The sequence below is a fragment of the Ciceribacter sp. RN22 genome (assembly GCF_024054295.1).
Classification (GTDB): Bacteria; Pseudomonadota; Alphaproteobacteria; order Rhizobiales; family Rhizobiaceae; genus Allorhizobium; species Allorhizobium lividum.
In genome coordinates, this window is record NZ_JAMXLD010000001.1 from 1,822,039 (window position 1) to 1,925,045 (window position 103,007).

The following is a 103,007-nucleotide window of genomic DNA, read 5'->3' on the forward strand; positions in this document are numbered from 1 at the left end:
AAGGAGTCGAGCACGGCCTCGTCGACGCCGAGCATTTCCACCTTCGCGCGGTTCGAATAGGTAACGAAGCCGCGGTCGACGACGGCCGACGAGCCGGAAATCTCGGTAAGTGCCCCGGCGATCAGTCCGCCGGTGCAGGATTCGGCGGTGGCGACCTTCAAGTTGCGTTGCGTAAACTCACTTACGATACGTGAGGCAAGTGCTTCGATCTCCGGTGGAAAGACCGTCATGCCTTGGCACCTCCATAGACGACGGTCGCAGTGGCGATCGCGGCGATCCCTTCGCGCCGGCCGACGAAGCCGATATTCTCGTTGGTGGTCGCCTTGACGGAGCAGCGGTCGAGCGAGATGCCGAGAATCTCCGAGAGCTTCTCCCGCATCGCCTGGCGATGCGGCCCGATCTTGGGGGCCTCGGCGATCAGCGAGATGTCGGCGTTCATGATCGTGCCGCCGTTGTCGCGGACGATCTTAGCTGCGTGCTCGAGGAAAATGCGCGACGGCGCGCCCTTCCATTGCGGATCGGAGGGCGGGAAATGGTCGCCGATGTCGCCGGCGCCGCAGGTGGCGAGCAGCGCATCGGTCAGGGCGTGCAGGGCGACGTCCGCGTCGGAATGTCCCTTGAGCCTCTGGTCGTGCGGAATGAAGACGCCGCAGAGCGTGACGCCGTCGCCGGCCTCCAGCTGGTGCACGTCATAGCCGTTACCGGTGCGCACGTCGGGAAGGGCGGAGGAGGAGAGTCTGGCGTCAGCCATGGCGATATCCCGCTGGACGGTGAGTTTGACGTTTTCCGGCGACCCCTCGACCAGACGGACGGGGATGCCGGCCCATTCCGCGATGGCGGCATCGTCGGTGAAATCGTCCCGTCCCTCCGAGGCGGCGCGCGCATGCGCGGCCATGATTGCCGGAAAGCTGAAGCTTTGGGGCGTCTGCGCCGCATAAAGCCCGGCGCGGGGCACGGTCTCGATCACGAGCCCTTCGGCCGAGCCGCGCTTGAGCGTGTCGGTGACCGGAATGGCCGGCAATACGGCTTCGGCACCGTCCTCGAAGGCGGCGCGAACCCGCTCCAGCATCGCCGTATCGACGAACGGCCTGACGGCGTCCTGGATCATCACGTGGGTCACGTCGCGGCCGGCAAGCGCCTTCAGGCCGGCTTCGACCGACTGCTGGCGCGTGCGCCCGCCGAAGGTGACGACGATGTCCCGTCCGCCTTTCAGATACCGGCAAGCATCCTCGAACAGCGCCTCGTCATCGGGATGGATGACTGCGACGATCGGACCCGTTGCCGGCCAGTCGACAAAGCGCTGAAGTGTATGGGAGATCACCGGCTTTCCGTCGATGCGGCGATACTGCTTCGGCCCTTCCGCGGAAGCGCCGGCCCGCTCGCCGCGCCCTGCAGCGACCACGATGACAGCGATTGAAAGGGCCTCGAAATTTGCCATACGCGGAGATTGTTCCTGACACAAATAACACGTAAGGGAGCAGTAGAGCGTCGGCGCCAGGATTTCCAGAGTGCGCCGAATTTTTGTTCCGTTCGGCGGTTTTCGCTTGGCAAGCCGCTCAAGGCTGGCTAAAAATAGTGCAAATCCGATCCGTGCCTGAAAGATAATCATTTGCAATCCAGAGCACTTCACATGCCGTTTCAGATCGGGCCGGTGACCGTCCGCAATCGCGTCGCGCTGGCGCCGATGTCCGGGGTGAGCGACCTGCCGTTCCGCCAGCTCGCCTGGCGCTTCGGGGCGGGACTTGTCGTCACCGAGATGGTTGCGAGCCGGGAACTGGTGCTGAATGCGGCCGAATCCTGGATGCGGCTGCGCGATGGCGAGGCGCGTCCGCATGTCGTGCAGCTCGCCGGCCGCGAGGCCCACTGGATGGCGGAAGCCGCACGGATCGCCGAAGCCAACGGCGCCGACGTAATCGACATCAACATGGGTTGCCCGGCCAAGAAGGTCATCGGCGGCTATTCCGGATCAGCGCTGATGCGCGATCCCGACCATGCTCTCTCTCTGATTGAGGCGACCGTTAACGCGGTGAGTATCCCGGTGACGCTGAAAATGCGGCTCGGCTGGGACGAGAATTCGATCAACGCGCCGGAGATTGCCGCGCGCGCCGAGCGCGCGGGTATCCGGCTCGTCACGATCCACGGCCGCACCCGCATGCAATTCTACGAGGGTCGCGCCGACTGGGATGCGATTGCCGCGGTGCGCGACGCGGTCGAAATTCCGCTGATCGCCAACGGTGACGTTTCGAGCCGCGAAGACGCAGAGGAAATTCTGAGGCGTTCCGGCGCCGATGCAGTCATGCTCGGCCGTGCCTGCCAGGGGCGGCCGTGGCACGCCGGCGTTCTTGCCGGCGCCCGTGCGCCCGAGCGGGCGGAGATCGCCGCGATCGCCGTCGAGCATTACGAGATGATGCTGGCGCATTACGGGACCGATGTCGGCTTGCGCCACGCTCGCAAGCATCTGGGTTGGTATCTCGAACGCTTTGCTCCGGGACTCGCGGCCGCCCGCAAGGCCGAGATCATGACCGCCCGCGATCCCCGTTTCGTCGTCGCGTCCCTGTCTCGCGCGCTCCAAGAGGCGGCGGAAGAAGAAAACGACCGGCAGGAGGCCGCCTGATGTCGCAACCGCAGGAAACCCGGGACAACGGCCTGGCCCTGACCGTCCTGAATGCCATCCAGAACCCGGTGATCCTCGTCGATGCCGGAGGCTTCGTCACCTTTGCGAACTGGGAGGCGGAATCCTTCTTCGGCGCGAGCGCCAGCCATCTCGCCCGTCACCAGGTGGCGAGCCTGATCCCGTTTGGCAGCCCGCTGCTCGCCCTGATCGACCAGGTGCGGGAGCGGCGGGCACCCGTCAACGAGTACCGTGTCGACCTGAGCTCGCCACGCCTCGGCGAGGACAAGCTCGTCGACCTCTACGTGGCCCCCGTGGTGAGCGATCCGGGCTCCGTGGTCGTGGTGTTCCAGGAGCGCTCGATGGCCGACAAGATCGATCGTCAGCTGACCCACCGCGCGGCCGCCCGCTCGGTGACGGGGCTCGCCTCGATGCTGGCGCACGAGATCAAGAACCCGCTTTCCGGCATTCGCGGCGCGGCACAGCTTCTGGAAAGCTCCGTGACCGACGAGGATAGGGCGCTGACACGCCTCATCTGCGACGAGACCGACCGCATCGTTTCGCTTGTCGATCGCATGGAAGTCTTCTCCGACGAGCGGCCGGTGGACCGCCAGCCGATCAACATCCATTCGGTGCTCGACCACGTGAAGGCGATCGCCAAGGCGGGCTTTGCCCGCGACATCAAGATCACCGAGAGCTATGACCCGTCGCTGCCGCCGGTTTACGCCAACCGCGACCAGCTGGTGCAGGTGTTCCTCAACCTCGTCAAGAATGCGGCCGAGGCGATCGGCGACCGCGCCGACGGAGAAATCCAGCTGACCACCGCCTATCGGCCGGGCATCCGCCTTTCGGTCGCAGGCTCGCGCGAGAAGATTTCGCTGCCGCTCGAATTCTGCGTGCACGACAACGGTCCGGGGGTTCCCGCCGACCTGCTGCCGCATCTCTTCGACCCCTTCATCACCACGAAGACGAACGGATCGGGGCTCGGCCTCGCGCTGGTCGCGAAGATCATCGGTGGTCATGGCGGCATCGTCGAATGCGACAGCCAGTCCAACCGCACAACCTTTCGTGTGCTGATGCCCGTCTCCCGGGGTGTCGCGCTCGAAGACCCGACCCCGGCGAACTCCACAGGAAGCCTCTGATGACTGCCACCATCCTTGTTGCTGACGATGATGCCGCTATCCGTACCGTGCTCAACCAGGCGCTGACGCGGGCGGGATACGACGTCCGGATCACCTCCAATGCCGCGACGCTCTGGCGCTGGGTCTCTGCCGGCGAGGGCGATCTCGTCGTCACCGACGTCGTCATGCCGGACGAGAACGCCTTTGACCTGCTGCCGCGCATCAAGAAGGCAAGGCCCGATCTGCCGGTTCTGGTGATGAGTGCGCAGAACACCTTCATGACGGCGATCAAGGCGTCCGAACGGGGCGCCTATGACTACCTGCCGAAACCCTTTGATCTCACCGAACTGATCGCAATCATCGGCCGCGCCCTCGCCGAGCCGAAGAAGAAGCCGGCTCGTGTCGACGACGACATGCAGGATGGCATGCCGCTGGTCGGGCGCTCGGCCGCCATGCAGGAGATCTACCGCGTTCTCGCGCGTCTCATGCAGACCGATCTCACGCTGATGATCACAGGCGAGTCCGGCACCGGCAAGGAGCTCGTCGCCCGCGCCCTGCATGACTATGGCAAGCGCCGCAATGGTCCCTTCGTCGCGATCAACATGGCGGCGATCCCGCGCGACCTCATCGAGTCGGAGCTTTTCGGCCACGAGAAGGGGGCCTTCACCGGCGCGCAGACCCGCTCGACCGGCCGCTTCGAGCAGGCCGAGGGGGGGACGCTGTTCCTCGACGAAATCGGCGACATGCCGATGGATGCGCAGACGCGCCTGCTGCGCGTCCTGCAGCAGGGTGAATATACCACCGTCGGCGGACGCACGCCGATCCGCACCGACGTCCGGATCGTGGCGGCCACCAACAAGGACCTGAAGCAGTCGATCAATCAGGGCCTTTTCCGCGAGGACCTCTACTATCGCCTCAACGTCGTGCCGCTGCGTCTGCCGCCGCTGAGGGATCGCGCCGAAGACATCCCGGACCTCGTCCGCCATTTCATCCAGGAGGGCGAGCGACAGGGTCTTGATTCGAAGCGCTTTGACCAGGAAGCGCTCGAAGTCATGAAATCCTACGCGTGGCCCGGCAATGTCCGCGAGCTGGAAAACCTCGTCCGCCGCCTGATGGCGCTTTATCCACAGGATGTCATCACCCGGGAAATCATCGAATCCGAACTGCGCTCCGATATCGCCGATAGCCCAATCACCAAGGCGAGCGTCGCGTCGGGGCCGATGACCATCGCGCAGGCCGTGGAAGAGAACATGCGCAGCTATTTCGCCGGTTTCGGCGATGGTTTGCCGCCGCCGGGGCTCTATGATCGCGTGCTGACGGAGATGGAATACCCGCTCATCTTGGCGGCGCTGACGGCCACCCGCGGCAACCAGATCAAGGCGGCGGACCTGCTCGGTCTCAACCGTAACACGCTCAGAAAGAAGATCCGCGAACTCGGCGTATCGGTCTACAGGAGTTCCCGGTCGGCTTGACACCCGCCGGGTGCCGTTGCAATTTCGCCACATTGCGTTGCTCAAAAGTCACGAGACGGTGCCGAGTCCGCTCAGGCCGTTTCGTTCGTCCGTTCGGGCGATACTGTTTCCTATGTGGTGCGCACAGCGCTGATATTGGCCCGGCGGGCGGGAAGTGATTTGAGATGGACACCCGAAGGATCGATCCCGTGGCGGAGGGTGACGCCGCACTGGTGAACGACCGCCGCGCCTCCTTCGCTTTGCCTGGTCTCGTCCTTGCCGGCGGCGCGCTCGCCTGCGCCGTCTTTACGTTGCCGGTCCTGCTCGGGCTGACCCCGATCGCGCCGACCTCAAATGTCCTCATTGCGTCGGCCGTGCTGAACTCGCTGTTCGTGGTCGGGCTCATGTTCCTGATCGGGCGGGAGGTCAGCCGTCTCGTGAGAGCGCGCACGCGCGGCCGCGCGGCAGCCCGGCTGCATGTCCGCATCGTCGCGCTCTTTTCTGTGGTGGCGATTACGCCCGCCATCCTCGTGGCCATCTTTGCCAGTATCACGCTGAACGTCGGTCTGGACCGCTGGTTCTCGCTCCGGACGCAATCGATCGTCAGTTCGTCGATGAATGTCGCGCAGGCCTACATGCTCGAAAACGCGAGCTACCTGCAGGGCCAGACCATTTCGATGGCGAACGACCTCGATCGTAACCGCGCACTCTTCTTCCTCGATCGGACCGGTTTCGTGCAGCTCATGACCCGCCAGGCGAAGGGGCGCGGCATGCTGGGCGCCTTCCTCGTGCGTCAGGACGGTTCGGCGATCACCCAGGCCGAGATCAAGACCGACAAGCCCCTGCCGGCGATCCCGAAGGACGCACTCGAAAGCGCGGCGGCAGGCCAGCCGACGCTGATCCCGCCGGGCGTGACCAATCTGGTCGGCGCGATCATCAAGCTCGATTCCATCTCCGGCACCTTCCTCTACACGATCCGCGCGGTCGACCCGAAGGTGATGGCGGCGATGCGGCTGATGGAGGACAACACCGCCGAATACAAGGCGATGGAGGCCGGCCGCACGTCGCTGCAGATCGCATTTGCCGTACTGTACCTCGGTTTCGCCCTCATCGTCCTGCTCGCGGCAATCTGGACGGCGATCGCGATCGCCGACCGTATCGTCCGGCCGATCCGTCTCCTGATCAGCGCCGCCGACAACGTCGCCTCCGGCAATTTCAACGTCATCGTTCCCGTTCGCTCCGCCGATGGCGACGTCGGCAGCCTGTCGCTCACCTTCAACAAGATGATCTCGCAGATCCGTACCCAGCGCGACGAGATCCTGGAGGCCAAGGACGAAGTCGACGATCGCCGCCGCTTCATCGAGGCGGTGCTGTCGGGCGTCACGGCGGCCGTGATCGGTGTCGAGGACGACGGCGTCATCACCATCGTCAATCCGTCGGCGGAGTATTTCCTCGCCCAGTCCTCCGAAGAGATCGTCGGCAAGAAGCTTTCTATTGTCGCACCCGAAATCGATCGGGTGATGGCGGAGGCTGCGGTGCGCCACCGCGGAGAATACCGCCAGCAGATCAACCTGATCCGTGGCGGCAAGGAGCGGACGCTGAGCGTCCAGGTGACCCGCGAGGAGACCCGCGGCGCCGCCGACGCCTATGTCATTACGCTCGACGACATTACCGATCTCGTCATTGCGCAGCGTTCGACCGCCTGGGCTGACGTGGCGCGCCGCATCGCCCACGAGATCAAGAACCCGCTGACGCCGATCCAGCTTTCGGCAGAGCGGATCAAGCGCCGTTACGGCCGCCAGATCGACGAGAACGACCGCGCCGTCTTCGACCAGTGCACGGATACGATCGTCCGGCAGGTCGAGGATATCGGCCGCATGGTGGACGAGTTCTCGGCCTTCGCCCGCATGCCGAAGCCGGCGAAGCAACGATCCGATCTGAGGGATATTCTGCGCGATGCGGTCTTCCTGCGCGAAATGGGTAACAATGACGTAACCTTTTTGCGCGAGTTCGGTGACAAGCCGCTCGAAGGCAGCTTCGACGCGCGCATGCTCGGACAGGCGGTCGGCAATATCATCAAGAATGCAGTGGAGGCCATCGAGGCCGTGCCGGCCGAAGAGCGGCTGGGCGGCAAGGTGCTGGTACGCTCGGCCTATGACGAGGGACAGGACAGCTTCGTGGTCGACGTCATCGACAACGGACGGGGTCTGCCGGTCGAGAACCGCCATCGTATCCTGGAACCATACATGACGATGCGCGAGAAGGGCACGGGGCTCGGGCTCGCGATCGTGAAGAAGATTATCGAAGAACATGGCGGTCAGCTCGAATTGCATGACGCGCCGGCGGAGTTCGACCACGGGCGAGGGGCCATGATCAGGATCGTCCTGCCGCGCCTCGACGCCGGCGTTTCCGCCGCAGGTGAAAGTGACAGGGAAAAGGTCCATGGCCTCTGATATTCTTGTAGTCGACGACGAAGAAGACATCCGCGAAATCGTCTCGGGCATCCTGAGCGACGAAGGTCACGAGACCCGCACAGCCCACGACGCGGACAGCGCGCTTGCAGCAATTTCGGATCGTGTGCCGCGGCTGGTCTTTCTCGACATCTGGATGCAGGGAAGCCGGCTCGACGGCCTGTCGCTGCTCGACGAGATCAGGACTCGTCATCCCGAGCTGCCGGTGGTGATGATTTCCGGCCACGGCAACATCGAGACGGCGGTTTCGGCGATCAAGCGCGGCGCCTTCGACTTCATCGAGAAGCCGTTCAAGGCCGACCGGCTGATTCTGATTGCCGAACGGGCGCTCGAAAACTCCAAGCTGAAACGCGAGGTCTCCGAGCTGAAAAAGCGCGCCGGCGACACCGCGGAACTGATCGGGACCTCGGTCGCCGTCTCGCAGTTGCGCCAGACGATCGACAAGGTCGCCCCCACCAACAGCCGTATCATGATCTTCGGCCCGTCCGGTTCCGGCAAGGAACTGGTGGCGCGGATGATCCACAAGCGTTCGACCCGCTCCGGCGGTCCCTTCGTCACGCTGAACGCAGCGGCGATCACGCCGGACCGGATGGAGATTGCGCTTTTCGGCACAGAGGGCTCGCCCGGCCAGCCGCGCCGCATCGGTGTGCTCGAGGAAGCCCACCGCGGCATTCTCTACCTCGACGAGATCGGTGAGATGCCGCGCGAGACACAGAACAAGATTCTGCGCGTGCTCGTGGAGCAGCAGTTCGAAAGGGTCGGCGGCTCGAAGCGCGTGAAGGTGGACGTCCGCATCATCTCGTCGACGGCCTACAACCTCGAAAACCAGATTGCCGAGGGGCGCTTCCGCGAGGACCTCTTCCATCGTCTGGCAGTGGTGCCGATCAAGGTGCCGGCGCTCGCCGAGCGGCGTGAAGACATCCCGTTCCTCGTCGACATGTACATGCGCCAGATCTGCGAGCAGGCAGGCGTGCGCCCGCGCAAGATCGGCGAGGACGCGATGGCGGTACTGCAGGCAAACGACTGGCCGGGCAATATCCGCCAGCTCCGCAACAATATCGAGCGGCTGATGATTCTTGCCCACGGCGACGGTCCTGATTCGCCGATCACCGCGGAGATGCTGCCGCAGGACCTCTCCGACATGCTGCCGAAGGTCTCTGCGCGCAACGACACCCACATCATGACGTTGCCGCTGCGCGAAGCGCGCGAGATGTTCGAGCGCGACTACCTGATCGCCCAGATCAACCGGTTCGGCGGCAACATATCGCGCACCGCGGAATTCGTCGGCATGGAGCGCTCCGCCCTCCATCGCAAACTGAAGTCTCTTGGCGTATAAGCGAGTCCGGCGGCGCGAGCCGCCGTCATCACATCCGTCGAAAGAGGCATCATGAAAGTCATCATTTGCGGCGCCGGGCAGGTGGGCTACGGGATCGCGGAGCGTCTGTCCCAGGAAGACAATGATGTCTCGGTGATCGATACTTCGGCCTCGCTGGTCGGCCACATCACCGAAACGCTCGACGTGCGCGGCTATGTCGGCCACGGTGCCCACCCGGACGTGCTCGCAAAGGCCGGTGCCGACCAGGCGGACATGATCATCGCCGTGACCCTCTACGACGAGATCAACATGGTCGCTTGCCAGGTGGCCCATTCGCTCTTCAACGTGCCGACGAAGATCGCCCGCATCCGTTCGCAGAGCTACCTCCGTCCGGAATATTCCGACCTCTTCAGCCGCGACAACATGCCGATCGACGTCACCATCTCGCCCGAGGTCGAGGTCGGCAAGATGGTGCTGCGGCGCATCTCCTTCCCCGGCGCGAACGACATCGCGCGCTTTGCCGACGATCATATCGCGATGGTGGCGATCGAGTGCATGGAGGACTGCCCGGTCGTCAACACGCCCCTGCACCAACTGAGCCAGCTCTTCCCGGACCTGATGGCGACCGTCACCGCGATCTATCGCAACGGCCGGCTCCACGCCGTCCATTCGACCGACCAGCTTCTGGTCGGCGATCTCGCCTACGTCATCTGCCAGCGGGACCACATCCGCCGCACTCTCGGGCTCTTCGGCCACGAGGAGCAGGAGGCCGGCCGCATCGTCATCGCCGGCGGCGGCAATATCGGCTATTTCGTCGCCCGGACCATCGACGAGATGCAGCCGAGGATGAAAGTCAAGATTATCGAGGGCGACCGTGAGCGGGCCGTCTGGGTTTCCGATCAGCTTCGCCACGCGATCGTGCTGCACGGTTCGGCACTCGACCAGAACATCCTCATGCAGGCGGACATCCAGGATGCCGATCTCATGGTGGCGCTCACCAACAGCGACCAGACGAACGTGCTGAGCGCGGCGATGGCCAAGCGCCTCGGCTGCAAGTCCGGGATGATCCTGATCAACGATCCGTCCTATCAGGACCTGACGACCTCGATCGGCATCGACGCCTATATCAATCCGCGGGCCGTCACTATTTCGCGCGTGCTCCAGCACGTCCGCAAGGGGCGAATCCGCTCGGTCTACGCCGTTCAGAACGGCGCCGCCGAAGTGATCGAGGCCGAGGCGCTGGAAACCTCTCCTCTTGTTGGGCGACCGTTCCGTGATCTCGAGCTGCCCGAAGGCATGCGCATCGGCGCGATCTACCGCGATGGCGCGGTCCTGCGGCCGGACGGCAGCACCAGGATCAAGACCAAGGATCGCGTGGTGCTCTTCGTCACCGCGGCCGCGATCCGCGACGTCGAGCAGATGTTTCGCGTCTCCATCCAGTATTTCTGATCGCCGGGAGTTCCATCGATCATGCCGAGAATTGCCTATGTCAATGGCCGCTACGTCAACCACGGCGAAGCGGGTGTCCATATCGAGGATCGCGGCTACCAGTTCGCTGACGGTGTCTACGAGGTTTGCGAGGTGCGCCACGGCGTGATCGTCGACCTCACCCGCCATCTCGACCGGCTCGACCGCTCGCTCTCGGAGATCCGGATCAATCCGCCGATGGCGCGGGCGGCGCTCACCCATGTCATTCGCGAGGTGCTGCGGCGCAACCGCGTGCGCAACGGCCTCTTCTATCTGCAGGTGACCCGCGGTGCGGCGCGGCGCGACCACGTGTTTCCCGCCGCCGGTACGCCGTCGACCCTGGTGGTGACCGCAAAGAGCACCAGTCCGGAGGTGATCGCCGCCAAGAACGCCAGCGGCATCAAGGCGATCACGCTTCCCGACAACCGCTGGGAGCGCGTCGACATCAAGACGGTCGGTCTTCTGCCGAATGTCCTCGCCCGCCAGCAGGCGAAGGAAGCGGGCGCGCAGGAGGCGATCTACATCGACCGTGACGGCATGGTGACGGAAGGGGCGGCGACCAATGTCTGGATCGTCGACAAGGAGGGGAATCTCGTCACCCGTCCGGCTGACCCGGGCATCCTGCGAGGCATCACCCGCACGACTTTGATGGATGTCGCCGACAAGCTCGGGGTGCCGATCGTCGAGCGCCGATTCTCCCGCGAGGAGATGCTGGAGGCCCGTGAAGTGTTCATTACGGCGGCGACCAGCATCTGTTTTCCGGTGGTCGAGATCGACGGCCGCACCATCGCCAACGGTCATCCCGGCGAAGTATCCCGAAGCATTCGTCAGACCTTTTTCGACATTGCGGAAAAGACTGCGATTTGATACCAACTTCACCGCGAAGGGGTCGTAAGGGCACTTCCTGGTCGGCTGACACGCGCAAACAATAATTCACCGGTCAAAGCACCGGCAAAAAAGAAAGAAGCGACGCCATGGCGGAACGTTCTCAGAATTTGCAGGATCTTTTCCTCAACACTGTTCGCAAGCAGAAGATTTCGTTGACGATTTTCTTGATCAACGGCGTCAAGCTGACCGGCGTCGTCACGTCTTTCGACAATTTCTGCGTCCTTCTGCGCCGTGACGGGCATTCGCAGCTGGTTTATAAACACGCGATTTCGACCATCATGCCGGGACAGCCGATGCAGATGTTCGAAAGCGAAGAGAACGCAGCTTCATAGGGTCAAAAGCAATCAACACGCGCGATACCAAGAGCGATTCCATAGTCCCGGAGGATGAAAAACACCGGGACGACATGTGTGCTGTCGTCGTCGTTCCGCTGGTGAAACCCTCGCGCGCTGCTGCGGCGGGGCAGGCCGACGGTGCGGGGGCGCAGCCACCTGCTCCGGCCCGATCCAACGAAGCCCGCCTAGAAGAGGCAATCGGCCTTGCACGCGCCATCGACCTGACGATCGCGGCGGGTCTGCTCGTGCCCGTCAACCAGCCGCGGCCGGCGACACTGCTCGGCACCGGCAAGATCGCCGAAATCGGCGCGCTGCTCGATGAGCACAATGCCGGGCTCGTCATCGTCGACCATCCGCTGACCCCGGTGCAGCAACGCAATCTCGAGAAGGAATGGAACGCCAAGGTCATCGACCGGACGGGCCTCATCCTGGAAATCTTCGGCCGGCGCGCCTCCACCAAGGAAGGCTCGTTGCAGGTCGAGCTTGCGCATCTCAACTACCAGAAGGGCCGGCTGGTCCGGAGCTGGACCCACCTTGAGCGTCAGCGCGGCGGCGCGGGCTTCATGGGCGGTCCCGGCGAAACCCAGATCGAAGCCGACCGGCGCCTCTTGCAGGAGCGGATCGTCAGGCTGGAACGGGAACTGGAGCAGGTGGTCCGTACTCGTCAGCTCCACCGCGCCAAGCGCCGCAAGGTGCCGCACCCGATCGTCGCCCTCGTCGGCTATACCAATGCCGGCAAGTCGACGCTCTTCAATCGCATCACCGGAGCCGGCGTGCTCGCCGAGGACATGCTGTTTGCGACGCTCGATCCGACGCTCCGGCGCATGAAGCTGCCGCACGGGCGCACGGTCATCCTGTCGGATACGGTGGGCTTCATCTCGAACCTGCCGACCCATCTCGTCGCCGCGTTTCGTGCGACGCTCGAAGAGGTGCTGGAAGCCGACCTCATTCTCCATGTCCGCGACATGTCCGATCCGGACAACGGAGCGCAGGCGTCGGACGTCCTGCGCATCCTTTCCGAGCTCGGCATCGGCGAGAAGGAAGGGGCCGAGCGCATCATCGAGGTCTGGAACAAGATCGACCGGCTGGAGCCGGAAAGCCACGACGCGATCCTGCAGAAGGCCGCCTCGCGCGCTAACGTCATCCCCGTTTCGGCGATCAGCGGGGAGGGCGTCGACCGGCTGATGGCGGTGATTTCCGAGCGGCTCTCGGGCGTACTCACCGAAACGACGGTGATCATCCCGTCCGACAAGCAGGCGCTGATCTCCTGGGCTTACGAGAACGCGGTGGTCGACGGCCGCGAGGACCGCGAGGACGGCTCCGTCAGTCTCGACTTGCGGCTGACAGAGCGCCAGGCGATCGAGCTCGAACGCAAGCTCGGCAATGACCGAAAGCGTGACAAGGAAGACTGGGAACGGTAAAGCCGCTGGGTGGTGGATGCCCGACATGGCGGCTTATTTGTCCGCGACTGTCGACGCAAGGGCTGCGAGCAGTCACGGTCGATCTGATGCACGTATAGGTGACGGGTTTTCGAGGACGGTCGTGACAAATGGAGTTCCAAACCCGCAAGTGTGCGATACAGATCCCGCAGGCAATACATGCGAGGTTGTGGAGCTGCGGCGTGAGGACCGTCCCTACCTGTCGCTTTCGTTGTTTTTTGCGTTCGTGGGATTGGCATGCAGTCAGTGGGTGTCGTCCGTTCTTGGTCTTGCGCCAGCAATCGAGTTCCTGCTGGCTGCAGCGGCTGTTGTGAGCGGCATCGTTCTTGCCGTCCGCGTCGTCAATCAGTTGCCAATATACCGCCCTGAAAATGCTCTGCTTGTCTCGGTATCCACCGAAGGGCTGGTTCTCGGGGCGCCGGTCAATCTGAGGTTCGACTGGCGTGAGCTGCAATCCGTCCGTCTGGTCAGAAACGGAGGCGCCGGCAGGCCTCCGATCTATCAGTTGATTGCGGAACGGTGGGCGACGGTATCACACGCCTCTATAGTTCCGCCGATACATCCGGCGGAAGGTCGTGTCGTTACGACAAGACCGATCGTGCTTGACCTTGGATTTCTCAGTGACCGTAAGGCGCTCTCTCTACGTGACAGTCTCCGATGTCACTTCCACACGTTCGGGAATCCTGTACCGGAGGAGCCAGCGGATTATGATTCGACGTCATGGACAGGTGACACTACTTGGTAGAGCCGCCTAATGGATCGGAGCTGTCCCCAAGAGGATGTGATGAGCGACGAACGGCAGAAGCTGAACACTTTCTTCTCCGAAGCCAAGGTGTGGTCGGAGGAACTGCGGGCGTTGAGGGCGATCCTGCTCGACTGCGGACTGACGGAGGAATTCAAGTGGCGCGGACCCTGCTACACCTATGACGGCGGCAATGTCGCCGTCATCTGGGGCTTCAAGGAGAATGCTGCGCTGGGCTTCTTCAGGGGCGTGCTGCTCAAGGATCCGGAAGGCCTGCTCGTCGCGCCCGGCGACAATTCCCGCGCCGTGCGCATGTTCAAGTTCACCGGCCTCGACCAGATCACAGCAATCGAGACCACCATCCGGACCTATGTCCGCGAGGCGATCGAACTCGAAAAAGCCGGTGCGAAGGTCGACCTGCCGAAGGATGACATCGTCTACCCCGAAGAGCTTGTCGCCGCGCTGGAAGAGGACCCGAACCTGCAGGAGGCCTTCGAGGCGCTGACACCCGGCCGCAAGCGCGGCTATGCGCTGCATTTCGCCCAACCGAAGCAATCCGCCACCCGTCGATCACGGATTGAAAAGAGCCGCGACAGAATACTGGCCGGCAAGCGGTTGCAGGAACGGTAACCCACACAGGCTCTGCGGGTTTCTGGTCGGAGCACCGTTCCCCGAATGAAAAGACCACCCGCGGCAGGCGGGTGGTCTTGTAAGTCAACTCTTCCAGGCCGCCGTGTCATACAGCAGGCGCGCTGCTCAGAATTCCTCCCAGCTGTCGTCCTTGAGCGCCGCGTTGCCGTTGAAGGCTCCGGCGACCTTCGCCGCCATCTGACGGGCTGGCGAGGGGACGGGCTTCGACGTGGCTGCGGCCGAGGCCGGCGCGGAGCGGCGAACACCTGCCGAGCCGCCGATGTTGAACTGCGACAGGAGATTGAAGAGCTGCTCGGCCTCGCGGGCGAGGCTGTGGGCCGCAGCCGTCGTCTCCTCCACCATGGCGGCGTTCTGTTGCGTGCCCTGGTCCATGGTGTTGACGGCGGTGTTGATCTCCTTGAGGCCGGTCGCCTGCTCCTTGGATGCCTCGACGATCGCGCCGACATTATCGTCCACGCGGAGAACCTGGCCGACGATCTCCTGCAGCGCGCGGCCGGTATCGCCGACGAGCGTAACGCCGCTCTTCACATGCTCGTTGGAGGCGCTGATCAGTTCCTTGATTTCCTTTGCCGCCTTGGCCGAGCGCTGGGCGAGTTCGCGCACCTCCTGGGCGACGACGGCAAAACCCTTGCCGGCATCACCGGCGCGGGCTGCCTCTACACCGGCGTTCAGCGCAAGGAGGTTGGTCTGGAAGGCGATCTCGTCGATCACGCCGATGATGTTGGCGATCTCGCCTGCGGACTGCTCGATCTTGCCCATGGCGTCCACAGCCTGATTGACGACGCCGCCGGAGCGTTCGGCATTGTCCTTGGTCCGGCGCACCAGTTCACCGGCTTCCTGCGCCCTGTGGCTGGAGTCGGCGACGGTGGTGGTGATCTGTTCCAGGGCGGCAGCCGTTTCCTCGACCGACGCGGCCTGCTGCTCGGTTCTCTTGGAAAGGTCGTTCGAGGCCGACTGGATCTGCTGCGAGGCGGCCGCGATCGCTCCCGCATTTTCGGAGATCGTGTGCATGGTGCTGCGCAGTCTCGTCGATGCACCGTTGAAGTCGACGCGCAGCTTCTCGAGCGTCGGAAGGAAAGGCTCGGTGATCGACTGGGTGAGATCGCCTTCGGCAAGCGCGTTCAGCGAGCGGGCGAGCTGGTCGACATTCTCCACCCGCTGGGTGACGTCGGTCGCGAACTTGACGACCTTGAACACCTTGCCGTTCATGTCGAAGATCGGATTATAGGAGGCCTGGATGTAGGCCTTCTTGCCCCCCTTGCCGATGCGCAGGAATTCGTCTGCAACGAATTCGCCGGCCCCGAGCTTGCCCCAGAAGGTCCGATAGGCGTCACTGGCAGTGTAGCCGGAGTCACAGAACATCGAGTGATGCTTGCCCTGTATCTCTTGAAGCGAGTAGCCGAGCGTCTTGAGGAAATTCTCGTTGGCGGTCAGGATTTCACCCTTCGGCGTAAATTCGATGATGGCCTGGGCGCGCGAGATCGCGTCGAGCTTTCCGGCATCCTCGGCCGCCTTCAGTTTCTGCGCGGTGATGTCGGTCGCAAACTTCACGACCTTGTACGGCTTCCCGTTGCGGAAGACCGGATTGTAGGACGCCTCGATCCAGACTTCCCGTCCGCCCTTGCCGATGCGCTTGTACTGGCGCTGGTCGAACTCGCCGGCTCCGAGCTTTGCCCAGAATTCACGGTAGGCGGGGCTGTTTACCTCGGCCGGATCGACGAACATCCGGTGGTGCTGGCCGACGATATCCGGGAGCGTATAGCCAAGCGCCTTACAGAAATTCTCGTTGGCTGTGATGATGGTTCCATCCATCCTGAACTCGATGATCGCCTGGGAGCGGCTCATCGCTTCCAGAACGGCCTTTGCTTCCGATCCACTACCAAATCCCAACATCTGCATCTCCGAAAAAGGCGCTCCCAGTGGTTGATCTCAAAAGGCGGGTGCGCCGGTGCCCCTCTGAATTTTATGGGGCTAATTCTTGCATGGTGCAGTTTACGAACGGTGAACGTCTCGCACGCCGCGAAGAACAAATCGGGACATTTTCGGACGTTTCTTGGCGCTCTCAGTCCTGCGGTGCCGTAGTGGGTGCGCCCGAGGTCCCCCGCGCGCTGCTAGGGGAAGCAACTTACGGTGCTATTTCTCTGGTTGCGGGCGTCCCTTCGCCGCCTGCCAAAGCTCCTCCATCCGCTCCAGCGTGGCGCCTTCGAGGGTCTCGCCTGACGCTTCAAGATTTTTCTCTATATATTTGAAACGTTGTCTGAATTTTGCGTTCGTTCCACGCAAGGCCTGTTCAGGGTCGGTGCCGACATGGCGGCCGATATTGACGAGTGCGAAGATCAAGTCGCCGAGTTCGTCGGTGATCTTCTCAGGGCGACCCTCGGCAAGTGCCTCGCGCAGCTCGCCGATCTCCTCCTCGATCTTGTCAAGGATGGGGGCGGCCTCGGACCAGTCGAAGCCGACCTTGGCGGCCCGTTCCTGCAGCTTGATCGCTTCCGTCAGTGCCGGAAACGAGCGCTGCACCGTACCGAGATGTCCGTCGTGGTGCACTTCGGCGACGCCGCGGCGGCGGCGCTTGTCGCTTCGCTCCGCCTTCTCCTCGGCCTTGATCGCGTCCCACTGCACCTTGACGGCCTCGGGTGTCGCCGCGTCCGAGACGGCGAAGACGTGGGGATGGCGGCGGATCATCTTCCCGGTGATCGCCTCGACGACGTCGCCGAAGGAAAAGAGGCCGGCCTCTTCCGCCATCCGTGCATGAAACACCACCTGCAGTAGCAGGTCGCCGAGCTCCTCGCAGAGGTCGTCTGGATCGTTGCGCTCGATGGCGTCAGCAACCTCGTAGGCCTCCTCGATCGTGTAGGGCTTGATCGTCTCGAAGGTCTGGACGATGTCCCAGGGGCACCCGGTCTTCGGGTCGCGCAGCGCCGCCATGATCTCGATGAGGCGGCCGATATCCTTGGAAGCTTCCATATGCGTTTTCGCTCCGGGCGGACGGGCGCCGCCTTCCGTTCGTGTCAGTTGAGGGGAATGTCGTTCCCGCCCTTCGAGGATTGGTATGCGGCCGAGAGGCGGTCATAGGTCTCGCGAATGCGCCGCGACTGTTTCTCGAGCGCCGGGCGTTCGCGGGGCTCCGCCCCCGCGACGAGGTCGGTGAGGGCGTGGGAATGCCAGAACGCATTCGCCCTGCGATAGCCGCCGGGTTCGAGTCCGAAGACCTCCTTCAATATCTTCAGGTCGTGCGGAATGGCGAAGGCGTCGCGGCTGTCCTCGTGGCTGAAGAAATAGTAGAAATTGTCGAAGCCCGCCCAGGTGATCGCCGACATGCACATGGTGCAGGGCTCGTGGGTCGACAGGAAGATCAGGTCGCGTGTGTCCGGCCGTTCGGCGAGCTCGTAGAACCTCTTCAGCGTGTGGACCTCGCCGTGCCAGAGCGGGTTCTCCGTCTCGTTGTTGGTCTCGGCGAGAACCAGCGAGAGATCGGATTTCCTGAGTACGGCCGCGCCGAACACCTTGTTGCCGGCGGCGACCCCGCGGGCGGTGAGCGGCAGGATGTCGTGCTCTATGACGTCGAGAAGGCGTGCGGCGGGGACGGGCGTTGCGGTGGTCAAGGCGTTGTTCCTGTTGTTGTCCGGGCTATCCTTGGCTGCCCCGGCGGCAAAAGTCAAAATGACGATCGCCGAAGACAGGTCGCGGCGGGCACCGGTGAGATTTGCTCGGATTTCGCGGATGCCTAGCAAAGAAATGTGCGCCCTGCGAGGGCGACGGATTCCTGTTTCTTCAAACCATTGCCGCGAACGGCGATATTGGGCCAGTCTGCAACAGGGTCGAGTTATGGCTGCAACCGAGCACCAGCTTTCCGTCTTTCCCGCCTTCTTCAAGGTGGGGGGTGCCGTTGTCGCCGTGTTCGGCAACGGGGCCGAAGCGTTTGCCAAGGCGAGGCTCATCAAGAACACCTCGGCCCGCGTGATCGCCTATGCCGACCGGCCGCGTGCCGACTACGCGGAATTCCTGGCGACCTCGGACATCGAGGTTCGCCGCGAACCCTTCGTCGCGACACAGGTGGAGGGCGCTGTGCTCGTCTTCGCCGCGACCGGCGATGCGGCGGCAGATCGTGTCATCGTTGCCGCCGCCCGCGACCGTAACATTCCGGCGAACGCCGTCGACCAGCCCGAGCATTGCGACTTCTTCACGCCGGCGCTCGTCAACCGCGCACCGATCGCCGTTGCGATCGGCACGGAAGGGGCGGGCCCGGTGCTCTCCCAGATGATTCGCGCCGAGATCGACCGCCGGCTGCCGAAGACGCTCGGACGGCTCGCGCGCCTCGCCGAGGATTGCCGCGCCGCCGTCGACCGGACCGTGCCGCGCGGTTCTGCGCGCCGGGCCTTCTGGCGCCGGTTCTTCCGCGGGGACGTCGCGTCGGCCGTGGAAAAAGGTGATCTTGCCGGCGCCCGCCGCAACGCCGTCCGGCTGATGCGGGGCAGTTCCTCCGCCGAACCGGGCCGGATCTTCCTGGTCGGTGCCGGTCCCGGTGCCGAAGACCTGCTGACGCTGCGCGCCCATCGGCTGCTGATCGAGGCCGACACGATCGTCTACGACGCGCTGGTGCCGCAGGCGGTGGTCGACATGGGCCGGCGCGACGCCGAACGCATTTCGGTCGGCAAGCGCAAGGGCTGCCATACCAAGTCGCAGGACGAGATCAACGCGCTCTTGGTCGCTCTCGGCCGCGCCGGCAAGCGTGTCGTGCGACTGAAATCCGGCGACCCGCTCGTCTTCGGGCGTGCCGGCGAGGAAATGGCGGCGCTGCGCAATGCCGGCATCCCCTATGAAGTCGTGCCGGGCATCACCGCCGCCTTCGCCGCCGCTGCCGATTTCGAACTGCCGCTGACGCTGCGCGGCGTCGCCTCGTCGCTGGTCTTCACCACGGGCCACGACCTGAACGGCGAAGCGCTGCCCGACTGGGCGCGGCTTGCCCTTTCCGGCGCCACCGTCGCCGTCTATATGGGCCGCACCGTGGCTGCTTCGGTCGCCGCGCGCCTGATGGCGGCCGGACTTGCCGACGACACGACTGTCGCGGTCGTCGAGAATGCCGGACGGGACGAGCGCCGCCTGCTCCACGGCACGCTGCGGGAGCTTCCCGACCTCGAGGCGCGCACCGAACTCGAGGGCCCGGTGATGGTGATCATCGGCGATGCCGTCGCCGGCGCGAATTTTGACCGTTCCGAACCGCTGCGGGGCAAGGTCGCCCGCCGCGCCACACTCGTGAGGATCTGACATGGCAGAGAAAGTACTGACCGCAAATCGCCTCGGCGACGGAATCGCTGTTTGGCTCGACGCGAACGGCCAGTGGACCGAGAACCTGCAGGAGGCGTTCGTCGCCCGCCATCCGGAAGCCGTCGAGGCGCTGGAAGCTGCCGGCCGTCGAGCCTTTGCGAGTAACCTCGTTCTCGACGTCAATGTCGTCGACGTCGAGGAGCAGGGCGGCGTCCTGCGGCCGAAGCGCCTGCGCGAGCGCATCCGCGCGCTCGGTCCCACCATTGCCTATGCGGACGGCCACGGTTTTGCCGATCCCGACTTCATTGCCGCCTGAGGAGCCTCATGTACCGCTACGATGAATTCGATCACGCCTTCGTTTCTGCCCGCGTCGAGCAGTTTCGCGACCAGGTCGCGCGCCGGCTGAACGGCGAGATCGCCGAGGATGCCTTCCGGCCGCTGCGCCTGATGAACGGCGTCTATCTGCAGCTGCACGCCTACATGCTGCGGGTCGCCATCCCCTACGGGACGCTGAATTCGCGCCAGATGCGCATGCTCGCCCATATCGCGCGGCGCTATGACCGCGGCTACGGCCATTTCACGACCCGGCAGAACATCCAGTACAACTGGCCGCGGCTCGTCGATACCCCGGACATCCTGGCCGAGCTCGCCAGTGTCGAGATGCATGCGATCCAGACGTCGGGCAACTGCATCCGCAACGTGACGGCCGACCATTTCGCTGGCGCCGCTGCGGACGAAGTCGCTGATCCGCGTCCCTATGCCGAAATTCTGCGCCAGTGGTCCTCCGTCCATCCGGAATTCTCCTTCCTGCCGCGCAAGTTCAAGATCGCCGTCACCGGCGCGCCGAGCGACCGCGCGGCGATCCAGGTGCACGACATCGGCCTGCATCTGAAGAAGCGCGAGGATGGCGCGCTCGGCTTTGCCGTCTATGTCGGCGGCGGGCAGGGGCGCACACCGCTTCTCGCCAAGAAGATCCGCGATCTTCTGCCGGAGGAAGACCTGCTCTCCTACGTGACTGCGGTCGTGCGCGTCTACAATCTCCACGGCCGGCGCGACAACAAGTACAAGGCGCGCATCAAGATCCTCGTCCACGAAACCGGCATCGAGGAGCTGACGCGGCAGGTCGAGGCGGAGTTCGAGACGATCCGCGACGGAGAACTGAAGCTGCCGGACGCCGATATCCGCGCGATCGAGCGATATTTCGCCTTGCCGGCACTCGCGGAGCGTCCGGAAGGCTGGACCGATCTCGCCCGCGCCAAGAAGGCCGACCCGGCCTTTGCCGCCTGGGTCGCCCGCAATGTCGCGCCCCACAAGCATCCCGACTACGGCATGGTGACGATATCGCTGAAGCCGATCGGCGGCACGCCGGGTGATGCGAGCGCTGAGCAGATGGACGTCGTCGCCGACATCGCCGAACGCTACGCCTTCGATGAGATCCGGGTGAGTCACGAGCAGAACCTCGTCCTGCCGCATGTAGCACTCGCCGACCTGCCGGCCGTCTACGCGGCCCTGGTGGAGACCGGCCTGGCGACCGCCAATGCCGGGCTGATCACCGACATCATTGCCTGCCCCGGGCTCGACTATTGCGCGCTGGCGAATGCCCGCTCGATCCCCGTTGCCCAGGAAATCTCCAGACGCTTCGCTTCTGCCGAACGGCAGGAGGAGATCGGTGCGCTGAAGATCAAGATTTCCGGCTGCATCAATGCCTGCGGCCACCACCATGTCGGCCATATCGGCCTGCTCGGTGTGGAAAAGAAGGGCGCCGAACTCTACCAGATCACCCTCGGCGGTTCCGGCGACGAGAATGCCTCGATCGGCGAGATCATCGGCCGCGGCTTCGAGCCGGAGAAGGTGACCGACGCGGTGGAAACCATCGTCGACACCTATCTGGGTCTGCGGCTTTCGCGCGAGGAGCCCTTCCTCGATGCCTATCGCCGCGTCGGCCCGCAGCCGTTCAAGGATGCCCTCTACGGGGAAACGGCGGAAGCCGCGTGAGGAAGAACTGATGACCAGCATTTGGAAAGAAACCGGATTCGTCGAGAACGATCCCTGGGTGATCGAGACGGACGAGCGCAAGGCAGGCGAGGGGGAAGCCCCCGTTCTCGGTCTCGCGAGCTTCCTTGAACGGGTCGAGGAGAGCAATGAAGGCGGCTTTGGCGTGCTGATCGCGCCGGCCGACGACGTCACGAAGCTCGCACCCTATCTCGACAGGATCGCGCTGGTGGCGCTTGCCTTTCCCGCCTTCGGCGACGGGCGAGCCTTCAGTCACGCATCCATCCTGCGCGGCCGCCTCGGATATACCGGCGAGATACGCGCCATCGGCGATGTACTGATCGACCAGATCCCGCTGATGCTCCGCACAGGCTTCGACAGCTTCGCCGTGACCAACGAGGTCGCGAGGCGGCGGCTTGCCGAAGGGCGGTTGCCGGGGATCGCCGACCACTATCAGCCGGCCGCACGATCGGCGACCGTCCCCGGCGGCTACAGCTGGCGGCGGACCAGCCGCGCGGGTGGATAAGATATCGCGAAACTACTATATTTGCGCCGAAGATTTGACTGTGATCAAGGTCACGGTCGTCCAGGCGAGGCATACGGTCGCAAAAAAAGTTCGGGCGACCGTGACGGAATGCCCGGTTTCGCAGCCGCAGCGCATAGGGTATATGGCCCCGGTGGCCGACAGAAAGACGAAACAGGAAGCGACACAGCATGAATGCTCCAGTGATGACCAAGTCCGCGGAATTGATCGTGCCGGAAGGCGTCTATGCCGAGACCGTGCTCAGCGTGACCCACTATACCGATCGGCTGTTCCGGTTCCGGATGACGCGTCCCGCGGGCTTCCGCTTCCGCTCGGGCGAATTCGCGATGATCGGGCTCATCGTTGACGGCAAGCCGATCTACCGCGCCTATTCGATCGCGAGCCCTTCCTGGGATGAAGAGCTCGAATTTTTCTCGATCAAGGTTCCCGATGGTCCGCTTACCCAGCATCTGCAGCGCATCCAGCCGGGTGACAAGGTGCTGATGCGCAAGAAGCCGACGGGAACGCTGGTGCTCGACGCGCTCACCCCCGGCAAGCGGCTCTACATGTTCTCGACCGGCACCGGTATCGCACCCTTTGCAAGCCTCATCCGGGATCCGGAAACCTACGAGAAGTTCGAGGAAGTCGTCCTCACCCACACCTGCCGGGAAGTCGCGGAGCTGAAATACGGTTTCGACCTGATGGAAGAAATCCGCAACCACGAGTTCCTGGCCGAAATCGTCGGCGACAAGCTCAAGCATTATGCGACGGTCACCCGTGAGGACTATCCCTTCCGCGGCCGCATCACCGACCTCATCGAAAACGGCAAGCTGTTTGCCGATCTCGGCGTGCCGCCGCTGGACCCGGCGGTCGACCGCGGGATGATCTGCGGCTCGTCGGATATGCTGAAGGACACCAAGGCGCTGCTCGAAAAGGCGGGCCTCACCGAAGGTGCCAACAGCAAGCCCGCGGAGTTCGTCATCGAGCGCGCCTTCGTCGGCTGACGCGATCCTTTCGGTAAGTCACAAAAAAACGCCCGGACTTTCCGGGCGTTTTTCGTTTGAACAGTATCGATGTATGGAACTCAGGTTCCCGCGAGGTGGGAGATCAGTGCCTCCATCGCCGTTTGCGCTTCGCTGGCGTCGCCCTTGTGGATCGCCCGGATGACGCTGACATGGAAGGCGACGGAGCGATCCATCTTTTCGGGCGTCGCCCGCGCGAACCAGAGCCGGCGCGAATGCGTCTGCAACGGTGCCAAGGCGGCAATGAGGAACCGGTTCGGGCAGGCCTCCTCGACAATCTCGTCGAACTGCTTGTCGGCCGAGAGAAACCCTTCGAAGTCGCCGGCGACGGCGGCCGCGGTCATCGCCTGGGCGCAGGCCAGCAGCCCCTCGCGGTGCTCGGCATTGGCGCTTTCGGCGACGAGAGAGGCGGCGAGGGGTTCGAGCTTATGCCGCACCGCCATGATGTCCTTGTGATCCTCCGGGTGAATTTCGGTCACGAGCAGGCCGACTCGCGGCTTCACCTCGATCAGGCCCTGCCATTCGAGCTTCTGGATGGCCTCACGCACCGGCGTGCGTCCATGTCGGGCGAGATCGATCAGTTCCTTCTCGGTCACCCTGGCGCCGGGCTTGAGCTTCAGCGTCACGATCTCGCGCTCGAGGGCGAGATAGGCGAGGTGGCTCAGCGATCCGGCTTGTTTCGACATTGATGGTCCTTTCTGATATATCAGATATTGACATGTCGCATTCGAGATGACAAGCTCCACTGATATATCAGCAAAGGAGCTCCACATGTGGAAGGGTGTATTTCCCGCGGTAACGACCAAGTTCAAGGAAGACGGCGCGCTTGACCACGCCGAGATGGAGCGCTGCTTTGCGCTGCAATTCGAGGCGGACGTAGACGGTATGATCGTTTGCGGCTCGCTCGGCGAGAACATGACGCTGGATCCGGAAGAAAAGATCGAGATCCTGAAGATCGCGAAATCGGTTTCTCGTGGCAAGCCGGTTCTGATGACGATCTGCGAAAGTGCCACGCGTCGTGGCAAGGCAGCGGCCGTCGCCGCCGCCAAGGCCGGGGCCGACGGCTTCATGGTCCTGCCGGGTGTGCCCTACAAGTCGGCGCCGGCCGAAACGATCAACCACATCCGCTCTGTCGCCGTCGCCGGCGAGCGCCCGGTCATGGTCTACAACAATCCGATCGGCTACGGCGTCGACGTCACCATTCCGATGTTCGAGGAACTGGCGAAGGACGACCTGATCGTCGCGATGAAGGAATCGACCGATGACATCCGTCGTGTCACCGAGGTCTTCAACGCCTTCGGAAACCGCTTCGACGTCTTCACCGGCGTGGACAACCTGGCGCTCGAAAGCCTGATGATGGGTGCCGACGGCTGGGTTGCCGGTCTCGTCGTCGCCTTTCCGAAGGAAACGGTCGCCATCTACAAGCTCGCCAAGGCCGGCCGCTACGAGGAGGCGCGTGCGATCTACCGCTGGTTCCGTCCGCTGCTCGACCTCGACGTGTCAACCTTCCTCGTCCAGCAGATCAAGCTTGCCGAGGTCTTCGCGATCGGCTCCAACGACCGCGTCCGCGAGCCGCGCCTGCCGCTGTCCGGCGAGCATCGCGCCCGTGTCGTCAAGGTCATCGAGACGGCACTCGCCAACCGTCCGGTGCTGCCGGCGCTCTGAGCGCATAGCGCAGGGATTACGTGGAGGGGCGGCTCGACCGCCCCTTTTCCGTTGGGTCGAGCCCGATATGATTCTGCTGGGGCACCCTTGGCGGCGCATGCGTCGCTGACGCTACTCGTGTCTGAGCGCCTCGATCGGGTTCATCTGCGCGGCGCGGCGGGCGGGGAAGTAGCCGAAGATCATGCCGATCGCCGCCGAGAAGACGAAGGCGAGGGCGATTACGGCCGGGCTTGTGACGAAGGGCACGTTGAGCAGGACGACGGCGCCGTAGGCGAGAGCGAGGCCGAGCAGGATTCCGATGATGCCGCCGGAAAGCGACAGCGCGACTGCTTCGACCAGGAACTGCAGCAGCACCTGCTTTTCCAGCGCCCCGATCGCGAGCCGGATGCCGATTTCGCGCGTGCGCTCCGTAACCGACACCAGCATGATGTTCATGATGCCGATGCCGCCGACCAGCAGGCTGACGGCGGCGACGGCTCCCAGAAGCCCCGTCATCAGCGTCGTCGTGCCGGTGAGCGTCGAGGCCATCTGCGCCATGTCGTTGACGGAGAAATCGTCCTCGCGACCCGCGATGATCTTGCGCCGTTCCCGCAACAACCGTTCGACATCCGCTTGCACCTTGGCCGTCGAGACGCCGTCGCGGGCTGACAGCGTGATGCTCGAGACATCAGTATTGCCGCCGATGCGTCGCTGGAAGACCTTGATCGGCATGACGACGATGTCATCCTGGTCTGTGCCCATGCCGCTCTGGCCCTTCTTCTGGAGGACGCCGATCACCTCGCACGACACGGATCCGACCCGGATCTTCTGTTCGAGCGCCGGCGTCGAACCAAAGAGTTCCGAACGCACGGTATTGCCGATCACGCAGACCGCCTGGCCGCCGCGTTCCTCGGTCGGGAGGAATGCCCGTCCCGAGGTGAAACTCCAGTCCATCGCGGTGAAATAGTCGCTGATGGTGCCGACGACGGTGGTCGTGTGGTTCTCTCCTCCGAAGATCGCGACCTGACTCGACTGGTTGACCGGGGCGACCGCCTGCAATCCGTTGATCTGTTCGCGGATCGCCTCGACGTCCCGCGTCGTGAAGCTCTTGGCAGTCGTGCTGGCGCGACCCGGCCCGAACTGTCCCGGCCGCACGAAGAGAAGATTGGTGCCGAGCTTGGAAATCTCGGCCGTGACCTGCGCGGTCGTGCCGTTGCCGATCGTCACCATGGCGATCACCGCAGCGACGCCGATGACGACGCCGAGCACCGTCAGAAACGATCGCAGAAGGTTGCGGCTGATTGCCCGGAGCGCGAGCTTGACGGTCTCATAGAACATGGGCCGCGGCTCCACTATTGGCGGTGTCGTGGTCGAGGCGGCCGTCGACGAAGCGCAGGTGGCGACCGGCATAGGCGGCGATGTCCTCCTCGTGGGTCACCATGATCACCGTAATGCCGTGCTCACGGTTGAGCCCGGTGATCAGTTCCATGATCTCCCGGCTGGTCTTGGTGTCGAGATTGCCGGTCGGTTCGTCGGCGAGCAGCACTGCCGGGCTGGTGACGATCGCCCGCGCAATCGCGACGCGCTGCTGCTGGCCGCCGGAAAGCTCCTGGGTCGTGTGGTGCTCGCGACCGGCAAGCCCCACCTGATGCAATGCGATCTCGGCGAGCTTGCGCCGCTCGCGGGCCTCCATGCCGCGATAGACGAGCGGCAGCTCGACGTTCTCGAGTGCGGAGGTCCGGGCGAGCAGGTTGAACCCCTGAAAGACGAAACCGAGCATGTAGCGCCGCAGCAGCGTGTGCTGGCCACGGTCGAAGGCGGTCGTGTCGATCCCCTGAAACAGGTAGTGCCCCGAGCTCGGCACGTCGAGGCAGCCGAGGATGTTCATCGCTGTCGACTTGCCAGATCCGGAAGGCCCCATGATTGCGACAAATTCGTGCTTCTCGATCGCCAGGTCGACACGGTCGAGCGCACGGATCGTCGCTTCGCCGGTCCCGTAGAGCTTGGTGACCTGCCGGAATTCGATGAGGGGAGGCGTCGCCATCGCGCTCTCCGCTCAGCCGCTCTTGGCCGTGGCATCGGTGATCACCAGCTCGCCCTCGGCGATCTCTCCCTTGGTCACGACCGTATTCTGACCGTCGCTCGCGCCGATTTCGATGTTGACGGCGGTCGGGACACCATCGCGCATTACCCAGATCGCGCGCTCACTACCCTCTGGCTCGGCTGTGGTCAGCGAGCCCATCCGCGGTGGCCGGAACATGCTGAAAACGCCGCTGCCACCGCTTTTCCCTGCAGTCAACGTCTCCGGTGGCGTGTAGCGGAGTGCGGCATTCGGGATCAGGAGTGCGCCCTCGATCGACTGGACGACGATGTCGGCGGTCGCGGTCATGCCCTGCCGCAGCAGCATCTCGTCGTTATGAACCTTCAGGATGCCCATATAGGTCACGACGTCGTTGACCGTCTCCGAGGCGTAGCGGATTTCGGTGATCTCCGCCGGAAAGCGCTTGTCGGTGAAGGCGTCGACCGTGAACGTCGCCTTCTGGCCGACCGCCACCTGGCCGACATCCGCCTCGTCGATATCGACCTGCAGCTCCATCTCTTTGAGATCGCCGGCAATCGTGAAGAGCGTCGGCGCCTCCAGGGAAGCCGCAACCGTCGCGCCCGGATCGACGTTGCGCGAGAGCACGATGCCGTCGATCGGCGAGACGATGGTCGCCTTGGCGAGGTTGACCTTGGCGAGATCAAGCGAGGCTTCTGCCGAGATTACGTCGGCCTTCGCGCTTTCGACCGTCGCGATGGTTGCCTCGTAGGTATAGCGGGCCGAGTCGAGATCCTGTTGCGTCGAGACCCGGTTGCCGACGAGGCTGGTAAGGCGGTCGAGCGAGACCTTCGCCGACTTCTGGTCGGCTTCCGCCTTGGCGACGGCCGCCTTCGCCGACAGCAGCTTTGCCTCCGCGCTCTTCACGTCGGCCTCGAGCTTGGCGGTGTCGAGCCGCGCGACCACCTCGCCCTTCTTCACCGGGCTGTTGTAATCGACCAGTACGTCGCGAACGGTACCGGACAGCTCGCTGGAGACGTCGACGCTGACCGTCGGCTCGATAGAGCCGGTCGCCGTGACGATGACGGTGAGGTCGCCCTTCTTGGCCTCGGCGGTGGTATAGCTGTAGGTCGTGGACTGGCCGCCGTAGAGATAATAGCCGACGCCCAGCCCCGCGACTGCGGCGACCGCCAGTCCGCGCCAAAGCCATCGCGTGCCGCCCCGTTTGCGCGAGCTCTCCAGCAGTCTTGCCAGTTCCGCCTGCCCGGCGTCGGCAGCCGGCTTTTCTCCGGTGTCGTTCATCTTCCGCCCATCGCATACGGTCTCGAAATGTGCTCTCTTCGTATCGGACAATTCTCGCGCGCAGTGATTGACCGAAATCAAATCACAGGGCGCGACATGATTGCTCCTTCGACAACCGTGTGTGGCACAACACAGTTACGAACCATAATGAAATATCGGTAATGATGGAGCTGAGCCCGGGCCGAGGAGAATCTAGCGCTTGGCCGTCGCCAGTCCGAGCAGCGCCGCGCCGATGAGTCCGGGTTCCATTCGGCATTCCGCGGTAACGACGATCGGATGTGCGAAGCGCCGGAGGATGCGCCGGCGCACCGCCTCATCGATGGCGACAATGAGGTTGGGGGCATTCGAAAGTCCGCCGCCGACCGGCAGGATCGTTGCGCCGGTTACATTGACGACGAGCGCCAGCGGGCTCGCGATCACGTCGACATAGACGTCTATGGTCCGTCCCGCTGCCGCATCTCCCTTCGACCAAGCCTCGATGATCTCTTCGCTCGTGAGCCGAATTCCGTGGATGTGGTGATGCAGTCTCTCGAGCCCGCGGGCGCTGCAGGTCGCGTCGATGCAGCCCATCTGTCCGCAACCGCACGAAAACCGCGGCAGGTGGACCGGCGGATTGCCGGCCTCGGTCGCTGCGACCGGCCCGTGCCCCCATTCTCCGGCAAAGCCGCCGTCGCTGTTGATGAGCTTGCCGTCGATGACGAGACCTCCGCCGACGCCGGTGCCGAGGATGACGCCGAACACGACCCGGTGGCCGCGACCGGCACCCAGTCCGGCCTCCGCCAGCACGAAGCAGTCGGCGTCATTGGCGACGACGACGGGAAGCACCAGCGCCGCCTCGAGGTCGGCAACCAGCGTGCGTCCGTCGATGCAAGGGATGTTGGCGACGACCGCCCTTTTCGTGTCGGGATCGATGATGCCGGCAATCGAGAGCGCGACGCAATCCGGCTTGCCGCCCGCCGCGTCGATCACCGTGCGCAGTGCTGCGACGAAGGCGTCGAAGTCGTCGGTCGGGGTCGGGATGCGCGGAAACTCGCGGATGTCGTCGGGACCGGTCGCGACGGCGCCCTTGATTGCCGTTCCGCCGATGTCGAAACAGACGATCATCGGTCGGCTCCTGCCGGCGCGGTCGCGTCGAAGACGCATTCGCCACCGATCCAGGTGGATTGGAGGTCGAGGTCCGGCGACAGGACGACGAAATCGGCGTCGCAGTCGGGCACGAACCGGCCCTTGGACGTCGCTCCGATCGCTTCCGCCGGGTAGGCGCTCGCCATCCGGAGCGCCTCTTCGAGCGGCAGATCGAGCCTCCGGTGCGCAAAACGCACGCTGGAAAGCATGTCGATGTCGGCGCCGGCCAGCGTGCCGTCCGCGAGCGTCAGGCGCCCGTCGCGGCGGTAGACCTGCCGGCCGTTGAGCTCGAAGCCGGTCTCGTCGCTACCGATGCTGGACATCGCGTCGGTGACGAGAAAGATCCGGCCGGGACCGCTCTTTGCCCGGAGCGCCAAGCCCATCGTTATGGGATCGACGTGGAAGCCGTCGGCGATCAGGCCGCAGTGAAGCGCGCCCTCGGCGAGAGCGGCGCCGACGAGCCCAGGCTCCCGGTTGCCGAGCTGGCTCATCGCGTTGAAGAGATGCGTGACCAGGCTTGCGCCGGCGGCGACGTAGGCTCCGACATCGGCCGCCTTGCAGTCGGTATGGCCGAGGCTCACCTTGAAGCCGGCATCGACGAGCGCGGCAACCTGTGCCGGCGTCACGCTCTCCGGTGCGACGGTGATCATCGCCTGGCCGATCCGGTCGCCGCAGGCGACGAGCGCCGCAAGGTCCTCGGTGGCCATCGGACGAACGAGCGCCGGGTCATGCGTGCCCTTGCGGGCGAGCGAAAGATGGGGGCCCTCGAAATGCAGTCCGAGATAGCCGGGCACGCCTTTCGCCACCGCCTCGGTGGCCGCCTCGATCGCTTTTCCTCGCACGTCGGCAGTGTCGGTGATCAGCGTCACCATGAGTGCCGTCGTGCCGAAGCGGGCATGCGTATTGCAAATGGTGCGGATACCGTCGAGCGTCGGCGCATTGTTGAAGAGTACGCCACCGCCGCCGTTCACCTGAAGATCGACGAAACCCGGCACCACCGTCGCGTCGTCGAGGATGAGAAGCCGGCAGCCCGCCGGGCGTTCTGCCGCCGGAAGGAGGGTTGTGACCTTGCCGTCCTCGATGATGAGCCCGGTGTCGGTCAGGAATTGTTCGCCGTCGAAGATGCGGTTTGCGGTGACAAACAGTGGGCTGCTCATCTGGTCTCGGTCACTTTCTTCAGGGCGGCCGGCTTGTCGGGATCGAAGCCGCGGGCACGCGAAAGCGCCTCGACGAAACCGTAGTAGGGAACGATGAGCGCCAGGGCGTCGGTGAGCGGATGGCCCGTCGCGACGAAGGGCAGGGCGTGGGCACCCGTGGCGGCGCCGGACGTGATGAAGCACGCCGCATTCTTGGCGGCGAGCGCCGAGACCGTCCCGGCGATCGATGCCTCCGCCTTGTCGCGGGCGGCGAAGGCGACGACCGGGAAGTCCCGTTCGACCAGCGATACCGGACCATGCAGCACTTCCGCGGACGAATAGGCCTCGGCGTGGAGCTCGCAGGTCTCCTTGCATTTCAGTGCCGCCTCGGCGGCGATCGCGAGCGTCGGTCCGCGTCCGAGCATGTAGAGCGAATCCGTTACGGAAAGCGGTTCGAGCATGCTCGTCCAGTCGAGGGCGAGCGCGGTCTGGAGGTGTCCCGGAAGTTCGGCGACGGCGCGGACGAGGTCCGCATTGCCATTCCATGCCGCGATGATCGCGAGCCCGGCGACGGCGGAATTGACGAAGGATTTGGTCGCCGCGACGGCAATCTCGGGACCTGCCTGTATATCGATCGCAAGCGATGCCACCTCCGACAGCGGCGAGGGCACCGTGTTGACGAGCGCGAACGTCAGCGCGCCGCCGGTCCGGCTTCCTTCGGCCATGGCGACGATGTCGGGGCTCGCCCCCGACTGCGAAACGGCGAAGGCGGCGGCTCGGCCGAGCTTCAGCGGCGCGCCGTAGATGGAGGCGAGCGACGGGCCGAGAGAGGCGACCGGCAGCCCCAGTTCCAGTTCGACCGCATATTTCAGGAAATGGGCCGCGTGGTCGGAGGAGCCGCGGGCAATGGTCACGACGACATTCGGGTCATGCTCCCGCAGGGCGCGGCCGGCCGCTGCGATTTCGTCTGCCGAGCGTTCCAGAAGCCGCGCTGCGGCAACCGGGATCTCGTCGATTTCCTCTCTCATTTTGGTGGGCATCGAGCAGTCCGGATCAGGTGTTCTAGGGGGAGCCGATGGTCAGCTCGGCGACGAGGTCGTAGGCATCGCTGCGATAGAGGGCGCGCGACATTTCCATGACGCGACCGCTCTCCAGATAGGCGATGCGCTGCACGGCGAGCGCCGCCGAGCCGGGAGGGACGCCGAGAATCTCCGTCTCTTCGTCCTTCAGCACGACCGCGGATATCCGCTGGTTCGCCCGGATCGGGCGGAAGCCCCGCGAGAGCAGCAGCTTGTACAAGGAATCGTCGACCGCGTTCGGATCCGGCAGGATGTCGTCGGGCAGGCTCGTGCGTTCGAAGGCGATCGGCATATCGTTCGCCGTGCGCACCCGGATCAGCCGGGCGACACGCGCGCCGCCCACCAGCCCGAGCATCATCGTTTCCTCCGGTGTCGGAAAGAACAGGCCGCGTTCGATCCAGCGTGATCCCGCCACCATGCCGCGCCGCCGCATGTCTTCGGTGAACGAGGTCAGCTGGCTGAGCGGCTGCTGCATCCGCGGCACCGGCGTCACGACGAACGTGCCCGAACCTCTGCGCCTTACCAGAAGACCCTCGGCGACAAGGTCGTCGATCGCCTTGCGGACGGTGACGCGGCTGATCTGGGCGACGTCGGCGATGTCCCGCTCCGCGGGGAGGGCGTCGCCATGTTTCAACCGACCCGAGGACACCGCGTCCTGGATCATCTTCTTCAGCCGCACATAAAGAGGGCCGCCACGAACCGTCTGCAATTGCTCAAGGGGAAGAGTCTCGCTCATATCCGGTGTGTGCCCCATGGCCGGGTGGGGAACAAGTGCCAATTGCCGGCAAAACCCGAAATTGTTTCTGCGGTCACTGACATCCTTCCGGTTGCTTGTCGCAAAGATAATACCAACTTGCAACCGGTGCCGCAAATGGTTTTGCTATATGGCGCCAAATTCTCATCAATGAAAGAAATGTGCCGCAAAAATCAGTGGTTTACGGCAATATCCAACAAAAAGTGGATATGCGCTGTAGACGATTGGGCTTTCTTTGGTATTGTAAATTAACCATTTCGGGTGAGTGCCGGAGCTAGGCGCGCATGGAAGAAGATGCGCTCTCGCGGATATGGCGACTATGAAAATGGATTTCATAAACAAGCACTGAGGCGCCGTCTCGACGTTGACGCATACCGTAAACTGACGCAGTCTGTGAAAATCAATTACGCATAACAGGGGACGAAGTCATGAAAGTCGCCGTCATCGGGCTGGGATTCCGTCTCGGCTATCTGGGTCGGATATTCAATGAGATCGACCCGGATTTCGAGATCGCCGGTTATGTCGATCCGGCGCCGGCCGGTCTGCAGACGCTCGAAGAGCGCGGCATCTCGCCCGGCCGCTCCTATCCCAGCCCCGAGGCGCTGATCGCGGGCGAGAAGTTCGACCTTCTGATGATCGGCTCGCCGAATCACCTCCATCTGGAACACATCCGCATCGGTCTCGAGGCCGGGCTGACCGTCTTCACGGAGAAGCCGATCGTCGTGTCGATCGAGGAGAGCTATGCGCTCGCCTCGTTGCTGGCGAAATACGGCCATGACCGGCTTCTGGTCGGCCTCGTGCTCCGCTACTCACCACTCTATCGCGATCTGCGCAAGGCGCAGGCAGAGGGACGTTTGGGCGAGGTCGTGTCCATTGAGGCCTCCGAGCACATAGAGCCGTATCACGGTGCCTTCTTCATGCGCGACTGGCGTCGCTATGGGCGCTATGCCGGCGGTTTCATGCTGGAAAAGTGCTGTCATGACCTCGACCTCTACAACGGCGTCGTCGGTGCGCGCCCGCGTTTCGTCGCGAGCTTCGGCGGCCGCAAGAGCTTTGTGCCGTCGAACGCGCCGGAAGCGGCCGGTGCCAACGATCTCGAAGTCTATCATCGCAAGCCGAGCGGCTGGATGGGATCGGACCGGGTCTTCGACAGTGACGCCGACATCATCGACTACCAGACCGCGATCGTCGAATACGAGAACGGCGCGTCGATGACCTTCCACACCAATCTCAACGTGCCGGACCAGTTCCGCCGTTTCTGCGTGATCGGGTCGAAAGGCATGGCCGAGGGCGATTTCGTTCGCGGCTACATGAACGTCCACGACGCCCGAACCAACGAGAGGACGGTCGCCAACACCTACACGGCGCCGTCAGAAGAATCCCAGCATTACGGCGCCGACGAGCAGATGGCGGCCGACGTGCTCGCCTTCGTCAACGAGGGGCGTCCGCAGCCGGTCTCGGCGATCGATGCGCTCGAGGCCGGCATCCTGGCGCTTGCGATGGACGAGGCGCGCCTTGGCCGCAAGGTGGTCGACCTCGCACCGGTCTGGACGCAGTTCGACGCTTGTCTCCAGGGCCGCGAGCCGGCTCCGCTCACCGCCCGCTCCGCCTGAGGCCCGCCATGCAAACCAGACGAAGCGCCATCATCTTTGCCTGGTTGCTGCTCGCACCGGCGGTTCTCTACGTCGCGGCGATCGTCGCCTATCCGCTCGTCGATACGTTGATCCTGTCGCTCACCGACGCCTCGCTGAAGCGCGTGACCAACTGGGTCGGCTGGGTGAACTATGACAGGATTTTCAACGCCACTTTCGCCGAGGTCATCCTGCGGACCTTCGTCTGGACCTTCTTCTCCGTCGCAATCAAGATGGTGATCGGCACCTTCGGTGCCACGATGCTGAACGCCGCGGTGCCCGGCCGGGCGCTCTTCCGCGTGCTGACCATGCCGCCGTGGATCGTGCCGATGGCGATCGGCATCTTCATGTGGGGCTGGATGTACAACGGCCAGTTCGGCATGATTTCGGGCCTCCTGCAGCGTTTCGGCTTCGTCGACGGGCCGTTGCCTTCCTCGCCCACGGTTCGACCGCCTTCTGGGCGACGATCTTCACCGACGTGTGGATCGGTGTGCCCATGGTGACGCTCTACATGCTCGCCGCCATCCAGGCGATCCCGCAGGATCTCTACGAGGCCGCCTGGACGGACGGTGCCGGCCGGTTCTACCGCTTCCGCCGCATCACGCTGCCGCTGCTCCTGCCGGCGATGATCACCATGTCGATGATCTCGCTGATTTCGACCTTCAACTCCTTCGACATCATCTGGATCCTGACGCAGGGCGGGCCGACCGGCGAGACGACGACGATGATCATCGATACCTACCGCACGGCGATCGGGTCGAAGAAATACGGGGAGGGCGCTGCCCGCGCGGTACTGATCTGCATCTTCCTGTCGATCTTCTGCATTGCCTACTTCCGCGTCACCAGCCGCCTTGCCACGGGAGAAAAGCGATGAGACAGCCGAATTCCATGATCAACCGCTACCGGTGGTACGAGATCGTCGGCATCTATACCGGTATCGCGGTCTTCCTCACCTTCGTGCTCGCCCCCTTCGTCGAAGGCTTCCTGGTCTCGCTGAAGCCGCTCAGCCAGCTCTTCTCCTCGCCCTACCGCTTCTGGCCGGAGAACGGCTCCTTCGAGGCCTACCGCACCATGTGGGTCAGCGTTCCGGGCTTTGCCCGATACATCTTCAACTCCTTCTTCATTTCGGGCGTAGCGACGCTCGTGGTGCTGCTGCTTGTCGTGCCGGCGGCTTACGCCTTCGCGCGCTTCGACTTCAAGGGTAGGGGGCCGCTGCTCGGCGCCTTCCTCGCGGTCAACATGTTCTCAGGCGCCGTTCTGCTCATTCCGCTCTTCCGCCTGATGCGCTCCTTCGGCGTCCTCAACACCTATCTCGCGATGATCGTCCCCGGCGCCGCCTTCCTCATTCCGACGGCGATCTGGCTGCTGCGGACCTACATGATGCGCATCCCGAGGGAGCTCGAGGAGGCCGCCTATGTCGACGGCGCCGGCTATCTCTACACTTTCCGGCGGGTGGTTCTGCCGCTTGCCGCACCCGGCATCGCCGTCGTCGCCATCACCACCTTCATCGGCGCCTATGCCCAACAGTTCATCTTCGCGCTGACCTTCAATTCCAAGAGTGAGTACATGCCGCTGCCGATCGGGCTCTTTGCCTATTTCGGGCGGCAGGAGGTCGTCTGGAACGAGTTGATGGCCGCAAGCTTCGTCGGGATCGCGCCGGCGCTGATCGTGATCTTCTTCCTGCAGCGCTATCTGGTGAACGGGCTCACCGCCGGCGCCGTCAAGTAGGAGACAACCTGCCATCTGAAATACCGAAAGACCAACCTGTCAAAAAAAGGGGAACCACAGATGAAAAGGACTTTCTGCATTCTCACCGGTACGCTGGCGCTGCTCGCCGGTTCGGCACTGCCGTCGCTCGCCGCCGACCAGGAGATCAGCTGGATCTATTGCGGCGACAAGATCGACCCGATCCACGAGAAATACATCAAGGAATGGGAAGGAAAGAACGCCGGCTACAAGGTCGTTCCGGAGGTCGTCGGCTGGGCGCAGTGCCAGGACAAGGCGACGACGCTCGCCGCTTCCGGCTCTCCCGCCGCACTCGCCTATGTCGGCTCGCGCACGCTCAAGGAATTCGCCCAGAACGACATGATCGTTCCGGTTCCGATGACCGACGAGGAGAAGGCGAGCTATTATCCGAACATCGTCGACACCGTCACCTTCGACGACACCCAGTGGGGTGTGCCGATAGCCTTCTCCACCAAGGTTCTCTACTGGAACAAGGATCTCTTCAAGCAGGCCGGCCTCGACCCCGAAACCCCGCCGAAGACCTGGGCAGAGGAGATCGCCTTTGCCAAGCAGATCAAGGAGAAGACCGGTATCGCCGGCTACGGCCTGCCGGCCAAGACCTTCGACAACACGATGCATCAGTTCATGCATTGGGTTTACACCAACAACGGCAAGGTGATCGACGGCGACAAGATCGTCATCGACAGCCCGGAAGTGCTGGCGGCTCTACAGGCCTATAAGGACATCACGCCCTACTCCGAGGAGGGGCCGACCGCCTACGAGCAGAACGAAGTGCGTGCGATCTTCCTCGACGGCAAGCTCGGCATGATCCAGGCCGGCTCCGGTGCGGCCACCCTCCTCAAGGAGCGCGGCCTGAACTGGGGCATTGCGCCTCTGCCGCTCGGCCCCTCTGCCAAGGGCGAAGGCACGCTGCTCATCACCGACAGCCTCGCGGTCTTCAAGGGTTCCGGCGTCGAGGACAAGGCGATCGAATTTGCCAAGTTCATCACCTCGCCCGGTCCGCAGGGCGAGTATGAGTTGCAGGGCGGTGCCGGCCTCACACCGCTGCGTCCCGGCCCGAAGGTCGACGAATTCGTCGCAAAGGATCCCTACTGGAAGCCGCTGATCGACGGCATCACCTATGGCGGCCCGGAACCGCTCTTCACCGACTATCGCGGCTTCCAGAACGTGATGATCGAGATGGTGCAGTCGGTTGTCACCGGCAAGGCTGAACCCGCGGATGCGGTGAAGAAGGCCGCCGCCGAGCTCGACCAGTACAAATAAGCCGCAAGACGGTCGCGGGTGTAAGCCCGCGACCCCGCTTATGCAGGAACGGCCGGCACCCGCACGAAGGACGCCGGCAGCGTGGAGAAACAGGGACGTGGGTCAGCTTAATCTCAACCGGGTCGTCAAGTCCTACGGCCATTTCGAAGTCATCAAGGGCGTGTCGCTGGAGATCGGCAACGGCGAATTCGTCGTCTTCGTCGGTCCCTCCGGCTGCGGGAAGTCGACGCTTCTGCGCATGATCGCTGGGCTCGACGATACGAGCGGCGGCGACATCGTCATCGACGGGGAGCGCGTCAACGACCGGCCGCCGGTCGAGCGCGGCATCGCCATGGTCTTCCAGTCCTATGCGCTCTATCCGCACATGTCGGTCTTCGAGAACATCGCCTTTCCGCTGCGGGTCGAAAAGATGCCGGAGGCGATGATCCGCGAGAAGGTCGAGGCGGTCGCGACGATCCTGAAGCTCGAACAGCGGCTGGAGCAGCGGCCGGGCATGCTCTCGGGCGGCCAGCGCCAGCGCGTGGCGATCGGTCGGGCGATCGTCCGGGAACCGAAGATATTCCTGTTCGACGAGCCGCTTTCGAACCTCGACGCAGCCCTTCGCTCGGATATGCGCATCGAACTCACCAAGCTCCATCGCGACCTGAAGGCGACGATGATCTACGTCACCCACGACCAGGTCGAGGCGATGACCATGGCTGATCGCATCGTCGTGCTGAACGCTGGCGACGTGGCCCAGGTCGGCGCTCCGCTCGAACTCTATCACAAGCCGCAGAACCTCTTCGTCGCCGGCTTCATCGGCAATCCCAAGATGAACTTCGTTCCCGTGACCTGCACCGCGGTCGGCGAGGACGGGGTCACGATATCCTGTGAAGGGCAGACGGCGACGATCGCCGTCGAGGCCTCGGCCGGTCTCGTCGGCGAGACGCTGACGCTCGGCATCCGCCCGGAACACACGACGCTCGCCGCCGGCGATCTCGCCATCCGCGTCGTGCCTTCGGTGATCGAGCGGCTCGGCATCAACACGATCGCCTATGCGAGCCTGCCGTCCGGCGAGCCCTATTGCGCGCTCCTGCCGGGCTCGGCCCCGATCCGTGCCGAAGAGCCGATCCTGACCGGCATCATGGCGGCAGACTGCCACCTCTTCGATCCGTCGGGCAGGGCGCTCGAGCGGCGCATCGACTGGCGCAGGCTGGAACTGCCGGCTGCCGTCACCGCTGCGGAGTGAGGCGCACCGATCCGCTCAGGGCGGAAAACCCTCATACTGGGGAAGGTCGTCGGTGATCTCGTACCATGGGGCCTTCGAGCCGACGAAGATGTGCATCGCCGGCCGGATCGACGGCGCGTCGATCAGCGTGCCCATCGGCACGTGCACCTTCACGGTGCCGCGCTCGGCGATCCACGAATAGACGAGCGAACCGCAAGTGCCGCAATGCATGTCGTGGATGCCGTCCGGATCACCGTGCCGGAAGAGGTTGTCCGTACCGGCCGTAACCTCGAAGTCCTCGACGGCGACGCCGGCGATCGGCTTGAAGGCCGAACCGGTGGTCCGCCGGCACTTCGAACAGTGGCAGTTGATCGCGTAGAGGAAATTGTCCGCGACCTCGTAGGTCACTGCACAGCACATGCAACCGCCGCGCAGGCGTCGCTCCTTGGGCAGTTCATCATTGGATGACATGCCTTTTCTCCTCCCGATGCGAGGCACTCGTGATCCTGCACGCACGAGACGCTACCATACCTCGCAGCGACCGGCGACTGCCGGTTTCAACTGCAGTGCGCGTGTCACGCCACCTCGACGCAGTGCGGATCGGCCGTCATCGGCCATATGTCGCGCCTTGCACGCCGGTAGGGATTGGTCGCCGGATCGTTCGGGTAGGGGGAGCCGGCGGAGCAGTAGAGGATTTCCGACGCGATCTTCGAAAAGGCGGCGTAGAAGTGGTTCGTCGACTTTATTACCAGGATGCGCTTGCTCTGCGGATCGATCCCGAGGGCCGTGAAAAGCGACGGATCGTAACTCTGCACACGCACGCTGCTCAGCACGATGTCGATCCCTCCGAGGCGGATTTGTGCGGCGTCTCCGAAGGGGGCCACGCTCTCGCCGAAGCGCATTTCGGCATTCGGCACGACGCGCACGACTTCGACAAGCCCGTCGACCGGATTGCCGGTGCCCGGTGCAGACTTCGCCCCGAAACGCAAGGGGATTTCCGCCCCTTCGCCGGCCGCCATGCAGAGCTGGACGGCGATCGGGTCCCAGATCATGCCGACCGCCACGTCGCTCGCGCCCCGCAGGAGGAGTTCCTCCAGTACGACCGTTGCGTCACCCGCCGTGCCGCCGCCGGGATTGTCCCACATGTCGGCGATGACGACCGGCCCGCGCGTGGCCGCCAGTGCGCGGCTCACGGCCTCCTTCTCGTTGATCTGCGGCATCATGAACGTACCGCGCATCGAAAAGAGTTCGAGCCCGAGTATGCGGGCGAGGCGCTCACCCTTCTCTGGCTTCGCATTGGTGACGGCAATCATCTTGGTGCCGAGTTCCGGCACGTCGCCGGCCATGAAACCGTGGATGACGGAAAGCGACAGCACGTCCTCGTCTTCGGCTTCGATCGCCGTCAGCCTGTCGACGAAGGAGCGCATCGGCTCGCGCGAGGTCGGGAAGACGTCGATCATCCGGCAGTCGAAGACCGACATGACCGGCTTCACCCGGCCCTCCAGCGTGTCGACGGCGATCCGCCAGAGGTCTTCGGCGCGGGCGACGAAATCCGTGTGCGGGAATTCCTTGAACACGACGAAGAAGTCGGCCGCCGCCACGCGCTTGGCCGTCAGGTGGCTGTGGGGGTCGAGCTCGGCGCAGAGCAGCACGTCCGGCCCGATGATCTCGCGGATGCGCGTGAGAAGATCTCCCTCCGGATCGATGTAGCCGGCTGCCACCATGGCGCCGTGCAGGCCGAGCACGACGGCGTCGACCGGCATCGCCGCTCGCAACTGGTCGAGGATCTCGTCGCGCAGGCCCTCGTAGGTCTCGCGGTTGACGAGGCCGGCGGGATCGGCCCAGGCCGCCGTCCCTTCAATCAGCGTCCAGCCCTTCTCCGCAGCAACCCTGCGGCCGACGGTGATCGGCGCAGTGCAGAGGGTCGGCGTCTGCGGATGCGTGCCCGGAGGGGCGTAGAGGGAATCCTCGAAGGCGCGCCGATCAATGCAGATCGGCGAGAAGGTGTTGGTTTCCGTTGCGAGGGCGGCGGTGAAGATGCGCAAGACGATGGCCTTTGGTGTCGTGAGAGAAGAGCCTCACCCCATCGGATAGGGCAGGTAACCCGTAAAGCCGCTGATCTTCCAGCGGCCCTCGTGCAGACGGCAGTAATAGAGCGTCTGCCATTTCATGACGTCGAGACCGCCGTCGGTCGTTCGTATGCCACCGTCGAATTTCTTGCGCACCAGCGCGGCCTCTCCGGCGATCTCGATCTCCTCGAGCCGGGTCGTGCGGAAGATCGCCGTGCGCGGGTCCTCGCCATAGGTCTTGCCGGCGAAATCGCGCGCTTGCCGCAGCCACTCGTCGCGATAGGCGGCGAGCGTCGGAAAGGCGAGCGTCCAGCGGTCCGGGTTCGGCTCACGATTGCCGCTGACGCCGAGAAAGCCTTCCTCGATGAAGTCGCCGGCGACCATCGACCAATCAGCGGAAAGGAACGCGTCGATGTCCCGCGGGACCAGCATTTCCCAGATCGCATGGCGAGCCACGTCGGACGCGGCGAACGGATTCTTGCAGGAGTCCCGGTGGAGTGTCATTCCTAAATTCTTTTCACAAATACCAATTTCCTCTGGCCAAAATCGGTTTTCCATGATGATTTGTCAATCAACGGTGAAAACAATTTGCATAGAGCGAGACATGGCGATCAGGCGTTACGGCAGTGAGCAATCCGGTGCGGGCGGGCAGCGCCTGCCTTTTGCGCGCGCCGTTGAGGCCGATGGCTGGCTGCACGTTTCCGGCCAGGTCGCGATGGAGAACGGCGAAATCGTCCAGGGTGGCATCGTCGAGCAGACCCACAAGGCGATCGCCAACCTGATCGCCATCCTGCATGAGGCCGGTTACGGCGTCGAGCACGTCGTGCGCTGCGGCGTGTGGCTCGACGATCCCCGCGATTTCTGGAGCTTCAACAAGGTCTACCAGCAGTATTTCTGTGACCATCCGCCGGCCCGCGCCTGCGTGCAGTCGTCGATGATGGTCGATTGCAAGGTCGAGATCGACTGCATAGCCTACAAGCCTTCGAAATAGCGTTCGGAAGCGGGGAAGGGGCTGCAGTGGATATTTTCGCGACATTACAGGAAGAAGCGGGGCAGTTTTCGCCCTCCGAGCAACGCATCGCGGATATCCTGCTCGACCAGTTCGATTTCGCCGTCAATGCCTCGATCATCGAGCTTGCCGAGCGCGCTCAGGTCTCGCCGCCGACCGTCACGCGCTTCTGCCGGCGGCTCGGTTGCCAGAGCTTTGCCGATTTCAAGGTGAATCTCGCCCGCACCGCCTATGTCGGCGTGCGCTACCTCAATCCGGAGGCCGAGAGCACGAAGCCAGCGGATGTCGCGGCGGACGTGATCACCAAGGCGCAGAACGCGCTCTACCTCGTTCACCGCGCGCTCGATCCGGACATGCTGGAAAAGGCCGCGGATCGCCTGTCGCGGGCCGAGATGCTCTACGCCTTCGGCTCCGGTGGCAATTCCTCGATGATCGCGGGCGAGATCCAGAACCGGCTGTTCCGGCTGGGCGTGCGGGTGACGGTCAGCAACGACCACAGCATGCAATTGATGATGACGGCGGCGGCACGCTCGAACGACGTCATCATCGGCTCGTCGCTCTCCGGCCGCAACAGCGAACTCGTGCGCTGCTTCAATCTCGCCCGTGAGAACGGCATCGCCACCATTGCGCTGACCCAGAGCGACAGCCCCGTCGCGCGCGCCGCCGAGATCGTGATCGGCATTGACCTGCCGGAGGGCGAGAACATCTTCCGCCCGACCTCGACCCGCTTCGCCTATCTCGCGGTGGTCGATGTGCTGGCGAGTCTCGTCGCCTACCGCAATCGCAATACCTCACAGATCACCCTGCGCCACATCAAACAACAGCTGGTCGAGCATCGCGACGGCGACGACCGGCAACTTCTGGGAGATTAGCCTTGTTCGCTGCCCGTCACTCCGCTTTCCGGGAGGCTTCGCCGTGAATCGCTCCGTTGCCGTCGTGACGGGCGCGGCCGGCGACATCGGGCGGGCGATTGCCGCGCGGCTCGCCGAAAGCCACGACACCGTCGTGCTTCTCGATATCGACGCCGAGGCCTTGCGCACTGCCGCCGAGAGCTCGGAAGCGCCGGACCGCATGGTTCCCGCCGTCTGCGACGTTACGAGCGAGGAGAGCCTCGCCGATGCCGCCAGCCGGGCAGCACGACTGGGGCGGGTGAAGACGCTCGTCAACAATGCCGGCGCGGCACGCGCCGTCAGCCTGCACGACACCGACGGCGAGATATGGCGGAAGGACAGCGCGCTCAATCTCGAAGCGCCGTTTCTCTGCTTTCGCGCCTTCGAGGATGCCTTGAAGGAAAGCCGCGGATCGGTGGTCAACATCGCCTCGGTAAACGGTCTCTCAGTTTACGGCCATCCCGCCTACAGCGCAGCCAAGGCAGGTCTCATTCATCTGACGAAGCTGATCGCCGTCGAGTACGGAAAGTTCGGCATCCGCGCGAACGCGGTCGCCCCCGGCACGGTGCGCACCCGCGCCTGGGAGGCGCGCGCCGCCGCCAATCCTCAGGTCTTCGAGGAGGCGGAGCGCTGGTATCCGCTGCGCCGCATCGTCGACCCTGACGATGTCGCGAACGCCGTTTTCTTTCTTGCGAGCGAGCAGGCGGCGGCAATCACCGGCGTCTGTCTCGCCGTCGACTGCGGCCTGACGGCCGGCCAGGCCGAACTCGCCGGCACCTTCTCGCAATCGCCGCACTACTGAGCAAAGACCGCAGGGGAACGCATCATGGCCAAGGCCCAATTCCGTCTCGAAAACGCTTGGTATCCGACGGCGGGAAGTGCAGGCGGCGGCTTCGTCTTCACGCTCGTCAATCTCTCCGGGGAAACGATCACGGATTTCAAGCTCGCCTATACCTCGCTCACCCGCGTCAACGACGCTCCGGCCTGCGGCAATGCCACCTTCCTGAAGCGCAACGCCAACTTCCACCAATATGCGCCGCCGGCAGGCTTCGCGCTGGCACCGGGCGCATCCTGGCGTTTCACCGTCGACGGCCTGCTGCGCCCGGCGCGCCACAGGACCGACGGGGCAAAGTCGGCCTACCTGACGCTCGCCGACGGCAGCCATCGCGCGGTCGAGGTCGGCGACCTGATGCTGGAGGGGCGCCACAGCGAGCTCGCGCCGCAACTGCTGCCCAAGGGTGAAGCGCGGGAACCCTTTTCGATCCTGCCCTGGTCGGCAAAGGCGTCGCTGACCGCCGGCGAAACCGTCCCCGTCGCGCTCCATCTCGCAGCGGGTGCCACGCTCGACGAATTGCGGGCGGTGGAGACCGTTCTTGCCCTCTTTCGCCGGCTCTATTCGGTCGCCCATGTGCCCTTTGCGCTGGCGCCGGTCCATGAGGGCCGCCTATTGCGCCTCTCAAGACAGGACGGCATTGCACCGTCCAGCTACGAGCTTTCCTTCGACGCCGACGCCGTCACCTTGCGCTACGGTGATGCGACGGGCCTGCAATACGGTCTGACAGTGCTCGCCCAGCTTCTCCACGGCGCGCGGACGAAGCCCGATACGTTCCGTTTCCCGGCGTCGGGAACGATCTCGGACGCCCCGCGCTATGGCTGGCGCGGCTGCCATCTCGACGTGTCGCGACAGTTCTATCCCGTCGCCGATGTGAAGCGGCTTATCGACATCCTCGCCTGGTTCCGGATGAACATCTTCCACTGGCACCTGACGGACGACGAGGCCTGGCGGCTCGAAATCAAGGCCTTCCCCGAACTCACGACCGTCGGCGTGCTGCGCGGGCCGGACGAGCCGCTGCTGCCGCAGCTCGGAAACGGCGCCGAACCGGTCGGCGGCTTCTATACGCAGGAGGAGGCGAGGGAGGTCGTCGCTCACGCCGCCGCGCTTGCGATCGAGGTCGTTCCGGAAATCGACATTCCCGGCCACAGCACGGCCGCGCTCGCCGCGCTTCCCGATCTCGTCGACGGGCAGGAGGCGCCGGACAGCTATCGATCCGTCCAGGGCTATCCCAACAATGCCCTCAACCCGGCGATCGAGCGGACCTACGAGTTCCTCGGCAAGGTCTTCGACGAGATGGTCGACATCTTCCCGTCGAAGCTCATCCATATCGGCGGCGACGAGGTGGCCGCGAACACCTGGATGGCCTCACCGCTTGCCCGCGACCTCATGGAACGGGAAGGGATCGAAGGCACGTTCGGGCTGCAATCCTATTTCATGAAGCGTATCCAGGCGATGCTTACCGAACGCGACCGGAGGCTGGCCGGCTGGGACGAAGTTTCCCACGGCGGCGGCGTCGATCCGGCGGGGACGCTCCTGATGGCCTGGCAGAAGCCGGAGGTCGGCCTCGAACTCGCAAGACAGGGCTATGACGTGGTGATGACGCCGGGCCAGGCCTATTATCTCGACATGGTGCAGGCGAGCGAGTGGCAGGAACCGGGCGCGAGCTGGGCGGGAACCGTGCCGCCGCACCACACTTATACCTACGAGGCCGTCGGTGAATTCCCCGAGGCGCTGAAACCGCGCATGCGCGGTGTTCAGGCCTGCATATGGTCGGAGCATTTCCTCAATCGCGACTATTTCAACCATCTCGTCTTCCCGCGTCTGCCGGCAGTCGCGGAGGCGGCATGGACCCCGACCGAAGGCAAGGACTGGCAGCGCTTTGCGGCGATCGTCCGCCTGAGCCCGCGCTACTGAGGAGAACCAGCGATGACCTTGCGCATTGCCGTCGGCGGCATCCACACCGAGTGCAGCACTTCCTCGCCGGTGCTCATGCAGCCGGAGGATTTTCGCGTGTTGCGGGGGGATGACCTGCTCGCAGCCGACTATTTCAGTTTTCTCGGCGGTGACGGGATCGAGCCGCTGCCGCTGCTGCATGCCCGTGCCGTCCCCGGCGGTCCCGTGGCGCGAGGGACCTACGAGGCTTTCAAAGCCGAGTTCCTGGAGCGGTTGAAGTCGGCGCTGCCCGTGGACGGGCTTTATCTCGCCATGCACGGCGCGATGAACGTCGAGGGCATGGACGATGCCGAAGGCGACTGGATCGCCGCGGCGCGTGCCGTGGTCGGTCCGGACGTTCTAGTCGCCGCGAGCTACGATCTCCACGGCAACGTCACTCAGAAGATCGTCGACCAGCTCGACATCTTCGCCGGCTACCGGACTGCGCCGCATATCGACGTGCGTGAGACGATGGTGCGCGCCTGGTCGATGCTGCTGCGGGCGCTCGTGACCGGCGAGCGGCCGGGCGTCGCCTGGGCGCCGGTTCCGGTGCTTCTGCCGGGCGAGCGCACCTCGACCGAGGACGAGCCGGCGAGCGGCCTCTATCGCAAGCTGCCGGAGCACGACGCACGCCCCGGCATCTGGGACGCCAACCTGATGGTCGGCTATGTCTGGGCCGACGAACCGCGCGCCACCGCCTGTTCGGTGGTGACGGCGACCGACCGGGCTGCCGCCGAGCGGACGGCAAGCGAAATCGCACAGTCCTACTGGGACGCACGCGAGGATTTCCGCTTCGGTCCGGTGACCGGCCCGCTTGAGGAGATGCTGGCGATTGCCGAGAGGGCGGACACACGTCCGGTCATCCTCGCCGACTCGGGCGACAATCCGACCGGCGGAGGGGTCGGCGACCGTGCCGATGTTCTGAAGGCGCTGATCGCACGGAATTTCGACGGCGCCGTCATCGCCGGCATCACCGACCGCCCCGCCGTCGACGCCTGTTTCGCGGCAGGCGAGGGCGCCCGCCTCCGGCTCAGGATCGGCGGATCGCTCGACCCGGCGAGCCCTTCGGTCGAATCTGAGGTGACGGTGGAGCGCCTCGACGATCCGGGTTCGTCCGCCGCGGACCGGCAGGCGGTGGTGGTGATCGGCGGCATCACGCTGGTGCTCGCGGCGAAGCGCCGGCCGTATCACAACATCGCGGACTTCGCGCGACTGGGGCTCGATCCTGCGGGCGTGCGGCTGCTGGTAGTGAAATCCGGCTATCTCTCGCCCGAGCTCGCCCCGATCGCCAATCCGAACCTGATGGCGCTGACCGACGGCGTCATCAACCAGGATATCGAGGCATTGCCGAACCGCCGCCGCGGCCGGCCGACCTATCCCTTCGACAAGAATTTCGCCTATCGGCCGGAGGTCCGCTTCTCCGCCCGCTGGCGTGATTGACGTCGCCGACACACCACGCGGCCCGGACGACGATGCGTCCCGCGACCGTATCCGTGCAATACTTGCAAGCGTGCCGCCATGCTGTCGACCCTGTCGATTCTCTTCCGCCATCCGCCGGTCCGCGCCAGCGCGCTTGCGATCTTCCTCTTCGGCTTTTCAGGCGCGGCGACATCGCCGTACATGTCGCTGATCGGCATCCGCGAACTCGGATTGTCGGATCACGCCTATTCCGTGCTGATCTTCGCTGCCGCCTTGGTCAATGTGAGCGCCAGCATCACCGCCGGCATTCTCGTCGACAGGCTTGGGCACTACCGCCGTCCGATGATGACCACCTCGCTCTTCGGCGTGGCCGGCTTCGCCATGGTCTACGCCTTCCCCGCAGTACCCGTCTTCGTGCTTGCGATGCTCGTCTTCATCCCGGTCTTCGGCTCGGTCAATTCGCTGATCTTCGCCAACATCCGGGCCGTGTCGGCCGGCATGGCGGCGCGCGACCTGATCGCCGTCAACTCGGCCGTCCGGGCCGTGCTTTCGTTCTCCTGGGTCCTGGTGCCGGGCCTCGTCGGCGCGCTTCTCGCCGGCGCGCCGTCCATGCTGCCGTCTTTCCTCTTCGCGAGCCTGGCCTGTGGCGGCTGTTTCCTCATCTTCTCCTTCATGCTGCCACGCGCCGCCAAAGGAGAAGAGAGGGCGCCGCCGCGGCACGCCTTCCTCGCTTCGCTCGGCGAGATCGCATCCGGAAAAGTGCTTCCGCGCGTCCTTGCCATCGCGCTGATATCCTCGATGCTGCACGTCAACGGCGTGGTTCTGCCGCTCGTCGTCACCGGCAAGGCACGGGGCACCACGGTGGACGTCGGCGCGATCGTCGGCATCGTCGCCTTCCTGGAGATCGTCTTCATCCTCTTCTGGGGCTGGGTCGAACGACGGACCTCTGCGCGTTTCGCGATCACGGCGAGCGCATGCGTCTACGCCGTCTACCTCGTCTTCCTCGGGCTCGCCGATGCCCCGCGTGACGTTTACGTGCTGACGCTGGTCGCCGGGCTCGGCGCCGCCGGCATCATCTCCGTTCCGATCACCTATCTCCAGGATCTCATCGCCGAGCGGGCCGGGCTCGGCAGTTCACTGATCGCCGTCAACGTCTTCCTGAGCGGCGGCGTGAGTTCGCTGGCGTTTGCCCTCGGCACCGCGATCAGCGACTATGCCGGCACGGCGATTCTGGGAGCCTTCGTCGGGTTGTGCGGCATCGTGCTGCTGCGTCTCCTCGATCGCTCCGGCACTGCGGCGTTGCGGGAGGCAGACGATGAAGGAACGTGACGGCGGAGGCGATTGCAGAAAGCCTGTTCTGGAAGTCTGCGTCGATGATCCCGCCGGCCTCGCCGCGGCGATCGAGGGCGGCGCGGACCGGATCGAGCTGTGCTCGGCGCTCACCGTCGGGGGTCTCACCCCGTCGCACGGCTTCATCGCCCATGCCGCCCGTTCACCGATCCCCGTCCACGCGCTGATCCGGCCGAGAACCGGCGATTTCGTGTTCACGACGGACGATGTCCGCGTCATGGTCGATGATGTCCGCGCGGCACGCTCGGCGGGGCTTGCGGGCGTGGTGATCGGTGGTTTGCGACCGGACGGTCAGCTCGACGTCGCGGCGCTGGAGACCCTGATCGCCGCGGCGGAAGGCATGGACCTGACGCTCGACCGCGCTTTCGACCTTGCGGCCGATCAGGAGGAGACGCTGGAGACGGCGCTCCGTCTCGGTTTTTCACGCATTCTCACCTCCGGCGGTGCGAAGACGGCGTTCGAAGGACTGCCGCGCCTCGAACGGCTCGCCAAGCAAGCCTCCGGCCGTATCTCGATCATGCCGGGATCTGGCGTGCGGCCGGAAACCGTAGGAGCTCTGCTCGCACTGCCCGGCGTCTTCGAGCTTCACGCCTCGTGCAGCGAGCGGAGCACCCCCGCCGATCCACGGCTCCCGGCCTTCGGCTTCTCGCAACCGGGTGAAAGACGCACGACGGTCAAGGCTGTTCGGGCCATGAAGGCGAGGATGGCGGCGGTGCGGACGTAGGGAGCACGACATTGTCCCCCATGTCTCAGGGACAAACTGTTACCTATGTATCCGGGTCGAACAAAGGGGAGAATGGTGAGCGCGCAGGGATTCGAACCCTGGACCTACTGATTAAAAGTCAGTTGCTCTACCGGCTGAGCTACGCGCTCCCGTCGAGGGGCAAATCGGCTCCTCTGGAAGTGCGCGGAACATATGCAGGCGACCCCGTGCGGTCAACCCAAAAATCACGCCGAAAACGGGGAAAAACCGTCCAATTGCCGCACGCGCGGAAAGGTGATTGGCAAGCAAGCCCATCGGAAGGTAGGAAGGCCGCATCGAAGGATAGCGGAGACCCGACGTGTCGATTGCCGATATTTCCCTGTTGAGTGCGCTTCTGGCCGGTGCGCTGTCGTTCCTGTCTCCGTGCGTGCTGCCGCTCGTTCCGCCCTATCTCTGCTACATGGCCGGCATCTCGGTGGAACAGTTTCGCGGTGAGGGGCGGGCGGAGGCCGATCCGGCGGCGAGGCGCGCCGTCATGCTGGCGGCACTCGCCTTCACGCTCGGATTCGCAACCGTCTTCGTGGCGCTCGGCGCCGGCGCCTCGACGATCGGCACGCTGCTTCGGCAGCATCTCGACCTGCTCGCCAAGATCGGCGGCCTCATCATCATCGTCATGGGGCTCAATTTCCTCGGTGTCTTCCGGATCGGCTTTCTCGCGAGCGAAATGCGCTTCCAGGGGCAGGGCAAGCCCGCCACCCTCGGCGGCGCCTATGTGATGGGGCTCGCCTTCGCCTTCGGCTGGACGCCCTGCATCGGACCGGTTCTCGGCGCCATCCTCGGCGTGGCCGCCTCCCGCGAGACCGTCGGCGACGGCGCGATGCTGCTTGCGGTCTATTCGCTCGGTCTTGCGGTGCCCTTCTGGATCGCAGCCGCCTTCTCCGGCGCCTTCATGCGCTTCCTCGTGCGCTTCCGCCGTCATCTCGGCCTCGTCGAAAAGCTGATCGGTGCGCTTTTGGTGCTGACCGGGCTCGCCTTCATGTTCGGTTTCGTCTCGAACCTCGCGATCTGGTTCCAGCAGACCTTTCCAATCCTCTCGCAAATCGGCTAAGTCCGGGGAGCGGGCTGAGCGCCCGGACGCGGAAGAGGATACGGGACGCGCCCATGGCTGACATCATCGCACTGGTCCTCCCGTTCTTCGGGCTGATCCTGATCGGCTACATATCAGGCAAACTGGGCCGGCAGCCGGCCACCGCCCTCGGCTGGCTGAATTTCTTCGTCATCTACGTGTCGCTGCCGTCGCTGTTCTTCAAACTCGTGTCGCGCACGCCGCTTTCGGAGCTGACGCGCATCGATTTCATCGCCGCCTCGCTGGCGGCAACCTACACGATCTTCCTGCTCGTCTTCCTGATCGGACGCTTCGTGCGCGGAAATTCGATCGCCGACTGCACGATCCAGGCGCTCGCCGGCGCCTACGGCAATATCGGCTACATGGGGCCGGGGCTCGCGCTTCTCGCCTTCGGCGAGGCGGCAGCGGTGCCGGTCGCGCTGGTCTTCTGCTTCGAGAATGCCGCCCATTTCATCGCCGCCCCGGCGCTGATGGCCTTTGCTGGTGGCGATGCCCGGCCGCGCGCGGCGGTGGCCGCCGACGTCGTGAAGAGGATCGTCACTCACCCGTTCATCATCGCGACCGCCATCGGCTTCCTGGCGGCCGCCTTCTCCTTCGAGCCGCCGCTGGCGCTGCAGCGCCTCATCGACTATCTCGCCCAGGCCGCCGCCCCTTGCGCGCTCTTCGCCATGGGGGTCACGCTGGCACTCCGCCCGCTGAAACGCATTCCCGTCGAGATCGGCTACATTGTCCCGATCAAGCTGCTCCTGCATCCGCTGCTCGCCTGGATCGTGCTCGGTCTTGCCGGCAATTTCGATCCGCTGTGGATCTACACCGCCGTCCTGCTCGCCTCGCTGCCGACGGCGACCAACGTCTTCGTCATCGGCCAGCAATACGGCGTCTGGCAGGAACGTGCGTCGGCGACGATCCTGATCACCACGGTGCTTTCGGTGCTGACGGTCTCGGGCCTGCTCTACGCGATCACGACCGGTCTTCTGCCGCCCGACCTCTTCCCCTGACGCTCAGCCGTTCCTTGAGGAAGAGCGGCAGCGCGGAGAAACCGCGTCCGGGTTCTACACCCTCGCGCATCACCAGCTGGCGCAGTGGTCCGAAGCCGGACAGCAGGTGGAGACCCGCGGTTCTCAGAACCTGCACCGGCAGGAAACCGGACAGCAGCGAGCGGTTGAGGAGGTCGACGCTTGCCGTGCGGCTGACGACGTCGATGCGGCGGCGGCGGTCGAAGCTGTCGCCCGCACGGGCGTCGATCGGCCGGTCTGCATGGGAGCAGAGGATCTCGACGAGCGCCATCACGTCGCGCAGGCTGAGGTTGAGCCCCTGGGCGCCGATCGGCGGGAAGGCGTGCGCCGCCTCGCCGATGAAGGCGGTCCGGCCCTTGCCGAAGCGTGCCGCCGTCATGCCGGAGAGCGGCCAGGCCTGAACGCCGGCCTCCACCGTCACTTTCCCGAGCATCGACTGCATTCTCTTTTCGACCTCGCCGCTCAGTGCTTCCAGTGAGAGAGAGGTGAGGCGCGTCGCTTCGGAAGGCTCGACGACCCAGACGAGGCTCGAACGCAGGCCGGGCAGGGGAACCTGGGTGAACGGCCCCGATTCACCGTGGAATTCGGTGGAAACGTTGCGGTGCGGCAGCGTGTGCGCAAAGTTCAGCACGACCGCCGTCTGCGGATAGGACCAGCTCCGCACGGCAACACCGGCACTTTCGCGCGTCTTCGAGCCTCGGCCGTCGGCGCCGACGACGAAGTCGGCAGTCACCTCTTCGCCGTCTTCGAGCGTGATCGTGACGAGATCGGCACCGATCTCGATGCGCGTGGCCGCACCGGCGATGCTGGTGATGTTGTTCTCGGCGGCGACCGCCTTCTTCAAGACGGCGATCAGCGCTCCGTTCGGGATGTTGTAGCCGAAGGCGTCGAGGCCGATCTCGGCGCTGCGAAAGGCGACGACCGGCGCCCGTAAAAGCCGGTTGGTGCCGTCGATGATCTGCATGGTCGAGAGCGCTTCCGCCGACGGCCGGATTTCGTCCCATAGCCCGAGCCGTTCCATGAAGCGGATCGATTGCTCCATCAGCGCCGTGGTGCGCTGGTCGACGATCTCGCGCTCCGGCGCGACGAGCGCCACCGAGCGACCGCCGCGCGCAAGCGCCAATGCGGCAATGGAGCCGGCCAGTCCCGCACCGACAATCGCAACTTCGAAATGCTTCATCGCTTCCATCCGTCTCAACCGTTTGTCCCGGATGCGGGTATCGCAATTCATCGATACGAATCTTGCCGCATATCCGCGGTCACTCCGGTCTTCGTCGTTCGATATAGGCGTTTCGCCTGTCCGAATCCATGGGACAAATGCGACCGGTGGCCTGACGCGAACAGGCCAGACGGGGTCGGTTCGGCAGGCGCGCGAAACCGGGGAACGCCGAGCGCGCGCCGTTGCAAAACGTGCCGATTCGTCGGATACCCGTAGGCGAGGCGAAGAGGGGACCCACAGAGAGCATGAAAATATTCAACTACCGCCGTGTGCCCTATGCCGAAATCCGCGCCTTTTCCGTTCATGTCCTGACGGCCTCCGGATCCTTCCTCGCCTTTCTCGGTGTGGTGGCGGCCGCCGAGCGCCGTTTCGTCGACATGTTCTGGTGGTTGGGGCTGGCATTGCTCGTCGACGGCATCGACGGGCCGATCGCCCGCAAGGTGCGGGTCAAGGACGTGCTGCCCAACTGGTCCGGCGACACGCTGGACAACATCATCGACTATGTAACCTACGTGCTTCTGCCGGCCTTCGCGCTTTACCAGAGCGGCATGATCGGCGAGCCGTGGTCGTTCGCCGCCGCCGGCATGATCGTGGTGTCGAGCGCGATCTACTACGCCGACATGGGCATGAAGACGGACGAGTATTTCTTCTCCGGATTCCCCGTCGTATGGAACATGATCGTCTTCTCGCTGTTCGTCATCGACGCTTCGGCGACGACGGCGATGACCGTCGTGGTGGTGTCGGTGGTGCTGACTTTCCTGCCGATCCATTTCCTGCATCCGGTCAGGGTGGAACGGTTGCGGCCGGTCAACATCGCGATCTTTCTCGCCTGGTGCGCCCTCGGCGGCTACGCATTGCTTCTGCATTTTGCGGCCCCGCAATGGGTGGTCGCCTGTTTCGTCGCGACCGGCATCTATCTCTACGGGGTCGGCGCCGTGCTGCAATTTTTCCCCTCGCTGGGACGCAAATAGGAGGCTTCAATCGTGGCAAAGACGCAGGCAATCCTGATCCGTGAGCTCGGCGGTCCGGACGTCCTTCGTCTCGAAGAGATCGAGCTTGCTGCGCCTGCCGCCGGCGAGGTGCAGATCCGCCACGCTGCCGTCGGTCTCAATTTCATCGACGTCTACTTCCGCACCGGGCTCTACAAGGCGCCGAACGGGTTGCCCTTCGTGCCGGGCAAGGAGGCAGCGGGAACGGTGACGGCCGTCGGTCCGGGCGTGACCGACTTCCGCGTCGGCGACAGGGTGGCCTATGCCGGTGCCGATGGCGCCTATTCAGTAGAGCGCAACGTCGCCACCCGCCATCTCGTCAAGGTCCCCGACGAGATCCCGCTGGAAACGGCGGCCGCGATGATGCTGAAGGGCATGACGGCGGAATACCTGCTCAACCGCACTTACAAGGTCGGCCCTGGCACGGTGCTTCTCTTCCACGCGGCGGCCGGCGGCGTCGGCCTGATCGCCGGCCAATGGGCCAAGGCGCTCGGCGCGACCGTCATCGGCACTGCAGGCTCGCCGGAAAAGATCGAACTCGCGCTCCGCCACGGCTACGACCACGTCATCGATTACCGCAATGACGATTTCGTCGCCCGGGTCAAGGACCTGACCGGCGGCGAGGGCGTCGACGTCGTCTACGATTCCGTCGGCCGCGACGTCTTCCCGCGCTCGCTCGATTGTCTCAAGCCGCGCGGCATGTGGGTGCTGTTCGGCCAGTCGTCCGGGCCGGTGGAGGCGTTCGACATGAGCCTTCTGGCACAGAAGGGCTCGCTCTATGCGACACGCCCGTCGCTCTTCGCTTACATCGCCACGCCTGCCGAACTTGCCGATTGTGCAAAGTCGCTGTTTGATGTTGTGCGGAGCAACAAAGTGCGTATCAATATCAATCAGACCTATCCTCTGGCCGACGCCCGTCGCGCTCATGAGGACCTGGAATCAAGAAAAACAAGCGGAACGACCTTGCTGATCCCCTGAATGCGCACGCGGACAAGGGGCCGCAAGGATGAAAAGAGGGGATCGCGTGACGGACATCGAGGCATCGCGAACCGGCAGCCTTCTGGCGGTCCGCGGCTTGACGAAGCTGTTCGGCAGCTTTGCGGCCTGCCAGGGTATTGATTTCGACATCAGGCCGGGAGAGATCCACGCCCTCCTCGGAGAAAACGGCGCCGGCAAGTCGACGCTGGTCAAGATGCTGTTCGGCGTGCTCGCTCCGAGCGCCGGCGAGATCGCTTGGCAGGGAAGCGTCGTTTCGATTGCTTCGCCCGCGGCCGCGCGCAAGCTCGGCATCGGAATGGTGTTCCAGCACTTTTCGCTCTTCGAGGCGCTGACCGTCGCCGAAAACATCGCGCTTTCGCTCGATGACGGAATCCCGCTTGCGGCTATCGCAAAGAAAGCTGAGGAGCTTTCCCGTCTCTACGGCCTGCCGCTCGATCCCGGCGCCCATGTCGCCGATCTTTCCGTCGGTGAACGCCAGCGCATCGAGATCGTCCGTGCGCTGTTGCAGAACCCGAAACTCATCATCCTCGACGAGCCGACGTCGGTGCTGACCCCGCAGGAAGCGGATCGGCTCTTCGAGACGCTCGATAAGCTGAGGGCCGAGGGCCGTTCGGTTCTTTACATCAGCCACCGGCTCGAGGAAGTGCAGCGCATCTGCGATCGCGCGACGGTGCTGCGCCACGGCCGGGTCACCGGTGAATGCGACCCCCGCAAGGAGACGCCGGCCTCGCTCGCCCGCATGATGGTAGGCAGCGACATCGCCGTCGTGCACAATGCGGGCACGGCTGACGCAGGCGCGGTACAGCTCGAGGTGCGTGCGCTTTCCGCGCCGGCCCGAACGCCCTTCGCCGTCGCGCTGAAGGACATTGCGTTGACGGTGAGGGCAGGGCAGGTGCTGGCTGTCGCCGGCGTCGCCGGCAACGGCCAGAGCGAGCTCTTCGACGCCCTGTCCGGTGAGTATCCGGTCGCCGATCGCGACGCGATCCGAATCCGCGGCCAGGCGGTCGGCCGCCTCGGCATCAACGAGCGGCGGCTTCTCGGCGCCGGTTTCGTTCCGGAAGAGCGGCAGGGCCACGCCGCGATCGGTGCGCTGCCGCTTTCCGACAATCTGGTGCTTGCCCGCCATCGCTCGGACCGCAAGGCATTCCTGGCCGGCGGCATCTTCGGCCTCGTCCGGCACTCGGTCGTCCGGGCGGCGGCCAAACGGATCGCCGAGGCCATGGATGTGCGCAAGAGCGGCGACGATCCGCTCGCCGGCTCGCTTTCGGGCGGTAATCTGCAAAAATTCATCGTCGGGCGCGAACTCGACCGCCAGCCGGCGGTCCTGGTCGTGAACCAGCCCACCTGGGGCGTCGATGCCGGTGCCGCGAGCCGCATCCGCCAGTCGCTGATCGATCTCGCCCGCAACGGTTCGGCGGTGGTCGTCGTCAGCCAGGACCTCGACGAGATCTTCGAGATCGCGACAGACATCGCGGTGATCTCGGAAGGGCGCCTGTCCCCGGCAGAGCCCGCCGCCGTCATGACCCGCGAGAAGATCGGCCTTCTCATGGGCGGATTGCACGAAAGCAAAGCCGAGCCAGAGCCCGCCCATGCGCATTGAACTCGAAAAACGCCCCGGCGGCTCGCCGCTCTTCTCCGTCCTGTCGCCGCTTCTCGCTATGATCCTGACCGTCGTCTTCGGCGGCATCATGTTCTGGCTGCTCGGCAAGGACCCGGTCGATGCGATCTACTCCTTCTTCATCGAGCCTCTGCTCGAGGTCTGGTCGCTGCACGAACTGGCGATCAAGGCCGGCCCGCTGATCCTGATCGGCGTCGGGCTTTCGGTCTGCTACCGATCGAACAACTGGAACATCGGCGCGGAAGGCCAGTTCATCATGGGCGCGATCGCCGGGTCGATCCTGCCCGTGGTCTTCTTCGAGTGGCATTCGCCGCTGGTCTTGCCGCTGATGCTGGTCATGGGCGCAATCGGCGGCGCGCTCTATGCCGGCATCCCGGCGCTCTTGAAGGCCCATTTCAATACCAACGAGATCCTGACGAGCCTGATGCTCGTCTACATCGCCCAGCTCTTCCTCGACTGGCTGGTGCGCGGCCCCTGGCGCAATCCGGAAGGCATGAACTTTCCCGAAACGCGGACTTTCGCGACCGAGGCAGTCCTGCCGGCCGTCGTCGAGTCGTCCGGACGCGCGCACTGGTCGATCGTCTTCGCGCTCATTGCGGCGGTGCTCGTCTGGTTCATGATGCGCTTCACGCTCAAGGGCTTCGAGATCACGGTGCTCGGAGAGTCGGCAAGGGCAGGGCGCTTCGCAGGCTTTTCCTCCCGCAAGATGATCTGGTTCTCGATGCTGCTTTCGGGCGCCTTCGCAGGCTTTGCCGGCATCACCGAGGTTTCGGGCTCGATCGGCCACCTTCAGCCGATCATTTCGCCCGGCTACGGCTTCACGGCGATCATCGTCGCCTTCCTCGGCCGCCTCAATCCGCTCGGCATCGTTGCGTCCGGGCTGGTGCTCGCGCTCACCTATCTCGGCGGCGAAGCCGCGCAGCTTTCGATCGGCGTCTCGGACAAGGTCACCCGCGTGTTCCAGGGGCTCCTCCTCTTCTTCGTCCTCTCCTGTGACACGCTGATCCACTACCGGATCCGCATCGTCGTCGACCGGGTCAGGACCGCGATCGAGGGAGGACGCAACTGATGTTCGAGGCGATCCTTCTCACCGTCATCACCGCGGCCACCCCGCTCGTCGTCGCGGCACTCGGCGAACTCGTGACCGAACGCGCCGGCGTGCTGAACCTCGGCGTCGAAGGCATGATGGTCATGGGCGCGGTCGGCGCCTTTGCCGTCACCCAGATCACCGGCTCGCCGTATATCGGTCTCGTCGCCGGAATTGTCTGCGGGGCGCTGTTCTCGCTGCTCTTCGGCTTCCTCACGCTGACGCTCGTCGCCAACCAGGTCGCGACCGGCCTCGCGCTGACGCTGCTCGGGCTCGGCGCCTCCGGCATGCTCGGAGAGAGTTATGTCGGCGCACCCGGCGTCAAGCTTCAGCCGATCGCCATTCCGTTGCTCTCCGACATTCCCTTCATCGGGCCGGTGCTCTTCCGGCAGGACATCATCTTCTACCTGTCGGTCGCGCTGGTGATCGGGGTCAACTGGTTCCTGTTCAGGAGCCGCACGGGGCTGAAGCTCAGGGCAATCGGCGACAACCACGCTTCGGCGCACGCGCTCGGCATCCACGTTATCCGCACGCGCTATCTTGCCGTGCTCTTCGGCGGCGCCTGTGCGGGACTTGCCGGCGCCCAGCTCTCGCTCATCTACACGCCGCAATGGGTAGAGAACATGACGGCCGGACGCGGCTGGATCGCGCTCGCGCTCGTCGTCTTCGCATCCTGGAGGCCCTGGCGCGTGCTGGCCGGCGGCTATCTCTTCGGTGCCGTCTCCATCGGGCAGCTGCACGCACAGGCGATGGGGGTCGGCATTCCGTCCCAGTTCCTCTCGGCTTTGCCATATGCCGCGACTATTGTCGTCCTCGTCATCATTTCCCATAATCGCCGCACGACACTGATCAACACGCCGGCCTGCCTCGGCAAGGCCTTCGTGCCGGACAGGTGACGGCAGCAGGCAGCGTTCCGAAAAACCTTCCAACACAAAAGGGGTCACCATGAAGAAACTAGCATTCGCACTCGCCGCGACCGCGGCGATGGTTTTCTCGATTGCCAGCGGCGCCCAGGCCGAGGACAAGAAGAAGATCTGCTTCGTCTATGTCGGTTCGAAGACCGACGGCGGCTGGACCCAGGCCCATGACCGCGGCCGCCAGCAGCTCGAAAAGGAGCTCGGCGACAAGATCGAGACTGCCTTCCTCGAAAACGTCCCGGAAGGCCCGGACGCCGAGCGCGCGATCGAGCGCATGGCCCGCTCCGGCTGCGCAATGATCTTCACGACGTCCTTCGGCTTCATGGACGCCACGCTCAAGGTCGCGGAAAAGTTCCCGGACGTGAAGTTCGAACACGCCACCGGCTACAAGACGGCCCCGAACGTCGCGACCTACAACTCGCGCTTCTATGAAGGTCGCTACATCCAGGGGCAGATCGCCGCCAAGATGTCCGAGAAGGGCGTCGCCGGCTACATCGCCTCCTTCCCGATCCCGGAAGTGGTCATGGGGATCAACTCCTTCGTCCACGGCGCACAGTCGGTCAATCCGGACTTCAAGGTGAAGGTCATCTGGGCGAACACCTGGTTCGACCCCGGCAAGGAAGCCGACGCCGCCAAGGCGCTCATCGACCAGGGCGTCGACATCCTCACCCAGCACACCGACACGACCGCTCCGATGCAGGTCGCCGCCGAGCGCGGCATCAAGGCCTTCGGTCAGGCCTCCGACATGATCGCCGCCGGTCCGAACACGCAGCTGACGGCCATTACCGACACCTGGGGCGCCTACTACATCAAGCGCACCAAGGTGCTGCTCGACGGAAGCTGGAAGTCCGAGCAGATCTGGGACGGTCTGAAGGACGGCATCCTGACCATGGCGCCGTACACCAATATGCCCGACGACGTGAAGAAGATGGCCGAGGAGACCGAAGCCAAGATCAAGTCGGGCGAGCTGCATCCGTTCACCGGTCCGATAAACAAGCAGGACGGATCGGCCTGGCTGAAGGAAGGCGAAAAGGCCGACGACGGCACGCTGCTCGGGATGAACTTCTACATCCAGGGTGTGGACGACAAGCTGCCGCAATAAGCGTCTGCTCCAGCTTCGACTGTTCTGTGGAGGGCGCCGGATGGCGCCCTCTCTTTTTTGGCCAATTGTCAGGCCATGGCCACACAAGCCCGTTTACAAAAGTCATACTATATGATTTATAAACACTCGTCTTGGGAGAAGACTCAAACGGGAGGAAATCATGAAGTTGTTGAAGGCGCTTGCGAGCGCGACGGTTCTTGCTGGCTGCATGTTCGGTTCCGCAATGGCGGACGGCATGGTCGTCGGGTTTTCGCAGATCGGCTCGGAATCGGGCTGGCGCGCGGCCGAAACCACCCTGACCAAGCAGCAGGCTGAGAAGCGCGGCGTCGACCTGAAGTTCGCCGATGCACAGCAGAAGCAGGAAAACCAGATCAAGGCGCTGCGCTCGTTTATCGCGCAGGGCGTGGATGCGATCCTCGTCGCCCCGGTCGTCGCGACCGGCTGGGACGAAGTTCTGGAAGAAGCCAAGGACGCCGAGATCCCGGTCATCCTCCTCGACCGCACGGTCGATGCGAGCAAGGATCTCTACATGACGGCTGTTACCTCGGACCTCGTGCACGAGGGCAAGGTTGCAGGTGAATGGCTGGTCAAGACCGCAGGTGACAAGCCCTGCAACATCGTCGAGCTTCAGGGCACCACCGGTTCCTCGCCGGCAATCGACCGCAAGAAGGGCTTCGAGGAAGCAATCGCCGGCCACGACAATCTCAAGATCGTCCGCAGCCAGACCGGCGACTTCACCCGCACCAAGGGCAAGGAAGTCATGGAAAGCTTCCTCAAGGCGGAAGACGGCGGCAAGAACATCTGCGCCCTCTATGCCCATAACGACGACATGGCGGTCGGCGCCATCCAGGCGATCAAGGAAGCCGGCCTGAAACCCGGAACCGACATCCTCGTCGTCTCGATCGACGCCGTGCCGGACATCTTCCTCGCCATGGCTGCCGGTGAAGCCAACGCCACCGTCGAGCTGACGCCGAACATGGCGGGCCCGGCCTTCGATGCGCTGGAAGCCTTCAAGAAGGACGGCACCATGCCGCCGAAGTGGATCCAGACGGAATCGAAGCTCTACACCCAGGCCGACGATCCGCAGAAGGTCTACGAGGAGAAGAAGGGCCTCGGTTACTGATCTGCCCGTCCGGGTGCCTCGGTCCGGTCTCCCTTGCCGGTCCGGGCACCTGCAACCCTGCTTGCTGTCGCAACACCGGCGGCAGCAAGCGGCGATGTTTTCCTTGGACGGGAGCTGGGATGACCGACGACCAATCCATGATTCTCGCGGCCTCAGGGCTGTGCAAGTATTTTCCGGGAGCGACTGCGCTCGATCACGTCGATTTCGGGCTGAGGCGAGGGGAAATCCACGCGCTCCTCGGCGAGAACGGCGCGGGAAAGTCCACGCTCGTCAAATGCCTGACCGGCGCCTATCGGCGTGATGCCGGCCGCATTGTGCTCGACGGCGCGGAGATCGATCCGCGCGACACGCACGCCGCCCAGAAGCTCGGCATCGGCACCGTCTACCAGGAAGTGAACCTGCTTGGTAACCTTTCGGTGGCCGAAAACCTCTTTCTCGGCCGCCAGCCGCGCCGTTTCGGCATCGTCGATCCGAGGCGGATGAATGCGGCTGCGGAAAGCCTCCTTTCCACCTACGGCATCGATATCGACGTGCGCGCGGAGCTTTCCCGCTATCCGGTGGCGATCCAGCAGGTCGTGGCGATCGCCCGTGCGGTCGACCTCTCCGGCAAGGTGCTGATCCTCGACGAGCCGACGGCGAGCCTCGACACCCGCGAAGTCGAGATGCTCTTCTCGATCATGCGGGATCTGAAGGCGCGGGGCCTCGGGATCATCTTCATCACCCATTTCCTCGGCCAGGTCTACGAGGTCGCCGACCGTGTGACCGTTCTGCGCAACGGCTGTCTCGTCGGTAGCCGGGAAACAGCGACGCTCGATCGGCACTCGCTGATTTCGATGATGCTCGACCGCGATCTGGAGGCCGTCGAGGCATCGCCTCACCGCAAGTCGGCCGAAGACCGCCCCGTATGTTTTAAGTTTTCCGGCTACGGCAAGCGAGGGCACATCCAGCCCTTCGACCTTTCGCTCCGGCAGGGCGAGGTGGTCGGTATGGCCGGGCTCCTGGGTTCAGGCCGCACGGAGACGGCGACCACGCTCTTCGGGATCGCGCCCGCCGACAGTGGGTCGGCAGAGATCGACGGCAGGCCGGCCAGCATCGGCAACCCGCGTGACGCCGTCGCCCACGGTCTCGGCTTCTGCCCGGAAGACCGCAAGACCGACGGCATCATCGGCGATCTCTCCATCCGCGAGAACATCGCGCTGGCGCTGCAGGCGCGCCGCGGCTGGTGGCGTCCGATCCCGCTTGTCGAACAGATTGAGCTCGCCGACCGCTACATCGCCGCACTCGACGTGCGCACCACCGATCGTGAAAAGCCGATCCGCCAGCTCTCGGGCGGCAACCAGCAGAAGGTGATCCTCGCCCGCTGGCTCGCCACCAATCCGCGCTTCCTCATCCTCGACGAGCCGACGCGCGGCATCGATGTCGGTGCCCATGCCGAGATCATCCGGCTGATCGAGGAACTCTGCGACCAGGGGATGTCGCTCCTCGTGATCTCCTCGGAGCTCGAGGAGCTGCTCGCCTACAGTTCACGGATCATCGTGGTGCGCGACCGCCGTCATGTGGCTGAACTCGTCGGCGAGGATATGACGACGGCCTCGATCGTCGATGCCATCGCCGCGCAGCATACGGAAGGAATGGAAGCATGAATGCGGCACTCCGCTCGCTCGGAATCAGGCTTGCGCCGCAGCTGATCGCGCTTCTTGTGATCCTCGCGCTGAATTTCGTCGCCTTTCCGAGCTTCTTCGATATCGGTGTCCAGAACGGTCGCCTCTACGGCAGCCTGATCGACGTCCTCAACCGGGGTGCGCCGGTCGCGCTGCTCGCCGTCGGCATGACGCTGGTGATCGCCACGAAGGGCATCGACCTTTCGGTGGGCGCGGTGATCGCGATCAGCGGTGCCGTGGCGGCGACCGCCGTCGCCGACGGACAACCGCTCGTCGTCGCGCTTGCGCTCGCCATCGCCGTCGGCCTTCTCTGCGGCGTCTGGAACGGTCTGCTCGTCGCCGTTCTCGACATACAGCCGATTATCGCGACGCTGGTGCTGATGGTCGCCGGCCGCGGCATCGCGCAGCTCATCACCGAGGGGACGATCCTCACCTTCACCGACCAGTCCTTCGCCTTCATTGGCAGCGGGGCGCTCTTCCTCGTGCCGGTTCCGGTGGTGATCTGGGTGGCCTTTGCGCTAGCGATCGCGGCGCTGGTGCGGCGGAGTGCCCTCGGCATGCTGGTCGAGGCGGTCGGCATCAACCGCCGTGCCAGCACGATCGCCGGCGTGCGTACACCCGTGCTGCTCGTCGTGGTCTACATGCTGTGCAGCCTTGCGGCCGCGATCGCCGGCATCATCGTCGCGGCGGACATCCGCGGCGCGGATGCGAACAATGCCGGCCTATGGCTCGAACTCGACGCCATTCTGGCGGTCGTCGTCGGCGGCAACTCGCTGCTCGGCGGGCGTTTTTCCATCGCCGGCTCGATCCTCGGGGCGATGATCATCCAGGCGATCAACACCGGCATCCTGCTCTCGGGCTTCCCGCCGGAATTCAACCTCATCATCAAGGCTGCGATCATCGTCATCATTCTGGTGGTGCAGTCGCCGGCCGTGCAGTCCTTCGCCGCCGTCTGGTTCGGACGAACGACGCGCGCCGGGGAGTAGTCGGACATGAACTCGAGATATCTGCCCGTCCTCGCGACCGTCGTGATCTTCGTCGTCGCCTATGCCGTCTGCGCCCTGCAGTTCCCGGCCATGCTGTCCTTGCGCGTCGTGAGCAACCTGATCACCGACAACGCCTTTCTCGGCATCGCCGCCGTCGGCATGACCTTCGTGATCCTCGCCGGCGGCATAGATCTTTCCGTCGGCGCGGTAATCGGCTTTGCCGGCGTGTTCCTGGCTGTCCTACTCAGAGACACCGGCGTGCATCCGCTGGCCGCCTTCGCCCTGCTGCTCGTCATCACCACGCTGTTCGGCGCGCTGATGGGGGCAGTCATCCACTATCTCGAAATGCCGGCTTTCATCGTCACGCTCGCCGGCATGTTTCTCGCCCGCGGCATGGCCTTCCTGCTCTCGATCGACAGCGTGCCGGTCGACCATGAATTCTATGCGCTGGTGCGCAAGAGCTTCTACAAGTTGCCGGGCGGCGGACGCCTGACACTGATCGGCGGCGCGATGCTGCTCGTCTTCGCGATCGGCATTTTCGTCGCCCACCGCACGCGGTTCGGAGCGAACGTGTATGCGCTCGGGGGTGGTGTGCAGACGGCCCGTCTGATGGGTGTGCCCGTCGGGCGCACCACGATCCTCACCTATGCCTTCTCGGGCCTGCTCGCCGGCGCATCGGGGATCGTCTTCTCGCTCTATACCTCGGCCGGCTATCCGCTCTCGGCAGTCGGCGTGGAGCTCGACGCGATCGCGGCCGTGGTCATCGGCGGCACGCTGCTGACCGGTGGCACCGGCTTCGTCGCCGGGACCTTCGTCGGCATCCTGATCCAGGGACTGATCCAGACCTACATCACCTTCGACGGTACACTCTCAAGTTGGTGGACTAAAATCCTAATAGGCTTTCTGTTGTTTGCGTTTATCCTGTTGCAAAAGGGAATTCTTGGCCTGTCGCGAAAGGACAGCAGCTAGCCCGAACGAGGAGAATGTCGCTTGCCGAGTGAAATGCCTGATCCCATGGGGCTCGTCCGCCGAAAGCACACGAGCCACCGGCAAGTTGTCGAGGAAATCGGCAAGGCCATCGTGTCTGGCGGTTTTCCGGTCGGCAGCGTCCTTCCCGGCGATCCCGAGCTGGCGAAGCGCTTCCACGTCTCCCGGACGGTGCTGCGCGAGGCCATGAAGACGCTTGCCGCCAAGGGGCTCGTGGTTCCCAAGGCGCGAATCGGAACGAGAGTCACCGATCGCCAGTTCTGGAATATGTTCGACGGCGACATCCTGAGGTGGCATTTCGAGGCCGGCGTCAGCGAGGAATTCCTTCTCAATCTCTACGATATCCGCGAGGCGTTCGAACCGGCCGCCGCAGCGCTCGCGGCAGAGCGGGCGAGTTCCGACCAGATCACACTCCTGCGTCAACTGGCTGAAGCCCTCGGCAATCCGGATCACACGACCGAAAGTCTTGCTTTCGCAGACCTGCGCTTCCACCTTGCGCTGGCAACGGCGTCCCACAATCCTTTCATGCGGACGTTGGGGAGCCTGATCGAGGCGGCGCTTTTTGGCGTCTTCCGCATGTCGTCCGGCTCCCCCGACGGCCAGCGGGCCGCGGAAGTGCGTGCCTCGCACATGGCGATCGTCGACGCGATTGCCGCCCGTGACTGCACGGCCGCCCGCCAGACGATGGAGAAGGTGATCCGGATCGGCCGCGATCGCGCCCGCGCAACCTTCGCCGAAGAGACCGCCGACCGACCCTGAGAGGCTTTCGATCCAGATGGTCTTGCGACCACCCCGGAGTAGGTCTAGGGATTGCGCAAACGAGTGCGTTTCTGGAGAAAATCACATGGCACGCAGCTGTCTCGCCGTCATCCTCGCCGCGGGCGACAGCACCCGCATGAAATCGTCGGTGTCGAAGGTGCTTCACCCGGTCGCCGGGCGGGCGATGATCGCGCATGTCACGGCTGCGGTCGCAAGGGCCGGGATCAGCGATGTCGCTCTGGTGGTCGGACGGGATGCCGAAGCTGTCGAGAAGGCGGCCGCAGTCGACGGCCTTCGGGTCTCGTCGTTCCTGCAGAAGGAGCGGCTCGGAACGGCGCATGCGGTGCTCGCAGCGCGCGAGGCGATTGCGCGCGGCTATGACGACATCCTGGTCGCCTATGGCGACGTGCCGCTGATCACGGACGGGCCCTTCGCCGCCGCCCGCGCCGCCGTCGCCGAAGGCCACGACGTCGCCGTCATCGGGTTTCATACCGGGCAACCGACCGGCTACGGGCGCCTTCTCGTCAAGGACGGCGAACTGGTGGCGATTCGCGAGGAAAAGGACGCGAGCGACGCCGAGCGCGCGGTTACCTGGTGCAACAGCGGCCTGATGGCGATCGACGGGCGCAAGGCGCTGGCGTTGCTGGAGCGCATAGGCAACGACAACGCCAAACGGGAATTTTACCTGACGGACGTTGTCGAGATTGCCCGGTCGCTCGGGGGCAGGGCGGTAGCCGTCGATGCCTCGGAAGAGGAGCTCTCCGGCTGCAACAACCGCGCCGAGCTCGCCCATCTCGAGCGGCTCTGGCAGCAGCGCCGGCGCCACGAGGTCATGCTCTCGGGCGTCACCATGATCGCGCCGGAAACAGTCTTCCTTTCCTACGACACCGAGATCGGCCAGGATGCGGTGATCGAACCGAACGTCGTCTTCGGTCCCGGCGTCACCGTCGAGGGCGGCGCCATCATCCACGCTTTCAGCCATCTCGAGGGGGCTCATGTCGCCTCGGGGGCGACCGTAGGCCCGTTCGCGCGGCTGCGGCCGGGTGCTCATCTCGCGGAGGGGGCGAAAGTCGGCAATTTCTGCGAGGTGAAGAAGGCGGAGATCGGCGCGGGCGCCAAGGTCAACCATCTGACCTATATCGGCGATGCCTTCGTCGGCGCGGGAAGCAATATCGGCGCCGGCACCATCACCTGCAACTACGACGGCGTGAACAAGTTCGAGACCCATATCGGGGCCGGTGCCTTCATCGGGTCGAACACCGCGCTCGTCGCGCCGGTTTCCGTCGGTGACGGTGCCTATGTCGGTTCCGGCAGTGTGATCACCGAAGATGTGCCCGCCGACGCGCTGGCACTCGGACGCGCCCGGCAGGTCGTCAAGCCGGAGAGGGCAAAGCAGATCCGCGAGCACAACCTCGCCATCAAGGCGGCGAGAAAGGCGAAGGGCTGATCGCGATAGCTTGCGTAACGCGGCGAAACCGAAAGTGACCGGAACGCCGATTGCGCAAAACTGGAAACTGGATAGGACTGGCTTCGCTGATGAAACCAGACGGAGAATCTTATGTGTGGCATTGTCGGAATTGTCGGTAACAAGCCGGTCGCGGACCGCCTCGTCGACGCCCTGAAGCGGCTGGAATACCGCGGCTACGATTCGGCCGGCGTCGCGACGATCGACAATGGCGTGATGGATCGCCGCCGCGCCGAGGGCAAGCTCTTCAACCTCGAGAGGCGGCTTGCGGACGAGCCCCTCGGCGGCAATATCGGCATCGCCCACACGCGCTGGGCGACCCACGGCGTTCCGAACGAAACCAATGCGCACCCGCACTTCGTCGAAGGCGTCGCGGTCGTCCACAACGGCATCATCGAGAACTTCGCCGAACTGCGCGAGGAGCTCGCCCGCGAAGGCGCGCATTTCACCACTCAGACCGATACCGAGATCGTCGCCCAGCTGATCGCAAAATACCGTCGCCAGGGCTACGACAACCGTGCGGCCATGCTCGCCATGCTGAACCACGTCACCGGCGCCTATGCACTGGTCGTGATGTTCGAGAACGATCCGGACACCATCATGGCCGCGCGGTCGGGACCGCCGCTCGCGATCGGCTTCGGCAAGGGTGAGATGTTCTTGGGCTCCGACGCGATTGCGCTGGCGCCATTCACCAACGACATCGTCTACATGGTCGACGGCGATTGCGCGGTCATCCACCACGACGGCGCGGAGATCACCGACTTTTCCGGCAAGCCCGTCGAGCGCCCGCACCAGATTTCCCAGGCGAGCGCCTTCCTCGTCGACAAGGGCAATCACCGCCACTTCATGGAGAAGGAAATCCACGAACAGCCGGAAGTGATCTCTCATGCGCTGTCGAACTACATCGATTTCCACAGTCAGAAGGTCCATCTCGATGAGATGGCGATCGATTTCGCCAAGGTGTCGCGCCTTGCCGTTTCCGCCTGCGGAACGGCTTATCTCTCGGGCCTCGTCGGTAAGTACTGGTTCGAACGCTATGCGCGGCTGCCGGTCGAAATCGACGTCGCTTCGGAATTCCGCTACCGCGAGATGCCGTTGTCGAACGATCAGGCCGCACTCTTCATCTCGCAGTCCGGTGAAACCGCCGACACGCTCGCCTCGCTGCGCTACTGCAAGGAGCAGGGCCTGAAGATCGGCGGCATCGTCAACGTCAAGGAATCGACGATCGCGCGCGAGTCGGACGGCATCTATCCGATCCTCGCCGGCCCCGAGATCGGCGTCGCCTCCACCAAGGCCTTCACCTGCCAGCTCGCTGTGCTGGCGTCGCTCGCAATCGGCGCGGGCCGCATGCGCGGCACGCTGACCGAGGCGGAAGAAAAGCAGATGGTGCGCAGCCTGTCGGAACTGCCGCGCATCATGAGCCGCGTGCTCAACGACATTCAGCCGCAGATGGAAAGCCTGGCGCGCGAGCTGTCGAAGTTCCACCACGTACTCTATCTCGGCCGCGGCACCAGCTATCCGATGGCGCTCGAAGGCGCGCTGAAGCTCAAGGAAATCTCCTACATCCACGCCGAGGGCTATGCCGCCGGCGAGCTGAAGCACGGACCGATCGCGCTCATCGACGAGAACATGCCGGTCATCGTGATTGCGCCGCACGACCGCTTCTTCGAGAAGACGGTGTCCAACATGCAGGAGGTCGCCGCCCGCGGCGGCCGGATCATCTTCATCACCGACGAAAAGGGGGCCGCAGCCTCTACGTTGCCGACGATGGCGACGATCGTCCTGCCGAACGTCGCCGAGCTCATCGCGCCGATGGTCTTCGCCCTGCCGGTCCAGTTGCTCGCCTATCACACGGCGGTGTTCATGGGCACCGACGTCGACCAGCCGCGCAACCTCGCAAAGTCGGTGACCGTCGAGTGATGCTGCGCCCGGAGCGGCAAGGTGACGAAGCCGCCATCGGCGCCGTCACCGCCGCGGCGTTCGAGGGGCATCCGCGCAGCGACGGCAGTGAGCCGAAGATCATAGAAAGACTGCGGGCGGCGGGCGCCCTGACACTGTCGCTCGTCGCCGAACAGGAGGGCGAGGTGGTCGGACACGTCGCCTTCTCGCCGGTCACCTTTTCCGGCGGGGAGCGGGGCTGGTTCGGGCTCGGCCCGATTGCGGTGCGGCCGGACGTGCAGGGGCACGGGATCGGCAGCCGCCTCGTGCGCGAGGGGGTGCGGTGTCTGCGGGAAGGCGGCGCGAGAGGTTGCGTCCTCGTCGGCGAACCCGCCTACTACCGGCGGTTCGGATTTAGCGCTGAACACGGTCTCTCGACCCCCGGTATTCCTCGCGAATATTTGCTCGCTTTGCCCTTGAACGGTCCGGTTCCGTCCGGCATTGTCGCCTTCCACCCCGGTTTCTTTGGCGATGCAGCATAGCGGCAAGCGATGAACGATCTCCCCGAAAGGACGTCCCTGGCGACGCGGCTGAGAAACAATTTCCTCGCCGGCCTGATCATCTGTGCGCCGGTGACGATCACCATCTGGCTCACCTGGTCCTTCATCCGCTGGGCGGACAGCTGGGTAAAGCCCTACATTCCGAGTCGTATCGATCCCGAGAGCTACCTGAAATTCGCAATTCCGGGCTTCGGCCTGCTGATTGCCGTCGTGGTGATCACGCTGGTCGGCTTCCTCGGCAAGAACCTGATCGGCCGTTCGGTGGTCGATCTTTCTGAGCGCGTCGTCCACCGCATGCCGCTGGTGCGCACGCTCTACAAAAGCCTGAAGCAGATATTCGAATCGGTGCTCAAGGACCAGTCGTCCTCCTTCAAGCGGGTTGGCCTCATCGAGTTCCCGAGCCCCGGCACGTGGGCAGTGGTCTTCATCGCCACCGACGTCCGCGGCGAGATCGCCGCAAGGCTCAACGAGGACGGCCGCGAGATGGTCGCTGTCTTCCTGCCGCCGACGCCTGTGCCGACGGCGGGCTTCCTGATGTTCGTGCCGCGTGACCGCATCAAGCTGCTCGACATGACACCCGAGGAAGCGGCGAAGCTCCTGATCTCCGGCGGCCTCGTCATGCCGGACTATAAGCCACGCAGCATGGAAACCGTCTTTCCGGTCTGGAAGCCCTGAAACGATCGAAAATTAGCCGGCTAAGGACAGCTCCATCAGTTGCTCTCACCCCGCTCTGAGGAAGCGGATCGCTTCGTCGCGGCGGAACAGATAGAGCAGGATGCGCAGCGCCCGCCCGCGTTCGGAAACGAGGTCCGCATCCTTCTCCAGAATGTAGGCGGCGTCCTTGTGGGCGGTTTCAAGCAGATCGCCGTGATGTTCGAGACTTGCGAACCTGAAACCTGGCGTTCCCGATTGCCGCGTGCCGAGGAGTTCGCCTTCGCCGCGCAGCTTCAGATCCTCCTCCGCGATCAGGAAGCCGTCCTCGCTCTCGCGCAGGATCGAAAGCCGGGCGTGGCCGGTTTCACCGAGGGGCGCCTTGTAAAGGAGGATGCAACTCGATGCCTCCGCGCCGCGTCCGACCCGGCCACGCAACTGGTGGAGCTGGGCGAGCCCGAACCGCTCCGCATGCTCGATCACCATGATCGTGGCGTCCGGCACGTCGACGCCGACCTCGACCACCGTCGTAGCGACGAGAACACGGGTCTCGCCGTTCTTGAACGCCATCATCGCCGCGTCCTTTTCGGGGCCGCTCATGCGCCCGTGAACGAGCCCGACATCGGCCCCGAGCGCCTGTGTCAAGATCGCGTGACGCTCCTCCGCCGACATCAGTTCCGTCACGTCCGATTCCTCGACGAGCGGACAGATCCAGTAGGCCTTCTTGCCCTCCCGGATGGCGCTCCGCAGCCGGTCGATGATCTCGTTGGTGCGCTCGGATGGGACGGTCACCGTCTGGATCGGCTTGCGGCCCGCCGGCTTTTCCGTGAGCTTGGAGACGTCGAGGTCGCCGAAGGCGGCAAGAACGAGCGTGCGCGGAATGGGGGTCGCCGTCATCACCAGCATGTGCGGCGAGATGCCCTTGGCGGTGAGCCGCAGGCGCTGATGGACCCCGAAGCGGTGCTGCTCGTCGACGACGGCGAGCTGCAGGTTGCGATAGCTCACCGTGTCCTGGAAGAGCGCGTGCGTGCCGATGATGATCTGCGCCTCGCCGCTCGCGATCTTCTCGAGGATCGCTTCGCGTTCGCGGCCCTTGGTGCGGCCGGTGAGGACTACGACGGACATGCCCGCCGCCTCTGCGAGCCGCGAAATGGTCGCATGGTGCTGCCTTGCCAGAATTTCGGTCGGCGCCATCAGCACAGCCTGGCCGCCGCTCTCGACTGCCGCCGTCATCGCAAGCAGTGCGACGAGCGTCTTGCCGGCGCCGACATCCCCCTGCAAGAGACGCAGCATGCGGGTCTGTCCCGCCATGTCCTTCAGGATGTCGGCGACCGCCTGTTGCTGGCCGGCGGTCAGCGAGAAGGGCAGGGCCGCGAGGATCTTGTGGCTGATCGCCCCCGTCGCGTGGACAGGCGAGCCCGCCACCCGCCGCAGCCTCTGCCGCACCAGCGCCAGCGACACCTGGCCGGCGAGAAATTCGTCATAGGCAAGTCGTCGCCGCGCCGGCGCTTGTGGCTCGACATCGGCCGCATCGCGCGGATTGTGGAGCCTGAGAATGCTCGCCTTGGGCGGCTCGAAACCCTGCCTCTGGACCAGCGGCGGGTCGATCCATTCGGGCAGCTCGGGAAGACGCTCCAGCGCGCTTTCGATCGTCTTGCGCAGCACCTTCGGCGACAGCCCGGCGGTAAGCGGATAGACCGGCTCGACGCGCGGCAGGCTGTCCGCTTCGCTCGCCTTCACCACATAGTCCGGATGGACCATCGAGGGCCGGCCGTTGAACCAGTCGACCTTGCCGGACACCATGATGGTCTCGTCGACGGGAAACGTCTTTTCGAGCCACGGGCCCTTCGCATGGAAGAAGGTCAGCGCCAGCTCGCCGGTGTCGTCGTGCAGGAAAACGCGGTAAGGCACGCTCCTGTTGCCGCGCGGCGGCGGCTGGTGTCGGTCGACGCGGCCGGTGACGGTCACGATCGCACCCTGCGGAGCGAGTGCGATGCCAGGCTGGTAGCGCCGGTCGATCAGCCGGTGCGGCGCCAGCATCAGCAGGTCGATCACCCGGCAGTCGTCCGCGTCCTCGCGCCCGAGCAGCGTGGCGATCAGGCCGGCGAGCTTCGGCCCGACGCCGGGAAGCGAAGCGACGGGGGCGAACAGGGGATCGAGCAGGGCGGGGCGCATGGTGGCTGCCAAAATGCGACGATAATTACGTGCTTGGCAAGGCTGACAATCCACATCCCAGGGGCTATAGAGGCGCATCAACAGGAAGGGATGCCGAAATGACAGGATTGACCCGCACCAGCGCCGATCTCGACCCGCGCCGTCGGCGCATCCTTTTCCGTTGCTGGCACCGCGGCATCCGCGAAATGGATCTCGTCCTCGGCCAGTTCGCCGAACAGGCGATCGCGGATCTCTCCGACGAGGAACTCGACGAACTCGAACGCATCATGGCCGAAGAGGACAACGATCTGGTGAAATGGATCACGGGTGCAGAAGCGACACCCGAGCGCAATCGGACACCGCTCTTCGAGCGCATCGCGGCCTGTCGTCCGGACTTCTCGCCGGTCACCATGGAATCCACCGGAAAGGCCGTATGATCTCTCTCTTCGATGCCAAGACGATCGCGCGGGCCGAAACCGCGCTGACGCTTTCGAGCGTGCCGGACGGCATGGACGCCTTCCTGATCGCCGAACTCGCGCGTCAGGGCCGCCCCGTCGCCTACGTGCTCTCCGACGGCCAGAAGCTCGCCGACATCGAGCAGGTCCTCTCCTTCGCTGCGCCGGAAATCCCGGTGCTGACCCTGCCGGCCTGGGACTGCCTTCCCTATGACCGCGTTTCGCCGAGCGCGGATGTCTCCGCGCGCCGGCTCACCGCGCTCGGCGGCCTGATCGCCCATCGCCGCAAGCCGCATCCCGGCGTCGTTCTCGTGACGGTCAACGCAATGCTGCAGCGGGTCGCCCCGGCCGACGTCATCGAGAGCCTCGCCTTCTCCGCCCGGCCGGGCAACCAGATCCGCATGGACGACGTCGCCTCGCGGCTCGAACGCAATGGCTTCGAGCGCGTCGCGACCGTCCGCGAGGTCGGCGAATTCGCCGTCCGCGGCGGCATCCTCGACGTCTTCGTGCCCGGCGCGGAAGAACCGGTCCGCCTCGATTTCTTCGGCGACACGCTGGAATCGATCCGCTATTTCGACCCGGCGAGCCAGCGCACCACCGGCCAGGCCCGCTCCCTCGACCTCAATCCCATGAGCGAGGTGACGCTGACGCCGGAAAGCATCGCCCGCTTCCGCAAGAACTATCTCTCGCTGTTCGGGGCTGCGACCCGCGACGACGCGCTTTATGCCGCCGTCTCGGAGGGGCGACGCTATGCCGGCCTCGAACACTGGCTGCCGCTCTTCCACGACCATCTGGAGACGGTCTTCGACTATCTCGAAGGCTTCCTCGTCGTCACCGACCACACCGTCCGCGAGGCCGCCGAGGAACGGGCAAAGCAGATCCGCGACTATTACGAGGCGCGCCACCACGCCGGCGATGCCGGCAAAGGCCATCTCTCACAGGGCACGCCCTACAAGCCCGTGCCGCCCGAGCGTCTCTATCTCACTGCGGCGCAGTTTGCGAAGACGCTCGACACCGTGGCGCCGATCCGTCTCACGCCCTTCGCCGAGCATGAGGGTGAAACGCGGAAGGTCGTGGAGATCGCCGCCCGCCCGAGCCCGCGCTGGGCGAAGACCGCCATCGACACCGCCGAGGGCAATCGCGTCAACGTCTTCGATCAGGCCGTCCGCTACATCGCCGACAAGCGCGCCTCCGGCGCCAAGGTGCTCGTCGCCGGCTGGTCTGACGGTTCGCTCGACCGCCTCTGTCAGGTGCTTGCCGAGCACGGGCTCGAAAAGCTGGTACCGCTCAAGTCGCTGAAGGACGTCGACACGCTGAAGAAGGGCGAGGGCGGTGCCGCCGTCCTCAGTCTCGAAGGCGGGTTCGAAGCGGGCGATCTCGTCATCGTCGGCGAGCAGGACATTCTCGGCGACCGCATGGTGCGCCGCTCCAAGCGCCGCAAGCGCGCCGCCGATTTCATCTCCGAGGTTGCAGGGCTGGACGAAGGGTCGATCGTCGTCCACGCCGAACACGGCATCGGCCGTTTCATCGGCCTGCGCACCATCGAGGCCGCCGGCGCGCCGCATGCCTGCCTCGAACTCCTTTATGCGGACGACGCAAAGCTCTTCCTGCCCGTCGAGAACATCGATCTCCTGTCGCGCTACGGTTCCGAAGGCAGCGATGCCCAGCTCGACCGCCTCGGCGGCGGCGCCTGGCAGATGCGCAAGGCGAAGCTCAAGCGCCGCCTGCTCGACATGGCCGACGGCCTGATCCGCATCGCCGCGGAACGGTTGACGCGGTCCGCACCGGTGCTCACCACCCAGGAAGGCCTCTACGACGAATTTGCCGCCCGCTTCCCCTATGACGAGACCGAGGACCAGATGAACGCCATCGAGGCGGTGCGCGGCGATCTCGGCGCCGGCCGTCCGATGGATCGCCTCGTCTGCGGCGACGTCGGCTTCGGCAAGACGGAAGTGGCGCTCAGAGCCGCCTTCACCGCTGCGATGAACGGCGTGCAGGTCGCGGTCGTTGTGCCGACCACGCTTCTCGCCCGCCAGCATTTCAAGACCTTTTCCGAGCGCTTCCGTGGCCTGCCGATCCGCGTGCAACAGGCCTCCCGCCTCGTCGGCGCCAAGGAGCTCAATCTGGTCAAGAAGGAAGTGGCGGACGGCAAGACCGACATCGTCGTCGGCACCCATGCGCTTCTCGGCTCCGGCATCAAGTTCGCCAATCTCGGCCTACTCATCATCGACGAGGAGCAGCACTTCGGCGTCAAGCACAAGGAGCGGTTGAAGGAGCTGAAATCGGATGTCCACGTCCTGACGCTGTCGGCGACGCCGATCCCGCGCACGCTCCAGCTTGCGATGACGGGCGTTCGCGAGCTTTCGCTCATCACCACGCCGCCGGTCGACCGCATGGCGGTCCGGACCTTCATCTCGCCCTTCGACCCGCTGGTGATCCGCGAGACGCTGATGCGCGAACACTACCGCGGCGGCCAGAGCTTCTATGTCTGCCCGCGGCTTTCCGATCTCGCCGACGTGCAGGCCTTCCTGCAGTCCGACGTACCGGAGCTGAAGGTCGCCGTCGCCCATGGCCAGATGGCGGCCGGCGAGCTCGAAGACATCATGAACGCCTTCTACGACGGCCGCTACGACGTGCTGCTCTCGACCACCATCGTTGAATCGGGCCTCGACGTGCCGACCGCCAACACGTTGGTCGTCCACCGCGCCGACATGTTCGGCCTTGCCCAGCTCTATCAGTTGCGCGGCCGCGTCGGCCGCTCCAAGGTGCGCGCCTTCGCGCTGCTGACCCTGCCGGTCAACAAGGTGCTCACTTCCTCGGCCGAGCGCCGCCTGAAGGTGTTGCAGTCGCTCGACACGCTCGGCGCCGGCTTCCAGCTCGCGAGCCACGATCTCGATATCCGCGGTGCCGGCAACCTGCTCGGCGAGGAGCAGTCCGGCCACATCAAGGAAGTGGGCTTCGAGCTCTATCAGCACATGCTGGAAGAGGCGGTTGCCGAGGTGAAGGGTGTCGACGTCGTCGAGGATACCGGCTGGTCGCCGCAGATTTCCGTCGGCACTTCGGTGATGATCCCCGACGACTACGTGCCGGACCTGCACCTGCGCCTCGGCCTCTATCGTCGCCTCGGCGAACTGACCGAACTCGGCGAGATCGACGCCTTCGGCGCGGAGATGATCGACCGCTTCGGCCCGATGCCGGCGGAAGTCCAGAGCCTGCTGAAGGTTGTCTACATTAAGGCGCTCTGCCGCAAGGCGAACGTCGAGAAGCTCGAGGCCGGGCCGAAGGGCGTCGTCGTCCAGTTCCGCAACAAGGAATTCCCGAATCCGGCGGCCCTCGTCGGGTATATCGCCAAACAGGGCACGATGGCGAAGATCCGCCCCGACCAGAGCGTTTTCCTCACCCGCGACCTGCCGACGCCCGAAAAGCGGCTCGCCGGCGCGGCGATGGTCATGACCCAGATGGCCGAGTTGGCGCGTCAGCCCTGACGGTCGACTTCGGCCGGCGTTTCAGGCTCAGCCGAAAGCGCCGCCTGCGGCGCCGCGGCAAGCGAGGGCGGCAGCGGCACGCCGCGCTGGCGCTCGCGGATCACGGTCAGCAGTCCCGAGCCGACGATGAGCACAATGCCGGCGAACATCGGCAGGTCCAGACGGTCGCCGAAGAGCACATAGCCGAAGAGCACCGCCCAGATCATCTGGCTGTACTGGATCGGCCCGACGACCGCCGCCGAGGCATAAAAGGAGGCGACCATAAGCAGGACGTTGCCGACGGTCGCGAGGATGCCGAACGACGCCAGCAGCGAAAAATCTTGGACCGTCGGCCAGACGAAACCGGGCGCCATCAGCGCCCCGGAAATCAGCAGGCTGCCGAGAAAGCCGGCGCCATAGAGCGACACGCTCTTTTCCGCCGGACCCACTGCCCGGTAGATGACGATGGAAACGGCGCCGGTGAAGCCGGAGACGAGCGCCGTCAGATGCCCGAACGACAGTTCCCGGAAACCCGGCCGGAGCACGACGAGCACGCCGACAAAGCCGATGACGACGGCCGACCAGCGCCGCGCGCCCACCTTCTCCTTGAGGAAGATCACCGACAGGATCGTGGCGAAGGACGGCAGCAGGAAGATCAGGCTGAACGCCTCGGCCATGCTGAGTTCGGTGAAGGCGACGATGCTGCCGACGGTGCCGATCGCCGAGCAGACGAAGCGCAGGAGCCAGAGCGGCCGGTTGGTCGTGCGTACGAGGTCCGTCCAGCTGTCGCCCCGTTTCAGCAGGAACGGGACCGCGATAAGGCCGAAGCAGGAGCCGAAGAAGGCCGCTTCGAGCGGTGGCACGCGGCCGTCGACGAGCTTCACCGAGGCGTCGCTGATGGCATAGGCGACAAAGCAGACGAAGGCGATCAGGACGCCTTTGAGGGTGGTGTCTTGGGACAAGGAGGAGCTTCCGGGGAGAGACGCGATGCTCTCTGGATAGGTCCCTTCCTGACCGACGTCAATTCAGTTTTCGCTGATCTTCGGCCTTGAGACGCGCGATGTCCCGGAGCGCATTGGCGAGCACCTCCGGCGTCTGCGCGCCGCTGACGGCATATTTCTGGTCGAAGATGAAGAAGGGAACGCCGTTCACGCCCATCTGCTGGGCCGCATCGATCTCGGAAAGCACATGCGCCTTGTCGGCGTCACCCTCGAGCAGAGTCGAAATCACCGCGCGGTCGAGCCCCGCCTTCTCGGCGATGTCGAGCAGGACGGCTCTGTCACCGACATTGCGGCCTTCCTCGAAATTCGCCTTGAACAGCGCGGAAACGACGCGCTGTTGCGCCTCGCGGTCCTCCGTTCCGGCCCAGTGGATCAGCCGGTGGGCGTCGAGCGTGTTCGGGCCGATCCTGATCGCATCGAAGTCGAAGGCGATCCCTACCTCGCGTCCCAACGCCTTCAACTGCTCGTGGGCGCGGTCCATATTCTCCTTGCCGCCGAGCTTGCGGGCAAGCTCCACCTGCTGGTCGACGCCTTCCGGCGGATAGTCGGGATTGAGACGGTAGGGACGCCAGTTCACATCGACGGAGATCTCGTCCTGCACTTCGGCGATCGCGAGGTCCAGACGCGCCTTGCCGAGGAAGCACCAGGGGCAGACGACGTCCGAGACGATGTCGATGGTGATGCGCTGCATGGGGCTTCCTTTCGGTGATCTTGGGCGGCGGAAAAATTCTGTTTCCGCCACTTAGGGCCAAGGGCCGCGCGCTTCAAGGCGTTACCTTTTGGGAACCACCCCTGAAACGCGACCGGACAAGAAGGAGAGGGCGGACGCCGTCACTGCACCCGCGCATCCCACCATGTCGGAAGCTGGTAGCCGTAGAGCGGCACCGTCTCGGGCCGCGCGATGTGCTTCCACCGGGCCACCCACTGCTCTCCGAGGTGATAGAGCGGCACGACATAGTGGCCGTCGACCAGCAGGCGGTCATAGGCCCGCACGGCCGCCTGGAAATCCTCCTGGGTGCGCGCATTCATCAGCGCGTCGATCATTCGGTCGATGTCCGGATCGGCGACGCCTGCATAGTTGAAGCTGCCCTGCGCGTCCTTTGAGGCCGATCCCCAACGGTTGACCTGCTCCGCACCCGGCGACAGCGAGGAGGTGTACGCCTTGATGATCATGTCGTAGTCGAAGCTGTTGGAGCGGGCCTGGTACTGCGCATCGTCGACGGTTCGGATCGCCATGTCGACGCCGATCATCTTCAGTGCCCGCTGGAAGGCGACCGCCATCTTCTCCTGGCCGGCGTTCTGGGTCATCACCTCGAAGGCGAGCGGCTTGCCGGCGGCATCGACCATCTTGCCGCCCTGGATCGTATAGCCGGCCTCCTTGAGCAGCCCGACGGCCTCGCGCAGCACCTTGCGATCGCTGCCGGAGGCATCCGTCACCGGCATGGTGTAGGTGCCGGCGAGGATTTCCGGAGCGAGCCTGTCCTTTGCCGGGCCGAGCAGCGCCAGCTCCCGCTCGTCGGCGGCGTTGCCATAGGCACCGAGCTTGGAATTCTGCCAAAAGCTCTGTGTGCGGCGGAATGCGTTGTCGTAGAGCGTCTTGTTCATCCATTCGAAATCGAAGGCGAGCGACAGCGCCTCGCGCACCCGCACATCGCCAAAGATCGGCCGGCGGGTGTTGAAGACGAACCCGAGCATGCCGGAAGGAAGGCCGGGCTTGAAGACTTCCTTGACGACGTCGCCCTTCTGAACGGCCGGGAAGTCGTAGGCGCGGTCCCAATGGCTCGGGTCTGCGTCAGGATAAACGTCGACGTCGCCCTTCTTGAAGGCTTCGAAAAGCGTGCTGTCCTGAAGGAAATAGGTGACGGCTATCTCGTCGTAGTTGTCGAAGCCGACCTTGGAGGGAATATCCTTGCCCCAGTAGTCCGGGTCCCGCTGCCAGACGATCTTTTCGCCGGGCTGGATGGACTTGATCTTGTAGGGGCCGGAGGCGACCGGGATTGCCAGCGACGTCTGTTCGAAGGTTGCGGGATCGACTGCGTGCTTCGGCAGGATCGGCATCGACAGCGCAAGAATCAGCGGTGTTTCGCGATTGGCCTTCTCGTTCAGCGTAAAGCGCACGTTGCGCTCACCCACCTGCTCCATCTTGGCGACCACATCCAGTCGCTTGTTGTAGGGCGGGCGGCCCTTTTCGGCGAGCAGGTTGAAGGAGAAGATCACGTCTTCGGCGGTGACCGGCTTGCCGTCGTGCCAGTGCGCCTTCGGATTGAGATTGAACTGGATGAAGCTGCGCGCCTCGTCCCATTCGACACTTTCCGCCAGCAGGCCGTAGAGCGAGAACGGTTCGTCGCTGGAGCGCTGCATCAGCGCCTCGTAGAAGAGATTGCCGTATTCCGGGTCCCACACGCCGCGTGCGGTCGTGCGCATGCCCTTGATGACGAAAGGATTGAGGCTGTCGAAGGTTCCGACGACGCCGTAGGAAATCTTGCCCCCCTTCTTCACCTCAGGATTGACGTAGGGGAAGTGGGTATAGTCCGCCGGCAGCGCCACCTGGCCATGCATGGCGATGCCGTGGACGGGCTCGGCCTGGGCCAGCCCGGAAAAGCCCAGGAAGAGGATGGGAAGAAGAAGGCGGCGCACGTCGATTCCTTTCGGCTGATGTCGGATTCGCGGGCGGAGGCTATCACGAAGACCACAAAACCAACACATCAGGCGGCCATTTTCGCCCCGCGGCGCAAGGAAGACCCAAAGAAGGGCTGGATATTCGCCGTTGCCCGATGTAACAGGTGTGTCCGGGTAGCCAAGGTCATGTATTTGCCTCATTTGAACGACAGGTGACTGGCAGCACGACCGAGCGGTACCGTACCGTGAGTGCGGTTCGGGATTGGTTTTCAGGAGACGGAATTCGTATGATGCTTAAAGCAAACAAAACCACGCGGTCGGTTCTTTCCGCGCTTGTCCTCACCATCGGCACGGCCGCCGTTCCCGCGGTTTCTGCCGCACAGGATGCAGGCGCCGCCGCGAATGCCGCTCCGCCGAAGTGGTTCAAGACCTGCCAGAAGCAGGAGGACAACGACGTCTGCGTGGTGCAGAATCAGCAGCTCGCCCAGAACGGTCAGCTCCTGACCGCCGTCGGCCTCATCAGTGTCGAGGGCAAGATCAACCGCAAGATCCTGCAGGTCACGGTTCCGACCGCCCGCCTGATCCCGCCGGGCATCATGATGCAGATCGACGGCGGCAAGGGCCAGAAGCTCGACTACGCCGTCTGCCTGCCCGACCGCTGCACGGCCGAAATGCCGATGACCGACGCGGTCATCGCCAGCCTCAAGAAGGGCAACGAGGTGGTCTTCACCTCGATCAACTTCCGCCGCGCGCCGAACCCGATCAAGATCTCGCTCGAAGGCTTCACCGGCGCCTATGACGGCGAGGCGATGTCGCAGTCGCAGGCCGAGGAGCGCCAGCGTCTCCTGCAGGAAGTCATGCAGAAGAAGACCGACGAGAGCCGCAAGGCGCTCGAGGCCGCCCAGGACAAGGCGAAGACCGGCAACTGATTGCCGACAGAGTATCAATGAAAAGGCCCGGTCTCCCGGGCCTTTTTCGTTTGTGTCGCCGTGCGATCGGCGATGGTCTAGTGGGCGAAGTTGATCCGCGGCTTGTAGCGGCCCGCCTGTTCCATCACGAAGATCTGGTTCACTTGTGGGTTGCGCAGCGGAACGTCGCTGTCGTCGTGTTCCAGGTTCTGCTCCGAGACATAGGCGACGTATTCCGTCTCTTCGTTCTCCGCGAGCAGGTGATAGAAGGGCTGATCCCTGTTCGGCCGGACCTCCGCCGGTATCGAGTTCCACCATTCTTCCGAATTCGCAAACTCCGGATCCACATCAAAAACGACGCCCCGGAACGGAAAGAACTTGTGGCGGACGACTTCCCCGATGCCAAATTTTGCGTTGCTCTGTTTCATGGCGTGAACATCCTTTCCCCTAAGAAATTGGGGTCTATGACGCCGACAATCAAGGGTTTAGAGTGATAGCCGTTCAATGCGCGACAAGACCGCGGCGCACACCCGGTCGTCAGGATCGACGTTTGATCGGAGCTGTCGCAAGCATGAGCCCGCCCATCACCAGCACGATGCCGACGGCGTGATAGGTCTCGAAGCGTTCGCCGAGCAGGATGACCGCCATGATGATCGAGGTCGGCGGCATCAGGTAGAGGGTGACACCGGCCATCGCCGGACCGAACACGCGCACGGCATGCTGGAAGCAGTAGAAGGCGGCGAGCGAGGCGAAGGCGATGATCCCGGCAAGCTTCGTCCAGTCGCTCGCACTGTCGGGCAAGAGCCCGCCGGTCACCACCTCGTAGAGGGCAGGCGGCAGGAGCACGATGGCGCCGGAAAACGCCAGCAGGCCGAAGAGTGGCAGCGGCGGCATCGCCGCGACACCCGGGTGGCGCAACAGCAGCGAATAGAGCGCGAAGGCGATCGCCGCGACGAGAATGCCGAGATCGCCGATGTTGAAGGTGAAGCTTTTCGCCGCCGCCCAGTCCCCCTTGAGCACGATGACCGCGACGCCGGAAAAGGCGATCGCCATGCCGAGCAGCTCGCCGGAGCGGATTCGACGCCCCTGCAGCAACCACTGCAGCAGGATGATGAACAGCGACGACGTCGTATAGATCAGCGTCGCGTTGGAGGCGGTCGTCAGCGTCAGCGCCCAGTAGACGAAGCCGCCGCAGATGCCCATGCCGAGAAAGCCGAGCACCAGCCAGATCGCCGTATGCTGCCGCACGAAGGCGAGGCAGGTCCGCCGCTCCGCATAGACGACGGGAAAGATGATCATCGCCGAGCCGATCCAGCGGAGAAACGCGGTGGTGAAGGGGGCGATCTCGCCGGTGATGCCGCGACCGAAGATCAGGTTGCTGGAGAAGAAGACCGGCGCCAGGAAATAGAGGAGCCAGTCGAGCGCTCGCGGTTGCGCGGCCTTGCTGCGGTCGTTCATCGGAACCCCGGAGGAAAACGGAAGTCTTGGCGCCGCTGGCGCGGCAGGCGAGTCTCTGTGGCTGAACCTAGCGCGCACCGCGCGACGAGGAAAGGCGTTTTCGCGCTCCAGAATTATGAAGTGATCTGTCAGGAAATAGGGACATCCATATGAAAAAATAGACCGGCGACGCATCGCGCCGCCGGCTTGTTCTTGCCACCGCCCGAAGGCCGGCGGTTTCCCGGATCAGACCGAGTAGTACATGTCGAATTCGACCGGATGCGGGGTCATTTCGAAGCGCATGACTTCCTGCATCTTCAGCTCGATGAACGAGTCGATCTGGTCGTCATCGAAGACGCCGCCGGCGGTCAGGAACTTGCGATCCTTGTCGAGCGATTCGAGTGCCTCGCGCAGCGAGCCGCAGACCGTCGGGATCTTCTTCAGTTCCTTCGGCGGCAGGTCGTAGAGGTCCTTGTCCATGGCCTTGCCGGGATGGATCTTGTTCTTGATGCCGTCGAGACCGGCCATCAGCATCGCCGCGAAGGCGAGATACGGGTTGGCGGTCGGGTCGGGGAAGCGGATTTCGACGCGCTTCGCCTTCGGGTTGGAGCCGAACGGAATGCGGCAGGAGGCCGACCGGTTGCGCGCCGAATAGGCGAGCAGAACCGGAGCTTCATAGCCGGGAACCAGGCGCTTGTAGGAGTTGGTCGACGGGTTGGTGAAGGCGTTGATCGCCTTGGCATGCTTGATGATGCCGCCGATGTAGTAGAGGCAGTTCTCGGAAAGGCCTGCATATTCGTCGCCGGCGAAGGTCGGCTTGCCGTCCTTCCAGATCGACATGTGGACGTGCATGCCCGAGCCGTTATCGCCGAAGATCGGCTTCGGCATGAAGGTCGCGGTCTTGCCGTAGGCATTGGCAACCTGGTGCACGACGTATTTGTAGATCTGCATCTTGTCGGCATTGCGCACCAGCGCGTCGAACTTGACGCCGAGCTCGTGCTGGGCGGCCGCCACTTCGTGGTGGTGCTTTTCGACGACGACGCCCATTTCCGCGAGCACGGTCAGCATTTCGGAGCGCATGTCCTGCAGGCTGTCCACCGGCGGAACCGGGAAATAGCCGCCCTTGACGCGCGGACGGTGACCGAGGTTGCCCGTTTCATAGTCGGTGTCGTCGTTCGACGGCAGTTCCGACGAGTCGAGCTTGAAGCCGGTATTGTAGGGGTCGGCCTTGTACTTGACGTCATCGAAGACGAAGAATTCGGCTTCCGGGCCGACATAGATGGTGTCGCCGATGCCGGATGCCTTCAGATAGGCTTCCGCCTTCTTGGCGGTACCGCGCGGGTCGCGGTTGTAGGCTTCGCCGGAGATCGGGTCGAGGATGTCGCACATGATGACCATGGTCGACTGGGCGAAGAACGGGTCCATGTGAACCGTCGCCGGATCCGGCATCAGCACCATGTCGGACTCGTTGATTGCCTTCCAGCCGGCGATCGAGGAGCCGTCGAACATGACGCCGTCGGCGAACATGTCTTCATCGACGCAGCAGACGTCCATCGTCACATGCTGCAGTTTGCCCTTCGGGTCGGTAAAGCGCAGGTCGACGAACTTGACGTCGTTGTCCTTGATTTGCTTCAGAATGTCGTTTGCAGTCGTCATTGGTCATATTCCTTGGGTGAGATGACGATAGACTGGTCCGCCTCTGGAAGAGAGCGGATGTTTCAGATGGCGTCGACGCCGGTTTCGCCGGTACGGATGCGGACGACTTCCTCCACATTCGAAACGAAGATCTTACCATCGCCGATCCGGCCGGTCTGGGCGGCATTGCGGATCGCGTCGATGACGGCTTCCACGTTTTCGTCCGCCAGAACCACTTCGACCTTTACCTTCGGCAGGAAATCCACGACGTATTCCGCACCCCGGTAAAGTTCGGTATGGCCCTTCTGGCGGCCGAACCCCTTGGCCTCCGTGACGGTGATGCCTTGCAGGCCGACTTCCTGAAGGGCTTCCTTCACTTCGTCGAGCTTGAAGGGCTTTATGATCGCTTCGATCTTTTTCATGAGAAAATTTCTCTCCGCTTCTCTCATTGCAGCAGGATGATCCCACTCGCCCGTATTGATGCACGTGCCGTGCCAGTTGGCGACAGCTTTTTCGGAAAAATGCCGGATTTTTTCAGTTGCAGGGACAAATCATGTGCATTTCCGGGGAAAATGATCGCGAAATCGGAGCGGAAATGCCGCAGGAAGGCAAAATTCGCCGATTTTTCGAGGGAATCCGTAAGTGCCGTACATGCCTGCAAAGCAGGCCCTATGTGGCGTAAAAATAGGCACATGCACCATTGTTGGTCATTCTTGCCGCAACCGCGATGCCTGTTGTCTTTCCGCCCGGAATGGGTTCAATGGAGGCATGGCAAGGGGACACGACAACTGGCTGCTGACGCCGTCGGCGATGGGAGAGGTGGACGCTGCGGCTGCGGCGTCGGGCATCGATTCCTATGGCCTGATGGAGAAGGCGGGGCAGGCTGTGGCCGCCGCCGTCCTCAGGCGCTTTGCCGGCGCAGAGCGCTTCGTCGTCCTCTGCGGCCCCGGCAACAACGGCGGCGACGGCTATGTAGCGGCACGCGCCTTGCACGAAACCGGCGCTCCTGTCGCATTCTTCCACCTCGGCGATCCGGCGACCCTCAAGGGTGATGCCGCGACCGCCCGTTCGCGCTACCCGATCGAGGGCGCGCCGCTCGACACCTGCCGTCCCGCGCCCGGAGACGTGATCGTCGATGCGATCTTCGGGGCGGGCCTCGCTCGCGCCGTGCCGCCGGCGGTCGCAGATATGGTGCGACGGGTGGACGAGGCCGGCCTGCCGGTGGTGGCGGTCGACCTGCCCTCGGGGATAGACGGGCGCACCGGCGCAGTCATGGGCGCAGCCTTCCGGGCGCGCCACACCGTCACCTTCATGACCCGCAAGCCGGGGCATCTGCTGCTTCCCGGCCGGATGCATTGCGGCACGGTCGAGACCTTCGACATCGGCATCCCCTTCCGCCTCGTCGAGGCGAGGAGCGAGCACCTCTTCGTCAACGGCCCGGAAGAGTGGTGTGCAGCGATGCCCCCGATCGATGCCGCCGACCACAAGTTCCGCCGTGGCCATCTGACTGTCTTTTCCGGCGGGGCCGCGGCGACGGGCGCCGCGCGGCTCGCCGCCGCCGCGGGCCTGAGGGCAGGGGCGGGGCTCGTCACCGTCGCCTCACCGAAAGAGGCGGTCGCCGCCAATGCGGCCCATCTGACCGCCGTGATGCTGAAGGCGGTCGAGACCGAGAGCGACCTCGCCGACTACCTTCGCGATGACCGGCGCTCCGTCTTCGTTCTCGGCCCCGGCTTCGGCGTCGGCGCAAAGGCCCGCGCCTTCGTCACCGCGCTTGCCGCCGCCAGCCGCCGGCTGGTCCTCGATGCAGACGGCATCACCGCCTTCGCGGAGGACCCGCAGGCGCTCTTCTCTGCCTTTGCGGATGGCGCGCCCCGTCTGGTGCTGACGCCGCACGAAGGCGAGTTCGCGAGGCTCTTCCCCGATCTTGCCGCCGATCCGGCGCTGAGCAAGGTCGACCGGGCGAGGCAGGCCGCCGCACGCGCCAATGCGGCCGTCATCTACAAGGGTTCCGACACCGTGATCGCCGCGCCCGATGGCCGCGCCTTGATCAACGGGAATGCCCCGCCGTCGCTTGCCACCGCCGGTTCCGGGGATGTGCTCGCCGGCATCGTCGGCGGGCTTCTGGCGCAGGGCATGCCGGCCTTCGAGGCTGCGGCGGCGGGCGTCTGGCTGCACGGCGATGCGGCGCAGCGGGCGGGTGCGGGGCTCACCGCCGAGACCCTCATCAACCATATCGATCGGTGGCATTAGCAGAATCCGTTTTCCCTGGCGGCGGGCGAGGGTGTATCGATCATCCACCAGCGCGCCGGAGATTCGCCCCATGTCGCCCCTTCACATCCTGATGCTCGTCCTCGTCGCCGCCGTCTGGGGCTTCAATTTCGTGGTGATCAAGCTCGGCCTCGACAATTTCCCGCCGCTCCTCTTTTCCGCGCTCCGCTTCCTTTTCGCCGCCCTGCCGCTCGCCTTCTTCATCCGCCGGCCGGATGTGCCCTGGCGGCTGATCCTCGGCATCGGCCTGATGCTCGGCGTGGTGAAGTTCTCCTTCCTCTTCATCGGCATGAATGTCGGCGCACCGCCCGGGCTTGCGTCGCTGCTCCTGCAATCGCAGGCCTTTTTCACCGTCCTGCTCGCCTTCCTGATCTATGGTGACCGGCCGAGGCCGCTGCAGGTCGCGGGCATGGTCCTCGCCTTTTCAGGTGTCGCGCTCATCGCCAGCTCGATCGATGGTACATTCACCGTCGCGGGCCTCGTGCTCGTGCTTGCCGCCGCCGTCGCCTGGGCCTGCTCGAACATGCTGATGAAGAAGGTCGGCAAGGTTCAGATGCTGAACCTGATGGTCTGGGTGAGCCTCGTGCCGCCGATCCCGCTCTTCATCATCTCCGCCCTGTTCGAGGGCTGGGACCGCGACCTGCAGGCGCTGGCGAACCTCAATCTCGAAGGGGCAGGGGCCGTGCTCTTCGTCGCCTATGGCGCCACCGTCTTCGGTTTTGCGGTCTGGGGGGCGATGATCAGCCGCTACGGGGTTTCGACCGTGGCCCCCTTCTCGCTGCTCGTCCCGGTCTTCGGCATGTCGTCGGCAGCCCTGGTGCTCGGCGAGGATTTCGGGCTGCTGCGCGTCATCGCCGCCGCGCTGATCGTCCTCGGTCTGGTGATGAACGTCTTCAATCCGCGCTGGCTCGCCCGCAAGGCGCCGGTCGGCGAAGCCGCCGGCTCCTGAGCGAGCGGCAACCCAAGAAGCAGGCCGAGGCGGTTCCGCCCGTCAGAGCAGACGGCTGCGCCGCAGCATGCCCTCGTCCTCGAGCAGCGGATAACCGATCGAGGCGACCAGCGAATTGATCTCCTTGAGGTCGCGCATCGTGTCGATGTGCAGCGAGCTCGATTCGAAGCTCGCAATATTGCCGTCGCGCAGCCGCTGCAGGTGCCGCTCCTCGCTCTGGCGCACGAGGTTGCGCACAACCTCCTTGCGGGCGACGAGCTGGCGAGCATATTCGACGTCGCGGTCGACCAGCAGGTTGAAGGCGAGGCGCGCGTTCTTGACCACTTCGTTGTGCATGGCCTTCAGCTCGCTCCAGCCTTCGTCGGAGAAGGCGACCTTGCGATCGTGCTTCTTGCGCGCTCTCGTCGCCATGTTCTGGGCGATGATATCCGCCGCCTGCTCGACCTTGATCGCCGCACTCAGCAAGTTCTGCGATTGCGCAGCCGATTCCTCGTCGAGCGCGCTTTCCGAAATCCGCGCGAGATAGAACTTGATGTCGCGATGGGTGCGGTCGATCTCGTCGTCGAGCGCCTCCAGGCGCTGCAGCTTCTTCGGATCTAAGGTCTCGTAGAGTTCGAAGATGCGGTTCAGCATCACCTCGGTCTTGTCGCAGACGCTCAGCACCTCGCGGGTGGCGTTGGCGATCGCCTGTTTCGGGTTGGCGAGGTCGGCCGGGTTGAGTGCCGATAGCCGCTCCTCCGGTCCCTCCGTCTCGGTGGCCTCAGGCTTCGCCAGCAGGTGTTCGAGCAGCCCGGCCACGACGCCGGCGAACGGCAGGCCGAGAAGCAGCACCGCGCCGTTGAGCGCCAGGTGCACCATCACGACGGCGTCGCCGGGATGGCTCGCGAAAAGTCCCGACGGCACCACGAGGACGAGCTGGACGGCGAGCGCGGCGAGCGTGCCGAGCCCGCGGATGACGACGTTGCCGAGCGGCACGACGCGGGCGGCGCTTTCGGCGTTCTTGGTCAGCATGGCGCCGATCACCGCTGCGCCGAAATTCGCACCGAGCACCATCGGGATGATCAGCACCGGCGGCAGCAGCCCGCGGTCCGCAAGCGAGGCGAATAGCAGGATGGTCGCAACACTGGAGTGGAAGGCCCAGGCAAGCAGCGCCGAAAGCAGGAAGGCGGTGATCCAGTCGCGCGAGAGATAGTTGATGAGGAGCGGCAGGATCTGGCTCGTGCGCAGCGGGTCGGAGGCCTCGCCGATCAGCCTGAGCGACAGGAGCAGCAGACCGAGCCCGAAGAAGATGCGACCCGCCTGCCGCCAGCCACGCGTTTCCGAGGCGCGGAATGCCACGGTGCCCATCAGCAGCAGGATCGGGATCAGGAGCGAGAGATCGTGGCGCAGGATGCGCACGACGAAGGCCGAGCCGAAATCGGCGCCGAGCAGGGTGGCGATGCCGATCCCCGACGAGACATAGCCACCGGCGACGAAGGAGGCGACGATCAGCGCGACGGCGGTCGCGCTCTGCAGCGCCACGGCAAGCGCGAAGCCCGCGGCGCCGGCGGTGACCCGGTTGCCGACGGCGAGCCGCAGCTTGTCCTTCAGCACATGGCCGTAGGCGCGTTCGATACCGGTGCGCACCATGCGCGTCGCCCACAGGAGCAGCGCGACGGCGCCGGCGAGATTGATGAAGACGACGATGCCCGACATGAGGAACCCGGAATGTTGAGGGAAACGGCCCTTCCAGGCCGCAGCCGGAAAGCCTCCGCTATTTCCGGCCCCGATGAGGTCGGCAATACGACGGACCATATCCCAGATTCGCCAGTGTCACAATTTCGTCATGTAGGCCCGGTCGACCTTGTCCCGGAGGTCAGGAAACCGCCGTCTGCAGCACCCTTGCGCCGTTCGGCGCATTGACCTTGCCGCCGGTGATGAAGAAGGCGAAGACGTCGCGCGGCTTCTTCTCGACCACCGCCTCGTCGGCGATCTTCGGCAGGTCGTCCGGCATCGCGCCCGCGGCGTAGCGGTTCAGCCGGCCGGCCCAGGCGTCGATTTCCTTCTCGGGATAGCAGGTCGGAATCTCGTCCTCGCCCTTCTGCAGCCGCGCATAGACGAAATCGGCCGTCGGCTCGGCGAACATCGGATAGTCGTGGTGGTCGGCGCAGACCGCCGCGACATTGTATTTCTTCAACAGCGCAATGAATTCCGGCACCTGGAAGGAGGCGTGCCGCGGTTCGACGACGTGGCGAAGGGCAATCCCGTCCTGGTTCTTCGGCAGCAGCGCCAGAAAGGCCTCGAAATCGTTGGGTTCGAACTTCTTCGTTCCCATGAACTGCCAGAGGATCGGCCCGAGATGCGCGCCGAGCTCGGTGATCCCCTGGGTCAGGAACTTCTCGACCGATGGCCCGGCCTCGGCGAGCACCTTGCGATTGGTGCAGAAGCGGCTCGCCTTCAGCGAAAAGACGAAGCCCTCCGGCACCTCCGACGCCCATTTGGCGAAGGTCTCCGGCTTCTGGCTGGAATAATAGGTGCCGTTGACCTCGATCGCCGTCAGCTCCCGGCTCGCATATTCGAGCTGTCTCTTCTTCGGCAGCGTCTCCGGATAGAAGGTGCCTTCCCACGGATCGAAGGTCCAGCCGCCGATGCCGGTACGGATTGTGCCTGCCTGGGTCATGACGCTGCCCTCACTTCGGTTTGTGGTTCAAGGGTGTTTGTGGATCTTCGCCGAAACCGCGAGCCGAGACTCTGCCATCAGTCTCGGGAACCAACCGGTAGACCTTTGCATCCTCGAGCGCGCCGCGGATATCGCCGGCACGCAACGCCCGGCGCACGCGATCGAGCTTCGCAATGTCCGCGAAACCGACCGTCGCTCCCCATGCGCCAGCTTCCTCGATCTCCACGGAGACTTCCGCCACGCGTTCACCTTCACGAATGAGCTGCACTGATTTACGGGTCATCGCTGACGCCTCCGTGTGAAACTCGCATCCCAGCGCTGCGGATCGGGACGGTACGCGGTGACCAGGACGGCAGGCTCCTGCTTGCCTGTCGCAACTGCACGAATGATGGGTTCGATCAGGAGCCCGTCGTCGACCAGTTCCTGCACTGCATGTACCGACACCCTGAACTTGTCTCGCTCGACGAGCTTACAGACAAGCTCAAGGGTCTCGCTCATAGCTCACTCCGCCGCCTGCACCTTCCGCATCGGCCGCCGCTCCAGGAGTTCCTTGAGGAACTGGCCGGTATAGGAGCGCTCGGCCTCGACGATCTGCTCCGGCGTGCCGGTCGCGACGATCTCGCCGCCGCCGTCGCCACCCTCGGGACCGAAGTCGATCACCCAGTCGGCCGTCTTGATCACTTCGAGATTGTGCTCGATCACCACCACTGAATTGCCCTGCCTGACGAGCTCGTGCAGCATTTCGAGGAGCTTTGCCACGTCGTGGAAATGAAGCCCCGTCGTCGGCTCGTCGAGGATATAGAGCGTGCGGCCGGTCGAGCGCTTGGAGAGTTCCTTGGCGAGCTTCACGCGCTGCGCCTCGCCGCCGGAAAGCGTGTTCGCCTGTTGCCCGACCTTGATATAGCCGAGGCCGACGTCGAAGAGCGATTGCAGCTTGTCGCGCACAGCCGGCACCGCGGAGAAGAACTCGACGCCTTCCTCGACCGTCATGTCGAGCACGTCGGCGATCGACTTGCCCTTGAAGGTCACGTCGAGCGTCTCGCGGTTGTAGCGCTTGCCGTGGCAGACGTCGCAGGTGACGTAGACGTCCGGCAGGAAGTGCATCTCGATCTTGATCACCCCGTCGCCCTGGCAGGCCTCGCAGCGGCCGCCCTTGACGTTGAAGGAGAAGCGGCCCGGCTGGTAGCCGCGCGCCTTCGCCTCCGGCAGGCCGGCATACCAGTCGCGGATCGGCGTGAAGGCGCCGGTATAGGTCGCGGGGTTCGAGCGCGGCGTGCGGCCGATCGGCGACTGGTCGATGTCGATCACCTTGTCGATGAACTCGAAGCCGTCGATGCGGTCGTGCTCGGCCGGGTTTTCGCGCGCGCCCATGATGCGGCGTGCCGCCGCCTTGTAGAGCGTCTCGATGAGGAAGGTCGACTTGCCGCCGCCGGAAACGCCGGTGACGGCCGTGAACACGCCGAGCGGGATGCTGGCGGTGACGTTCTTCAGGTTGTTGCCCCGTGCGCCGATCACCTTGATCTGCTGGCTCTTCTTCGGCTTGCGGCGTTCGGCGGGAACCGCGACGCCGAGTTCGCCGGAGAGATATTTGCCCGTCAGCGAATTCGGATTGGCCATGATCTCGGCGGGAACGCCCTGCGCCACCACCTCGCCGCCGTGGATGCCGGCCGCCGGGCCGATGTCGACCACGTAATCGGCGGAGAGGATCGCGTCCTCGTCGTGCTCGACGACGATCACCGTATTGCCGATGTCGCGCAGGTGTTTCAGCGTCTCGATGAGGCGGGCGTTGTCGCGCTGATGCAGGCCGATCGACGGTTCATCGAGCACGTAGAGCACGCCCGTCAGCCCCGAGCCGATCTGCGAGGCGAGGCGGATGCGCTGGCTCTCGCCGCCCGAAAGCGTGCCGGAATTGCGCGACATCGAGAGATAGTCGAGCCCGACATCGTTCAGAAAGCGCAGCCGCTCGCGGATCTCCTTGAGAATGCGCACCGCGATCTCGTTCTGCTTGTCGCTGAGCTTTGCCGGCAGCGTCTCGAACCAGGCACCGGCGACGCGGATCGACATCTCGGTGACCTCGCCGATGTGCAGGCCGTTGATCTTGACGGCGAGCGCCTCCGGCTTCAACCGGTAGCCGGCGCAGGCCGGGCAGGGGGCCGCCGACATGAACCGCTCGATCTCCTCGCGTGCCCAGGCGCTGTCGGTCTCCTTCCAGCGCCGTTCGAGGTTCGGCACGATGCCTTCGAAGGTCTTGGTCGTCGTATAGGCCCGCGCCCCGTCGGCATAGTGGAACTCGATCTTCTCTTCCGTGCCGTGCAGGATTGCGCGCTGCGCCTCCTCGCTCAGGTCCGACCAGCGGTTCGAGAGCTTGAAACCAAAAACCTTGCCGAGGGATTCGAGCGTCTGGTTGTAGTAGGGGGAGGAGGATTTCGCCCAGGGCGCGATCGCCCCGTCGTTCAGCCGCCGCTGTGCCTCCGGCACGATCAGCGCCTCGTCGATCTTCTGCTGTGAGCCGAGCCCGTCGCAGGTCGGGCAGGCGCCGAAGGGATTGTTGAAGGAGAAGAGCCGCGGCTCGATCTCCGGAATGGTGAAACCGGAGACCGGGCAGGCGAACTTTTCCGAGAACATCACCCGTTCATGCGTCTCGTTCAGCGACTTGTTGGCCGAGCCGCCGGCGGCCGTCTCCGAGGCCGGCAGCGGCTTGTCGGCGAACTCGGCGATCGCCAGCCCGTCGGCGAGCTTGAGGCAGGTCTCCAGGCTGTCGGCGAGGCGCGCGCCGATGTCGGAGCGCACCACCACGCGGTCGACCACCACGTCGATGTCGTGCTTGTACTTCTTGTCGAGCGCCGGCGCCTCGGCGATCTCGTAGAACTGCCCGTCGATCTTCACGCGCTGGAAGCCGCGCTTCATCAGGTCGGCGAGCTCCTTCTTGTACTCGCCCTTGCGGCCGCGGATCATCGGCGCAAGGATATAGAGGCGCGCCCCTTCCTCGAAGGCGAGGATGCGGTCGACCATCTGGCTGACCGTCTGGCTCTCGATCGGAAGGCCCGTCGCCGGCGAATAGGGAACACCGACGCGCGCGAAGAGCAGGCGCATGTAGTCGTAGATCTCGGTCACCGTGCCGACGGTGGAGCGCGGATTGCGCGAAGTCGTCTTCTGCTCGATGGAGATCGCCGGCGAAAGCCCGTCGATCTGGTCGACGTCCGGCTTCTGCATCATCTCCAGGAACTGCCGGGCGTAGGCCGAAAGGCTCTCCACGTAGCGGCGCTGTCCCTCGGCGTATATCGTGTCGAAGGCGAGCGAGGACTTGCCCGAGCCGGAAAGGCCGGTCATCACGATCAGGCTGTTGCGCGGCAGCTCGAGATCGATGCCCTTCAGGTTGTGCTCGCGGGCGCCGCGGATGGAAATGGTCTTCAGTTCACTCATGGACAAGGCTCGCTTGGAGAAGGACAGTCCTTATTTAGTCATGACTGTGCCTCTGTCGAGGCGGAACAGGACGTCGCGGGTCACATTTCGAGTCGGTTGACAGGATCATAGGCAATCATTAGAACAAATAAAGAACATTTTTCGCTGTGGATTAACGGTTAAGACTTTCCATCGCCGCCCGCGATTGGTTTAAGGTGGCGGAAATCGACAAATGCGGGTGCGGCCGGTCCGGCGCCCTCTCTTCCCAAGGTGTGTGTTATGGCTGGTAGCGTGAACAAGGTAATTCTGATCGGGAATCTCGGCGCGGATCCGGAAATCCGCCGGACCCAGGACGGCCGTCCGATCGCCAACCTGCGCATCGCGACCTCCGAATCCTGGCGCGACCGCAACACCGGCGAGCGCAAGGAAAAGACCGAGTGGCACACCGTGGTGATCTTCAACGAAGGTCTCTGCAAGGTCGCCGAACAGTACCTGAAGAAGGGCTCGACGGTCTATGTCGAAGGTCAGCTGCAGACCCGCAAGTGGCAGGACCAGAACGGCAACGATCGCTATTCGACCGAAGTCGTGCTGCAGGGCTTCAATTCGAACCTGACCATGCTCGGCGGCCGCGGCGAGGGCGGTGGCGCCTCGCGTGGCGGCAGCGATTTCGGCGGCGGCTACGGCGACGATTACAACCAGCCGTCCCGTGCGCCGGCCCGCACCGGCAACCAGGCTGGTGGCGGCGGCAATTTCTCGCGCGATCTCGACGACGACATCCCGTTCTGATACCGGGACCACCGTCCGGCCGGTCGCGTGCCATATCTTCTCGTTGATCCGAAAGGGGGCTTTCGATGGGAGAGACGAAGACGGATACCGGACCCGCGACCTGGCGCATCGTGCTCGCGGCACTGCTCGATTTCTTCACCGCCTTTTTCGTGCTCGGCTTTCTGGTCGCCTCGGTGACCGGCGGCCGTACGGAGGGCGGTTTCCAGCTGAACGGCCTGCCGGCCTTCGTGCTGTTTGCGCTGATCGTCCTCTACTTCGTCGTGTTCAACCGCTATCTCGGCGGCACGATCTGGAAGCGCATCCTGAAGGCGCAGCGCTGACCTGACCGCCGGCGGGGCTATACAGCCCCTTGTTTGCGATGAGCAGGAGCAGTATTGCTGCCGACGGCTCGATGCTGGCACCCGCGTCGCTTGCGGTTGACCATTCAGAGAGAAAGTCCCATGCGCCTCATCCGTTAGCGACCTTGACCACGAAAATCGTTGCGCGATCTTGCCGGCCTTCGCGGTCGCGTGAGCTTGTGCGCTTTTCTTGGATCAACGTCCGGTTCCCGCAGCCAGACACGGCGCGGCGAACCGCACTATCGGATACATCATGGAAAAAATGAATTACGGCCGCGCCGAGCGCGGCATCATTCGCTCGGGCGTTTTCGAGCTCGGCTGCGCGATCGAAGGGCAGGGGCTCCCCGTGCTGGTCATCGGCAGCAGCCTCTACTACGCGCGGACCTTCTCGCCTGGACTTCGCCGTTCGGTCCGCCTCCACTTCGTCGATCACAGATGCTTCGCCCGCCCGCTGGGGCCGGTGCAGGCGAGGGACTTTGCCTTCGACCGTATCATCGAGGACATCGAGCTGGCGCGGCAGACCTTCGGCCTCGAGCGCCTCGCCATTCTCGGGCATTCGGGCCACGGTTACATGGCACTCGAATATGCGCGCCGTTTTCCCGGCCGCGTCTCCCACGTCGTGCTCGCGGGCACCGGCCCGAACCAGGGTGCTGAGCTCGCGCAGTGGGCGGAACGGCGTTGGGCGGCGGAAGCCTCGCCCGAGCGCAGGGCGATTTTCGACCGGGAGATGGCGAAGCTCGCCGGTGACATCGCCGCCCGTCCTCACGAGCGCTTCAAGCACCTGCTGATCCGGCTCGGCGCCCGCAGCTGGTTCGATCCCGGTTTCGATGCGCGTCCGCTATGGGACGGCGTCTGGATCAACGACATCGGCTTCGATCATCTGTGGGGCGAGGTGTTCCGTGAGATCGACATGCACGCGCTTGCGCGCGGCGTCATGGCGCCGGCGCTCCTCGCACTCGGGCGTTTCGACTACCTCATCGCACCGCCCGCGGCATGGGAACCGTTCCCGGGCGACTTCGCGCGGCTGACGATCGAAATGTTCGAACACAGCGGGCACACCATGCAGTTCGAGGAAAGCGAACGCTTCGACGCGACGCTCCTCGACTTCCTGCACCGTAGCTGAGAGAGCGGGCGCCGGCGGCAACGCCGGCGTCTCACCCGGCGAAGGCCGATTTGACCCCGTCGACGACGAACTGCACCGAGAGCGCCGAAAGCAGCACGCCGAGCAGGCGGGTCAGCAGCGCGCGGCCGGTGACGCCGAGAAAGCGGTTGAGCCGCTCGGCGAGCATCAGCGCAAGGAAGACGAGCGCCAGACACACGGCGATGACCCCGATCAGCCCGATCCTGCCGGCGATGCCGTCCATCGTGCCGGCGATCAGCACCGTCGCGGAGATCGCGCCGGGGCCGGCGATCAGCGGGATCGCCAGCGGGAAAACGGCAAGATGATGGATGTGGTCGCGGGTGATCGCGTCGTCCTTGGTCTTCTCTTTCCGCTCGTTGCGCTTCTCGAAGATCATCTCGAAGGCGATCGCAAACAGCATCAGGCCGCCGGCTATCCGGAAGGAGCCCATCGAGATGCCGAGCACGCCGAGGATGCCCGAGCCGAAGACGGCGAAAACGGCAAGGATTCCAAAGGCGATGAGCGAACCGCGGACCGCCACCTGGCGGCGCTGCGCACCGGTCATGCCCTGCGTGAGGCCGAGAAAGAGCGGCGCCAGGCCCGGCGGATCGAGCGTCACCAGGAGCGTGGTGAATGCCGTTATCAGTGCGTCCGTCGGTGCCATCGTGTCTGCCTCTCCTGCGATTTCGCGAAGAGTAGCACCGACAGCCTCGAATTTGTCTAGGTATTTGATCGTTCTGCCTTTCCAGCGCCGCAAAAGCTGTTCAAAACCTGCTGCGAAATTGGCGCCACGGCGCCCTTTCGGCTATAAGCTAGACAGTGATTCCGAACAGAGATCGTGACCAGATTTGACTGAGCAAAGCACTCCCGGCGGCGGCAAGTCCCCGTCCGACATCGAGCCGATTTCCATCATTGAGGAAATGCAGCGGTCGTATCTCGACTACGCCATGAGCGTAATCGTCAGCCGCGCCCTTCCGGACGTCCGCGACGGCCTGAAGCCGGTCCATCGCCGCATCCTGTACGGCATGTCCGAACTGGGCATCGACTGGAACAAGAAGTACGTCAAGTGCGCCCGCGTGACGGGTGACGTCATGGGTAAGTATCACCCCCATGGCAACGCGGCGATCTACGACGCGCTGGCGCGCATGGCCCAGGACTGGTCGCTGCGCCTGCCGCTGATCGACGGTCAGGGCAATTTCGGCTCGATCGACGGCGATCCGCCGGCGGCCGAACGTTACACCGAGTGCCGCCTGCAGAAGGCCGCCCATTCGCTGCTCGACGACCTCGACAAGGAAACCGTCGACTTCCGCGACAACTACGACGGCACGCTCTCCGAGCCGGTCGTCGTTCCGGCGAAGTTCCCGAACCTGCTCGTCAACGGCGCGGGCGGCATCGCCGTCGGCATGGCGACCAACATTCCGCCGCACAATCTCGGTGAAGTCATCGACGGCTGCATCGCCATCATCGACAATCCGGCGATCGAGCTGCCCGAACTCATGCAGATCATTCCGGGCCCGGATTTCCCGACCGGCGCAATGATCCTCGGACGCTCGGGCATCAAGTCGGCCTATGAGACCGGCCGTGGCTCGGTCATCATGCGGGGTGTCGCCAGGGTCGAACCGATGCGCGGCGACCGCGAGCAGATCATCATCACCGAGGTTCCTTACCAGGTGAACAAGGCGACGATGATCGAGAAGATGGCCGAACTGGTGCGCGAGAAGCGCATCGAGGGCATTTCCGACCTGCGCGACGAGTCCGACCGCGAAGGCTACCGCGTTGTCATCGAACTGAAGCGCGACGCCAATGCCGACGTCATCCTCAACCAGCTCTACCGCTACACGCCGCTGCAGACCTCGTTCGGCTGCAACATGGTGGCGCTGAACGGCGGCAAGCCGGAGCAGATGGCGCTCCTCGACATGCTGCGGGCCTTCGTCTCCTTCCGCGAGGAGGTCGTCAGCCGGCGAACGAAGTACCTGCTGCGCAAGGCGCGCGAACGCGCGCACGTCTTGGTCGGTCTCGCCATCGCCGTCGCCAATATCGACGAAGTCATCAATCTCATCCGCCGCGCGCCCGATCCGCAGACGGCCCGCGAGCAGTTGATGGAGCGCCGCTGGCCGGCGCACGATGTCGAGGCACTGATCCGGCTGATCGACGATCCGCGCCACCGGATCAACGAGGACCTGACGTACAACCTCTCGGAAGAGCAGGCCCGCGCGATCCTCGAGCTGCGTCTGGCGCGCCTCACCGCGCTCGGCCGTGACGAGATCGACGAGGAACTGAACAAGATCGGCGCCGAGATCGCCGACTACCTCGAAATCCTCTCCTCGCGCCTGCGCATCCAGGAGATCGTCAAGGCTGAACTCGCCGCCGTTCGCGACGAATTCGGCACGCCTCGCCGCACCGAGATCATCGAAGGCGGTCCGGACATGGACGACGAGGACCTGATCGCCCGCGAGGACATGGTCGTCACCGTCTCGCATGCGGGCTACATCAAGCGCGTGCCGCTCGCGACCTACCGCGCACAGCGGCGCGGCGGCAAGGGCCGCTCCGGCATGGCCATGAAGGACGAGGATTTCGCGACCCGCCTCTTCGTCGCCAACACCCATACGCCGGTTCTGTTCTTCTCCTCACGCGGCATCGTCTACAAGGAAAAGGTCTGGCGGCTGCCCATCGGCACCCCGACCTCGCGCGGCAAGGCGCTCATCAACATGCTGCCGCTGGAGCCCGGCGAACGCATCACCACCATCATGCCGCTGCCGGAAGACGAGAAGACCTGGGAAAACCTGGACGTCATGTTCTCGACGACCCGAGGCACGGTACGCCGCAACAAGCTCTCGGATTTCGTCCAGGTCAACCGCAACGGCAAGATCGCGATGAAGCTCGAGGAGGAGGGCGACGAAATCCTCTCCGTCGAGACCTGCACCGATCGCGACGACGTGCTGCTCACCACCGCGCTCGGCCAGGCGATCCGCTTCCCGGTCGACGAGGTTCGCGTCTTCGCCGGCCGCAATTCGATCGGCGTGCGCGGCATCACGCTCGCCGACGGTGACCGGCTGATCTCCATGACCATCCTCGGCCACGTGGATGCCGACGCCGCCCAGCGTGCCGCCTATCTCAAGCGCTCGGCCGCCGAACGGCGCGCCAGCGGGGTGGACGAAGAGGACATCGCGCTTGTCGGCGAAGAGGTGGGCGAACTCGCCGACCTTTCCGAAGAGCTCTATCAGGAGCTCAAGGTCCGCGAGCAGTTCGTGCTCACCGTTTCGGAAAAGGGCTTCGGCAAGCGCTCGTCCTCCTATGACTTCCGCACTTCGGGCCGCGGGGGCAAGGGTATCCGCGCCACCGACACCTCGAAGACGGCGGAGATCGGCGAACTGGTCGCCGCCTTCCCGGTCGAGGAAAACGACCAGCTGATGCTGGTGTCCGACGGCGGCCAGCTGATCCGTGTGCCGGTCGACGGCATCCGCATCGCAAGCCGCGCGACCAAGGGCGTCACGATCTTCTCCACCGCCAAGGACGAAAAGGTCGTCTCGGTCGAGCGGATCAGCGAGCCCGAAGGCGAGGCCGACGTCGAGGATGTGGCGGACGAGATGCCCGCAGAGGGCCAGGGCGACGCCGAATAACGAACACGGAATAGGCCGTCGGGGCGATCCGGCGGCCTCTTTCTTCGGATCATTGCGGCGCCAAGGTGCAGATGCGCATGAAAAGAGCCTCGCGCCAGCCTGTGGCGGAGGCTCGATTTCTGATCGAGGCCGACGGAGCAAGATGCCCGCCGTAGCCGCAAGTGTGGATCCCTGCGGCCGGTATCGTTTCCTGGAGGTCCGGGCGGCCGAGCGCCGCTAGAATGCCCTATGTCTTTCCATCAGCGACTTGTAGTCTTCGCTCTCGCGACGTAGCGCCGAAACGGTCGTTGTCACGGAGGCGACGAACATCCCGCAGATGAGGGCTGCGAGTACGGCAAGTGTCATGAACATCTACGTCCTCCTCGTCTCTCGTCCGCTGTGGCTGCGCCTGTGGTGAAAGATCAGTGCCCGAAAGTGTGGTAGCTCGCCGTCATCGGCGGCCCGTAAAACTTGGCGTCGTTCTTCTCGCTCATGTAGAACGTGACGGAGGTCGCAAGCATCGCCGTCATGGTCGCGAGCCAAACCAAGTTGATAAGGGTCACTTTATCAGTCATGGCCTTCGTCCTTTCTGAAACTGCCGCATCGCGCAAAGAATGCTCTGCCCATGGCATTGTTCCTCTGCATCATGAAAATCTGATATCAAGGTCAGGCTGAAGCACGCCTTAATGGCTTGTTCATCTGGCGTTCATCTTTCCGCCCGCCGTTGTGCAACGCAGCATCGATCGCAGCCGATACTCCAAAAGAGCCTGACAGGGAAGGGGTGTGCGGGTGCGAATTCGACGGAGCGGCCCGGTCCGACGGGTGCGCGCGCGACCTTCTTTGGTACATGCGGCGAACGTCGCCCACCGGCCAAGTCCCTTGCGATTTCCGACTGTCCGTGACAAAAGGCTCCAAACAAAGAATCCGGGACGCCATGACCATTGCCTTCTACCCAGGATCGTTCGATCCGATGACCAACGGGCATCTGGACGTTCTCGTTCAGTCCCTGAACGTCGTGTCGAAGGTGATCGTCGGTATCGGCATTCATCCCGGCAAGGCGCCGATGTTCAGCTATGACGAGCGGGCGGACCTGATCCGCCTGTCGCTCGCCGAAGCGATGCCTGAGCGGGTGGCCGACATCTCCGTCGTTTCCTTCGACAATCTTGCCGTCGATGCGGCCCGCCGCCATGGCGCAAAGCTCCTCGTGCGCGGGCTCCGCGACGGCACCGATCTCGACTACGAGATGCAGATGGCGGGCATGAACTACCAGATGGCGCCCGATCTGCAGACGATCTTCCTGCCGGCCGGCACCGCGTCGCGGCCCATAACGGCGACATTGGTCCGCCAGATCGCCTCCATGGGCGGAGACGTCAGCGCCTTCGTGCCGGCCTCGGTCCTGACGGCACTCAAATCCAGGCTCAAGTCCTGACCTGTTAGCAAAACACTACGGAGCCACCATGAAGCTGCTTCATCTTGCCTTTGCCGCGACGCTCGCGGTCGCCGGACTTTTCGGCACGGCCAACGCGCAGTCGAACGAGAATATCCTCACGATCCAGTTGAAGGACGGACCGGTTGTCATTGAATTGCTTCCGCAAGTCGCTCCGAAACATGTCGAGCGCATGAAGGAGCTCGCCAGCAAGGGCGAATATGACAACGTCGCCTTCCACCGGGTGATCGACGGCTTCATGGCGCAGACCGGTGATGTGGAATTCGGCGACCTCAAGGACGGTTACGATCCGGCCCGTGCCGGAACCGGCGGCTCCAAGCTCCCCGATCTTCCGGCTGAATTCTCCAACATTCCGTTCGAGCGTGGCACCGTCGGCATGGCCCGTGCCCAGGACCCGGACTCGGCAAATTCGCAGTTCTTCATCATGTTCGCCGACGGCGGCTTCCTCAATGGCCAGTACACGGTCGTCGGCAAGGTCGTCGCGGGCATGGAATATGTCGACAAGATCAAGCGCGGCGAGGGCGCCAACGGCGAAGTCAGCGATCCCGACGCGATGCTCAAGGTCACGGTCGGCAGGTAATCTTAAAACGGGCCTCCGTGCCCCCCGAGAGGAGTAAATCTATGGCCGAGATCAAGGATCCGGAAAACACCATCATCATGGAAACCACCAAGGGCAAGGTCGTGATCGCGCTGAAGCCCGAGGTCGCGCCCGGCCACGTTGCCCGCGTCAAGGAACTGACGCGGGAAGGGGCCTATGACGGCGTCGTCTTCCACCGCGTGATCGAGGACTTCATGGCCCAGACCGGCGACGTGCAGTACGGCAAGCAGGGCGGCCCGAGCTTCAATCCGGCGCGCGCCGGCATGGGCGGTTCCGACAAGCCGGATCTCAAGGCCGAGTTTTCCGCCACGCCGCACGTGCGCGGCACCTGCTCGATGGCCCGCTCGCAGAACCCGAACTCCGCCAACTCGCAGTTCTTCATCTGCTTCACCGACGCTCCCTGGCTCAACAAGCAGTATTCCGTCTGGGGCGAAGTCGTCGAAGGCATGGAGATCATCGACCAGATCAAGCGCGGCGAACCCGTGCGCGATCCGGATTCGATCGTCTCGATGAAGGTCGCCGCCGACGCCTGAGTGAGAGCCGCTTTCAGAGCCCGCCCGGCGTCCATGACGCCCGGGCGGGTTTCGCGTTTTCCCAAAGCCGAGACACCATGCGCGTAGACCTTTTCGATTTCGACCTGCCGGAGGAGCGTATTGCGCTGAGGCCCGTGAGCCCGCGCGACAGTGCCCGCATGCTCGTCGTCAGGCCGGATGGCGGGCCGGTGCTCGAAGACCGCCACGTCTTCGACCTGCCGTCCTTCCTGTCCCCCGGCGATGCCCTCGTCTTCAACGACACCAAGGTCATCCCGGCCCAGCTCGAAGGCAAGCGGTTGCGTGAGGGCGCGCAACAGACGCCGGTTTCCGCCACCCTCCACATGCGGATCGGGCCGGAACGCTGGAAGGCCTTTGCCCGTCCCGGCAAGCGCATCAAGGTGGGCGATCGCATAGAGTTCGGCCATACCGGCGATACCTGCCTGCTCGGAACCCTCGGCGCCGTGGTCGAGGAAAAGGGCGAGGCGGGCGAGGTGACGCTGCGCTTCGATTTCTCCGGACCGGCGCTCGACGAGGCGATCATGACGGTCGGGCATATCCCGCTGCCGCCCTATATCGCCTCCAAGCGCGGCGAGGACGAGAAGGATCGCACCGACTACCAGACCGTCTATGCTCGCGAGGAGGGCGCCGTCGCCGCCCCGACCGCCGGGCTCCATTTCACGCCGGCGCTCTTCGAGGCGCTCGACAGGGCCGGCATCGAGCGCCATTTCGTGACACTCCATGTCGGTGCCGGCACCTTCCTGCCGGTCAAGGCCGACGACACCGACGACCACAAGATGCATCTGGAGACCGGCCATGTCAGCGCCGAGACGGCGGCGCGGCTCAACGCCGTGAAGGCGAGGGGCGGGCGCATCGTCTGCGTCGGCACGACGTCGCTGCGGCTGGTCGAGAGCGCGGCAGACGCCTCCGGTCGCATCGAGCCGTGGTCCGGCCCGACCGGCATCTTCATCACGCCGGGCTATCGCTTCAAGGCCGTGGACGTGCTGATGACCAATTTCCACCTGCCGAAATCGACGCTGTTCATGCTGGTTTCGGCCTTTGCCGGCCTCGACACCATGCGTGCGGCCTATGCCCATGCAATCGAATCCGGCTATCGATTTTATTCCTACGGCGACGCCAGCCTGCTTTTCCGGAAATCCTGACCATGCACGAGAAATTCGAGTTCAAGCTCAAGGCCACCAGCGGCAAGGCCCGTCTCGGCGAGATTTCGATGCCGCGCGGCGTCATCCGCACACCGGCCTTCATGCCGGTTGGCACGGTCGGCACCGTCAAGGCGATGTATCTCGACCAGGTGCGCGAGCTCGGCGCCGACATCATCCTCGGCAACACCTATCACCTGATGCTGCGGCCGGGGCCGGAGCGTGTCGCGCGCCTCGGCGGCCTGCACGAGCTCATTCGCTGGCCGTATCCGATCCTCACCGATAGCGGCGGTTTCCAGGTCATGTCGCTCTCCGGCCTCAGGAAACTCGACGAGCAGGGCGTCACCTTCAAGAGCCATGTCGACGGCTCCACCCATCACATGTCGCCCGAGCGCTCCATCGAGATCCAGGGGCTCTTGGACAGCGACATCCAGATGCAGCTCGATGAATGCGTGGCGCTTCCCGCAGAACGCAAGGAAATCGAGCGCGCCATGGAAATGTCGCTGCGCTGGGCGGAGCGCTGCCGCGTCGCCTTCGGCGAGCAGCCCGGCAAGGCGATGTTCGGCATCGTGCAGGGCGGGGACATCCCGGACCTGCGCATCCGCTCGGCCGAGGGACTGAAACAGCTCGATCTGAAGGGCTATGCCGTCGGCGGGCTTGCCGTCGGCGAGCCGCAGGAGGTGATGCTCGACATGCTCGACATTACGCTGCCGGTTCTCCCCACCGAAAAGCCGCGCTATCTGATGGGGGTGGGCACGCCCGACGACATCCTGAAATCGGTCGCCCGCGGCGTCGACATGTTCGACTGCGTGATGCCGACCCGCTCCGGCCGCCACGGGCTGGCGTTCACCCGCCGCGGCAAGGTCAACATCCGCAATGCCCGCCATGCCGAGGACATGCGTCCGCTCGACGAGCAGTCGAACTGCCCGGCAAGCCGCGACTATTCGCGTGCCTATCTCCACCATCTCGTCCGCTCGAACGAGGCGCTCGGCGGGATGCTGCTCTCGTGGAACAATCTCGCATACTATCAGGAGCTTATGCAGGGCATCCGCAAGTCGATTGAGGAAGGCCGTTTCGCCGACTTCATGGCCGAAACCCAGGAAATGTGGGCGAGAGGCGATGTCGACGCGCGCTGATAATATATCGTACATCGACGATATGCGATATTAGGGTAGGGCGATGGACGAGGGCGAAACCGAAGCGCCGACGACGCGCATGCTCGCCTGGGCCAGAAACTCGGCGGCCTACCGGCTCTCCCGCAAGATGATGACCGAGCGCGAGCTTTCCGATGCCGTCTCGCGCAAGGCGCGGCAGAAGTTCGAAGAGATCAGCGACGAACAGGTGGCGGCGCTCGCGGCCGCGGCCGTCGACTTCGGCCGGCAGCTGCGGGCGCTCGATGATGTGTCCTATGCCGAGATCAAGGCGCGGTCCTCGGCGCGGAGCGGCAAGTCGAAACGCGCGATCGCCCGCAAGCTCGTCGACAAGGGCATCGACCGGGAGACCGTCGCCGAGGCGCTGGCCGAGACCGATGATTTGCCGTCCGCACTGATCTTCGCCCGCAAGCGCGGCTTCGGTCCGTTCCGCCGGGCCGAGGGCGACGACAAACGCGAGACGCGGGAATTCTCCGCATTCGCCCGCAACGGCTTCAGCTTCGACATCACGCGCAGGGTGATGGCGATGGAGCGCGACGAGGCGGAAGCAATCCTCGCGGATCAGGCGACACTCGGTTCTCTGTGAGAGCAGACGCGGCAACACGTCGAGAGGCGACACCGCGGCACTTCATTATGGAAGCCACTCGCCCACATCCAATGTGGCGGCCAGATTGAAATGTCCGTTCCGGCGCAAAGTTGAAATGTCACTTTGGGCTGCCGCACGGCACTCCGACCAGCCCCGATCTGACCGGCTGG

At 64.4% G+C, this 103,007-nt stretch carries 92 protein-coding genes, 1 tRNA gene and 1 pseudogene (1 of these 94 running past the window's edge); 60 read left to right on the forward strand and 34 right to left on the reverse strand.

The window, feature by feature from the left end; genetic code table 11:
- On the reverse strand, nt 1-230 hold the start of the coding sequence (locus NHF53_RS09075; protein WP_252833907.1) for a CinA family protein. Its footprint begins 268 nt before the window's first position; only the first 230 of its 498 coding nucleotides appear in the window; the start codon lies at nt 228-230; its stop codon lies off the left edge, out of view.
- On the reverse strand, nt 227-1,438 hold the full coding sequence (locus tag NHF53_RS09080) for a bifunctional 2-C-methyl-D-erythritol 4-phosphate cytidylyltransferase/2-C-methyl-D-erythritol 2,4-cyclodiphosphate synthase (RefSeq protein WP_252833908.1): 1,212 nt from the start codon (nt 1,436-1,438) through the stop codon (nt 227-229). Before NHF53_RS09080 ends, NHF53_RS09075 begins: the two co-directional genes overlap by 4 nt.
- A gap of 192 nt (nt 1,439-1,630) precedes the next feature.
- On the opposite strand from NHF53_RS09080, the gene dusB reads away from it, so the two are divergent.
- The 10 genes from dusB (at nt 1,631) to NHF53_RS09130 (ending at nt 14,470) form a co-directional block, all read left to right on the forward strand.
- Nucleotides 1,631-2,614, forward strand: coding sequence for a tRNA dihydrouridine synthase DusB (gene dusB, locus NHF53_RS09085; protein WP_252833909.1), 984 nt, complete (start codon nt 1,631-1,633; stop codon nt 2,612-2,614).
- Nucleotides 2,614-3,753 (forward strand): nitrogen regulation protein NR(II), encoded by a 1,140-nt coding sequence (locus NHF53_RS09090; protein ID WP_112689696.1) that lies wholly within the window; start codon nt 2,614-2,616, stop codon nt 3,751-3,753. The genes dusB and NHF53_RS09090 overlap by 1 nt, the downstream gene beginning before the upstream one ends.
- Nucleotides 3,753-5,204, forward strand: a complete 1,452-nt coding sequence (ntrC, locus tag NHF53_RS09095) for a nitrogen regulation protein NR(I) (protein ID WP_114363211.1) — start codon at nt 3,753-3,755, stop codon at nt 5,202-5,204. Before NHF53_RS09090 ends, ntrC begins: the two co-directional genes overlap by 1 nt.
- A 164-nt stretch (nt 5,205-5,368) precedes the next feature.
- On the forward strand, nt 5,369-7,636 hold the full coding sequence (locus NHF53_RS09100) for a PAS domain-containing sensor histidine kinase (protein WP_252833911.1): 2,268 nt from the start codon (nt 5,369-5,371) through the stop codon (nt 7,634-7,636).
- Nucleotides 7,626-8,990 (forward strand): sigma-54 dependent transcriptional regulator, encoded by a 1,365-nt coding sequence (locus tag NHF53_RS09105; RefSeq protein WP_114363213.1) that lies wholly within the window; start codon nt 7,626-7,628, stop codon nt 8,988-8,990. Before NHF53_RS09100 ends, NHF53_RS09105 begins: the two co-directional genes overlap by 11 nt.
- Before the next feature lie 51 nt (nt 8,991-9,041).
- Nucleotides 9,042-10,418, forward strand: a complete 1,377-nt coding sequence (gene trkA, locus NHF53_RS09110; RefSeq protein ID WP_252833912.1) for a Trk system potassium transporter TrkA — start codon at nt 9,042-9,044, stop codon at nt 10,416-10,418.
- A gap of 21 nt (nt 10,419-10,439) precedes the next feature.
- Complete coding sequence (locus NHF53_RS09115; protein WP_252833913.1) at nt 10,440-11,303, forward strand: D-amino-acid transaminase; 864 nt, start codon at nt 10,440-10,442, stop codon at nt 11,301-11,303.
- A 107-nt stretch (nt 11,304-11,410) separates the two neighbouring features.
- Nucleotides 11,411-11,656 carry an RNA chaperone Hfq gene (hfq, locus tag NHF53_RS09120; RefSeq protein ID WP_112689690.1) on the forward strand — a complete coding sequence of 82 codons (246 nt, stop codon included), beginning with the start codon at nt 11,411-11,413 and terminating at the stop codon, nt 11,654-11,656.
- 74 nt (nt 11,657-11,730) lie between these two features.
- Entirely contained in the window at nt 11,731-13,080 is a 1,350-nt protein-coding gene (gene hflX, locus NHF53_RS09125) for a GTPase HflX (RefSeq protein WP_252833915.1), read from the forward strand.
- An 802-nt stretch (nt 13,081-13,882) separates the two neighbouring features.
- The gene (locus tag NHF53_RS09130) at nt 13,883-14,470 is read left to right on the forward strand and encodes a YdeI family protein (RefSeq protein WP_252833916.1); all 588 of its coding nucleotides are present in this window, start codon (nt 13,883-13,885) and stop codon (nt 14,468-14,470) included.
- Between the two features lie 126 nt (nt 14,471-14,596).
- Here NHF53_RS09130 and NHF53_RS09135 read toward each other — a convergent pair whose 3' ends face one another.
- The 3 genes from NHF53_RS09135 to NHF53_RS09145 form a co-directional block, all read right to left on the reverse strand.
- Nucleotides 14,597-16,390, reverse strand: a complete 1,794-nt coding sequence (locus NHF53_RS09135) for a PAS domain-containing methyl-accepting chemotaxis protein (protein ID WP_252833918.1) — start codon at nt 16,388-16,390, stop codon at nt 14,597-14,599.
- 234 nt (nt 16,391-16,624) lie between these two features.
- Nucleotides 16,625-17,458, reverse strand: coding sequence for a nucleoside triphosphate pyrophosphohydrolase (gene mazG, locus NHF53_RS09140; RefSeq protein ID WP_252833919.1), 834 nt, complete (start codon nt 17,456-17,458; stop codon nt 16,625-16,627).
- A gap of 44 nt (nt 17,459-17,502) precedes the next feature.
- The gene (locus NHF53_RS09145; RefSeq protein WP_252833920.1) at nt 17,503-18,096 is read right to left on the reverse strand and encodes a deaminase; all 594 of its coding nucleotides are present in this window, start codon (nt 18,094-18,096) and stop codon (nt 17,503-17,505) included.
- Nucleotides 18,097-18,319: 223 nt separating this feature from the next.
- Here NHF53_RS09145 and cysG point away from each other — a divergent pair, with 223 nt between their 5' ends.
- The 5 genes from cysG to NHF53_RS09170 all read left to right on the forward strand — a co-directional run bounded on the left by cysG (nt 18,320) and on the right by NHF53_RS09170 (nt 23,278).
- Nucleotides 18,320-19,759: a siroheme synthase CysG gene (gene cysG / locus NHF53_RS09150; RefSeq protein WP_252833921.1), complete on the forward strand. Its 1,440-nt coding sequence runs from the start codon at nt 18,320-18,322 to the stop codon at nt 19,757-19,759.
- 1 nt (nt 19,760) lies between these two features.
- A complete protein-coding gene (locus tag NHF53_RS09155) occupies nt 19,761-20,075 on the forward strand; it encodes a DUF2849 domain-containing protein (protein ID WP_112689683.1) in 315 nt (104 codons plus the stop codon).
- Between the two features lie 8 nt (nt 20,076-20,083).
- Nucleotides 20,084-21,754 (forward strand): nitrite/sulfite reductase, encoded by a 1,671-nt coding sequence (locus tag NHF53_RS09160; RefSeq protein WP_252833922.1) that lies wholly within the window; start codon nt 20,084-20,086, stop codon nt 21,752-21,754.
- A gap of 10 nt (nt 21,755-21,764) precedes the next feature.
- Nucleotides 21,765-22,277, forward strand: coding sequence for a DUF934 domain-containing protein (locus tag NHF53_RS09165; protein WP_252833923.1), 513 nt, complete (start codon nt 21,765-21,767; stop codon nt 22,275-22,277).
- 188 nt (nt 22,278-22,465) lie between these two features.
- On the forward strand, nt 22,466-23,278 hold the full coding sequence (locus NHF53_RS09170) for a ferredoxin--NADP reductase (protein WP_252833924.1): 813 nt from the start codon (nt 22,466-22,468) through the stop codon (nt 23,276-23,278).
- 80 nt (nt 23,279-23,358) lie between these two features.
- Here the strand turns inward: NHF53_RS09170 and NHF53_RS09175 are convergent, their stop codons facing one another.
- Nucleotides 23,359-23,982 carry a GntR family transcriptional regulator gene (locus NHF53_RS09175; RefSeq protein ID WP_252833925.1) on the reverse strand — a complete coding sequence of 208 codons (624 nt, stop codon included), beginning with the start codon at nt 23,980-23,982 and terminating at the stop codon, nt 23,359-23,361.
- A gap of 85 nt (nt 23,983-24,067) precedes the next feature.
- Here NHF53_RS09175 and NHF53_RS09180 point away from each other — a divergent pair, with 85 nt between their 5' ends.
- Entirely contained in the window at nt 24,068-24,961 is an 894-nt protein-coding gene (locus NHF53_RS09180) for a dihydrodipicolinate synthase family protein (protein ID WP_252833926.1), read from the forward strand.
- Between the two features lie 111 nt (nt 24,962-25,072).
- Here the strand turns inward: NHF53_RS09180 and NHF53_RS09185 are convergent, their stop codons facing one another.
- The 7 genes from NHF53_RS09185 to NHF53_RS09215 all read right to left on the reverse strand — a co-directional run bounded on the left by NHF53_RS09185 (nt 25,073) and on the right by NHF53_RS09215 (nt 32,356).
- Entirely contained in the window at nt 25,073-26,278 is a 1,206-nt protein-coding gene (locus NHF53_RS09185) for an ABC transporter permease (protein ID WP_252833927.1), read from the reverse strand.
- Nucleotides 26,268-26,984: an ABC transporter ATP-binding protein gene (locus NHF53_RS09190; RefSeq protein WP_252833928.1), complete on the reverse strand. Its 717-nt coding sequence runs from the start codon at nt 26,982-26,984 to the stop codon at nt 26,268-26,270. Before NHF53_RS09190 ends, NHF53_RS09185 begins: the two co-directional genes overlap by 11 nt.
- A gap of 12 nt (nt 26,985-26,996) precedes the next feature.
- A complete protein-coding gene (locus NHF53_RS09195; protein ID WP_252833929.1) occupies nt 26,997-28,280 on the reverse strand; it encodes an efflux RND transporter periplasmic adaptor subunit in 1,284 nt (427 codons plus the stop codon).
- A 192-nt stretch (nt 28,281-28,472) separates the two neighbouring features.
- Nucleotides 28,473-29,384, reverse strand: a complete 912-nt coding sequence (locus tag NHF53_RS09200; RefSeq protein WP_252833930.1) for an ROK family protein — start codon at nt 29,382-29,384, stop codon at nt 28,473-28,475.
- A complete protein-coding gene (nagA, locus tag NHF53_RS09205; protein ID WP_252833931.1) occupies nt 29,381-30,562 on the reverse strand; it encodes an N-acetylglucosamine-6-phosphate deacetylase in 1,182 nt (393 codons plus the stop codon). The genes NHF53_RS09200 and nagA overlap by 4 nt, the downstream gene beginning before the upstream one ends.
- A complete protein-coding gene (locus NHF53_RS09210; RefSeq protein WP_252833932.1) occupies nt 30,559-31,581 on the reverse strand; it encodes an SIS domain-containing protein in 1,023 nt (340 codons plus the stop codon). Before NHF53_RS09210 ends, nagA begins: the two co-directional genes overlap by 4 nt.
- A 22-nt stretch (nt 31,582-31,603) precedes the next feature.
- Nucleotides 31,604-32,356: a GntR family transcriptional regulator gene (locus NHF53_RS09215; RefSeq protein WP_114363232.1), complete on the reverse strand. Its 753-nt coding sequence runs from the start codon at nt 32,354-32,356 to the stop codon at nt 31,604-31,606.
- A gap of 446 nt (nt 32,357-32,802) precedes the next feature.
- Here NHF53_RS09215 and NHF53_RS09220 point away from each other — a divergent pair, with 446 nt between their 5' ends.
- The 5 genes and pseudogenes from NHF53_RS09220 to NHF53_RS09240 all read left to right on the forward strand — a co-directional run bounded on the left by NHF53_RS09220 (nt 32,803) and on the right by NHF53_RS09240 (nt 38,242).
- Nucleotides 32,803-33,987: a Gfo/Idh/MocA family protein gene (locus NHF53_RS09220; protein WP_252833933.1), complete on the forward strand. Its 1,185-nt coding sequence runs from the start codon at nt 32,803-32,805 to the stop codon at nt 33,985-33,987.
- Nucleotides 33,988-33,995: 8 nt separating this feature from the next.
- Nucleotides 33,996-34,879, forward strand: a pseudogene (locus NHF53_RS09225) (carbohydrate ABC transporter permease).
- Nucleotides 34,876-35,733: a carbohydrate ABC transporter permease gene (locus NHF53_RS09230; protein ID WP_252833934.1), complete on the forward strand. Its 858-nt coding sequence runs from the start codon at nt 34,876-34,878 to the stop codon at nt 35,731-35,733. Before NHF53_RS09225 ends, NHF53_RS09230 begins: the two are co-directional and overlap by 4 nt.
- A 60-nt stretch (nt 35,734-35,793) precedes the next feature.
- Nucleotides 35,794-37,014 carry an ABC transporter substrate-binding protein gene (locus NHF53_RS09235; RefSeq protein WP_252833935.1) on the forward strand — a complete coding sequence of 407 codons (1,221 nt, stop codon included), beginning with the start codon at nt 35,794-35,796 and terminating at the stop codon, nt 37,012-37,014.
- Nucleotides 37,015-37,111: 97 nt separating this feature from the next.
- Nucleotides 37,112-38,242, forward strand: coding sequence for an ABC transporter ATP-binding protein (locus tag NHF53_RS09240; protein ID WP_252833936.1), 1,131 nt, complete (start codon nt 37,112-37,114; stop codon nt 38,240-38,242).
- A 15-nt stretch (nt 38,243-38,257) separates the two neighbouring features.
- On the opposite strand, the gene NHF53_RS09245 is transcribed toward NHF53_RS09240, so the two are convergent.
- The 3 genes from NHF53_RS09245 to NHF53_RS09255 form a co-directional block, all read right to left on the reverse strand.
- Complete coding sequence (locus tag NHF53_RS09245) at nt 38,258-38,692, reverse strand: GFA family protein (protein ID WP_252833937.1); 435 nt, start codon at nt 38,690-38,692, stop codon at nt 38,258-38,260.
- 104 nt (nt 38,693-38,796) lie between these two features.
- Entirely contained in the window at nt 38,797-40,266 is a 1,470-nt protein-coding gene (locus NHF53_RS09250; protein ID WP_252833938.1) for a M81 family metallopeptidase, read from the reverse strand.
- 33 nt (nt 40,267-40,299) lie between these two features.
- Nucleotides 40,300-40,794: a hypothetical protein gene (locus NHF53_RS09255; RefSeq protein WP_252833939.1), complete on the reverse strand. Its 495-nt coding sequence runs from the start codon at nt 40,792-40,794 to the stop codon at nt 40,300-40,302.
- A 100-nt stretch (nt 40,795-40,894) separates the two neighbouring features.
- Between NHF53_RS09255 and NHF53_RS09260 the strand changes: the two genes are divergently transcribed.
- From NHF53_RS09260 to NHF53_RS09290, 7 genes are all read left to right on the forward strand, one after another.
- Nucleotides 40,895-41,281, forward strand: a complete 387-nt coding sequence (locus tag NHF53_RS09260; RefSeq protein ID WP_252833940.1) for a RidA family protein — start codon at nt 40,895-40,897, stop codon at nt 41,279-41,281.
- A 26-nt stretch (nt 41,282-41,307) separates the two neighbouring features.
- Entirely contained in the window at nt 41,308-42,171 is an 864-nt protein-coding gene (locus tag NHF53_RS09265; protein WP_252833941.1) for a MurR/RpiR family transcriptional regulator, read from the forward strand.
- A 43-nt stretch (nt 42,172-42,214) separates the two neighbouring features.
- Entirely contained in the window at nt 42,215-42,991 is a 777-nt protein-coding gene (locus NHF53_RS09270) for an SDR family oxidoreductase (protein ID WP_252833942.1), read from the forward strand.
- A gap of 24 nt (nt 42,992-43,015) precedes the next feature.
- On the forward strand, nt 43,016-44,938 hold the full coding sequence (locus tag NHF53_RS09275) for a beta-N-acetylhexosaminidase (protein WP_252833943.1): 1,923 nt from the start codon (nt 43,016-43,018) through the stop codon (nt 44,936-44,938).
- Between the two features lie 18 nt (nt 44,939-44,956).
- Entirely contained in the window at nt 44,957-46,396 is a 1,440-nt protein-coding gene (locus tag NHF53_RS09280; RefSeq protein WP_252834948.1) for a M81 family metallopeptidase, read from the forward strand.
- Nucleotides 46,397-46,474: 78 nt separating this feature from the next.
- On the forward strand, nt 46,475-47,704 hold the full coding sequence (locus NHF53_RS09285; protein WP_252833944.1) for an MFS transporter: 1,230 nt from the start codon (nt 46,475-46,477) through the stop codon (nt 47,702-47,704).
- Complete coding sequence (locus NHF53_RS09290) at nt 47,691-48,449, forward strand: copper homeostasis protein CutC (protein ID WP_252833945.1); 759 nt, start codon at nt 47,691-47,693, stop codon at nt 48,447-48,449. Before NHF53_RS09285 ends, NHF53_RS09290 begins: the two co-directional genes overlap by 14 nt.
- A gap of 73 nt (nt 48,450-48,522) precedes the next feature.
- On the opposite strand, the gene NHF53_RS09295 is transcribed toward NHF53_RS09290, so the two are convergent.
- Nucleotides 48,523-48,598, reverse strand: a tRNA-Lys gene (locus tag NHF53_RS09295).
- Nucleotides 48,599-48,786: 188 nt separating this feature from the next.
- Between NHF53_RS09295 and NHF53_RS09300 the strand changes: the two genes are divergently transcribed.
- Together NHF53_RS09300 and NHF53_RS09305 are read left to right on the forward strand one after the other, a co-directional pair.
- Entirely contained in the window at nt 48,787-49,536 is a 750-nt protein-coding gene (locus NHF53_RS09300) for a cytochrome c biogenesis CcdA family protein (RefSeq protein WP_252833946.1), read from the forward strand.
- 53 nt (nt 49,537-49,589) lie between these two features.
- Nucleotides 49,590-50,552, forward strand: coding sequence for an AEC family transporter (locus NHF53_RS09305; RefSeq protein WP_252833947.1), 963 nt, complete (start codon nt 49,590-49,592; stop codon nt 50,550-50,552).
- On the opposite strand, the gene NHF53_RS09310 is transcribed toward NHF53_RS09305, so the two are convergent.
- Nucleotides 50,515-51,750: a UbiH/UbiF family hydroxylase gene (locus tag NHF53_RS09310; RefSeq protein ID WP_252833948.1), complete on the reverse strand. Its 1,236-nt coding sequence runs from the start codon at nt 51,748-51,750 to the stop codon at nt 50,515-50,517. The genes NHF53_RS09305 and NHF53_RS09310 overlap by 38 nt on opposite strands.
- Before the next feature lie 284 nt (nt 51,751-52,034).
- Between NHF53_RS09310 and pcsA the strand changes: the two genes are divergently transcribed.
- From pcsA to NHF53_RS09385, 15 genes are all read left to right on the forward strand, one after another.
- On the forward strand, nt 52,035-52,760 hold the full coding sequence (gene pcsA, locus NHF53_RS09315; RefSeq protein WP_252833949.1) for a phosphatidylcholine synthase: 726 nt from the start codon (nt 52,035-52,037) through the stop codon (nt 52,758-52,760).
- A gap of 12 nt (nt 52,761-52,772) precedes the next feature.
- Nucleotides 52,773-53,756 carry a quinone oxidoreductase gene (locus tag NHF53_RS09320; protein WP_252833950.1) on the forward strand — a complete coding sequence of 328 codons (984 nt, stop codon included), beginning with the start codon at nt 52,773-52,775 and terminating at the stop codon, nt 53,754-53,756.
- Between the two features lie 28 nt (nt 53,757-53,784).
- A complete protein-coding gene (locus tag NHF53_RS09325; RefSeq protein ID WP_374591055.1) occupies nt 53,785-55,377 on the forward strand; it encodes an ABC transporter ATP-binding protein in 1,593 nt (530 codons plus the stop codon).
- Nucleotides 55,367-56,464 (forward strand): ABC transporter permease, encoded by a 1,098-nt coding sequence (locus tag NHF53_RS09330; protein ID WP_252833952.1) that lies wholly within the window; start codon nt 55,367-55,369, stop codon nt 56,462-56,464. Before NHF53_RS09325 ends, NHF53_RS09330 begins: the two co-directional genes overlap by 11 nt.
- Nucleotides 56,464-57,378, forward strand: coding sequence for an ABC transporter permease (locus tag NHF53_RS09335; protein WP_252833953.1), 915 nt, complete (start codon nt 56,464-56,466; stop codon nt 57,376-57,378). The genes NHF53_RS09330 and NHF53_RS09335 overlap by 1 nt, the downstream gene beginning before the upstream one ends.
- Before the next feature lie 49 nt (nt 57,379-57,427).
- Entirely contained in the window at nt 57,428-58,501 is a 1,074-nt protein-coding gene (locus tag NHF53_RS09340) for a BMP family ABC transporter substrate-binding protein (protein WP_252833954.1), read from the forward strand.
- Nucleotides 58,502-58,661: 160 nt separating this feature from the next.
- A complete protein-coding gene (ytfQ, locus tag NHF53_RS09345; RefSeq protein WP_252833955.1) occupies nt 58,662-59,624 on the forward strand; it encodes a galactofuranose ABC transporter, galactofuranose-binding protein YtfQ in 963 nt (320 codons plus the stop codon).
- A gap of 119 nt (nt 59,625-59,743) precedes the next feature.
- Nucleotides 59,744-61,267: a galactofuranose ABC transporter, ATP-binding protein YtfR gene (gene ytfR, locus NHF53_RS09350; RefSeq protein WP_252833956.1), complete on the forward strand. Its 1,524-nt coding sequence runs from the start codon at nt 59,744-59,746 to the stop codon at nt 61,265-61,267.
- Nucleotides 61,264-62,271 carry an ABC transporter permease gene (locus tag NHF53_RS09355; protein WP_252833957.1) on the forward strand — a complete coding sequence of 336 codons (1,008 nt, stop codon included), beginning with the start codon at nt 61,264-61,266 and terminating at the stop codon, nt 62,269-62,271. Before ytfR ends, NHF53_RS09355 begins: the two co-directional genes overlap by 4 nt.
- A 6-nt stretch (nt 62,272-62,277) precedes the next feature.
- A complete protein-coding gene (yjfF, locus tag NHF53_RS09360; RefSeq protein ID WP_252833958.1) occupies nt 62,278-63,240 on the forward strand; it encodes a galactofuranose ABC transporter, permease protein YjfF in 963 nt (320 codons plus the stop codon).
- A gap of 33 nt (nt 63,241-63,273) precedes the next feature.
- Nucleotides 63,274-64,017: a FadR/GntR family transcriptional regulator gene (locus NHF53_RS09365; RefSeq protein WP_252834949.1), complete on the forward strand. Its 744-nt coding sequence runs from the start codon at nt 63,274-63,276 to the stop codon at nt 64,015-64,017.
- An 85-nt stretch (nt 64,018-64,102) separates the two neighbouring features.
- A complete protein-coding gene (gene glmU, locus NHF53_RS09370) occupies nt 64,103-65,464 on the forward strand; it encodes a bifunctional UDP-N-acetylglucosamine diphosphorylase/glucosamine-1-phosphate N-acetyltransferase GlmU (protein WP_252833959.1) in 1,362 nt (453 codons plus the stop codon).
- Nucleotides 65,465-65,575: 111 nt separating this feature from the next.
- Nucleotides 65,576-67,402: a glutamine--fructose-6-phosphate transaminase (isomerizing) gene (gene glmS, locus NHF53_RS09375; RefSeq protein ID WP_114363260.1), complete on the forward strand. Its 1,827-nt coding sequence runs from the start codon at nt 65,576-65,578 to the stop codon at nt 67,400-67,402.
- Nucleotides 67,399-67,902 (forward strand): GNAT family N-acetyltransferase, encoded by a 504-nt coding sequence (locus NHF53_RS09380; RefSeq protein WP_252833960.1) that lies wholly within the window; start codon nt 67,399-67,401, stop codon nt 67,900-67,902. The genes glmS and NHF53_RS09380 overlap by 4 nt, the downstream gene beginning before the upstream one ends.
- Before the next feature lie 9 nt (nt 67,903-67,911).
- Entirely contained in the window at nt 67,912-68,595 is a 684-nt protein-coding gene (locus tag NHF53_RS09385) for a DUF502 domain-containing protein (protein ID WP_252833961.1), read from the forward strand.
- Between the two features lie 45 nt (nt 68,596-68,640).
- Here NHF53_RS09385 and recG read toward each other — a convergent pair whose 3' ends face one another.
- Nucleotides 68,641-70,746, reverse strand: coding sequence for an ATP-dependent DNA helicase RecG (gene recG, locus NHF53_RS09390; protein WP_252833962.1), 2,106 nt, complete (start codon nt 70,744-70,746; stop codon nt 68,641-68,643).
- Nucleotides 70,747-70,844: 98 nt separating this feature from the next.
- On the opposite strand from recG, the gene NHF53_RS09395 reads away from it, so the two are divergent.
- Together NHF53_RS09395 and mfd are read left to right on the forward strand one after the other, a co-directional pair.
- On the forward strand, nt 70,845-71,162 hold the full coding sequence (locus NHF53_RS09395) for a succinate dehydrogenase assembly factor 2 (RefSeq protein WP_252833963.1): 318 nt from the start codon (nt 70,845-70,847) through the stop codon (nt 71,160-71,162).
- Complete coding sequence (gene mfd, locus NHF53_RS09400; protein WP_252833964.1) at nt 71,159-74,665, forward strand: transcription-repair coupling factor; 3,507 nt, start codon at nt 71,159-71,161, stop codon at nt 74,663-74,665. Before NHF53_RS09395 ends, mfd begins: the two co-directional genes overlap by 4 nt.
- Here the strand turns inward: mfd and NHF53_RS09405 are convergent.
- The 3 genes from NHF53_RS09405 to NHF53_RS09415 all read right to left on the reverse strand — a co-directional run bounded on the left by NHF53_RS09405 (nt 74,656) and on the right by NHF53_RS09415 (nt 78,282).
- Entirely contained in the window at nt 74,656-75,606 is a 951-nt protein-coding gene (locus tag NHF53_RS09405) for a DMT family transporter (RefSeq protein ID WP_252833965.1), read from the reverse strand. The two genes, mfd and NHF53_RS09405, sit on opposite strands and share 10 nt — an antisense overlap.
- 58 nt (nt 75,607-75,664) lie before the next feature.
- Nucleotides 75,665-76,336: a DsbA family oxidoreductase gene (locus tag NHF53_RS09410; protein WP_252833966.1), complete on the reverse strand. Its 672-nt coding sequence runs from the start codon at nt 76,334-76,336 to the stop codon at nt 75,665-75,667.
- Nucleotides 76,337-76,476: 140 nt separating this feature from the next.
- On the reverse strand, nt 76,477-78,282 hold the full coding sequence (locus NHF53_RS09415; RefSeq protein ID WP_252833967.1) for an extracellular solute-binding protein: 1,806 nt from the start codon (nt 78,280-78,282) through the stop codon (nt 76,477-76,479).
- A gap of 269 nt (nt 78,283-78,551) precedes the next feature.
- Here NHF53_RS09415 and NHF53_RS09420 point away from each other — a divergent pair, with 269 nt between their 5' ends.
- Nucleotides 78,552-79,193, forward strand: coding sequence for an invasion associated locus B family protein (locus tag NHF53_RS09420; protein WP_252833968.1), 642 nt, complete (start codon nt 78,552-78,554; stop codon nt 79,191-79,193).
- A 77-nt stretch (nt 79,194-79,270) separates the two neighbouring features.
- Here the strand turns inward: NHF53_RS09420 and hspQ are convergent, their stop codons facing one another.
- From hspQ to NHF53_RS09440, 4 genes are all read right to left on the reverse strand, one after another.
- A complete protein-coding gene (hspQ, locus tag NHF53_RS09425) occupies nt 79,271-79,600 on the reverse strand; it encodes a heat shock protein HspQ (RefSeq protein ID WP_114363270.1) in 330 nt (109 codons plus the stop codon).
- A 109-nt stretch (nt 79,601-79,709) separates the two neighbouring features.
- Nucleotides 79,710-80,630 (reverse strand): DMT family transporter, encoded by a 921-nt coding sequence (locus NHF53_RS09430; protein ID WP_252833969.1) that lies wholly within the window; start codon nt 80,628-80,630, stop codon nt 79,710-79,712.
- Between the two features lie 225 nt (nt 80,631-80,855).
- Nucleotides 80,856-82,265, reverse strand: a complete 1,410-nt coding sequence (glnA, locus tag NHF53_RS09435; RefSeq protein WP_252833970.1) for a type I glutamate--ammonia ligase — start codon at nt 82,263-82,265, stop codon at nt 80,856-80,858.
- Between the two features lie 62 nt (nt 82,266-82,327).
- Nucleotides 82,328-82,666, reverse strand: coding sequence for a P-II family nitrogen regulator (locus tag NHF53_RS09440; protein ID WP_015916113.1), 339 nt, complete (start codon nt 82,664-82,666; stop codon nt 82,328-82,330).
- A 346-nt stretch (nt 82,667-83,012) separates the two neighbouring features.
- On the opposite strand from NHF53_RS09440, the gene NHF53_RS09445 reads away from it, so the two are divergent.
- Nucleotides 83,013-84,494 carry an NAD(P)H-hydrate dehydratase gene (locus tag NHF53_RS09445; RefSeq protein WP_252833971.1) on the forward strand — a complete coding sequence of 494 codons (1,482 nt, stop codon included), beginning with the start codon at nt 83,013-83,015 and terminating at the stop codon, nt 84,492-84,494.
- Nucleotides 84,495-84,564: 70 nt separating this feature from the next.
- The gene (locus NHF53_RS09450; RefSeq protein WP_252833972.1) at nt 84,565-85,461 is read left to right on the forward strand and encodes an EamA family transporter; all 897 of its coding nucleotides are present in this window, start codon (nt 84,565-84,567) and stop codon (nt 85,459-85,461) included.
- 42 nt (nt 85,462-85,503) lie between these two features.
- Here the strand turns inward: NHF53_RS09450 and NHF53_RS09455 are convergent, their stop codons facing one another.
- From NHF53_RS09455 to uvrA, 5 genes are all read right to left on the reverse strand, one after another.
- The gene (locus NHF53_RS09455) at nt 85,504-87,156 is read right to left on the reverse strand and encodes a Na/Pi cotransporter family protein (protein ID WP_252834950.1); all 1,653 of its coding nucleotides are present in this window, start codon (nt 87,154-87,156) and stop codon (nt 85,504-85,506) included.
- Nucleotides 87,157-87,316: 160 nt separating this feature from the next.
- Nucleotides 87,317-88,120 carry a DUF72 domain-containing protein gene (locus NHF53_RS09460; protein WP_252833973.1) on the reverse strand — a complete coding sequence of 268 codons (804 nt, stop codon included), beginning with the start codon at nt 88,118-88,120 and terminating at the stop codon, nt 87,317-87,319.
- A 10-nt stretch (nt 88,121-88,130) separates the two neighbouring features.
- The gene (locus tag NHF53_RS09465) at nt 88,131-88,403 is read right to left on the reverse strand and encodes a hypothetical protein (protein ID WP_252833974.1); all 273 of its coding nucleotides are present in this window, start codon (nt 88,401-88,403) and stop codon (nt 88,131-88,133) included.
- Nucleotides 88,400-88,618, reverse strand: coding sequence for a hypothetical protein (locus NHF53_RS09470; RefSeq protein WP_252833975.1), 219 nt, complete (start codon nt 88,616-88,618; stop codon nt 88,400-88,402). The genes NHF53_RS09465 and NHF53_RS09470 overlap by 4 nt, the downstream gene beginning before the upstream one ends.
- 3 nt (nt 88,619-88,621) lie before the next feature.
- A complete protein-coding gene (uvrA, locus tag NHF53_RS09475; protein ID WP_252833976.1) occupies nt 88,622-91,543 on the reverse strand; it encodes an excinuclease ABC subunit UvrA in 2,922 nt (973 codons plus the stop codon).
- Nucleotides 91,544-91,801: 258 nt separating this feature from the next.
- On the opposite strand from uvrA, the gene NHF53_RS09480 reads away from it, so the two are divergent.
- The 3 genes from NHF53_RS09480 (at nt 91,802) to NHF53_RS09490 (ending at nt 93,769) form a co-directional block, all read left to right on the forward strand.
- Nucleotides 91,802-92,308, forward strand: a complete 507-nt coding sequence (locus NHF53_RS09480) for a single-stranded DNA-binding protein (protein ID WP_114363279.1) — start codon at nt 91,802-91,804, stop codon at nt 92,306-92,308.
- 65 nt (nt 92,309-92,373) lie between these two features.
- Nucleotides 92,374-92,628, forward strand: coding sequence for a hypothetical protein (locus NHF53_RS09485; RefSeq protein WP_252833977.1), 255 nt, complete (start codon nt 92,374-92,376; stop codon nt 92,626-92,628).
- Nucleotides 92,629-92,899: 271 nt separating this feature from the next.
- A complete protein-coding gene (locus NHF53_RS09490) occupies nt 92,900-93,769 on the forward strand; it encodes an alpha/beta fold hydrolase (protein ID WP_252833978.1) in 870 nt (289 codons plus the stop codon).
- A gap of 31 nt (nt 93,770-93,800) precedes the next feature.
- Here NHF53_RS09490 and NHF53_RS09495 read toward each other — a convergent pair whose 3' ends face one another.
- Nucleotides 93,801-94,430 carry a MarC family protein gene (locus NHF53_RS09495; RefSeq protein ID WP_252833979.1) on the reverse strand — a complete coding sequence of 210 codons (630 nt, stop codon included), beginning with the start codon at nt 94,428-94,430 and terminating at the stop codon, nt 93,801-93,803.
- Between the two features lie 184 nt (nt 94,431-94,614).
- Here NHF53_RS09495 and gyrA point away from each other — a divergent pair, with 184 nt between their 5' ends.
- The gene (gene gyrA / locus NHF53_RS09500; protein ID WP_252833980.1) at nt 94,615-97,386 is read left to right on the forward strand and encodes a DNA gyrase subunit A; all 2,772 of its coding nucleotides are present in this window, start codon (nt 94,615-94,617) and stop codon (nt 97,384-97,386) included.
- Nucleotides 97,387-97,602: 216 nt separating this feature from the next.
- On the opposite strand, the gene NHF53_RS24080 is transcribed toward gyrA, so the two are convergent.
- Nucleotides 97,603-97,737, reverse strand: a complete 135-nt coding sequence (locus NHF53_RS24080; RefSeq protein ID WP_256481255.1) for a hypothetical protein — start codon at nt 97,735-97,737, stop codon at nt 97,603-97,605.
- A 50-nt stretch (nt 97,738-97,787) separates the two neighbouring features.
- Nucleotides 97,788-97,940: a hypothetical protein gene (locus NHF53_RS09505; RefSeq protein WP_170141850.1), complete on the reverse strand. Its 153-nt coding sequence runs from the start codon at nt 97,938-97,940 to the stop codon at nt 97,788-97,790.
- A gap of 359 nt (nt 97,941-98,299) precedes the next feature.
- Between NHF53_RS09505 and coaD the strand changes: the two genes are divergently transcribed.
- From coaD to recX, 6 genes are all read left to right on the forward strand, one after another.
- Nucleotides 98,300-98,794, forward strand: coding sequence for a pantetheine-phosphate adenylyltransferase (gene coaD, locus NHF53_RS09510; protein WP_252833981.1), 495 nt, complete (start codon nt 98,300-98,302; stop codon nt 98,792-98,794).
- Nucleotides 98,795-98,822: 28 nt separating this feature from the next.
- Nucleotides 98,823-99,392, forward strand: a complete 570-nt coding sequence (locus NHF53_RS09515; protein ID WP_252833982.1) for a peptidylprolyl isomerase — start codon at nt 98,823-98,825, stop codon at nt 99,390-99,392.
- Nucleotides 99,393-99,433: 41 nt separating this feature from the next.
- Nucleotides 99,434-99,943, forward strand: a complete 510-nt coding sequence (locus NHF53_RS09520; protein WP_114363286.1) for a peptidylprolyl isomerase — start codon at nt 99,434-99,436, stop codon at nt 99,941-99,943.
- A gap of 77 nt (nt 99,944-100,020) precedes the next feature.
- Nucleotides 100,021-101,103 (forward strand): tRNA preQ1(34) S-adenosylmethionine ribosyltransferase-isomerase QueA, encoded by a 1,083-nt coding sequence (gene queA / locus NHF53_RS09525; RefSeq protein ID WP_252833983.1) that lies wholly within the window; start codon nt 100,021-100,023, stop codon nt 101,101-101,103.
- Nucleotides 101,104-101,105: 2 nt separating this feature from the next.
- Nucleotides 101,106-102,236: a tRNA guanosine(34) transglycosylase Tgt gene (gene tgt, locus NHF53_RS09530; RefSeq protein WP_252833984.1), complete on the forward strand. Its 1,131-nt coding sequence runs from the start codon at nt 101,106-101,108 to the stop codon at nt 102,234-102,236.
- A 43-nt stretch (nt 102,237-102,279) separates the two neighbouring features.
- Nucleotides 102,280-102,837, forward strand: coding sequence for a recombination regulator RecX (gene recX, locus NHF53_RS09535; protein ID WP_252833985.1), 558 nt, complete (start codon nt 102,280-102,282; stop codon nt 102,835-102,837).
- Nucleotides 102,838-103,007 lie beyond the last annotated feature (170 nt).

Coding starts and splice junctions, on each gene's coding strand:
- NHF53_RS09080 (WP_252833908.1), bottom strand. CDS start 1,438: ATGGCAAATTTCGAGGCCCTTTCAATCGCTGTCATCGTGGTCGCTGCA.
- dusB (WP_252833909.1), top strand. CDS start 1,631: ATGCCGTTTCAGATCGGGCCGGTGACCGTCCGCAATCGCGTCGCGCTG.
- NHF53_RS09090 (WP_112689696.1), top strand. CDS start 2,614: ATGTCGCAACCGCAGGAAACCCGGGACAACGGCCTGGCCCTGACCGTC.
- ntrC (WP_114363211.1), top strand. CDS start 3,753: ATGACTGCCACCATCCTTGTTGCTGACGATGATGCCGCTATCCGTACC.
- NHF53_RS09100 (WP_252833911.1), top strand. CDS start 5,369: ATGGACACCCGAAGGATCGATCCCGTGGCGGAGGGTGACGCCGCACTG.
- NHF53_RS09105 (WP_114363213.1), top strand. CDS start 7,626: ATGGCCTCTGATATTCTTGTAGTCGACGACGAAGAAGACATCCGCGAA.
- trkA (WP_252833912.1), top strand. CDS start 9,042: ATGAAAGTCATCATTTGCGGCGCCGGGCAGGTGGGCTACGGGATCGCG.
- NHF53_RS09115 (WP_252833913.1), top strand. CDS start 10,440: ATGCCGAGAATTGCCTATGTCAATGGCCGCTACGTCAACCACGGCGAA.
- hfq (WP_112689690.1), top strand. CDS start 11,411: ATGGCGGAACGTTCTCAGAATTTGCAGGATCTTTTCCTCAACACTGTT.
- hflX (WP_252833915.1), top strand. CDS start 11,731: ATGTGTGCTGTCGTCGTCGTTCCGCTGGTGAAACCCTCGCGCGCTGCT.
- NHF53_RS09130 (WP_252833916.1), top strand. CDS start 13,883: ATGAGCGACGAACGGCAGAAGCTGAACACTTTCTTCTCCGAAGCCAAG.
- NHF53_RS09135 (WP_252833918.1), bottom strand. CDS start 16,390: ATGCAGATGTTGGGATTTGGTAGTGGATCGGAAGCAAAGGCCGTTCTG.
- mazG (WP_252833919.1), bottom strand. CDS start 17,458: ATGGAAGCTTCCAAGGATATCGGCCGCCTCATCGAGATCATGGCGGCG.
- cysG (WP_252833921.1), top strand. CDS start 18,320: ATGGCTGCAACCGAGCACCAGCTTTCCGTCTTTCCCGCCTTCTTCAAG.
- NHF53_RS09155 (WP_112689683.1), top strand. CDS start 19,761: ATGGCAGAGAAAGTACTGACCGCAAATCGCCTCGGCGACGGAATCGCT.
- NHF53_RS09160 (WP_252833922.1), top strand. CDS start 20,084: ATGTACCGCTACGATGAATTCGATCACGCCTTCGTTTCTGCCCGCGTC.
- NHF53_RS09165 (WP_252833923.1), top strand. CDS start 21,765: ATGACCAGCATTTGGAAAGAAACCGGATTCGTCGAGAACGATCCCTGG.
- NHF53_RS09170 (WP_252833924.1), top strand. CDS start 22,466: ATGAATGCTCCAGTGATGACCAAGTCCGCGGAATTGATCGTGCCGGAA.
- NHF53_RS09175 (WP_252833925.1), bottom strand. CDS start 23,982: ATGTCGAAACAAGCCGGATCGCTGAGCCACCTCGCCTATCTCGCCCTC.
- NHF53_RS09180 (WP_252833926.1), top strand. CDS start 24,068: ATGTGGAAGGGTGTATTTCCCGCGGTAACGACCAAGTTCAAGGAAGAC.
- NHF53_RS09185 (WP_252833927.1), bottom strand. CDS start 26,278: ATGTTCTATGAGACCGTCAAGCTCGCGCTCCGGGCAATCAGCCGCAAC.
- NHF53_RS09190 (WP_252833928.1), bottom strand. CDS start 26,984: ATGGCGACGCCTCCCCTCATCGAATTCCGGCAGGTCACCAAGCTCTAC.
- NHF53_RS09195 (WP_252833929.1), bottom strand. CDS start 28,280: ATGAACGACACCGGAGAAAAGCCGGCTGCCGACGCCGGGCAGGCGGAA.
- NHF53_RS09200 (WP_252833930.1), bottom strand. CDS start 29,384: ATGATCGTCTGTTTCGACATCGGCGGAACGGCAATCAAGGGCGCCGTC.
- nagA (WP_252833931.1), bottom strand. CDS start 30,562: ATGAGCAGCCCACTGTTTGTCACCGCAAACCGCATCTTCGACGGCGAA.
- NHF53_RS09210 (WP_252833932.1), bottom strand. CDS start 31,581: ATGCCCACCAAAATGAGAGAGGAAATCGACGAGATCCCGGTTGCCGCA.
- NHF53_RS09215 (WP_114363232.1), bottom strand. CDS start 32,356: ATGAGCGAGACTCTTCCCCTTGAGCAATTGCAGACGGTTCGTGGCGGC.
- NHF53_RS09220 (WP_252833933.1), top strand. CDS start 32,803: ATGAAAGTCGCCGTCATCGGGCTGGGATTCCGTCTCGGCTATCTGGGT.
- NHF53_RS09230 (WP_252833934.1), top strand. CDS start 34,876: ATGAGACAGCCGAATTCCATGATCAACCGCTACCGGTGGTACGAGATC.
- NHF53_RS09235 (WP_252833935.1), top strand. CDS start 35,794: ATGAAAAGGACTTTCTGCATTCTCACCGGTACGCTGGCGCTGCTCGCC.
- NHF53_RS09245 (WP_252833937.1), bottom strand. CDS start 38,692: ATGTCATCCAATGATGAACTGCCCAAGGAGCGACGCCTGCGCGGCGGT.
- NHF53_RS09255 (WP_252833939.1), bottom strand. CDS start 40,794: ATGACACTCCACCGGGACTCCTGCAAGAATCCGTTCGCCGCGTCCGAC.
- NHF53_RS09260 (WP_252833940.1), top strand. CDS start 40,895: ATGGCGATCAGGCGTTACGGCAGTGAGCAATCCGGTGCGGGCGGGCAG.
- NHF53_RS09275 (WP_252833943.1), top strand. CDS start 43,016: ATGGCCAAGGCCCAATTCCGTCTCGAAAACGCTTGGTATCCGACGGCG.
- NHF53_RS09285 (WP_252833944.1), top strand. CDS start 46,475: ATGCTGTCGACCCTGTCGATTCTCTTCCGCCATCCGCCGGTCCGCGCC.
- NHF53_RS09290 (WP_252833945.1), top strand. CDS start 47,691: ATGAAGGAACGTGACGGCGGAGGCGATTGCAGAAAGCCTGTTCTGGAA.
- NHF53_RS09305 (WP_252833947.1), top strand. CDS start 49,590: ATGGCTGACATCATCGCACTGGTCCTCCCGTTCTTCGGGCTGATCCTG.
- NHF53_RS09310 (WP_252833948.1), bottom strand. CDS start 51,750: ATGAAGCATTTCGAAGTTGCGATTGTCGGTGCGGGACTGGCCGGCTCC.
- pcsA (WP_252833949.1), top strand. CDS start 52,035: ATGAAAATATTCAACTACCGCCGTGTGCCCTATGCCGAAATCCGCGCC.
- NHF53_RS09325 (WP_374591055.1), top strand. CDS start 53,785: ATGAAAAGAGGGGATCGCGTGACGGACATCGAGGCATCGCGAACCGGC.
- NHF53_RS09330 (WP_252833952.1), top strand. CDS start 55,367: ATGCGCATTGAACTCGAAAAACGCCCCGGCGGCTCGCCGCTCTTCTCC.
- NHF53_RS09335 (WP_252833953.1), top strand. CDS start 56,464: ATGTTCGAGGCGATCCTTCTCACCGTCATCACCGCGGCCACCCCGCTC.
- NHF53_RS09340 (WP_252833954.1), top strand. CDS start 57,428: ATGAAGAAACTAGCATTCGCACTCGCCGCGACCGCGGCGATGGTTTTC.
- ytfQ (WP_252833955.1), top strand. CDS start 58,662: ATGAAGTTGTTGAAGGCGCTTGCGAGCGCGACGGTTCTTGCTGGCTGC.
- ytfR (WP_252833956.1), top strand. CDS start 59,744: ATGACCGACGACCAATCCATGATTCTCGCGGCCTCAGGGCTGTGCAAG.
- NHF53_RS09355 (WP_252833957.1), top strand. CDS start 61,264: ATGAATGCGGCACTCCGCTCGCTCGGAATCAGGCTTGCGCCGCAGCTG.
- yjfF (WP_252833958.1), top strand. CDS start 62,278: ATGAACTCGAGATATCTGCCCGTCCTCGCGACCGTCGTGATCTTCGTC.
- NHF53_RS09365 (WP_252834949.1), top strand. CDS start 63,274: ATGCCTGATCCCATGGGGCTCGTCCGCCGAAAGCACACGAGCCACCGG.
- glmU (WP_252833959.1), top strand. CDS start 64,103: ATGGCACGCAGCTGTCTCGCCGTCATCCTCGCCGCGGGCGACAGCACC.
- glmS (WP_114363260.1), top strand. CDS start 65,576: ATGTGTGGCATTGTCGGAATTGTCGGTAACAAGCCGGTCGCGGACCGC.
- NHF53_RS09385 (WP_252833961.1), top strand. CDS start 67,912: ATGAACGATCTCCCCGAAAGGACGTCCCTGGCGACGCGGCTGAGAAAC.
- recG (WP_252833962.1), bottom strand. CDS start 70,746: ATGCGCCCCGCCCTGCTCGATCCCCTGTTCGCCCCCGTCGCTTCGCTT.
- NHF53_RS09395 (WP_252833963.1), top strand. CDS start 70,845: ATGACAGGATTGACCCGCACCAGCGCCGATCTCGACCCGCGCCGTCGG.
- mfd (WP_252833964.1), top strand. CDS start 71,159: ATGATCTCTCTCTTCGATGCCAAGACGATCGCGCGGGCCGAAACCGCG.
- NHF53_RS09410 (WP_252833966.1), bottom strand. CDS start 76,336: ATGCAGCGCATCACCATCGACATCGTCTCGGACGTCGTCTGCCCCTGG.
- NHF53_RS09420 (WP_252833968.1), top strand. CDS start 78,552: ATGATGCTTAAAGCAAACAAAACCACGCGGTCGGTTCTTTCCGCGCTT.
- hspQ (WP_114363270.1), bottom strand. CDS start 79,600: ATGAAACAGAGCAACGCAAAATTTGGCATCGGGGAAGTCGTCCGCCAC.
- NHF53_RS09430 (WP_252833969.1), bottom strand. CDS start 80,630: ATGAACGACCGCAGCAAGGCCGCGCAACCGCGAGCGCTCGACTGGCTC.
- glnA (WP_252833970.1), bottom strand. CDS start 82,265: ATGACGACTGCAAACGACATTCTGAAGCAAATCAAGGACAACGACGTC.
- NHF53_RS09440 (WP_015916113.1), bottom strand. CDS start 82,666: ATGAAAAAGATCGAAGCGATCATAAAGCCCTTCAAGCTCGACGAAGTG.
- NHF53_RS09445 (WP_252833971.1), top strand. CDS start 83,013: ATGGCAAGGGGACACGACAACTGGCTGCTGACGCCGTCGGCGATGGGA.
- NHF53_RS09450 (WP_252833972.1), top strand. CDS start 84,565: ATGTCGCCCCTTCACATCCTGATGCTCGTCCTCGTCGCCGCCGTCTGG.
- NHF53_RS09455 (WP_252834950.1), bottom strand. CDS start 87,156: ATGTCGGGCATCGTCGTCTTCATCAATCTCGCCGGCGCCGTCGCGCTG.
- NHF53_RS09460 (WP_252833973.1), bottom strand. CDS start 88,120: ATGACCCAGGCAGGCACAATCCGTACCGGCATCGGCGGCTGGACCTTC.
- NHF53_RS09465 (WP_252833974.1), bottom strand. CDS start 88,403: ATGACCCGTAAATCAGTGCAGCTCATTCGTGAAGGTGAACGCGTGGCG.
- NHF53_RS09470 (WP_252833975.1), bottom strand. CDS start 88,618: ATGAGCGAGACCCTTGAGCTTGTCTGTAAGCTCGTCGAGCGAGACAAG.
- uvrA (WP_252833976.1), bottom strand. CDS start 91,543: ATGAGTGAACTGAAGACCATTTCCATCCGCGGCGCCCGCGAGCACAAC.
- NHF53_RS09480 (WP_114363279.1), top strand. CDS start 91,802: ATGGCTGGTAGCGTGAACAAGGTAATTCTGATCGGGAATCTCGGCGCG.
- NHF53_RS09485 (WP_252833977.1), top strand. CDS start 92,374: ATGGGAGAGACGAAGACGGATACCGGACCCGCGACCTGGCGCATCGTG.
- NHF53_RS09490 (WP_252833978.1), top strand. CDS start 92,900: ATGGAAAAAATGAATTACGGCCGCGCCGAGCGCGGCATCATTCGCTCG.
- NHF53_RS09495 (WP_252833979.1), bottom strand. CDS start 94,430: ATGGCACCGACGGACGCACTGATAACGGCATTCACCACGCTCCTGGTG.
- NHF53_RS24080 (WP_256481255.1), bottom strand. CDS start 97,737: ATGTTCATGACACTTGCCGTACTCGCAGCCCTCATCTGCGGGATGTTC.
- NHF53_RS09505 (WP_170141850.1), bottom strand. CDS start 97,940: ATGACTGATAAAGTGACCCTTATCAACTTGGTTTGGCTCGCGACCATG.
- coaD (WP_252833981.1), top strand. CDS start 98,300: ATGACCATTGCCTTCTACCCAGGATCGTTCGATCCGATGACCAACGGG.
- NHF53_RS09515 (WP_252833982.1), top strand. CDS start 98,823: ATGAAGCTGCTTCATCTTGCCTTTGCCGCGACGCTCGCGGTCGCCGGA.
- NHF53_RS09520 (WP_114363286.1), top strand. CDS start 99,434: ATGGCCGAGATCAAGGATCCGGAAAACACCATCATCATGGAAACCACC.
- queA (WP_252833983.1), top strand. CDS start 100,021: ATGCGCGTAGACCTTTTCGATTTCGACCTGCCGGAGGAGCGTATTGCG.
- tgt (WP_252833984.1), top strand. CDS start 101,106: ATGCACGAGAAATTCGAGTTCAAGCTCAAGGCCACCAGCGGCAAGGCC.
- recX (WP_252833985.1), top strand. CDS start 102,280: ATGGACGAGGGCGAAACCGAAGCGCCGACGACGCGCATGCTCGCCTGG.